General features: G+C 64.5%; 115 protein-coding genes, 2 tRNA genes and 1 riboswitch (1 of these 118 running past the window's edge). Of the genes, 59 read left to right on the top strand and 58 right to left on the bottom strand.

Annotated features, from left to right (window positions below; translation table 11 throughout):
• Window positions 1-13: 13 nt before the first annotated feature.
• The 6 genes from AC0L3A_RS11060 to AC0L3A_RS11035 all read right to left on the bottom strand — a co-directional run bounded on the left by AC0L3A_RS11060 (window position 14) and on the right by AC0L3A_RS11035 (window position 5,713).
• Window positions 14-1,207, bottom strand: coding sequence for a CaiB/BaiF CoA transferase family protein (locus AC0L3A_RS11060; protein ID WP_354162012.1), 1,194 nt, complete (start codon window positions 1,205-1,207; stop codon window positions 14-16).
• Between the two features lie 35 nt (window positions 1,208-1,242).
• Window positions 1,243-2,172: a hypothetical protein gene (locus AC0L3A_RS11055; RefSeq protein ID WP_007594885.1), complete on the bottom strand. Its 930-nt coding sequence runs from the start codon at window positions 2,170-2,172 to the stop codon at window positions 1,243-1,245.
• A 70-nt stretch (window positions 2,173-2,242) separates the two neighbouring features.
• Window positions 2,243-2,824: a GDP-mannose pyrophosphatase gene (locus AC0L3A_RS11050; protein WP_473254357.1), complete on the bottom strand. Its 582-nt coding sequence runs from the start codon at window positions 2,822-2,824 to the stop codon at window positions 2,243-2,245.
• A gap of 9 nt (window positions 2,825-2,833) precedes the next feature.
• On the bottom strand, window positions 2,834-3,277 hold the full coding sequence (locus AC0L3A_RS11045) for a GNAT family acetyltransferase (RefSeq protein ID WP_473254356.1): 444 nt from the start codon (window positions 3,275-3,277) through the stop codon (window positions 2,834-2,836).
• Window positions 3,274-4,701, bottom strand: coding sequence for an FAD-binding oxidoreductase (locus tag AC0L3A_RS11040; RefSeq protein WP_473254355.1), 1,428 nt, complete (start codon window positions 4,699-4,701; stop codon window positions 3,274-3,276). The genes AC0L3A_RS11045 and AC0L3A_RS11040 overlap by 4 nt, the downstream gene beginning before the upstream one ends.
• A gap of 22 nt (window positions 4,702-4,723) precedes the next feature.
• A complete protein-coding gene (locus tag AC0L3A_RS11035; protein ID WP_473254354.1) occupies window positions 4,724-5,713 on the bottom strand; it encodes an L-threonylcarbamoyladenylate synthase in 990 nt (329 codons plus the stop codon).
• Window positions 5,714-5,781: 68 nt separating this feature from the next.
• Here AC0L3A_RS11035 and AC0L3A_RS11030 point away from each other — a divergent pair.
• Window positions 5,782-5,858: transfer RNA gene (locus AC0L3A_RS11030), tRNA-Pro, on the top strand.
• A gap of 200 nt (window positions 5,859-6,058) precedes the next feature.
• Here AC0L3A_RS11030 and AC0L3A_RS11025 read toward each other — a convergent pair.
• From AC0L3A_RS11025 to AC0L3A_RS11015, 3 genes are all read right to left on the bottom strand, one after another.
• Window positions 6,059-6,385, bottom strand: coding sequence for a hypothetical protein (locus tag AC0L3A_RS11025; protein WP_219678648.1), 327 nt, complete (start codon window positions 6,383-6,385; stop codon window positions 6,059-6,061).
• A 221-nt stretch (window positions 6,386-6,606) separates the two neighbouring features.
• Window positions 6,607-6,831: a hypothetical protein gene (locus AC0L3A_RS11020; RefSeq protein ID WP_007594875.1), complete on the bottom strand. Its 225-nt coding sequence runs from the start codon at window positions 6,829-6,831 to the stop codon at window positions 6,607-6,609.
• A gap of 156 nt (window positions 6,832-6,987) precedes the next feature.
• Window positions 6,988-7,167, bottom strand: coding sequence for a hypothetical protein (locus AC0L3A_RS11015; RefSeq protein ID WP_371261319.1), 180 nt, complete (start codon window positions 7,165-7,167; stop codon window positions 6,988-6,990).
• A 258-nt stretch (window positions 7,168-7,425) separates the two neighbouring features.
• Between AC0L3A_RS11015 and AC0L3A_RS11010 the strand changes: the two genes are divergently transcribed.
• From AC0L3A_RS11010 to AC0L3A_RS10985, 6 genes are all read left to right on the top strand, one after another.
• Window positions 7,426-7,839 (top strand): hypothetical protein, encoded by a 414-nt coding sequence (locus AC0L3A_RS11010; protein WP_473254353.1) that lies wholly within the window; start codon window positions 7,426-7,428, stop codon window positions 7,837-7,839.
• Window positions 7,840-7,993: 154 nt separating this feature from the next.
• Window positions 7,994-8,953, top strand: coding sequence for an N-carbamoyl-D-amino-acid hydrolase (locus tag AC0L3A_RS11005; protein WP_473254352.1), 960 nt, complete (start codon window positions 7,994-7,996; stop codon window positions 8,951-8,953).
• Window positions 8,954-9,364: 411 nt separating this feature from the next.
• Window positions 9,365-9,985, top strand: coding sequence for a TetR/AcrR family transcriptional regulator (locus AC0L3A_RS11000; protein WP_035993264.1), 621 nt, complete (start codon window positions 9,365-9,367; stop codon window positions 9,983-9,985).
• 53 nt (window positions 9,986-10,038) lie between these two features.
• Window positions 10,039-11,232: an MFS transporter gene (locus AC0L3A_RS10995; RefSeq protein WP_473254351.1), complete on the top strand. Its 1,194-nt coding sequence runs from the start codon at window positions 10,039-10,041 to the stop codon at window positions 11,230-11,232.
• A 139-nt stretch (window positions 11,233-11,371) separates the two neighbouring features.
• The gene (locus AC0L3A_RS10990) at window positions 11,372-11,791 is read left to right on the top strand and encodes a hypothetical protein (RefSeq protein WP_007594853.1); all 420 of its coding nucleotides are present in this window, start codon (window positions 11,372-11,374) and stop codon (window positions 11,789-11,791) included.
• 138 nt (window positions 11,792-11,929) lie between these two features.
• Window positions 11,930-12,139, top strand: a complete 210-nt coding sequence (locus tag AC0L3A_RS10985; protein ID WP_007594851.1) for a hypothetical protein — start codon at window positions 11,930-11,932, stop codon at window positions 12,137-12,139.
• Between the two features lie 257 nt (window positions 12,140-12,396).
• On the opposite strand, the gene AC0L3A_RS10980 is transcribed toward AC0L3A_RS10985, so the two are convergent.
• On the bottom strand, window positions 12,397-13,362 hold the full coding sequence (locus AC0L3A_RS10980; RefSeq protein WP_219678637.1) for a LysR family transcriptional regulator: 966 nt from the start codon (window positions 13,360-13,362) through the stop codon (window positions 12,397-12,399).
• Window positions 13,363-13,483: 121 nt separating this feature from the next.
• On the opposite strand from AC0L3A_RS10980, the gene AC0L3A_RS10975 reads away from it, so the two are divergent.
• From AC0L3A_RS10975 to AC0L3A_RS10935, 9 genes are all read left to right on the top strand, one after another.
• Complete coding sequence (locus AC0L3A_RS10975; protein WP_007594848.1) at window positions 13,484-14,521, top strand: class 1 fructose-bisphosphatase; 1,038 nt, start codon at window positions 13,484-13,486, stop codon at window positions 14,519-14,521.
• Window positions 14,522-14,533: 12 nt separating this feature from the next.
• Complete coding sequence (locus tag AC0L3A_RS10970) at window positions 14,534-15,409, top strand: phosphoribulokinase (RefSeq protein ID WP_354127344.1); 876 nt, start codon at window positions 14,534-14,536, stop codon at window positions 15,407-15,409.
• Window positions 15,410-15,425: 16 nt separating this feature from the next.
• Window positions 15,426-17,447 carry a transketolase gene (gene tkt / locus AC0L3A_RS10965; protein WP_473254350.1) on the top strand — a complete coding sequence of 674 codons (2,022 nt, stop codon included), beginning with the start codon at window positions 15,426-15,428 and terminating at the stop codon, window positions 17,445-17,447.
• A gap of 14 nt (window positions 17,448-17,461) precedes the next feature.
• Window positions 17,462-18,547 carry a class II fructose-bisphosphate aldolase gene (gene fba / locus AC0L3A_RS10960; RefSeq protein WP_007594838.1) on the top strand — a complete coding sequence of 362 codons (1,086 nt, stop codon included), beginning with the start codon at window positions 17,462-17,464 and terminating at the stop codon, window positions 18,545-18,547.
• Between the two features lie 31 nt (window positions 18,548-18,578).
• Window positions 18,579-20,039: a form I ribulose bisphosphate carboxylase large subunit gene (locus AC0L3A_RS10955; protein WP_007594836.1), complete on the top strand. Its 1,461-nt coding sequence runs from the start codon at window positions 18,579-18,581 to the stop codon at window positions 20,037-20,039.
• Between the two features lie 11 nt (window positions 20,040-20,050).
• On the top strand, window positions 20,051-20,458 hold the full coding sequence (locus AC0L3A_RS10950) for a ribulose bisphosphate carboxylase small subunit (RefSeq protein ID WP_354127342.1): 408 nt from the start codon (window positions 20,051-20,053) through the stop codon (window positions 20,456-20,458).
• Window positions 20,459-20,556: 98 nt separating this feature from the next.
• Entirely contained in the window at window positions 20,557-21,492 is a 936-nt protein-coding gene (gene cbbX, locus AC0L3A_RS10945; protein ID WP_473254349.1) for a CbbX protein, read from the top strand.
• A complete protein-coding gene (gene rpe / locus AC0L3A_RS10940) occupies window positions 21,489-22,226 on the top strand; it encodes a ribulose-phosphate 3-epimerase (RefSeq protein WP_473254348.1) in 738 nt (245 codons plus the stop codon). The genes cbbX and rpe overlap by 4 nt, the downstream gene beginning before the upstream one ends.
• A 229-nt stretch (window positions 22,227-22,455) precedes the next feature.
• A complete protein-coding gene (locus AC0L3A_RS10935) occupies window positions 22,456-22,668 on the top strand; it encodes a hypothetical protein (RefSeq protein ID WP_354127340.1) in 213 nt (70 codons plus the stop codon).
• 114 nt (window positions 22,669-22,782) lie between these two features.
• Here AC0L3A_RS10935 and AC0L3A_RS10930 read toward each other — a convergent pair whose 3' ends face one another.
• Window positions 22,783-23,619, bottom strand: coding sequence for a universal stress protein (locus AC0L3A_RS10930; RefSeq protein ID WP_007594814.1), 837 nt, complete (start codon window positions 23,617-23,619; stop codon window positions 22,783-22,785).
• A gap of 209 nt (window positions 23,620-23,828) precedes the next feature.
• On the opposite strand from AC0L3A_RS10930, the gene AC0L3A_RS10925 reads away from it, so the two are divergent.
• On the top strand, window positions 23,829-25,367 hold the full coding sequence (locus AC0L3A_RS10925; RefSeq protein WP_473254347.1) for a Do family serine endopeptidase: 1,539 nt from the start codon (window positions 23,829-23,831) through the stop codon (window positions 25,365-25,367).
• 266 nt (window positions 25,368-25,633) lie between these two features.
• A complete protein-coding gene (locus tag AC0L3A_RS10920; protein ID WP_007594801.1) occupies window positions 25,634-25,996 on the top strand; it encodes a hypothetical protein in 363 nt (120 codons plus the stop codon).
• A gap of 6 nt (window positions 25,997-26,002) precedes the next feature.
• On the opposite strand, the gene AC0L3A_RS10915 is transcribed toward AC0L3A_RS10920, so the two are convergent.
• Window positions 26,003-26,308 carry a DUF6496 domain-containing protein gene (locus AC0L3A_RS10915; RefSeq protein ID WP_354127338.1) on the bottom strand — a complete coding sequence of 102 codons (306 nt, stop codon included), beginning with the start codon at window positions 26,306-26,308 and terminating at the stop codon, window positions 26,003-26,005.
• An 86-nt stretch (window positions 26,309-26,394) separates the two neighbouring features.
• On the bottom strand, window positions 26,395-26,589 hold the full coding sequence (locus AC0L3A_RS10910; RefSeq protein ID WP_007594797.1) for a DUF3072 domain-containing protein: 195 nt from the start codon (window positions 26,587-26,589) through the stop codon (window positions 26,395-26,397).
• Between the two features lie 117 nt (window positions 26,590-26,706).
• Between AC0L3A_RS10910 and AC0L3A_RS10905 the strand changes: the two genes are divergently transcribed.
• Together AC0L3A_RS10905 and AC0L3A_RS10900 are read left to right on the top strand one after the other, a co-directional pair.
• Window positions 26,707-26,928 carry a hypothetical protein gene (locus tag AC0L3A_RS10905; protein WP_007594795.1) on the top strand — a complete coding sequence of 74 codons (222 nt, stop codon included), beginning with the start codon at window positions 26,707-26,709 and terminating at the stop codon, window positions 26,926-26,928.
• Window positions 26,929-26,946: 18 nt separating this feature from the next.
• Entirely contained in the window at window positions 26,947-27,156 is a 210-nt protein-coding gene (locus AC0L3A_RS10900; RefSeq protein WP_473254344.1) for a hypothetical protein, read from the top strand.
• A gap of 130 nt (window positions 27,157-27,286) precedes the next feature.
• On the opposite strand, the gene AC0L3A_RS10895 is transcribed toward AC0L3A_RS10900, so the two are convergent.
• Together AC0L3A_RS10895 and AC0L3A_RS10890 are read right to left on the bottom strand one after the other, a co-directional pair.
• Window positions 27,287-27,535 (bottom strand): hypothetical protein, encoded by a 249-nt coding sequence (locus AC0L3A_RS10895; RefSeq protein ID WP_007594791.1) that lies wholly within the window; start codon window positions 27,533-27,535, stop codon window positions 27,287-27,289.
• Window positions 27,536-27,630: 95 nt separating this feature from the next.
• Window positions 27,631-27,888: a hypothetical protein gene (locus tag AC0L3A_RS10890; protein WP_007594789.1), complete on the bottom strand. Its 258-nt coding sequence runs from the start codon at window positions 27,886-27,888 to the stop codon at window positions 27,631-27,633.
• 138 nt (window positions 27,889-28,026) lie between these two features.
• On the opposite strand from AC0L3A_RS10890, the gene AC0L3A_RS10885 reads away from it, so the two are divergent.
• Complete coding sequence (locus tag AC0L3A_RS10885; RefSeq protein WP_007594788.1) at window positions 28,027-28,248, top strand: hypothetical protein; 222 nt, start codon at window positions 28,027-28,029, stop codon at window positions 28,246-28,248.
• On the opposite strand, the gene AC0L3A_RS10880 is transcribed toward AC0L3A_RS10885, so the two are convergent.
• Window positions 28,245-29,735 carry an HWE histidine kinase domain-containing protein gene (locus AC0L3A_RS10880; protein ID WP_219678622.1) on the bottom strand — a complete coding sequence of 497 codons (1,491 nt, stop codon included), beginning with the start codon at window positions 29,733-29,735 and terminating at the stop codon, window positions 28,245-28,247. The genes AC0L3A_RS10885 and AC0L3A_RS10880 overlap by 4 nt on opposite strands.
• A 13-nt stretch (window positions 29,736-29,748) precedes the next feature.
• The gene (locus AC0L3A_RS10875) at window positions 29,749-36,036 is read right to left on the bottom strand and encodes a HAMP domain-containing protein (RefSeq protein ID WP_473254341.1); all 6,288 of its coding nucleotides are present in this window, start codon (window positions 36,034-36,036) and stop codon (window positions 29,749-29,751) included.
• A 275-nt stretch (window positions 36,037-36,311) separates the two neighbouring features.
• Between AC0L3A_RS10875 and AC0L3A_RS10870 the strand changes: the two genes are divergently transcribed.
• A complete protein-coding gene (locus AC0L3A_RS10870) occupies window positions 36,312-36,608 on the top strand; it encodes a hypothetical protein (protein WP_354161967.1) in 297 nt (98 codons plus the stop codon).
• A gap of 5 nt (window positions 36,609-36,613) precedes the next feature.
• On the opposite strand, the gene AC0L3A_RS10865 is transcribed toward AC0L3A_RS10870, so the two are convergent.
• A complete protein-coding gene (locus AC0L3A_RS10865; RefSeq protein ID WP_473254340.1) occupies window positions 36,614-37,114 on the bottom strand; it encodes a DUF4142 domain-containing protein in 501 nt (166 codons plus the stop codon).
• Between the two features lie 96 nt (window positions 37,115-37,210).
• On the opposite strand from AC0L3A_RS10865, the gene AC0L3A_RS10860 reads away from it, so the two are divergent.
• Window positions 37,211-37,405 (top strand): hypothetical protein, encoded by a 195-nt coding sequence (locus AC0L3A_RS10860; RefSeq protein WP_007594779.1) that lies wholly within the window; start codon window positions 37,211-37,213, stop codon window positions 37,403-37,405.
• 315 nt (window positions 37,406-37,720) lie between these two features.
• Window positions 37,721-37,927: a hypothetical protein gene (locus AC0L3A_RS10855; RefSeq protein WP_007594775.1), complete on the top strand. Its 207-nt coding sequence runs from the start codon at window positions 37,721-37,723 to the stop codon at window positions 37,925-37,927.
• Between the two features lie 136 nt (window positions 37,928-38,063).
• Here AC0L3A_RS10855 and AC0L3A_RS10850 read toward each other — a convergent pair whose 3' ends face one another.
• A complete protein-coding gene (locus tag AC0L3A_RS10850) occupies window positions 38,064-38,312 on the bottom strand; it encodes a hypothetical protein (protein WP_007594773.1) in 249 nt (82 codons plus the stop codon).
• Window positions 38,313-38,487: 175 nt separating this feature from the next.
• Between AC0L3A_RS10850 and AC0L3A_RS10845 the strand changes: the two genes are divergently transcribed.
• Window positions 38,488-38,655, top strand: a complete 168-nt coding sequence (locus tag AC0L3A_RS10845) for a hypothetical protein (RefSeq protein WP_007594771.1) — start codon at window positions 38,488-38,490, stop codon at window positions 38,653-38,655.
• On the opposite strand, the gene AC0L3A_RS10840 is transcribed toward AC0L3A_RS10845, so the two are convergent.
• The 7 genes from AC0L3A_RS10840 to AC0L3A_RS10810 form a co-directional block, all read right to left on the bottom strand.
• A complete protein-coding gene (locus tag AC0L3A_RS10840; protein WP_473254338.1) occupies window positions 38,652-39,140 on the bottom strand; it encodes a DUF3147 family protein in 489 nt (162 codons plus the stop codon). The two genes, AC0L3A_RS10845 and AC0L3A_RS10840, sit on opposite strands and share 4 nt — an antisense overlap.
• Window positions 39,140-39,487, bottom strand: a complete 348-nt coding sequence (locus AC0L3A_RS10835; protein WP_354127334.1) for a DUF3147 family protein — start codon at window positions 39,485-39,487, stop codon at window positions 39,140-39,142. The genes AC0L3A_RS10840 and AC0L3A_RS10835 overlap by 1 nt, the downstream gene beginning before the upstream one ends.
• Entirely contained in the window at window positions 39,484-40,068 is a 585-nt protein-coding gene (locus tag AC0L3A_RS10830) for a phosphatase PAP2 family protein (protein ID WP_007594765.1), read from the bottom strand. The genes AC0L3A_RS10835 and AC0L3A_RS10830 overlap by 4 nt, the downstream gene beginning before the upstream one ends.
• A gap of 109 nt (window positions 40,069-40,177) precedes the next feature.
• Window positions 40,178-41,068: an SDR family oxidoreductase gene (locus tag AC0L3A_RS10825; RefSeq protein ID WP_473254364.1), complete on the bottom strand. Its 891-nt coding sequence runs from the start codon at window positions 41,066-41,068 to the stop codon at window positions 40,178-40,180.
• A 223-nt stretch (window positions 41,069-41,291) separates the two neighbouring features.
• Window positions 41,292-41,843 (bottom strand): DUF4142 domain-containing protein, encoded by a 552-nt coding sequence (locus AC0L3A_RS10820; protein WP_007594761.1) that lies wholly within the window; start codon window positions 41,841-41,843, stop codon window positions 41,292-41,294.
• Between the two features lie 87 nt (window positions 41,844-41,930).
• Entirely contained in the window at window positions 41,931-42,158 is a 228-nt protein-coding gene (locus AC0L3A_RS10815) for a hypothetical protein (protein ID WP_007594757.1), read from the bottom strand.
• Between the two features lie 8 nt (window positions 42,159-42,166).
• Window positions 42,167-43,954, bottom strand: a complete 1,788-nt coding sequence (locus AC0L3A_RS10810; protein WP_473254337.1) for a thiamine pyrophosphate-requiring protein — start codon at window positions 43,952-43,954, stop codon at window positions 42,167-42,169.
• Window positions 43,955-44,109: 155 nt separating this feature from the next.
• Between AC0L3A_RS10810 and AC0L3A_RS10805 the strand changes: the two genes are divergently transcribed.
• The 8 genes from AC0L3A_RS10805 (at window position 44,110) to AC0L3A_RS10770 (ending at window position 51,919) form a co-directional block, all read left to right on the top strand.
• Window positions 44,110-44,484, top strand: coding sequence for a PRC-barrel domain-containing protein (locus AC0L3A_RS10805; RefSeq protein ID WP_007594753.1), 375 nt, complete (start codon window positions 44,110-44,112; stop codon window positions 44,482-44,484).
• Window positions 44,485-44,508: 24 nt separating this feature from the next.
• The gene (locus AC0L3A_RS10800; protein WP_007594751.1) at window positions 44,509-44,667 is read left to right on the top strand and encodes a hypothetical protein; all 159 of its coding nucleotides are present in this window, start codon (window positions 44,509-44,511) and stop codon (window positions 44,665-44,667) included.
• Between the two features lie 197 nt (window positions 44,668-44,864).
• The gene (locus AC0L3A_RS10795) at window positions 44,865-46,019 is read left to right on the top strand and encodes an HlyD family secretion protein (protein WP_219678615.1); all 1,155 of its coding nucleotides are present in this window, start codon (window positions 44,865-44,867) and stop codon (window positions 46,017-46,019) included.
• Window positions 46,016-47,635 carry a DHA2 family efflux MFS transporter permease subunit gene (locus AC0L3A_RS10790; protein WP_219678613.1) on the top strand — a complete coding sequence of 540 codons (1,620 nt, stop codon included), beginning with the start codon at window positions 46,016-46,018 and terminating at the stop codon, window positions 47,633-47,635. Before AC0L3A_RS10795 ends, AC0L3A_RS10790 begins: the two co-directional genes overlap by 4 nt.
• Before the next feature lie 105 nt (window positions 47,636-47,740).
• The gene (locus tag AC0L3A_RS10785) at window positions 47,741-48,742 is read left to right on the top strand and encodes an NAD(P)H-dependent flavin oxidoreductase (protein WP_027568692.1); all 1,002 of its coding nucleotides are present in this window, start codon (window positions 47,741-47,743) and stop codon (window positions 48,740-48,742) included.
• A gap of 134 nt (window positions 48,743-48,876) precedes the next feature.
• Window positions 48,877-49,269: a hypothetical protein gene (locus AC0L3A_RS10780; protein WP_246648483.1), complete on the top strand. Its 393-nt coding sequence runs from the start codon at window positions 48,877-48,879 to the stop codon at window positions 49,267-49,269.
• Window positions 49,270-49,388: 119 nt separating this feature from the next.
• Entirely contained in the window at window positions 49,389-50,954 is a 1,566-nt protein-coding gene (locus tag AC0L3A_RS10775) for an alkaline phosphatase D family protein (protein WP_473254335.1), read from the top strand.
• A gap of 146 nt (window positions 50,955-51,100) precedes the next feature.
• A complete protein-coding gene (locus AC0L3A_RS10770) occupies window positions 51,101-51,919 on the top strand; it encodes an aldo/keto reductase (RefSeq protein ID WP_473254333.1) in 819 nt (272 codons plus the stop codon).
• A 69-nt stretch (window positions 51,920-51,988) separates the two neighbouring features.
• On the opposite strand, the gene AC0L3A_RS10765 is transcribed toward AC0L3A_RS10770, so the two are convergent.
• Entirely contained in the window at window positions 51,989-52,216 is a 228-nt protein-coding gene (locus AC0L3A_RS10765; protein WP_007594737.1) for a hypothetical protein, read from the bottom strand.
• Window positions 52,217-52,312: 96 nt separating this feature from the next.
• A complete protein-coding gene (locus AC0L3A_RS10760; protein WP_473254332.1) occupies window positions 52,313-52,765 on the bottom strand; it encodes a hypothetical protein in 453 nt (150 codons plus the stop codon).
• A gap of 158 nt (window positions 52,766-52,923) precedes the next feature.
• Between AC0L3A_RS10760 and AC0L3A_RS10755 the strand changes: the two genes are divergently transcribed.
• On the top strand, window positions 52,924-53,196 hold the full coding sequence (locus tag AC0L3A_RS10755) for a helix-turn-helix domain-containing protein (RefSeq protein WP_219678604.1): 273 nt from the start codon (window positions 52,924-52,926) through the stop codon (window positions 53,194-53,196).
• A 4-nt stretch (window positions 53,197-53,200) separates the two neighbouring features.
• Here AC0L3A_RS10755 and AC0L3A_RS10750 read toward each other — a convergent pair whose 3' ends face one another.
• Window positions 53,201-54,433 carry an aminotransferase-like domain-containing protein gene (locus tag AC0L3A_RS10750; protein WP_473254330.1) on the bottom strand — a complete coding sequence of 411 codons (1,233 nt, stop codon included), beginning with the start codon at window positions 54,431-54,433 and terminating at the stop codon, window positions 53,201-53,203.
• A 65-nt stretch (window positions 54,434-54,498) separates the two neighbouring features.
• On the bottom strand, window positions 54,499-55,026 hold the full coding sequence (locus AC0L3A_RS10745) for a DUF3124 domain-containing protein (protein ID WP_473254329.1): 528 nt from the start codon (window positions 55,024-55,026) through the stop codon (window positions 54,499-54,501).
• Window positions 55,027-55,093: 67 nt separating this feature from the next.
• Here AC0L3A_RS10745 and AC0L3A_RS10740 point away from each other — a divergent pair, with 67 nt between their 5' ends.
• The 4 genes from AC0L3A_RS10740 (at window position 55,094) to AC0L3A_RS10725 (ending at window position 60,571) form a co-directional block, all read left to right on the top strand.
• On the top strand, window positions 55,094-56,821 hold the full coding sequence (locus AC0L3A_RS10740) for a cation:proton antiporter (protein ID WP_354127322.1): 1,728 nt from the start codon (window positions 55,094-55,096) through the stop codon (window positions 56,819-56,821).
• 173 nt (window positions 56,822-56,994) lie between these two features.
• Window positions 56,995-58,071 (top strand): 3,4-dihydroxy-2-butanone-4-phosphate synthase, encoded by a 1,077-nt coding sequence (gene ribB, locus AC0L3A_RS10735; protein ID WP_007594722.1) that lies wholly within the window; start codon window positions 56,995-56,997, stop codon window positions 58,069-58,071.
• A gap of 183 nt (window positions 58,072-58,254) precedes the next feature.
• On the top strand, window positions 58,255-59,469 hold the full coding sequence (locus tag AC0L3A_RS10730) for an acyl-CoA dehydrogenase (RefSeq protein WP_007594720.1): 1,215 nt from the start codon (window positions 58,255-58,257) through the stop codon (window positions 59,467-59,469).
• A gap of 181 nt (window positions 59,470-59,650) precedes the next feature.
• Window positions 59,651-60,571, top strand: coding sequence for an MBL fold metallo-hydrolase (locus tag AC0L3A_RS10725; protein ID WP_473254327.1), 921 nt, complete (start codon window positions 59,651-59,653; stop codon window positions 60,569-60,571).
• A 51-nt stretch (window positions 60,572-60,622) separates the two neighbouring features.
• Here AC0L3A_RS10725 and AC0L3A_RS10720 read toward each other — a convergent pair whose 3' ends face one another.
• Together AC0L3A_RS10720 and AC0L3A_RS10715 are read right to left on the bottom strand one after the other, a co-directional pair.
• Entirely contained in the window at window positions 60,623-61,477 is an 855-nt protein-coding gene (locus AC0L3A_RS10720) for a DUF1499 domain-containing protein (protein ID WP_007594716.1), read from the bottom strand.
• A 153-nt stretch (window positions 61,478-61,630) separates the two neighbouring features.
• Window positions 61,631-63,259 (bottom strand): fatty-acid--CoA ligase, encoded by a 1,629-nt coding sequence (locus AC0L3A_RS10715; RefSeq protein ID WP_007594714.1) that lies wholly within the window; start codon window positions 63,257-63,259, stop codon window positions 61,631-61,633.
• 65 nt (window positions 63,260-63,324) lie between these two features.
• On the opposite strand from AC0L3A_RS10715, the gene AC0L3A_RS10710 reads away from it, so the two are divergent.
• Window positions 63,325-64,476, top strand: coding sequence for an extensin family protein (locus AC0L3A_RS10710; protein WP_473254325.1), 1,152 nt, complete (start codon window positions 63,325-63,327; stop codon window positions 64,474-64,476).
• A gap of 36 nt (window positions 64,477-64,512) precedes the next feature.
• Here the strand turns inward: AC0L3A_RS10710 and AC0L3A_RS10705 are convergent, their stop codons facing one another.
• Window positions 64,513-65,199 carry a L,D-transpeptidase gene (locus AC0L3A_RS10705; RefSeq protein ID WP_007594711.1) on the bottom strand — a complete coding sequence of 229 codons (687 nt, stop codon included), beginning with the start codon at window positions 65,197-65,199 and terminating at the stop codon, window positions 64,513-64,515.
• 336 nt (window positions 65,200-65,535) lie between these two features.
• Between AC0L3A_RS10705 and AC0L3A_RS10700 the strand changes: the two genes are divergently transcribed.
• Together AC0L3A_RS10700 and AC0L3A_RS10695 are read left to right on the top strand one after the other, a co-directional pair.
• Window positions 65,536-66,513: a magnesium transporter CorA family protein gene (locus tag AC0L3A_RS10700; RefSeq protein ID WP_007594709.1), complete on the top strand. Its 978-nt coding sequence runs from the start codon at window positions 65,536-65,538 to the stop codon at window positions 66,511-66,513.
• A 186-nt stretch (window positions 66,514-66,699) separates the two neighbouring features.
• Window positions 66,700-66,918, top strand: coding sequence for a hypothetical protein (locus tag AC0L3A_RS10695; RefSeq protein WP_106942821.1), 219 nt, complete (start codon window positions 66,700-66,702; stop codon window positions 66,916-66,918).
• Window positions 66,919-66,996: 78 nt separating this feature from the next.
• Here AC0L3A_RS10695 and AC0L3A_RS10690 read toward each other — a convergent pair whose 3' ends face one another.
• From AC0L3A_RS10690 to pdxH, 3 genes are all read right to left on the bottom strand, one after another.
• On the bottom strand, window positions 66,997-67,764 hold the full coding sequence (locus AC0L3A_RS10690; protein WP_473254323.1) for a class I SAM-dependent methyltransferase: 768 nt from the start codon (window positions 67,762-67,764) through the stop codon (window positions 66,997-66,999).
• A 7-nt stretch (window positions 67,765-67,771) separates the two neighbouring features.
• A complete protein-coding gene (locus AC0L3A_RS10685) occupies window positions 67,772-68,524 on the bottom strand; it encodes an SDR family NAD(P)-dependent oxidoreductase (protein ID WP_007594703.1) in 753 nt (250 codons plus the stop codon).
• Window positions 68,525-68,621: 97 nt separating this feature from the next.
• Complete coding sequence (gene pdxH / locus AC0L3A_RS10680; RefSeq protein ID WP_007594697.1) at window positions 68,622-69,263, bottom strand: pyridoxamine 5'-phosphate oxidase; 642 nt, start codon at window positions 69,261-69,263, stop codon at window positions 68,622-68,624.
• A gap of 113 nt (window positions 69,264-69,376) precedes the next feature.
• On the opposite strand from pdxH, the gene AC0L3A_RS10675 reads away from it, so the two are divergent.
• Window positions 69,377-69,784, top strand: coding sequence for an RT0821/Lpp0805 family surface protein (locus tag AC0L3A_RS10675; RefSeq protein ID WP_007594695.1), 408 nt, complete (start codon window positions 69,377-69,379; stop codon window positions 69,782-69,784).
• 110 nt (window positions 69,785-69,894) lie between these two features.
• The gene (locus tag AC0L3A_RS10670; protein WP_219678588.1) at window positions 69,895-70,857 is read left to right on the top strand and encodes a DnaJ C-terminal domain-containing protein; all 963 of its coding nucleotides are present in this window, start codon (window positions 69,895-69,897) and stop codon (window positions 70,855-70,857) included.
• A gap of 329 nt (window positions 70,858-71,186) precedes the next feature.
• Here the strand turns inward: AC0L3A_RS10670 and AC0L3A_RS10665 are convergent, their stop codons facing one another.
• A complete protein-coding gene (locus AC0L3A_RS10665) occupies window positions 71,187-71,957 on the bottom strand; it encodes an anti-sigma factor family protein (RefSeq protein ID WP_007594681.1) in 771 nt (256 codons plus the stop codon).
• 106 nt (window positions 71,958-72,063) lie between these two features.
• Window positions 72,064-72,552 carry a sigma-70 family RNA polymerase sigma factor gene (locus AC0L3A_RS10660; protein WP_473254322.1) on the bottom strand — a complete coding sequence of 163 codons (489 nt, stop codon included), beginning with the start codon at window positions 72,550-72,552 and terminating at the stop codon, window positions 72,064-72,066.
• A 173-nt stretch (window positions 72,553-72,725) separates the two neighbouring features.
• On the opposite strand from AC0L3A_RS10660, the gene fabI reads away from it, so the two are divergent.
• The 4 genes from fabI to AC0L3A_RS10640 all read left to right on the top strand — a co-directional run bounded on the left by fabI (window position 72,726) and on the right by AC0L3A_RS10640 (window position 76,642).
• Window positions 72,726-73,541: an enoyl-ACP reductase FabI gene (fabI, locus tag AC0L3A_RS10655; protein ID WP_007594677.1), complete on the top strand. Its 816-nt coding sequence runs from the start codon at window positions 72,726-72,728 to the stop codon at window positions 73,539-73,541.
• 14 nt (window positions 73,542-73,555) lie between these two features.
• Window positions 73,556-74,155 carry a histidine phosphatase family protein gene (locus tag AC0L3A_RS10650; RefSeq protein WP_007594675.1) on the top strand — a complete coding sequence of 200 codons (600 nt, stop codon included), beginning with the start codon at window positions 73,556-73,558 and terminating at the stop codon, window positions 74,153-74,155.
• 88 nt (window positions 74,156-74,243) lie between these two features.
• Window positions 74,244-75,332 carry a chorismate synthase gene (gene aroC, locus AC0L3A_RS10645; RefSeq protein ID WP_219678584.1) on the top strand — a complete coding sequence of 363 codons (1,089 nt, stop codon included), beginning with the start codon at window positions 74,244-74,246 and terminating at the stop codon, window positions 75,330-75,332.
• A gap of 80 nt (window positions 75,333-75,412) precedes the next feature.
• On the top strand, window positions 75,413-76,642 hold the full coding sequence (locus tag AC0L3A_RS10640) for an adenylate/guanylate cyclase domain-containing protein (protein WP_473254321.1): 1,230 nt from the start codon (window positions 75,413-75,415) through the stop codon (window positions 76,640-76,642).
• On the opposite strand, the gene clpS is transcribed toward AC0L3A_RS10640, so the two are convergent.
• Genes clpS through AC0L3A_RS10615 form a run of 5 tightly spaced genes read right to left on the bottom strand, consistent with a single transcriptional unit; the run spans window position 76,606 to window position 79,351 of the window.
• Complete coding sequence (gene clpS, locus AC0L3A_RS10635) at window positions 76,606-76,911, bottom strand: ATP-dependent Clp protease adapter ClpS (protein WP_085352545.1); 306 nt, start codon at window positions 76,909-76,911, stop codon at window positions 76,606-76,608. The genes AC0L3A_RS10640 and clpS overlap by 37 nt on opposite strands.
• A 43-nt stretch (window positions 76,912-76,954) precedes the next feature.
• The gene (locus AC0L3A_RS10630) at window positions 76,955-77,296 is read right to left on the bottom strand and encodes a DUF190 domain-containing protein (RefSeq protein WP_007594670.1); all 342 of its coding nucleotides are present in this window, start codon (window positions 77,294-77,296) and stop codon (window positions 76,955-76,957) included.
• A 2-nt stretch (window positions 77,297-77,298) separates the two neighbouring features.
• Window positions 77,299-77,727 (bottom strand): fluoride efflux transporter CrcB, encoded by a 429-nt coding sequence (gene crcB, locus AC0L3A_RS10625; RefSeq protein ID WP_473254320.1) that lies wholly within the window; start codon window positions 77,725-77,727, stop codon window positions 77,299-77,301.
• Window positions 77,728-77,733: 6 nt separating this feature from the next.
• The gene (gene crcB, locus AC0L3A_RS10620) at window positions 77,734-78,123 is read right to left on the bottom strand and encodes a fluoride efflux transporter CrcB (protein WP_007594666.1); all 390 of its coding nucleotides are present in this window, start codon (window positions 78,121-78,123) and stop codon (window positions 77,734-77,736) included.
• A 16-nt stretch (window positions 78,124-78,139) separates the two neighbouring features.
• Window positions 78,140-79,351, bottom strand: a complete 1,212-nt coding sequence (locus AC0L3A_RS10615) for an MFS transporter (protein WP_007594664.1) — start codon at window positions 79,349-79,351, stop codon at window positions 78,140-78,142.
• 136 nt (window positions 79,352-79,487) lie between these two features.
• Window positions 79,488-79,565, bottom strand: a riboswitch (Fluoride riboswitch).
• Window positions 79,566-79,851: 286 nt separating this feature from the next.
• On the opposite strand from AC0L3A_RS10615, the gene AC0L3A_RS10610 reads away from it, so the two are divergent.
• On the top strand, window positions 79,852-80,721 hold the full coding sequence (locus AC0L3A_RS10610; protein ID WP_007594662.1) for a DUF1194 domain-containing protein: 870 nt from the start codon (window positions 79,852-79,854) through the stop codon (window positions 80,719-80,721).
• A gap of 175 nt (window positions 80,722-80,896) precedes the next feature.
• Window positions 80,897-81,529 carry a hypothetical protein gene (locus AC0L3A_RS10605; protein WP_007594660.1) on the top strand — a complete coding sequence of 211 codons (633 nt, stop codon included), beginning with the start codon at window positions 80,897-80,899 and terminating at the stop codon, window positions 81,527-81,529.
• A gap of 215 nt (window positions 81,530-81,744) precedes the next feature.
• Here AC0L3A_RS10605 and AC0L3A_RS10600 read toward each other — a convergent pair whose 3' ends face one another.
• Window positions 81,745-82,803: a class I SAM-dependent methyltransferase gene (locus tag AC0L3A_RS10600; protein WP_027516562.1), complete on the bottom strand. Its 1,059-nt coding sequence runs from the start codon at window positions 82,801-82,803 to the stop codon at window positions 81,745-81,747.
• A 168-nt stretch (window positions 82,804-82,971) separates the two neighbouring features.
• Here AC0L3A_RS10600 and AC0L3A_RS10595 point away from each other — a divergent pair, with 168 nt between their 5' ends.
• Window positions 82,972-83,574: a hypothetical protein gene (locus AC0L3A_RS10595; RefSeq protein ID WP_354127313.1), complete on the top strand. Its 603-nt coding sequence runs from the start codon at window positions 82,972-82,974 to the stop codon at window positions 83,572-83,574.
• Here AC0L3A_RS10595 and AC0L3A_RS10590 read toward each other — a convergent pair whose 3' ends face one another.
• The 9 genes from AC0L3A_RS10590 to AC0L3A_RS10550 all read right to left on the bottom strand — a co-directional run bounded on the left by AC0L3A_RS10590 (window position 83,575) and on the right by AC0L3A_RS10550 (window position 92,845).
• Window positions 83,575-84,822, bottom strand: a complete 1,248-nt coding sequence (locus AC0L3A_RS10590) for a class I SAM-dependent RNA methyltransferase (RefSeq protein WP_354127312.1) — start codon at window positions 84,820-84,822, stop codon at window positions 83,575-83,577.
• Complete coding sequence (locus AC0L3A_RS10585; protein WP_473254363.1) at window positions 84,815-85,549, bottom strand: TlyA family RNA methyltransferase; 735 nt, start codon at window positions 85,547-85,549, stop codon at window positions 84,815-84,817. The genes AC0L3A_RS10590 and AC0L3A_RS10585 overlap by 8 nt, the downstream gene beginning before the upstream one ends.
• 26 nt (window positions 85,550-85,575) lie before the next feature.
• Window positions 85,576-86,130 carry a nucleoside 2-deoxyribosyltransferase gene (locus AC0L3A_RS10580; protein WP_473254319.1) on the bottom strand — a complete coding sequence of 185 codons (555 nt, stop codon included), beginning with the start codon at window positions 86,128-86,130 and terminating at the stop codon, window positions 85,576-85,578.
• A 33-nt stretch (window positions 86,131-86,163) separates the two neighbouring features.
• Entirely contained in the window at window positions 86,164-88,092 is a 1,929-nt protein-coding gene (gene dxs / locus AC0L3A_RS10575) for a 1-deoxy-D-xylulose-5-phosphate synthase (RefSeq protein ID WP_007594649.1), read from the bottom strand.
• Window positions 88,093-88,697: 605 nt separating this feature from the next.
• Window positions 88,698-88,949: an exodeoxyribonuclease VII small subunit gene (locus AC0L3A_RS10570; protein WP_007594646.1), complete on the bottom strand. Its 252-nt coding sequence runs from the start codon at window positions 88,947-88,949 to the stop codon at window positions 88,698-88,700.
• Window positions 88,950-89,022: 73 nt separating this feature from the next.
• A complete protein-coding gene (locus AC0L3A_RS10565) occupies window positions 89,023-89,952 on the bottom strand; it encodes a histone deacetylase family protein (protein ID WP_219678554.1) in 930 nt (309 codons plus the stop codon).
• 133 nt (window positions 89,953-90,085) lie between these two features.
• Window positions 90,086-91,744, bottom strand: coding sequence for a bifunctional metallophosphatase/5'-nucleotidase (locus AC0L3A_RS10560; RefSeq protein WP_219678552.1), 1,659 nt, complete (start codon window positions 91,742-91,744; stop codon window positions 90,086-90,088).
• 79 nt (window positions 91,745-91,823) lie between these two features.
• Window positions 91,824-92,585 (bottom strand): enoyl-CoA hydratase-related protein, encoded by a 762-nt coding sequence (locus tag AC0L3A_RS10555; protein ID WP_007594643.1) that lies wholly within the window; start codon window positions 92,583-92,585, stop codon window positions 91,824-91,826.
• Window positions 92,586-92,716: 131 nt separating this feature from the next.
• Entirely contained in the window at window positions 92,717-92,845 is a 129-nt protein-coding gene (locus AC0L3A_RS10550) for a hypothetical protein (RefSeq protein ID WP_256375804.1), read from the bottom strand.
• On the opposite strand from AC0L3A_RS10550, the gene AC0L3A_RS10545 reads away from it, so the two are divergent.
• Window positions 92,832-94,073: an MFS transporter gene (locus AC0L3A_RS10545; protein WP_473254318.1), complete on the top strand. Its 1,242-nt coding sequence runs from the start codon at window positions 92,832-92,834 to the stop codon at window positions 94,071-94,073. The genes AC0L3A_RS10550 and AC0L3A_RS10545 overlap by 14 nt on opposite strands.
• A gap of 92 nt (window positions 94,074-94,165) precedes the next feature.
• Here the strand turns inward: AC0L3A_RS10545 and AC0L3A_RS10540 are convergent, their stop codons facing one another.
• Window positions 94,166-95,944 (bottom strand): acyl-CoA dehydrogenase, encoded by a 1,779-nt coding sequence (locus AC0L3A_RS10540; protein WP_473254317.1) that lies wholly within the window; start codon window positions 95,942-95,944, stop codon window positions 94,166-94,168.
• A gap of 255 nt (window positions 95,945-96,199) precedes the next feature.
• Between AC0L3A_RS10540 and AC0L3A_RS10535 the strand changes: the two genes are divergently transcribed.
• Window positions 96,200-96,274, top strand: a tRNA-Gln gene (locus AC0L3A_RS10535).
• A gap of 18 nt (window positions 96,275-96,292) precedes the next feature.
• Here the strand turns inward: AC0L3A_RS10535 and AC0L3A_RS10530 are convergent.
• Window positions 96,293-97,555, bottom strand: a complete 1,263-nt coding sequence (locus AC0L3A_RS10530; protein ID WP_219685146.1) for an ROK family protein — start codon at window positions 97,553-97,555, stop codon at window positions 96,293-96,295.
• Window positions 97,556-97,809: 254 nt separating this feature from the next.
• Here AC0L3A_RS10530 and AC0L3A_RS10525 point away from each other — a divergent pair, with 254 nt between their 5' ends.
• The 4 genes from AC0L3A_RS10525 (at window position 97,810) to AC0L3A_RS10510 (ending at window position 102,895) form a co-directional block, all read left to right on the top strand.
• Entirely contained in the window at window positions 97,810-98,775 is a 966-nt protein-coding gene (locus AC0L3A_RS10525) for a sugar-binding protein (RefSeq protein ID WP_007594182.1), read from the top strand.
• Between the two features lie 51 nt (window positions 98,776-98,826).
• A complete protein-coding gene (locus AC0L3A_RS10520) occupies window positions 98,827-100,353 on the top strand; it encodes a sugar ABC transporter ATP-binding protein (RefSeq protein ID WP_354127304.1) in 1,527 nt (508 codons plus the stop codon).
• Entirely contained in the window at window positions 100,350-101,411 is a 1,062-nt protein-coding gene (locus AC0L3A_RS10515) for an ABC transporter permease (RefSeq protein WP_007594180.1), read from the top strand. Before AC0L3A_RS10520 ends, AC0L3A_RS10515 begins: the two co-directional genes overlap by 4 nt.
• Window positions 101,412-101,548: 137 nt before the next feature.
• Window positions 101,549-102,895: a carbohydrate porin gene (locus tag AC0L3A_RS10510; protein ID WP_219685144.1), complete on the top strand. Its 1,347-nt coding sequence runs from the start codon at window positions 101,549-101,551 to the stop codon at window positions 102,893-102,895.
• Window positions 102,896-103,046: 151 nt separating this feature from the next.
• On the opposite strand, the gene AC0L3A_RS10505 is transcribed toward AC0L3A_RS10510, so the two are convergent.
• Window positions 103,047-103,934: a VOC family protein gene (locus tag AC0L3A_RS10505; protein ID WP_007594178.1), complete on the bottom strand. Its 888-nt coding sequence runs from the start codon at window positions 103,932-103,934 to the stop codon at window positions 103,047-103,049.
• 164 nt (window positions 103,935-104,098) lie between these two features.
• Here AC0L3A_RS10505 and AC0L3A_RS10500 point away from each other — a divergent pair, with 164 nt between their 5' ends.
• Window positions 104,099-105,286, top strand: coding sequence for a CaiB/BaiF CoA transferase family protein (locus tag AC0L3A_RS10500; protein ID WP_473254316.1), 1,188 nt, complete (start codon window positions 104,099-104,101; stop codon window positions 105,284-105,286).
• On the opposite strand, the gene AC0L3A_RS10495 is transcribed toward AC0L3A_RS10500, so the two are convergent.
• A complete protein-coding gene (locus AC0L3A_RS10495) occupies window positions 105,283-106,068 on the bottom strand; it encodes a DUF72 domain-containing protein (protein ID WP_354127302.1) in 786 nt (261 codons plus the stop codon). The genes AC0L3A_RS10500 and AC0L3A_RS10495 overlap by 4 nt on opposite strands.
• Here AC0L3A_RS10495 and AC0L3A_RS10490 point away from each other — a divergent pair.
• On the top strand, window positions 106,067-106,378 hold the full coding sequence (locus AC0L3A_RS10490; protein ID WP_231171106.1) for a hypothetical protein: 312 nt from the start codon (window positions 106,067-106,069) through the stop codon (window positions 106,376-106,378). The two genes, AC0L3A_RS10495 and AC0L3A_RS10490, sit on opposite strands and share 2 nt — an antisense overlap.
• Before the next feature lie 321 nt (window positions 106,379-106,699).
• Window positions 106,700-107,284 carry a DUF1349 domain-containing protein gene (locus AC0L3A_RS10485; protein WP_473254362.1) on the top strand — a complete coding sequence of 195 codons (585 nt, stop codon included), beginning with the start codon at window positions 106,700-106,702 and terminating at the stop codon, window positions 107,282-107,284.
• Window positions 107,285-107,468: 184 nt separating this feature from the next.
• On the opposite strand, the gene AC0L3A_RS10480 is transcribed toward AC0L3A_RS10485, so the two are convergent.
• Window positions 107,469-108,298 carry the 3' portion of an amidohydrolase gene (locus tag AC0L3A_RS10480; RefSeq protein ID WP_219685140.1) on the bottom strand. 319 nt of this gene lie beyond the right edge of the window, so the window shows 830 of its 1,149 coding nt (coding positions 320-1,149); its start codon lies off the right edge, out of view; the stop codon is at window positions 107,469-107,471.

Raw genomic sequence — 108,298 nt, 5'->3', positions numbered from 1 at the left:
GTTTGCGGCAGCCCTACACAATGTCTTTCGCCCGTAGTCCCGCGATCTCCGCCGCGTCAAATCCCAGCTCGCCCAGCACCGCGTCCGTATCCGCACCGAGCTCCGGCGCCATGCGGTCGAGCCTGCCGCCGCCATGCGCGAGCTTGAAGCCGCTGCCGGCGAAGCGCAGGCGACCGTAGGGCGTATCGAGCTCTTGGATTGCGCCGCGCGCCTTGATCTGCGGATGGTCGATCACCTCTTCGACTTTCCAGATGCTGGCGCAGGGCGCGCCGGCATCCTCCAGGATTGTCTCCCATTCGCGCGCCGGCCTGGCCGCGAGCGCCGCTTCGATGATGGCGCGCAGGGCCGGTTCGTTTTCGTTGCGGGCGAACCAGTCGGCGAAGCGCGGATCGGACAGCGTATCCTCGCGGCCGAGCGCAGACATCAGCGCGCGATATTGCTTCTCGTTGTTGACGGCGAGCAGGATGTGACCGTCGCCGCATCTAAACAAATTCGCAGTGGTCCTGCGGCTGACGGCCTGATTGCCCGACAGCTGCTGGCGATGGCCGGCGACCGACCAGTCCGCGATCTGTCCCGACAGGAATGCCATCGTCGCCTCCAGCATGGAGACGTCAATGAGTTGGCCCTTGCCGGTGCGATCGCGCTGGTACAGCGCGCTCGACACGCCAAAGGCAGCCGTGGCGCCCGACAGCACGTCGCACACCGCAAAGCCCGCACGAGTTGGCCCAGTCTCCGGATGACCCGTGATCGCCATGATGCCGGACAGCGCCTGCATCTTGCCGTCATAGCCGGGGCGCAGCCGATCCGGACCGGTCTGGCCGAAGCCTGACACCGCGCAGTAGATCAGTTTTGGATTGATTGCGGACAGCGCCTCATAGCCGATGCCGAGCTTGTCCATCACACCGGGGCGGAAATTCTCCATGACCACGTCGACCTGCGCGGCGAGCTTCTTCACGATCGCGATCGCATCGGGCTTTTGCAGATCGAGCGTCAGGCTCCGCTTGTTGCCGTTGATGGCCTGGAACGCCGGCGCCAGCCCGCGCTCGGCCCATTCGCGGCTGAGCGGCGTGCGGCGCATGTCCTCGCCCTCGCGCCGCTCGACCTTGATGACGTCGGCGCCCAGGAGCGCGAGCTGGTAGCTCGCATAGGGGCCTGCCAGCACTTGCGTGAAGTCCAGGATCTTCACGCCCTCGAACGGTCGCGTCACGTCGCTCTCCCTTTTGTTGTGGTTGTCGGAGGACGTCAGGCGGCGCGATTGCCGCGCGCGATCTCCTTCTGCTTGTCGAATTCGGCGCGGCGGCGCGCCAGCTCTTCGGCTGAGAGCTGCGCGACGTTGTTGTAGTCGAGCTTCCAGGAGGCGTCCTCGCTCCAGCGCAGCGGCGACTGCATGGTGGTCTGCGGGCCGCTCGCGGTCTCCAGCAGTTTCAGCGCCAGCTCGAGCGTCTGCGCCTGCGAGACGATGTCGTGCGGCTTGCCGGCGGAATTGCCGAGCGGGAAATCCGAGAACAGGAAACGCGGCACGGCGGCGTGCTCGATGATGTCCTTGGCGCAGCCCATGATCACGGTCGGAATGCCGTTGGCCTCGAGATGCCGCGCCACCAGCGCCGTGGTCTGATGGCAGACGGGACAGTTCGGAACCAGCACCGCGACATCGACCTTGTCGGCAAGGCAGCGCGCCAGAATTTCCGGCGCGTCGGTGTCGAGGGTGACGCGATGGCTGCGGTTGGTCGGCGCCCCGAAGAAGCGCGGGGCCACCTCGCCGATGCGCTCCGCAGCGCTCGCCTTCAAAAGCTGCGGCAGCGGAAACCAGGTGCCGTTGTCGGTGGCCGTGGTGTGCTTGCGGTCGTAGCCGATATGCGAGATGCGAAGGTCGTGCTGCTTCGCCGTGTCGCCGTCATAGACCTGGTAGAATTTCGCGCCGCCATTATACGCCGCGCCCGGGCCCTGGTCGCCCTTGGTGGGGTCGTACGGCGCGGCCGTCGTGATGATAGTGACGCGTGATTGCGACAGCGGCTTCTTCAGCGGCTGGAACGGCGCCTCGGTGTAATGGGCCCAGCGATACGCCGTGGTGTAGCCAATCGCGGCGTAATAGTCCCGCGTGCGCTGCATATAGGGGACGGGGGCGTCATAGTCGGGCGCAAAGCCGAATTCGTCGTCGCGCGAAGCGGACATGGGCGCGTCTCCTGGTTCTTGTTGGCGATAGACTAGAGATAGTCGGGGGAGAGCTCAAGAGTAAGCAAGCTCACCGAAACACATGCAGCGCCACATGCTGCAGCAGCATGATCGCCTTGGCGTCGATGATGCGGCCGTCCGCGATCATCGCCAGCGCCTCGTCGATGCCGAGCTCCAGCACCTCGATGTCCTCGCCTTCGTGTTCGAGGCCGCCGCCGTCGCTGACCCGCATCTCCGGCTCGTATTCGGCGATGAAGAAATGCAGCTTCTCGGTGATGGCGCCGGGGCTCATGAACGCCTCGAACACCTTTTCGACGTGGTGCAGGCGATAGCCGGTTTCCTCCTCGGCCTCGGCGCGGATGCGAATTTCGGGCGAGGCATCGTCCAGCACGCCGGCGGCGGCTTCGATCAGGAGATCGTCGTAGCCGCGGATGAAGGCCGGCAGGCGGAATTGCTTCACCAGGATCACGGTCCGCCGTGCGAGATTATACGGCAGCACGGCGGCGGCGTTGTCGCGCTCATAGGTCTCGCGGTGCTGCGTCTGCCATTCGCCATTGGCGCGCCGGTACTCGAACGTGGTGTTCTTCAGCGTGGTCCAGTTGTCCGAGAGCACGCGGACGTCCTTGATGCGGACGCGGTCGGAAATGGTCATGGCTCGGTCTCAATTGCTTGGCGTTGTGGTGCGGCCGTCGAGCCACTTCTGGAACATCACCGAGGTCGATTCCTCGAAAGCCAGCGACTGGTAGAACGCATTGGCCTGCTCATTGCCGCGGCGGACCAGGAGCTGCAGCTTCAAAATTCCAGCCGCGCGCAGCCAGGCTTCGGCCGCGGCCATGATGACGCGGCCGTAGCCACGCTTCTGGCTATCGGGGTCAACGGCGACGTAATAGACCCAGCCGCGATGGCCGTCATGGCCGACCATCACGGTAGCGACGACGGCGCCGCCGTCGCGGCCGAGCAGGATGGTGGAATTGTCGCGCCGCCGCGCCAGCGCGATGTCGGCATGCGGATCGTTCCACGGCCGGGTCAGGCCGCAGCGCTGCCACAGCGCGACCACCGGCTCGACATCCGCGTCGGTGATCGCGTCGATCGTGAGCGCACTCACAGCACTTTTCCCGGGTTCATGATTCCAAGCGGATCGAGCATCGCCTTGAGCTGTCGCATCAGCTCGATTGCAGTCTTGTCCTTCACATCGGGAAGCTCGTCGCGCTTGAGCACGCCGATGCCGTGCTCGGCCGAGATCGAGCCGCCCATGCGCAGCACGATCGCGAACACGACCGCGTTCATCTGGTGCCAGCGCGCCAGATAGTCCGCGGTGTTGGCGCCGATGGGCTGGCTGACATTGTAGTGCAGATTGCCGTCGCCGAGATGGCCGAACGGCACCGGCCGCGCGCCGGGGATCAGCTTCACCACGGCTTCATTGGCCTCGGCGATGAAGGCGGGCACGGTGGCCACGGGCACGGAGATGTCGTGCTTGATCGAGCCGCCCTCCGGCTTCTGCGCCGACGACATCTCGTCGCGCAGCTTCCAGAAGCCGGCACGCTGGGTGAGATTGGCCGCGATCACCGCGTCGTCGACGATCTCGTCCTCCATGGCACGGCTGAGGATCGTCTCCAGCGGCGTGCGGGCGTCGTCGCCGGGTGACGACAATTCCATCAGCACGTACCAGGCATGCTTTTGCGCGAGCGGATCGCGCACGTCGATGCCGTGGCGGATCGAGAAATCGACCGCCATCTCCGAGAGCAGCTCGAAACTCGTCAGCGCATTGGCGGCCTCGCTTTGCGCGATCGCCAGCAGTTTCAGCGCGGCGTCCGGCGACTTCAGCCCGACGAAGGCGGTCTCGATCGACCGAGGCTTCGGAAACAGCTTCAGCGTCGCCGCGGTGATGATGCCGAGCGTGCCTTCGGCGCCAATGAAGAGGTTGTGCAGATTGTAGCCGGTGTTGTCCTTCTTCAGCTTCGAGAGCACGCCGAGCACGCGCCCGTCCGCCAGCACCACCTCGAGCCCCAGCGCCATCTCGCGCGCGACGCCATAGGCGAGCGCGGCCGTGCCGCCGGCATTGGTCGAGAGATTGCCGCCGATGGTGCAGCTCCCTTCCGCGCCCAGCGAAAGCGGAAACAGCCGGTCCACGTCCGCGGCCTTCTGCTGCGCGATCTGCAGCACCACGCCGGCCTCGCAGGTCATGGTGTTGGAGGCGGTGTCGATCTCGCGGATCTTGTCGAGCCGCCGCAGCGACACCACCACCTCGCCATTGTGCGGGGTCTGGCCGCCGACGAGCCCGGTGTTGCCGCCCTGCGGCACCAGCGCGATCTTGTGCTCCGAAGCGAGCTTGCAGATCGCGGCGACCTCCGCGGTCGAGCCTGGGCGCAGCACCAGCGGCGAGCGGCCGTGGAACAGATTGCGCTCCTCGGTGACATAGGCCTCGATGTCGGCCGCATCGGTGATCGCGTGCCTCTCGCCGACGATCTTGCGGAATTGTTCGATCAGCTCGGGCGCAAGCGGAGGGGTGGCGGAATGATTAATGTTCATTGTCTTGTCTCTTGCTTCGCTCTTATCTCGCCACGGCCGCCCGGCGCAGCCGGTCGTTGATCGCTTCGCCTAGATCCTCCTCGGGGATCGTCATCACCGCGATCGCCCGCGGGCGCCTCTCATCGAGGGCGCGAACATAGCCGAACAGATTGGCGGCGGCTTCATCGAGATCACCGCTGGGCGACAAATTCATGACCGCGGCAGCGGCCTTCAGGCCAGGCAGGCGCGCGGGGCCGAACGCCAGCAGCGCTTCGCCCGGCGCGACGTCCTGCGCATTGAGCCGCACATGGGCGCGCGGCGCGTAATGCGAGGCCAGCATGCCCGGCGCCAGCGGCTGGCTGTCGTCGCTGTCGGCCTCCGCCGGCAGTCGCGCCAGCGGTGCGCCGAGCACGGCCTCGATCCGCTCGCGTGACAGGCCGCCGGGCCGCAGCAGCATCGGCGCCGCAAAGCAGCCGACGATGGTCGATTCGACGCCGACCGTAACCGGCCCGCCGTCGACGATCAGGTCGATCCGGCCCGCAAGGTCGCCCTCGACATGAGCTGCCAGCGTCGGCGAGACGTGGCCGGAGAGGTTGGCAGACGGCGCCACCACAGCCCCGCCAAAGGCGCGCAGGATCGCCTGCGCCACCGGATGGGCCGGAATGCGGATCGCGACCGTGTCGAGGCCCGCAGTGGCAAGCTCGGCCACCGGGCAGTTTTCCGTCTTCGGCACCACCAGCGTCAGCGGCCCCGGCCAGAACGCCTCCGCAAGGCGCGAGGCGCAGGCGTCGAATCGCCCGATCCTGCGCGCGGCCGCGAGGTCGGCGACATGCGCGATCAGCGGATTGAAGGCCGGCCGCCCCTTGGCGGCGTAAAGATGGGCAATCGCGCCGGCATTTCCGGCATCCGCCCCGAGCCCGTAGACCGTTTCGGTCGGGAACGCGACCAGCCCGCCGGCGGCCAATGTCCGGGCGGCAGCCTCCGCGCCAGCCTCGCCGGCCGGTAAAATCAGCGTTTCAAGACCCGTTTTCACAGGGATAAGATTCCTCAGCTCGGCCGCTTGCGGTGCGCCAAACCCGACGCTATAAGCCGGCCTCTTGTCGGAGTGTGGCTCAGCCCGGTAGAGCACTGCGTTCGGGACGCAGGGGTCGCAGGTTCGAATCCTGCCACTCCGACCATTCTTCCAAAAGTCGACGTTTTCCTAAGGCTCGTTCCCAATGGCTTGGCGGACCGGCCGCCGGCGCCCGGGAGCGCCTTCTTGCAACGATTTTCGGGGCGGGTCCACGGCCGATTTGGCCGGGCAGGGCGGCTTGTGTGAGCGGCATGGCTCGGCATTTGCCGATATCAATGACTCGGCGTTGTAAGCTAGGTCAGAGGACTACCGCCGCGCCACCAGCACGCCGATCATGAATGCCACCATCAGCGCCGGCAGCGGCGCCTCGCGCACCATGCCGCGAACGACGTGTGTCCAATGTTGCTCCGGGACGAGGTTCGGCGACCTGATCTCCGGCGTTGGCGTGATGCCCCATTCCGACGCTAGCTCTGCGACCTCGCTCGATGCGAGCCGCACGCCATCGCGGACGCGGAAGATCGCTGCGTCGGATCGTTCGCCTGGTGCGAGCGCCATCAGCGTCGCGACGGCTGTGCGCAACGTCATCTCGCCGTAGCCTTGCAGCCTGACCGATTCCTCGGGGTCGGACGTCATCGCAAATACCTCACAGCGCCAAATGCTCTACAGCGCGAAGTGGCGCGCGATGGTGAAGGCCATCGTCGCGCACAGGACCAGCGTGGATACCGCGCCGGCCACGCCGCGCACGAGATCGGCCCGCGTCAGGTGCCTGGTCATGATCTTGCTCCATGCTCGGCATGGCAATGGCGGGGAGGCGGCGTTGGTTCCTTGCGCGACGGGCGAATCGCGAACCGCGGCTATTTCCGCAGCAGCTCGCTCAGTGCGGCCGTCGCCTCGGCGCAGCGGATATCGTCGATTTCGCGCGACAGGCTGAGGGCGCTCGATCTGAGCTCTTCGACTTTCCAGCTCTCGGGGTGCTGGGTCTCGAGTTGACCGAGCCGCTTGTTCAGATCGTCCAATCTGGTCTGCAACTGCTCGACGCTGGCAGCCCCGTTCACCACCCAGACTCGTTGCGCACGCATCGTCGTTCCCCTGCTCGTCTCACGGCGTTGTGAGAGGGGTTCGTGGCCGCAATGGGAGTTTCTTTTGTCCGGCTTCAGACGGACGGGAACCGTTGCAGATCGGCAACGGGAGTTCCTTCGTGTTAGCGTGCGTCTGGAGCTCGGCCCGTCGCCGCATCAGGCCGCGCGCGGCCACTCGGTCGATTGCTTTTCAAGCCGGCTTTCGAGAATGGCGACGCTCACCCGGATATTCTCGCGCCGAGCCCGCAGGTTGTGCGCGAGCATGGGGTAGGCGACGTTCTGGGGATCGCAGATTCCAGCCTTCCGCTCTTCCTCCAGAATGTCGGCGTCGATCATTCGCAGGCGCCAGCGCAGGTCGGAGATCAATGCGTGGAGCTGTGTCGACATGGTCGCTTCGAAACGGGACGTCGGGTGCATGATCGCCTCACGATGAGACAGACCCACTGCGGGTCTGAGGGATTTGACTGCCGTGCAGCAAGCGGAATGCCAGTGGGCGGCTGAGCGTCTCGCGCGATTGCTCGACGGCGCACCGGAACGATTGCCACTTTTTCCCGTTGCTGCAGGGGCCTCGACAACGAGGCGATCGAGGGACCCATGCCGCTCATCCGCTATTTCGTCTTCACCGGCGGCGCTCTGCTCGGCCTCCTGTACCTCGCTGACTACTACCTCGCCGGCCCCGTAAGCGCCGCCGCCGAAACCGGACCGGACCTCTCGATCGCCCGAATTCATTCTGCACAGACCTGGCCGGAGAAGATCGTCTTCGACACCAACGTGCGACAGATTCCGTTGACCAAAACTGTGGCGTCAACGTCAGACGCGGCGGCGCCAGTCGCGCCGGACGGTACGCGCCAGGCATTTGCCATGGCGGCGCAGCCCGCCGCGGAGCCCAGGCAGGCCAAGGCGGCCTCTCCGAACAAGCGCGTCGCGGAGCGGCATCGTCGCCGCCAGCCGTCGCCCATGGCGGCGCGCGGTCAGTTCTTCAACGAGCCCGTTGCCGCAGAATGGTGAGTGGCGCTCTGCAATTCATCGTCGGCGCTTCCCACGTGACGGGCGGGCTGCCTCTCGGTTGGGCACCGTGCCGGACAGCGAGGCTGTGCGCGCGACGCATCGCGCGATAGTCTCTGCCGCAACCTGACCAGGGAAGCGGACGAGGGAAAGATTCGTGGCGAGATTTGTAACTGTTGCGGCCGGCCAGCTTGGCCCTGTGGCGCGGACCGAGACCAGAACCGCGGTCGTGGCGCGCCTGATGGCGTTGATGCGCCAGGCGCACGCAAACGGTTGCGACCTGATCGTCTATCCCGAGCTCGCTCTGACCACGTTCTTTCCGCGCTGGTATTTCGAGGACCAGGCCGAGATCGACAGCTTCTTCGAGCGGGAGATGCCGGGGCGGGAGACGAGAGGCCTGTTCGATCTCGCGCGCGAGATCGGCATCGGATTTTACCTTGGCTATGCCGAGCTGACGGTCGAGGCCGGAATGGTCAGGCGCTACAACACCTCGATCCTGGTCGAGAAGAGCGGCGCCATCGTCGCGAGATATCGCAAGGTTCATCTGCCCGGGCATGCCGAGCACGAGCCCTGGCGCGAATTCCAGCATCTGGAAAAACGCTATTTCGAGCCCGGCGATGGTTTTGGCGTGACCGAGGCCTTTGGCGGCGTGATGGGGATGGCGATCTGCAATGACCGCCGCTGGAGCGAGACCTATCGGGTGATGGGCCTGCAGGGCGTCGAGATGGTGATGATCGGCTACAACACGCCGGTGCACAATCCGCCCGCGCCCGAGCATGACGATCTCTCGCTGTTTCACAATCATCTGGTGATGCAGGCCGGCGCCTACCAGAACGGCACCTTCGTGGTCGGCGTCGCCAAAGCGGGTGTCGAGGAGGGCGTCGACCACATCGGCGGAAGCTGCGTCATCGCGCCCTCCGGCGAGATCATCGCGCGATGCACGACCAAGAGCGACGAGATCGCGCTCGCCCGCTGCGATCTCGATCTCTGCAACTCCTACAAGCGCACCACCTTCAATTTCGACGTTCACCGTCAGCCGCAGGCCTACGGGATGATCGTCGAACGGAAGGGCGTGACCATGATGGCGGATGGAACGCCGGTGCGAACGACGGGGTGATCTCCTGTAGCCCGGGTGAGCGTAGCGATACCCGGGGCCGCTCGCGCGGCGTTCGCACCTTCCCGGATTACGCTTGCGCTCCATCCGGGCTACGGGACTTCCTGTGTCGCCCCCTGTCAGTCCGCCGCCGCTTAGAGGCGATGCTATCCCGTGCTTCGCTCGGAATTGGCCATGTCGCGGCAGTCAGGCGCAACAATCTCAAATGTCGTCCTGGCGAAGGCCAGGACCCATACCGCGAGGTCAAGCGATTTGACGCGGTATCAATCCCACCGAACGAATGTCCGCCAAACCCCTCCCTGGATAATGGGTCTTGGCCTTCGCCAGGACGACGCCTGAGCCATCAGTTTGATCCGTGATCTCATCACAACCAAGTGTCTTTATTCGGAAACAATCATTCCCTATTATCCCGCAATGCAAAAGACCGCCCGCAAATCCCAGCCGATTGCCCGTCCGCCCGGTCGTCCCCGGGAGTTCGACATGGACACCGCGCTCGACAGGGCCGTCCGCGTGTTTTCCGAGCGCGGTTATCATGCCACCTCGATCGGCGATCTCACCACGGCGATGCGGCTGGCGACCGGCAGCGTTTACAAGGCATTTCGCGACAAGCATGCGGTGTTTCTCGCCGCCTTCGAGCGCTACGTGGCTCTGCGCCAGGAGCAGACGCGTAGCGCGGCGGCGAAAGGCGCCAATGGCCGCGAGCGGCTGCGCAACATGCTGCTGTCGTATGTAGAGCATTCCCAAGGCAGCGAGGGGCGGCGCGGCTGCCTCGTGGTCGGCAGCGCCGTCGAATTGTCCGCGGTCGATCCGGTGGTCGCCGCCCTCGTCAGCGCGCGGCTGGAAACCAACGAAGGCTTCATCGCCGGCCTCATTCGCGAGGGGCAGGCCGACGGCTCTATACCCCGCCATGTCGCCGCCGATGACACCGCGCGGCTGATGATCTGCATCACGCAGGGCCTGCGCGTCGTCGGCAAGGCGCGCCTTTCGCTCGACGGCAAGCGCCTGGTCGCTGTCGCCATGAAGCTGCTCGCCTGAATTTTTTGTCATATTAGGGAACAAACGTTTCCTATAGTTCGGAGACTGTGTGAATGACGATGAATGCCACGATCGAGACCGCGCCGGATCCGGATGCAGTGTCGCAGCTCCTGACCTTCGTGCTTGCCGCGGCCTGTGGCATGGTCGCCGCCAACATCTATTACGCCCAGCCGCTGATCGCCCCGATCAGCGCCGCGCTCGGCCTGTCGCATGAAGCGGCGGGGCTGATCGTCACCATGACGCAGATCGGCTACGGCGTGGGGCTTCTCTTCATCGTGCCGCTCGGCGACTTGGTCGAGAACCGTACCCTGATCTGCTCCGTCATCACGCTCGGCGCGGCAGCCCTGCTCGCCGCGGGGTTCGCGTCCCACGCGCTGCCTTTCCTGATCGCCGCGCTGTTCATCGGGCTCGGCTCGGTCGCGGTGCAGATCATCATTCCCTATGCGGCGCATCTGGCGCCGGCAGCCATTCGCGGCCGCGTCGTCGGCAACGTCTCGACCGGCCTGATGCTCGGCATCATGCTGGCGCGGCCGGTGTCGAGTTTCGTCACGGCGATGCTGTCGTGGCACGCGGTGTTCTTCTCTTCGGCCGCGCTGATGATCGTGCTCGCAGCCGTGCTCTGGATGACGCTGCCGAAGCGTAAGCCGGTCGCGCGGATGCATTACGGCGAGTTGCTGCTGTCGATGCCGCATCTGGCGCGGACCACGCCGCTGCTGCGCCGCCGCGCGCTGTACCAGGCCAGCCTGTTCGGCGCCTTCAGCCTGTTCTGGACCGTGACGCCGCTGCTGCTCGCGAGCGAGTTCGGCTTCACCCAGAGCGGCATCGCGCTGTTCGCGCTCGCCGGTGTCGCCGGCGTGTTCGCGGCGCCGATCGCGGGGCGGCTTGCCGATCGCGGCCACAGCCGCATGGCAACACTGGTCGCGCTGCTGCTCGCGGCCGTGGGTTTCCTGATCACGCATGTCGGCGCGGCCGGATCGGTGCTGAACCTCGCCTGCCTGGTCGTGGCCGCGATCGCGATCGACATCGGCGTGCAGGGCAACGTCGTGCTCGGCTTCCGCGCGATCTTCGCGCTGGGGCATGAGCACCGCAGCCGCCTCAACGGCCTCTACATGGCGACGTTCTTCACGGCGGGCGCGGCGGGCTCGGCGGTCGGCGCCTGGGCGTTTGCGCAAGGCGGCTGGACGCACGCATCGGCCATTGGCCTCGCGTTGCCCGTCGCAGGGCTGATCTATGCGGCCACCGAGTAGCGGCCGCGGTGGTCCAGATTGCGCGATTCGGCCCGTTTACCAAGGCCGTCCGGCCGGCAATTTCCACCTCGCAGTTTCCCTGCCGCTGTAGTACTTTGGTCGCAAGCGAGCCTGGTTAACGGGCGGCAGGGGGAGGCTGATGAGGCGTGCGGGGCTGGTTGGCGTACCGCGGGTACGACCATGGTCGTGGCAGGCGTTTCTGCTTGGATTCGTCGTTGTCGCGATGTCGGCTGCGCTCCAGGGCGTCTGTGTTGCGCTCGGCGCAAAACTTTATTTCGCGGCGTTCCTACCCAGCCTGTTCGTGCTCGGCATTGTCGCGGGCGCACCGGCGGCGGCGTTCGCCGCGGTGCTTACAATTCCGCTGGTGTGGTGGGCGTTCATGCCGCCCTTCTTCGAGTTCAATTCGCTGACCAGCGCGCATGCCGATTCCATCAAGCTGTTCTGTCTGCTCGCCGTGCTGGTGATCGGCCTTGCCGATCTCTGCCGTGCGACGATGGCGATCATCAGCCGCGGCGGGTTGAAGCCGCGGAGCGAGAGCGCGGCAACGAATTCGCAATAGATCGGCCTTGCGCGGTCGCGCACGTTGCGCGCAGGCAACAGTCCGGAAACCATTCGCACGCTTGCTGTGCGGCGCTAACTTTTCGAAAAAGATTTGGCCGCAATTTCTCCCCCGGGAATGACGAGGGAGTTTTCGGACATGAACGGCCAAATCACCGGTCACGCCATCTTGGAGAACGTGCGCCGCTACCGCGGTATCGCGTCGCTCTATCGCCAGACCGCTGCATTCCGTCCGGGCCAGAGCTGGTCGCTGCTCGAGCAGGCGAAGGATTGGGAAGCGCGGGCGCTGCTGGAGTTGGAAGCCTATTTTGCCGCGCGGATGGACTACGCCGCGACGCGTGCGGCCTGATCGTTAACCATCGGCGCGGCCTTGGGCAGGCCCGCCGAGGGGCCGGTCGTCGGGTCGCGTACGGAGACCACGGGGCGATTACGGAGTTCTCTCGACGCCCGCCTGTGCTAGCAACGTCCCGACCGAGACATCCCAATTCGGCCGGGGCAAGCGATGACCACCTTTAACCGCATCTTCACGACCGAGCGCCTGCTCCAGATCATCGTCATTCTCGCGGCCACGGTCGCGATGAAGCTGATGGGCTGAAATTCGACGGGCTATCGCGCGCCGAGTTCGGGCAATTCGGGAAGATAGTTCGACCCCTCCGATCCCAAGAAATCGAACATCGCCTGCGCCGGTGGCAACAGCACCTTGTCGCTGCGGCGGATCACGTACCATTGCCGCACGATCGGCAGGCCCGCGACGTCGAGCACGATCAGCCGGCCCTCGGTGAGCTCGTGCGCCACGGTGTGGGCCGAGATGAAGGCGATGCCGAGCCCGGCGATGACAGCCTGCTTGATGGTCTCGTTGCTGCTCATCTCCATGCCGATGATCGGCTCGAGATCCGACCTCTGGAACATGCCTTCCATCAGTGTCCGCGTGCCCGAGCCGGGCTCGCGGGTGAGAAAGGTCTCGTGCACGAGGTCGGTGAGGTTGAGGCCGGAATCCTTCTCCAGCCAGTGCCCCTTGCGCGCGACGATGATGTGCGGATTGCGCCCGAGCTGACGGACGTCGACGCTGACATCGGCCGGTGGCCGACCCATCACCGCGAAATCGAGATCGTAGCCGTGCATGGCCTCGCGGATCTCCTCGCGATTGCCGACCGTGAGCTTGAGCTCGATCTTCGGATACCGCTTCGAGAATGCCGCGATCGCGTGCGGCACGAAATACTTTGCAGTCGAGACAGCGCCGAGATGCACCGTGCCGCCGGTCCGCCCCGCAAGCAGGTCGAGCGCGCCCTGGCAGTCGGCGATTGCGGCTTCGACCCGCTCGGCGAGGGTAAGCACCTCCTTGCCCGCCTCCGTCAGCAGCATGCCGTCGCCGGTCCGCTGCAGCAGCGGCAGTCCGGCGAGATCCTGAAGCTGGCGCAGTTGCTGGGTCACGGCCGGCTGCGTCAGGCCGAGTTGGGTCGATGCGGCCGTGACGCTGCCCTTGGCCGCGAGCGCCGCGAGCGAGCGAAGCTGCCGGATCGTCAGATGCCGGAGCTGTGCTGAGGCATTATAAGATAATTCTTTGGCACTCATTATGAATAGAAATTTTCCTTATTAAGCCGCCCCTGTCAATCTCATCGTTGTTGGCACTGACCGGACCGGACCTCCAGCGGGGAGGGAACTGGATACGGCACCAGCAAGGGGATGGACGCAGATGACCGGGCAACTCAGGCTGGACGACCACCTTCAGCGGTATTCCGAGACGGCGCCGCATGCGCTGGCCGTGGCGGCCGCGGTCGACGCCATCGCGGCAGCCGCGATCGAGATCGCCGATCTCATCGCGACGGGAGACCTTGCGGACGCATCGGGCCTGACCACCGGCCGTAATAGCGACGGTGACGTCCAGCGCGATCTCGACGTGCAGGCCGACGCGATCCTGCGCCGCTGCCTCGGCAAGTTGCCGATTGCGGCACTGGCGTCAGAGGAGATGCGCGAACCGCAGATCGGCGACCGCGCGGCGAAGATCTGCGTCGCGATCGATCCGCTCGACGGCTCCTCCAACATCGACATCAACATGACCGTGGGCACGATCTTCTCGATCCTGCCCGCGCCCGATGATCTCACGCTCGCCTTCCATCAGCGCGGCTCGGCGCAGCTCGCGGCGGGGTTCGTCACCTATGGTCCGCAGACCTCGCTGGTGCTGACGCTTGGCGAGGGTGTCGACATCTTCACGCTTGACCGCAAGTCCGGTTGCTTCCGTCTCGCCCGCAGCGCCGTGCAGATCTCCGAGACCTGCGAGGAGTTCGCGATCAACGCCTCGAACCGCCGGCATTGGGAACAGCCGGTGCGCGCCTTCGTCGACGAATGCCTCGCCGGTGTGGAAGGGCAGGCCAATCACAATTTCAACATGCGCTGGGTCGGCTCGCTGGTTGCCGAGGCCTATCGCATCCTCACCCGCGGTGGCGTGTTCCTCTATCCCTCCGATGCACGGCCCGGTTATGGCGACGGCCGCCTGCGCCTCGTCTACGAGGCGCACCCGATGGCTTACATCATCGAGCAGGCCGGCGGCTCGGCTTCGACCGGGCGCGAGCGCATCCTCGAACTCTCGGCGCAGAGCCTGCACCAGCGCGTGCCGCTGATCATGGGCTCGAGCAACGAGGTGCAGCGCGTCGAGGAGCTGCATTGCGATCCCTTGCTGGTCGCCAGCGTCTCCGCACCGCTGTTCGCGCGGCGCGGCTTCTTCCGGCTGTGAGCGAGGCATCCTATGTCCAGGAAGTATCCGATCATCTCCATCACCGGCTCTTCCGGCGCCGGCACCACGTCGGTCAAGAAGACCTTTGAGCAGATCTTCTTCCGCGAGAAGGTCAACGCCGCCTACATCGAAGGCGACGCTTTCCATCGCTATGACCGCGCGGAAATGCGCACGCAGATGGCGAAGGAGGCCGATCGCGGCAACAGGCATTTCAGCCATTTCAGCCCCGAGACCAACCTGTTCGAGGAGCTGGAGCGGGCGTTCCGCGACTATGGCGAGACCGGCACGGCGATGACGCGGCACTACGTCCACGATGCCGAGGAATCCGCGCTGCATGGTGCCGCACCCGGCACCTTCACCGAATGGAAACGACTGCCGGAGAGCTCCGATCTGCTGTTCTACGAAGGCCTGCACGGCGCGGTCGTCACCGACAAGGTCAACGTCGCGCGCTATGCCGACCTCAAGATCGGCGTCGTGCCCGTCATCAATCTCGAATGGATCCAGAAGCTGCATCGCGACCGCAGTGCGCGAGGCTATTCGACCGAGGCCGTCACCGACACCGTTCTGCGGCGGATGCCCGACTACATCCACTACATCTGCCCGCAATTTTCCGAAACCGACATCAACTTCCAGCGCGTGCCCACGGTGGACACCTCCAATCCATTCATCGCGCGCTGGATCCCGACGCCGGACGAATCGATGGTCGTGATCCGCTTCAAGAACCCGCGCGGCATCGACTTCCCCTATCTGCTCTCGATGCTGCCGCAAAGCTGGATGTCCCGCGCCAATTCGATCGTCTGCCCCGGCGCGAAGCTCGATCTCGCCATGCAGCTCATCCTGACGCCGCTGATCATGCAGCTGATCGAGCGCAAGCGAAACCTGAAGTGAACAAGGAGAGTATCCGATGAACATCTCCGTCCACGCTGACGCCGACCTCACGGCGGTTGCGCACAGCGATCTCGCCAATGCCGTCCGCTTTCTCGCGGTCGATGCCATCGAGACCTCGCAGTCCGGCCATCCCGGCCTGCCCATGGGCATGGCCGATGTCGCGACCGTGCTGTTCTCGCGCTTCCTGAAATTCGACTCGGCTCACCCCAATTGGCCGGACCGCGACCGCTTCGTGCTGTCGGCGGGCCATGGCTCGATGCTGCTCTATGCATTGCTCCATCTCACCGGCGGCGACCTCAGCCTCGATGACATCAAGGCCTTTCGGCAATGGGGCTCGAAGACGCCGGGGCATCCGGAATATGGCCACACGCCGGGCGTCGAGACGACGACCGGTCCGCTGGGGCAGGGGATTGCGACCGCGGTGGGCATGGCCCTCGCCGAGCGCATGGCCAATGCGCGGCATGGCGATGGCCTCGTCGACCACTTTACGTATGTGATCGCCGGCGACGGCTGCCTGATGGAAGGCATCAGCCAGGAAGCGATCTCGCTCGCCGGCCATCTCGGGCTGGGCCGCCTGATCGTGCTGTTCGACGACAATGGCATCTCGATCGACGGCCCGACCTCGCTCGCGACCTCCGACGACCAGCTCGCGCGCTTCGCTGCCTCCGGCTGGTCGGTTCGCCGTGTCGACGGGCACGATCCCGAAGCAGTTGCGCAGGCGATCGCCGAGGAGCGTGAGAGCACAAGACCGTCATTGATCGCCTGCCGCACCATCATCGGCTATGGCGCGCCGGATCGTCAGGGCACCGAGAAGGCGCATGGCGCGCCGCTCGGCACCGAGCAGGCGGCAGCGGCGCGGCGAGCGCTCGGCTGGGACTATCAGCCCTTCGTGGTGCCAATCCCGATCCTGAAAGCATGGCGGATGATCGGGCAGCGCGGGCAGGTCGCGCGTCTCGCCTGGCTCGATCGCTATGAATGCGCGACGCCCGAGCAGCGCGATCTGTTTGTCGAGGGCAAGACGGTTGCCCTGCCGAACGCCTATGCCCAAGCCTCGGCGAAATTGCGCGAACGCTTTGCCACCGAGCGTCCGAAGCTTGCGACGCGGCAGGCGTCGCAACAGGTGCTCGACGGCATCGCAGGGACGATTCCCGGATTTGTCGGCGGCTCGGCGGACCTCACGCATTCGAACCTGACGCATGCCAAGGCGCAGACCCCGGTCAAGCGCGACGCGTTCGCCGGCGATTACATCCATTATGGCATCCGCGAGCACGGCATGGCGGCCGCGATGAACGGCCTCGCGCTGCACGGCGGCTTCATTCCCTATGGCGGCACCTTCCTCGCCTTCTCTGATTACAGCCGGCCGGCGATCCGCCTTGCGGCGTTGATGCGGATCCGCGTCATTCATGTGATGACCCATGACTCCATTGGTCTCGGTGAGGACGGCCCCACGCATCAACCAGTCGAGCATCTCGCAGCGCTTCGCGTCATTCCGAACCTGCTTGTGTTCCGGCCGGCCGACGCGGTTGAGACGCTGGAAGCCTGGGACTGCGCGCTCCAAGCTGAAAATCGTCCCTCCGTGCTGTGCCTGTCCCGTCAGGCCCTGCCGACCTTCCGCAGCGATGTCCGTGGAAGAAACCGCGTCGCACGCGGCGCCTATCTGATTGTTTCGCCGGACGGCGGCCGAGACGTGACGCTCATTGCAACAGGTTCGGAAGTCTCGACTGCGCTGGAAGCGGCTCGCCTGCTTGCCACCGAGCATATCCGCGCGGCCGTGGTCTCCGCACCCTGCTTCGCGTTGTTCGAGGAGCAGCCGGAGGACTACCGCGCTGCCGTGCTCGGCACTGTGCCCCGGGTGGGCATCGAGGCGGCAGTCGCCGGCGATTGGCATCGCTGGATCGGCACTGATGGCGAATTCGTCGGCATGCGCGGCTTCGGTGCCTCGGCGCCTGCACCCGTGCTCTACCGCGAATTCGGCATCACGCCGCAAAGCGTTGCGGAAGCCGCCCGGCGGGCGATGGCCCGCACAGGCAAGCAATAACAGGAGGAATTGTCGTGGCCCGTATCACCCTTCGCCAACTGCTCGACCACGCCGCCAGTCACGGTTACGCGGTGCCGGCGTTCAACATCAATAACATGGAGCAGGGTATCGCGATCATGCAGGCGGCGGCCGAGGTCGATGCGCCCGTCATCATCCAGGCTTCGCGCGGCGCGCGCAGCTATGCCGGCGACCTCATGCTCTCGCACATGATCGACGCGCTGGAGCGGACCTATCCGGACATCCCGCTCTGCATGCACCAGGACCACGGTAATGACGAGGCGACCTGCGCCTCCGCCATCGCGCATGGCTTCACCTCGGTGATGATGGACGGCTCGCTCAAGGCCGACGCCAAGACCGCGGCCGATTACGCCTACAATGTTGCGATCACCAGCCGCGTCGTCGATCTCGCGCATTGGGTCGGCGCTTCCGTTGAAGGCGAACTCGGCGTGCTCGGCTCGCTCGAGCATGGCGGCGGCGAGCAGGAGGATGGCCACGGCGTCGAAGGCACGGTCAGCCATGATCAGTTGCTGACGGATCCCGACCAGGCGGTCGACTTCGTCCGCGCCACCAAGGTCGATGCGCTCGCGATCGCGATGGGCACCTCGCACGGCGCCTACAAGTTCAGCCGCAAGCCGGACGGCGACATTCTGGCCATGCGGGTGGTCGAGGAGATTCATCGCCGGCTGCCGAACACGCATCTCGTGATGCACGGCTCTTCCTCGGTGCCGCAGCCGCTCCAGGACATGTTCAACCAGTTCGGCGGCGAGATGCCGCAGACCTGGGGCGTGCCGGTCGAGGAGATCGTCCGCGGCATCAAGAGCGGCGTGCGCAAGGTCAATATCGATACCGACTGCCGACTGGCGATGACCGCGGTGTTCCGCAAAGTTGCGGCGCAAACGCGCTCGGAGTTCGATCCACGCAAATTCCTCAAGCCGGCGATGGATGCGATGCGCGAGCTCTGCCGCGAGCGCTTCGAGCAGTTCGGGACCGCAGGACACGCCAGCCGGATCAAGGTCGTTCCCTTGAGCGAGATGGCGCGGCGCTACCGCGCCGGAGAACTCGATCCGAGCGTCGACGCCCGCGAGCCTGTCGCAGCCTAATCATTCAGAGAGAGAAGAGCAGGAGAGAGCCATGAACGCACACGCAGGAACCGTCCGCGGCAAGGAAAGATATCGATCGGGCGTGATGGAATACAAGCGCATGGGCTATTGGGAGCCTGACTATGTGCCAAAGGACACCGATGTCATCGCGCTGTTCCGCGTCACGCCGCAAGAGGGCGTCGATCCGATCGAGGCGTCGGCCGCTGTCGCCGGCGAATCCTCGACGGCGACCTGGACGGTGGTGTGGACCGATCGCCTGACCGCCGCGGAGAAGTATCGCGCAAAATGCTATCGCGTCGATCCGGTGCCGGGCACGCCGGGCTCGTATTTCGCCTACATCGCCTATGACCTCGACCTGTTCGAGCCGGGCTCGATCGCCAACCTCTCGGCCTCGATCATCGGCAACGTGTTCGGCTTCAAGCCGTTGAAAGCGCTGCGTCTGGAAGACATGCGCTTCCCCGTCGCTTATGTGAAGACGTTCCAGGGACCGGCAACCGGCATCGTGGTCGAGCGCGAGCGGCTCGACAAGTTCGGCAGGCCGCTGCTCGGCGCCACCGTCAAGCCCAAGCTCGGGCTTTCGGGCCGCAATTACGGCCGCGTGGTCTACGAGGCGCTGAAGGGCGGGCTCGACTTCACCAAGGATGACGAGAACATCAACTCGCAGCCGTTCATGCACTGGCGCGACCGCTTCCTCTATTGCATGGAGGCGGTGAACCGCGCGCAGGCGGCCTCCGGCGAGGCGAAGGGCACCTACCTGAACATCACCGCGGGAACGATGGAGGACATGTACGAGCGCGCCGAGTTCGCGAAGGAGCTCGGGTCGTGCATCGTCATGATCGACCTCGTGATCGGCTACACCGCGATCCAGTCGATGGCGAAATGGGCGCGTCGCAACGACATGATCCTGCATCTGCATCGCGCCGGTCACTCGACCTACACGCGGCAGAAGAGCCACGGCGTGTCGTTCCGTGTCATCGCCAAGTGGATGCGGCTTGCCGGCGTCGACCACATCCATGCCGGCACGGTGGTCGGCAAGCTCGAAGGTGATCCGAACACCACGCGCGGCTATTATGATGTTTGCCGCGAGGACTTCAACCCGACCAAACTCGAACACGGCCTGTTCTTCGACCAGTCCTGGGCGAGCCTGAACAAGATGATGCCGGTCGCCTCCGGCGGCATCCATGCCGGCCAGATGCACCAGCTGCTCGACCTGCTCGGCGAGGACGTCGTGCTGCAGTTCGGCGGCGGCACCATCGGCCATCCCATGGGCATCGCGGCCGGCGCGATCGCCAACCGCGTGGCGCTGGAGGCGATGATCCTCGCCCGCAACGAGGGGCGCGACTACGTCCACGAAGGTCCGGAGATCCTGGCCAGGGCGGCCGAGACCTGCACGCCGCTGAAAGCTGCGCTCGAGGTCTGGAAGGACGTGACCTTCAACTATGAATCCACCGACACGCCGGACTTCGTGCCGACCGCGCTCGAAACCGTTTGAGGAGATTTGACATGAAGCTGACCCAAGGCTGCTTCTCGTTCCTGCCCGATCTGACCGACGACCAGATCACCAAGCAGGTGCAGTATTGCCTGACCAACGGTTGGGCGGTGAACATCGAGTTCACCGACGATCCGCATCCCCGCAATACCTATTGGGAGATGTGGGGCCTGCCGATGTTCGATCTCCAGGACGCCGCCGGCGTGATGATGGAGCTCACCGAATGCCGCAGAGTGTATGGCGACCGCTACATCCGTCTCAGCGGCTTCGACTCCAGCCATGGCTGGGAATCGGTGCGGATCTCCTTCATCGTCAACCGCCCGCCGCAGGAGGCCGAGTTCGAGCTGGTGCGGCAGGAGGTGGGTGGACGCGCGATCCGCTACACCACCGTGCGTCGGCAGCCCGCGCACGCGCCAACCTAACTCATTCTCCTCCGCGCGGAGCACTCCCTGCTCCGTTTCCTTGGCGGATCACTGCTTCGCCGCTCCCCCGCGGCGAAGCCCTTTTCTTCGAGGTGCCGATGCTGGATGTTCCCCACGCAATGACCACTAAGCCCGGCGAGACCAGTTTCGATCTCCGCAAGGAGGCCGAAGAGGCTGGAATCACCGGCACGTTGCAGCAGCTCGAGCAGGAGCTGATCGGATTGAAGCCGGTGAAGAACCGCGTGCGCCAGATCGCGTCGCTCTTGCTGATCGAACGTATCCGGCAGCGTGCGGGACTGGCTTCGTCGCCGCCGACGCTGCACATGTCGTTCACCGGCAATCCCGGCACCGGCAAGACGACCGTCGCGTTGCGCATGGCAAAGATCCTGCACGGCCTCGGCTTCGTGCGGCGCGGGCAGGTGATCTCGGTGACGCGCGACGATCTCGTCGGCCAGTATATCGGCCACACCGCGCCGAAGACCAAGGAGATCCTGAAGAAGGCGATGGGCGGCGTGCTGTTCATCGACGAAGCCTATTATCTGCACCGTCCCGACAACGAGCGCGACTATGGCCAGGAGGCGATCGAGATTCTGCTCCAGGTGATGGAGAACCAGCGCGAGGACCTCGTCGTGATCCTTGCCGGCTATGGCGAGCGAATGACCAGCTTCTTCGCCTCCAATCCCGGCTTCCGCTCGCGCATCGCCCATCACATCGACTTTCCGGACTATGCGGAAGCCGAGCTTCTGGTCATTGCCGAATTGATGCTGAAGGAACGGGGTTATCGCCTGTCGGCGGCGGCGCGCGAAGCTTTCGAGAAATACATTGCGCTACGCCGGACCCAGCCGTTCTTCTCCAATGCGCGCTCGATCCGCAATGCCGTCGACCGCATCCGCCTGCGGCAGGCCGATCGCCTGGTATCCGATCTCGATCGCATGCTCGAGATCGCCGACCTCGAAACGATCGATCCCATGGACGTCCTGGCGAGCCGCGTGTTTAGCGGCGTTGCGGACGCGCAGGGGAGTGCGAAGCCATGACCAGAGAAATCCTCATCGCGCCGTCGATCCTGGCTGCGGATTTCGCCCGCCTCGGCGAGGAGATCACGGCGATCGACGCTGCGGGTGCCGACTGGATTCATTGCGACGTCATGGATGGGCATTTCGTTCCGAACATCAGTTATGGCGCGGACGTCATCAAGGCGATCCGGCCGCTGACGAAGAAAATATTCGACGTGCATCTCATGATCGCGCCGGCCGATCCCTATCTCGAGGCGTTCGCGAAGGCCGGCGCGGATGTCATCACGGTGCATGCCGAAGCCGGTCCGCATCTCGATCGCTCGCTCCAGGCCATCCGCGCGCTCGGTAAGAAAGCCGGTGTCAGCCTGTGTCCCGCCACTCCCGAAAGCGCGATCGAATATGTGCTCGATCGTCTCGATCTCGTCCTGGTGATGACGGTCAATCCGGGCTTTGGCGGCCAGTCCTTCCTGGAGTCCCAGCTCGAGAAGATCGGGCGTATTCGAAGCATGATCGGCGACCGGCCGATCCGGCTCGAGGTTGACGGCGGCATCACGCGCGACAATGCAGCGGCCGTGGCCGCTGCGGGTGCCGATACGCTTGTGGCGGGCTCCGCCGTGTTTCGCGGCAAGAGCAGCGCAGACTATGCCGGCAACATCGCCGCCATCCGCGCTGCTGCGGAAGCCGGCAGGGTTCCGGAGCTGCAACATAGTTCGACGCAGACGATCCGGACCGGTGAGCCCGCGCTCATCCGGTAGGCTACCGGATACAGGCGGAGCGAGCCGGTACCCGAATGGGCTGTGCCAGGGCCTGCCACTTTCCACCAGACATATTGAGTCCGCGCTGATTGGAACTTTCGGCCCAACACGCGTTTGCCTAGAATCAAACGGGTCAAGCGCGCGGCGGGCGCAGCAAATCTTTTGCACAACCGCCATCGCCCTGACGCAAATAAGGGCAATAAGCTCTATGAATGCGAGGGAGGGTCTCATGGACAACGTACGTCGCTACCGCGCGCTAGCGTCCCTCTGTCGTCAGCAGGCCGCCTACCGGCCGCTCCAGAGCTGGGAACTGCTCGGTCAGGCCGAACATTTCGAATATCTCGCCGAAGTCGAACTCAAGGCGCATTTCGACGCGTGCAATGCGCAACACGACGAGGACGGCGTCGAGGCCTCGGCGTGGGAGAGGCCCGCCGCGGCGTGACGGGCCAACCTGTTCGAATATGACCCGAACTTGCCGACGCCGGCACCGCTCAAGGACGCGGTTGTCGGCTCGAACGACAGGGCTTGTGACCGGCCCGACCTGGTCGTCCCTCGATTAATGCGACATCAGCGTCGGGACCGTCATGGCTTCCAGCATGGCGCGGGTGACGCCGCCGAGGAACCGCTCCTGCAATCGCGAATGGCCGTAGCCGCCCATGACCAGAAGATCGAGGTTCTCATCGGCTGCCAGCGACAGCATGGTCGGCTGAATGTCGGAGCGCGCCGCCGACAGGTTGACGGTGCGGGTCGACAGTCCGCGCCGGCCGAGATGCCTTGCCAGATTGCGCGTCGAGACTTCGTCGGGAACCATATCTGTTTCGTTGATCGCAATGATCACGATCTCCTCGGCGCGAGCCAGGAATGGTGCGGCGTCGCGCATGGCGCGCGCGGCGAGGCGGCTGCCATCCCAACAGATGCCGATCCGTTTCGCCTTGAACGCTCCATGGAAGGTGTAGGGCAGGAAAAGCACCGGGCCGCCCGCCTGGAACAGGATCTCGCGGGGCACATCGTTGTCGAGTGAGCCTTGCGCCGGATCCGGCTGGAGCACGATGCTGAGATCGTGCAGCCGCGCCATCTCGCCAAGCAACCCGACCGCATCCCCCGGCATCGCCCCGAGTGGGTGGCATGTGTAGGAAATGCCGGCGTTCATCGCTTCGCTCTTGAACACCGCGAGCGCCGCCTCGGCCCGCTCCACTGCGCTTTCGCGCTCCATCTCGAACACCGCCGCCACCGCAGCGCCGCCCTCCATGACGTAGGCCGCACTGGTTGCCACATAACCAACCGCGACTGCGTCGAGATGGGCGTTGAGGCCCGCTGCGAGTGAGATCGAGCCATCGATCACCGGGCGCATCGGCCGCTCGGTAGGGATGTGGACGAGAATGTCTTTGTACATGACCGCCTCCGATGGACATCATCCGGTAGCTGCAGTCTTTCACGGTGCGCAGCGCCCGCGTTGAGCTGCATCAAACGTGCAGTCTCGACTTTTGGCCGTGTCGCCGGCCCCGGCTACTTTGCCAAGATTTAATCGCGTGGACGGGACGCTGTAAGGTGGCGACCACCATGTTGGGTCCAAGGCGACTTACCCAACATGGACATATCGACATGAACGATCACGTCAATTCCGACACCACCGCGTCCAGCAAGATCCTGAGACCGCGCCGGCTCGCGCTGCTCGGCACCGTGGCCGCGCTTGGCCTGGCCGTGCTGGCGACTGCCCCCGGCTCTTCGCCGTTCAGCGCGAACTCCTTCATTGCGCCCGCCCAGGCCGCGGAGAGCGCCGCGACACCGCCGGGCTTCGGCGACCTCGTCAGCAAGGTCAAACCCGCCGTCATCTCGGTCCGGGTCAGGATCGACCAGGACAACGACAAGAGCGCGATGCTGCAACAGAACCGGATGGATTCGGACGAAGCATCGCCGTTCGACCAGTTCTCACGGCAATTCGGCTTCCGCGGCCCGGGTGGCATGGAAGGCATGCCGCGCCAGCACCGCCAGATGATCACGGGTGAGGGCTCCGGCTTCTTCATCTCCGCGGACGGCTACGCCGTGACCAACAACCACGTCGTCGATCACGCCGAGTCGGTGCAAGTGACGATGGACGACGGCACCATCTACAGCGCGAAAGTGGTCGGCACCGATCCGAAGACGGATCTCGCGCTGATCAAGGTCGAAGGCAAGAAGGATTTTCCGTTCGTCAAATTCTCCGACCAGAAGCCGCGTATCGGCGACTGGGTGGTCGCGGTCGGCAATCCCTTCGGCCTCGGTGGCACCGTGACCGCCGGCATCGTCTCGGCCAGCGGCCGCGACATCGGCAACGGTCCCTATGATGACTTCATCCAGATCGACGCGCCGATCAACAAGGGTAACTCCGGCGGCCCGGCCTTCGACATGAATGGCAACGTGATCGGCGTGAACACTGCGATCTTCTCGCCCTCCGGCGGCTCGGTCGGCATCGGCTTCGACATTCCGGCCTCGACCGCAAAGCTCGTCGTCGCACAGTTGAAGGACAAGGGCGCGGTCACACGCGGCTGGCTCGGCGTGCAGGTGCAGCCGGTGACGTCGGATATCGCCGACAGCCTCGGCCTCAAGGAGGCGCGCGGCGCGATCGTCGACAATCCGCAGGACGGCAGCCCGGCAGCGAAGGCGGGCATCGAGGCGGGCGACGTCATCACCGCCGTCAATGGCACCGCGATCAAGGATTCCCGCGATCTCGCCCGCACCATCGCCACCCTGGCGCCAGGCACGTCCGTGAAGCTCGATGTCGTCCACAAGGGCGACAACAAGACGGTGACACTGGCGCTCGGCGAGTTGCCGAACGAGCGGCAGGCTAGAGCCGACGAGGGCAAGTCGCAGCCAGATGCCGGCATGCCGCCGCGTCTCGGCCTCAGCCTGGCTCCGGCCGGGGACGTCCAGGGCGCCGGCCAAAAGGGCGTCGTCGTCACCGAAGTCGATCCGCAAGGGCCGGCCGCGCAACGCGGCATCCAGACCGGCGACGTCATCCTCAATGTGGGCGGCAAGGCCGTCGCCAATATCGGCGATGTCCGTTCGGAGCTGGCGCAGGCGAAATCGTCCGGCAAGCGCAGCGTGCTGCTGCAAGTCAGAAGCGCGCAGGCGACCCGGTTCGTGGCGGTGCCGCTCGCATAAGTCGAACGTCGATCGGCGCAACTCCAAAAAGGCGGCCTACGGGCCGCCTTTCCTGTTCGCCGTCAGGATTTCGGATGCCCGCCGATAACATTCTCGTTAACGGCAGGGAGGATGACCCGGTTCGTCCGAAAAAGCCGTGTTCGTTCATCACAATTACGGATCTCGTATGGACTCGGCGGCAATGAAGCCGCCGACGATTGCAAGCGTGGAACTTCGAACTTGCCGCCGCTGAGCCGGCCGGCAATTCGTATTTGATCGGTGCCGACATGGATCGATTGAAGCTCTCGCTGACGGCTGCGCTGCTCGTGGCGCCGTTCGTGCTGTGGGGCGGAAACGCTCTCGGGCGTGACGACGGCCGCTACGCGGACTCACCTCTCAAGCCGTGGTTCGACGGCCTGCGCAGCCATCTCGGTCCGTGCTGCTCGGATGCGGACGGGTTTGCCGTCGCCGATCCCGATTGGGACTCGCACAATGGACATTATCGCGTGCGGCTCGACGGCGAATGGGTCGAGGTACCGGACGAAGCCGTGATCACCGAGCCGAACCGGGCCGGCCGCACCATGGTATGGCCGGTGAAGACCGCGTTCGGTGTGTCGATCCGCTGCTTCATGCCGGGCAGCATGATCTGACGGAGGTCAGCGCGACCGTTTGGAGGATTTGCGCTTCGACGTTTTCTTCGAACTCTTCTTGGAAGTTTTCCGAGATGTCTTCTTTGATGTCTTCTTGGACGACTTCCGTTTTGCGGCTTTCTTCGGGACCTTCTTGCCCTTCTTGCGCGCTTTCGACAGGCCGATCGCGATCGCCTGCTTGCGGCTCTTCACGCGTCCGCCTCGACCGCCAGGTCCGCTTTTCGCGGTCCCCTTCTTGTAGCGCTTCATCTCGCCTTCGACATCGCTGCCGGAGCTGCGCGAGTAGCGGCGCTTCTTTGCCTTGCGTGCCATGCATGTTCTCCCTTGGCCTGGGAAAACAATCCGAGACAGGCATAGTTCCGAAAGCGCAAGCAACGTGGGGGGATACGCGGCCTAGCCTAGAAGGAATCCGCCAGCTCGATCTCCGCTTCCAGCACCTGAATGCGCCGCGCTGCCTCGCTGGAGGACAGATCCCGCGCATATTGCGCGGGTTGATATGCCTCTTCGCTCAGCCGTTTCAGCCGGAGGCCCTGCGCCCGCGTCATCTGCTCGGTGAGGAAAGCTTTGGCGTCGTATCTACCCTGAACCTGCATATCGCTTCTCCCTTCTGAAATCGTGACTTGACTATATGTTCTTATTTTGTTCTAACAAGTCATGGACAATAGAATTTTAATGAAATTCGACGTAAAATCAGCGCCTTGAGGTTGGAAATGGCCGATATCGAGGTGTCCGTCCGCGAACTCGTCGAGCGCGATCGCGACTGCACGGAGAAGGCCCTGGCGCAGATGGATCTGCGCCGGAAAATCAATCTGCTGATCGGCGAATGGAAGGCTGCAGGTGGCGGCGATGTCCTGCCGAATGTCCGCGATAGGATGCGCCTTCGTTCCGCGAAGGCAGCAGGTAGTCCTCTGCGCGTGGTCGCGCGCCGCTGAGAGCTTTGGGAGCGCACGGTGGAGGAAGACCCGGATGTGTACCGGATTCTAAAGCTGCGCGCCGAGATTCTCGAACTGGGCTCTGCGATCCGGCAGCTGCAACGCGAGGGGCTCGACGACGCCGCGGCCCAGCTCTTGATCGCCCGCAAGCGGGCACGGCTCGATCATCTGGTGAAATCAGATCCTGCCGGCGTTCATCCTGACATCCTGAGCATCCATCGTAGCTGAGCCTTGGCGCAACGCGACGTGCCGGGCTCGTCGATACCGCATATTGACGAAGCGGCCTGGGAAAAAGTTCGTTTGAACACCAAAGCAAAAGGCCCCGCGATCGCGGGGCCTTCATGATTTCGGGGAACACCTACTTGGTGTTGCTCATGCCGCCCTTGTTGTTCGTCATGGTGCCGCCCTGGTCGGAGCCGGGGCCGGAGCCGCCCTGACCGGAGGGATCAGCACCCTTGGAAGACTTGGTGTTGGCGCCCGTGGTGGTCTGCGACGATGACATCGAGGATCCGTGTTTTGCCTTGTGCGACTTGGCCTGCACGGCGAACGGTGCGGCGGCGAGGCCGGTTGCCAACATCACGGCAAGAGCGAGCTTGGTGGTCTTCATATGCGGGAACTCCCTGAGTTGAATTGACGCAGGCAGCCAACTGCCATTGGTCGCAGGAGTTCCGAACAAAGAAGTTCCGGTAAAGCACGCATCCTTCAAGATTGCTTGTCCTCTTCGAGGATGAATACGACCCCGGTCAGTGTTGCGCCGATCGCGAACGTCGTCACCAATGTGAGGGCGAAAACGACAACGGCCTGCCTTCCGCCGTGACTCAGCAAATTGGCGACGCCGGGATTGGACAGCACGAGCAAGAGGCTGAAAGCGAGTCCCAAGGCTGCGCCCATCATCGCGTGCGTCATCAGCTTGACGAGCCCGCTGGGAGAGATCAGGTCCGACGACTTCTTCGCGCGCATGGAACTCTATCCCAATCTCGCAAGCAACGCCTGCGACACGCGCCGGTTCCATCCGCATGAAGGAATCGTTATCGCCCGCTTCATCCGACGTTCATGCCGGGTGGGCGAGAATGACCCTGCAACACGGGAACATTCGATATGGGTAAGGTGGTCTTTCTCTATCGCTCTCTGGCTTATCGCAACGCCGCTGCGGACATCCTCCGCAAAGCGCGCAAACTGCCCCGCGGCGCGGAGCGAAGCGCGGCGCGCCGCTATGCCAAGGCGCTGCGCGATCTCGCCCAAACGGAAGCCTGGCTCGAAGGGCGGGTCGCGCGCGAACCGCAAACGACGCAGCGCAGGAAGAGTGCGGCCTCCGGTTAACCGGACGCGCGCTGCAATTCGGCGGAGCTCGCGGCTTCGAAGTTGCCGGGCGTGGTCGTCGCGGCGGTCTTGCGGACCAGCGGCACCTCGAGCCGGCACAACAGACCCTCGGCGCGCCAATCGAATCGCGCCTGCCCGCCGAGCTGGGACTCGACGCTCGCAAGCAGGCTCCGCGTACCAAAGCCGCGGGATTTCGGCGTCATGACGAGCGGGCCGCCGGATTCCTCCCAGGTGAGCGTGAGCAGCTCGTCCTCGACCTGCCAGCCGATTGCGAGCCGTCCCGTCCGCGTCGAGAGCGCGCCATACTTCGCCGAGTTGGTGAAAAGCTCGTGCAGCGCCAGCGCCAGCGTCTGGGCGGTCGCCGGCAGCAACTGAACTTCGGACCCCGCCAATTTGATCTGGCCGCCGAGGGAATAGGGCGCAAGCTCCTCGTCGATCAGCTTCGAGAGTTCGGCACCCTGCCAGCTCGACAGTGACAGGATCGTATGCACGCGCGCCAGTGCATTGATGCGTCCCTCGACGGCGCTGACATAGGCTTTGACCTCGTCGGCGCGGGTGAGGCGCACGATCGATTGTGCCAGCGCCAGCGCATTCTTGGCGCGATGATCGACTTCCCGCGCCAGCAGAGTCTGCCGTTCCTCGGCGCGCTTGCGTTCGGTGATGTCCACCGTCACGCCGCTGACGCGCATCACCCGACCACTATCGTCAACCGTGGCGGCGGCCGTGCCGACACACCAGCGCACATCGCCGTCGGGCCGCACGATGCGGAACTCCGTTTCATAGGAGCGTGTGCCCTTGTTGAATTCGGCGATCGCCTTGCGCAACTGATCGACGTCATCCGGATGCAACAGCGCCTGAACGTTGGCCGGGTTCACTTCGAAGCTCTCCGGGCCAACACCAAAGATGCGGTACTGTCCCTCGTCCCACATCCAGTCGCCGGTGATCCAGTCCCAGTCCCAGGAACCCATCTTGCCGGCGGCGATCGCCATGCTGCGCCGCTCTTCGCTCTCGCGCAGCTTTGCAGTGGAATTCTCCAGCTCGGCGGTGCGTGCGCGCACGCGGTCCTCGAGATCCTGGTTCAGCCGTTCGAGTTCGCGCGTCTTGCGATAGAGCTCTGCAAACACCTTGACCTTCGCGCGCAGCACCTCCGGCACGACCGGCACCGGGACGTAGTCGACGGCGCCCATCTCGTAGCCGCGCAGGCGGTCGATGTCGCTGACTTGAATGGCCGAGATGAAAATCATTGCGGTCTTCTGGAAGCGCGGGTGCTCACGGATCATCGCGGCGAGCTCGAAGCCGTCGAGCTCGGGCATGCAGACGTCGACCAGGATCACCGCGATCTCGGTCTTGAGCAGCACCTCGAGAGCCTCGCGACCGGACGAGGCGATCACGAGGTTCTGGCCGAGATCCTTCAGGATCACCTCATAGGCGAGCAGCTTGGCCGGCTGGTCGTCGACGAGGAGGATGTTGACCTTTTCGTGGTCCATACGGGCATCCAACTCAGCGGTGCAGCCACATGCGGATTGCAAGCAGCAATTGATCGGTGTTGACGGGTTTGGCGAGGTAGTCGGACGCGCCGGCCTCGAGGCATTTCTCGCGGTCGCCCTTCATGGCCTTGGCCGTCAACGCGATGATCGGAAGACGGGCGAAGGTCGGATTTTCACGAATGACGCCGATGGTCTGATAGCCATCCATCTGCGGCATCATGATGTCCATCAGCACGATGGCGATCTCCGGGTTGGATTCGACCAAGATCACCGCCTCGTTGCCGGTCGTGGCCGTCAGCACCTTCATGCCGCGCCGCTCCAGCACGCTCGACAGCGCGAAGATGTTGCGGGCGTCGTCGTCGACGAGCAGGGCTGTCTTGCCGATCAGGTCTTCGTCGGAACTGTTCAGCTTCTCGAGCATGCGCTGCTTCTCGACCGGCAACTCCGTGATCACGCGATGCAGGAACAGCGCGGTCTCGTCAAGCAGGCGCTCCGGCGATTCCACGCCCTTGACCACGATGCTTCGCGCCATGGTGTGGAGCTCCGCATCTTCCTCGGCTGACAGCTCGCGGCCGGTGAAGACGACGACCGGAACGTTCGACAGCGCCTCGTCGTTGCGGATCTGGTCCAGCACCTCGAAGCCGGTCATGTCGGGCAGGCGCAGGTCAAGCACGACGCAATCACAGGGGTTCTCACGCAGCATCGAGAGCGCGTCGGCGCCGGTGCCGGTCGTCACGATCTCGATGTCGTCGTGGTGCAGGAGCTCACGGATCGAGAGCTGCTCGGCCTCGTTGTCTTCGACGATCAGCAGCCGCTTGCGCCGCGGTCGCGCATATTCCTTGATCTGCGTCAGCGCGGCCGAAACGCCCTCGGTCGTCGTCGGTTTGTTGACGAAGGAGAAGGCGCCGCGCGCCAGCGCATGCTGGCGGTCCTCGTCGAGCGTGATGATCTGCACGGGGATGTGGCGGGTCAGCGGATTGTGCTTGAGCTGGCTCAACACGGTCCAGCCGAGCATATCCGGCAGGAATACGTCGAGCGACACGGCCCTCGGCTGGTACTGCTTTGCTAGCTCCAGCGCCTCCGCGCCGCGTGCGGCGACCAGCACCTTGAATCCCTTGTCGCGCGCGAGGTCGACCAGCACGCGTGCGTAGTGCGGGTCGTCCTCGACGATCAGGAGGATACTGTCGCCGGGTTCGAGGTTGAGCCGGTCGTCGGGAAGCTGCTCGATGACGCGCTGCGGTTCGGCTGTAGCGGGCTGCAGCGCCGGCGGCTGGCTTTGTTGGGGCGTCGCGCGGGGCGCGAGCGTCGGGCCGGAATATTTCAGCGGCAGGTAAAGCGTGAAGCACGAGCCTTTGCCCGGCAAGCTGCGCAGGTGGATCTCGCCGCCGAGCAGGCTTGCGAGCTCCCGGCTGATCGCAAGGCCAAGTCCGGTGCCGCCATATTTGCGGCTGGTGCCGGCATCGGCTTGCTGGAACGCCTCGAAGATCAGCTTCTGCTTCTCCAGGGGGATGCCGATGCCGGTGTCGGACACCTCGAATGCGATCACGGCCGGCGCCGAATTCAGCACGGGATGATCCGTGCCCCAGCCTCCGACCGCGGCGGCGACCTTCAGGCGCACCTCGCCTTCGGCGGTGAACTTGAAGGCGTTGGAGAGCAGGTTCTTCAAAACCTGCTGCAGGCGCTTGGAATCGGTGACGAGGCTGCGCGCGAGATTCGGATCGACGTCGATCTTGAACGACAAATTGCGGTTCTCCGCCTCGTGACGGAACGGCCGCCCGACCGTCTCGAGCAGGTTCGCGGTCAGGATTTCCTCGGCGTCGACCGTCACCGTACCGGACTCGATCTTGGAGAGATCGAGAATGTCGCTGATGAGATTGAGCAGGTCGGTGCCGGCGCCGTGGATGGTGCGGGCGAATTCGACCTGCTTGCCGGTAAGATTGCCGTCCGGATTGTCGGTGAGCTGCTGGCCGAGGATCAGGATCGAGTTCAGCGGCGTGCGCAGCTCGTGGCTCATATTGGCCAGGAATTCGGACTTGTACTTCGAGGTCAGCGCGAGCTCGGTCGCCTTTTCCTCCAGTGCGCGGCGGGCCTGCTCGATCTCCTGGTTCTTGCGCTCGACTTCGACGTTGCGCTCGGCGAGCTGCTGCGCCTTCTGTTCGAGCTGGTCATTGGTCTGCTGCAATTCGCGCTGCTGGGTCTGGAGTTCGCCGGCGAGCTGCTGCGACTGCTTGAGCAGGCCTTCGGTCTGCATTGTCGCTTCGATCGAGTTGAGCACGATGCCGATCGAGTCCGTGAGCTGCTCCAGGAAGGTCATCTGCGAGGTCGTGAAGGAGGTGAGCGAGGCGAGCTCGATGACCGCCTTGACCTGGCCTTCGAACAGCACCGGCAGCACCACGAGGTTCTTCGGCGCGACGCGAAGCAGCGCCGAATTGATCGGCACCACGTCGGGCGGAATGTCCGCAATTACGCGCGGGCGCCGGTCGAGCGCGCATTGGCCGATCAGGCCGTCGCCGAATGGCAGCACGCGCGGATACGGATAGACGCCATCGCCGGCATAGGAGGCAAGCAGCAGGAGCCGCGGATTGTCTTCGTTCTCGACCTGATAGATCACGCCGGTATGCGCGTTCACCAGCGGCGACAATTCGGTCAACAGCAGGCGACCGACGGTGGTGAGGTCGCGCTGGCCCTGAAGCATGTTGGTGAATTTCGCCAGATTGGTCTTCAGCCAGTCCTGCTCGGTGTTCACGTCCGTCGTGAGACGGAGGTTGGTGATCATCGTGTTGATGTTGTCTTTCAGCTCCGCGACCTCGCCGCGGGCGTCGACCTGGATCGACCGCGTCAGGTCGCCCTTGGTCACGGCGGTCGCCACTTCCGCGATCGCGCGCACCTGCGAGGTGAGGTTGGCCGCCAGCAAATTGACGTTGCCGGTGAGATCCTTCCAGGTGCCGGCGGCGCCGGGCACGTCGGCCTGACCGCCCAGCCGGCCCTCGACACCGACCTCGCGCGCCACCGACGTCACCTGGTCGGCGAAGGTCGCGAGCGTCTCGGTCATGTTGTTGATGGTGTCGGCGAGTGCGGCGACCTCGCCTTTCGATTTCACGGTGAGGTTCTGCTTGAGATCGCCGTTGGCGACCGCGGTCACCACCTTGACGATACCGCGGACCTGCTCGGTCAGGTTCGCCGCCATGAAGTTGACGGTGTCGGTGAGATCCTTCCAGGTGCCGGCGACGCCGGGCACCTGGGCCTGGCCGCCGAGTTCGCCTTCGGTGCCGACCTCGCGCGCAACGCGCGTGACTTCGCCGGCGAACGCATTGAGCTGGTCCACCATGGTGTTGATGGTGTTTTTGAGCTCGAGGATTTCGCCCTTCACGTCGACGGTGATCTTGCGCGACAGGTCGCCGCGCGCCACCGCGGTGGTGACTTCGGCGATGTTGCGGACCTGGGTGGTGAGGTTCGCGGCCAGCAGGTTGACGTTGTCGGTGAGGTCCTTCCAGGTGCCGCCGACGCCGGGCACGACGGCCTGGCCGCCGAGCCGCCCCTCGGTGCCGACCTCACGTGCGACGCGCGTCACTTCCGCGGCGAAGGAGCGAAGCTGCTCGACCATGGTGTTCAAGGTGTCCTTGAGCAGCAGAATTTCGCCGCGCACGTCCACCGTGATCTTCTTCGACAGGTCGCCGCCGGCGATCGCGGTCGCGACCTCGGCGATGTTGCGGACCTGCGCCGTCAGGTTCGAGGCCATGAAGTTGACGTTGTCGGTGAGATCCTTCCAGGTGCCGGCAACGCCGGGGACTTCGGCCTGGCCGCCGAGCTTGCCTTCGGTGCCGACCTCGCGCGCGACGCGCGTCACTTCACCGGCGAAGCCGTTGAGCTGGTCCACCATGGTGTTGATGGTGTTCTTCAGCTCCAAAATCTCACCACGGACGTCGACGGTGATCTTGCGCGAGAGGTCGCCGCGCGCCACGGCAGTGGTGACTTCGGCGATGTTGCGGACCTGGGCAGTGAGGTTGCCCGCCATCGAGTTGACGCTGTCGGTGAGGTCTTTCCAGGTGCCGGCGACGCCGGGCACGTTGGCCTGACCGCCGAGCCGGCCTTCGGTGCCGACCTCGCGCGCGACGCGCGTCACTTCACCGGCGAAGCGGTTGAGCTGGTCGACCATCGTGTTCAGCGTGTCCTTGAGCTGAAGGATCTCGCCGCGCACGTCCACGGTGATCTTGCGCGACAAGTCGCCGCCGGCGATCGCAGTCGCGACTTCGGCGATGTTGCGGACCTGGGCGGTGAGGTTGCCCGCCATCGAGTTGACGCTGTCGGTGAGGTCCTTCCAGGTGCCGGCGACGCCGGGCACTTCGGCCTGACCGCCGAGTTTGCCTTCGGTGCCAACTTCGCGCGCGACGCGCGTGACCTCGCCGGCGAAGGCGTTGAGCTGGTCCACCATGGTGTTGAGCGTTTCCTTCAGCTGAAGGATTTCGCCTGACACGTTGACGGTGATCTTCTTCGACAAATCACCCTTGGCGACCGCGGTCGCGACTTCGGCGATGTTGCGGACCTGGCCGGTCAGGTTCGAGGCCATCGAGTTGACGCTGTCGGTGAGATCCTTCCAGGTACCGGCGACGCCGCGCACCTGGGCCTGGCCGCCGAGCTTGCCTTCGGTGCCGACCTCGCGGGCCACGCGCGTGACTTCACCGGCGAAGGCATTGAGCTGGTCCACCATGGTGTTGATGGTGTCTTTCAGCTCCAGGATTTCGCCGCGGACATCGACCGTGATCTTTTTCGACAGATCGCCGCCCGCGACCGCGGTCGTCACCTCGGCGATGTTACGGACCTGCGCGGTGAGGTTCGAGGCCATCGAGTTGACGCTCTCGGTCAAGTCCTTCCACGTGCCCGCGACGCCTAGCACGTTGGCCTGGCCGCCGAGCCGCCCCTCGGTGCCGACCTCGCGCGCGACGCGCGTGACTTCGCCGGCGAAGGCGTTGAGCTGATCGACCATGGTGTTGAGCGTTTCCTTCAATTGAAGGATTTCGCCCGAGACGTTCACCGTGATCTTCTTCGACAGGTCGCCGCTCGCAATGGCGGTGGCGACATCGGCGATGTTGCGGACCTGCGCGGTGAGGTTCGACGCCATGAAATTGACGTTGTCGGTGAGGTCCTTCCAGGTACCGGCGACGCCCGGCACCTGGGCCTGGCCGCCGAGCTTGCCTTCGGTGCCGACCTCGCGCGCCACGCGCGTCACTTCCGAGGCGAACGAGTTGAGCTGGTCCACCATGGTGTTGATGGTGTCCTTCAGCTCCAGGATCTCGCCGCGCACGTCGACCGTGATCTTGCGCGACAGGTCGCCGCGCGCCACGGCGGTGGTGACGTTGGCGATGTTGCGCACCTGCGCGGTGAGGTTGCCGCACATCGCATTGACGCTATCGGTGAGATCCTTCCAGGTGCCGGCGACGCCTGGCACGATGGCCTGGCCGCCAAGCTTGCCGTCGGTGCCAACCTCGCGCGCCACGCGCGTCACTTCCGAGGCAAAGGAGCGGAGCTGGTCCACCATCGTGTTGATGGCTTCCTTGAGCTGAAGGATCTCGCCGCGGACGTCGACCGTGATCTTCTTCGAGAGGTCGCCGTTCGCAACCGCGATCGTCACCTCGGCGATGTTGCGAACCTGGTTCGTCAGGTTGTTCGCCATCGAGTTGACGCTCTCGGTCAGATCCTTCCAGACGCCGGTCACCTCAGGTACCTGGGCCTGGCCGCCGAGCTTGCCTTCGGTGCCGACCTCGCGCGCCACGCGCGTCACCTCGGAGGTGAACACGCCGAGCTGCTTGATCATGGTGTTGACGATCGTCGCCGACTGCAGGAATTCGCCGCGCAGGGGACGCCCATCGACGTCGAGCTTGACGGTCTGGAGCAGGTCGCCCTGCGCCACGGCCGCGACCGCGCGCGTCACCTCGCGCGTCGGCCACAGCAAATCGTCGATCAGCGTGTTGACCGAGCCTTCCATGTCGGCCCAGGAGCCGGAGGCCAGCCCAAACTTCACGCGCTGTCGCGTCTTGCCCTCGCGGCCCACGACCTGGCCGACCAGCTCGAGCTGCTGCGCCATGCGCTGATTGGCGGCGATGATGTCATTGAAAGTGTCGGCGAGCTTGCCGTCGATGCCGAGATAGTCGCCGCTCATGCGCACGGAGAAATCGCCGTTGCGCATGGCCTGCAGGGCGAGCAGCAATTCTGCCCGGGAATCGGGCTCCGACATGCCGTTGGTTTTTGGCTTTGGAACGCGACGACCGGAACGTGATGCAGATCCGGGATCGAGGTCGCTCATACTGATTCCCCCGCAGGCGTCGGCCGATTCCCTGGCGAGACGCGGTTTATCAAAATAGAGCGTCAGCCAAATTCGAAATCAAGCGCCAACGTGACGGCGCCAGGAAGTGGAACCTGCTTTGCTCAGCCCGATTAACCTAAGTGCGATCCCTCGGAATGGTTCCATCCAGTTCCAGTATTTCCGGGCCGGCCGTTTGTTTTCAGCGACTTGGTTATCTGCCTTCCGGAACGGAGCGCCGGGCGTGCCGTTAGCCCGCAGATGGAGGGAGAGCGCACATGAAAGCAGGATTTGCCGTCATCGGGACCGTGATGTTGTTGGCCGGATCGGCGTTCGCGCAGGGCGGGGCCCCCAGCGGCCGTGGGGCCGTCACCGGCGATCCCGCCGCAAGCTCCGCCACCCCACGTGCGGACACACCAACCACGGGTACGTCGACCCGGCCTAACCCCAGCGGTAGCGGCACGTCGAGTTCGGGCGGCAAGGATGACAATGGGGATGCCGGCCGCGACAGGATGCCGGAGAGCAACCGCACCGTGCGGCCGGAGAGCCAGCAAAGTCATCCCAGCGACAAGTGAACGGTCTACTTGTCTGCCATGGTGCGCTCGGCGTCCTTGACCTGCGAGCGCAACATCGGGAGTTGCTCGCGCGCGAACGCTGCAAGCGCGGCATTGTCGGGCGCCTTGAGATAGCGTTCGAGCAGGTCGATTACCGACTCATACTCGGGAATCTGTGCTGCATAGAAGCTTCTGACAAAACTCGGTCCGTCCGAAGTTTCGGGCTCGACCAGGCTCGCGCTCGCCGGCGTCGTCTTGGTGACGCGCGGTTCGGTGCCGATCGCTTCCTGAATTGGCTTCAGGGCCTTGTCGCGCCTGGCCGCTTCTTCGGCACGCAGGGCGGCGAGGTTCTTGACCTCGGCATTGCCCTTGAGGTCGGTGCTCTCCAGCAGACCCTGCTGGAAGCGGCTGAAAGTGTAGAGATCACTGATGGTCGGCGTGCGGCCGCCCGGCCTTCGCTCCCCGGTGCTGTCGGCAAGCGCTGCCGTGCTGACGAATGCCAAAACGATCGCGAGAAGAATCCGCATGGGATATCCAAGGCGGACGGCGGTCGAAAGTTCCGCAGATGTTACGATCCGGTAAGGGCGGTTGCGACGCGACGGTTCCGTCCCCAATTCATACTGATGAAACAGTCCGAGATCTTCAGGAATAACGCCGACAACTGCCTCCAGCTCGCCGAGAGGGCCGAAGGGCAGCCGGCACACAATCGTTTTCTGCGCATGGCGAATGCGTGGACGGCACTTGCCGACGAGCAGGATTGGCTCGACGGCGAGGTGCCGCCCGTTCCGGCCCGCAGGCTTCAAAAGCAGGACGCGTAACACTGTCGTTTTCGTGGATCTGCGTGTGAGACTGCTCACGGACAGCAAGCAGGGTCATTCGTAACAGTCGATCGCGTTGATTTCCTATTCCAGGAGGTTTTTGCAATGGCTCCACGTCTGGCTCTTCTTTCGCTCATCCTCGCCTTTGGCGTGTCGGTCGCGTTCGCCACCGTGACGACAGTGCGGCAGGTGCATCACGAAAATGCATCGGCCCCGGTGCACTCAGCGCACAGTTAGCAGTCCGATCTCGCGGGCCGGAACCTTCGACGCTCCGGCGCGTAAGCGCTTCGAGACAGCAAAGAGGCGAGAGCTATCATGGCCCATTCCGACCAAGGCATCATCAGAGATCAGCGCGGTGAACAGCAGCCGCGGGACAAGCAGCGCGCGCAGACCGTGCACAAGTCGGAGCCAAAGGGCTCGCCCTCTCGTGAGGCTACGCGCGATCCCAAACTGAACGACAACAGCAAGACGCCCGGCTCCGGCATGGCGCCGGATGATTCCGGCGACGCCCCGAGCGGCTAATTCCATCAGGAACGAATTCGCACGCAAAGAGTCGAGGGATTGCTTCCGGCTGTCATGCCCCGGTGATCCGGAAGCAATCTCCAAGGACGGCCCTGGCACCCCGTGCCGGGGCCGTTTGCTTGAGCATCAGGCTGGACTAATCCTCGGCGTCGCGCTGCGGATGCGGTTGCGTATGGCCGTCCGGGCCGCGCCCGAAAACCCCGAACCTGCTCGATTTGACATTAGGCCCTGCATCGACAGCGGCGGTGGCCAGGCCGAGCTTGAGGAGCTCGCGCACAGCCGCGGCTCGCGTCGGCATGCGATGTTTGAACCGGAAGTCGTCGACCGCGGCCAGTTCTTCCGGTGACAGCATGACCTGGAGCCGCTCGGCGCGAAGGTCGTTCATGATCAATCACCCAAAATGAGCAAGTTGAGTAGTTTACTCAACGAACTCATTCCACCGCGGTTCCACAAGATGCGGCTATGGCGCCAAGTTAGCCAAAAATACAACAAAATCAATAAGTTATATGATGCAAGGGCCCTTTGGCAGGTGTATGCTCCCGGCAAATGGGAGAGACCTCATGACGAGCGAAGTCACATTGCCCCGCAAACATGTCGACGAGAGCGCGGCACCCAAGCCGGTGCGCCCCAGCCATCAGAAGGTCATCGAGCAGGTCGAGCGCTGGGCCAACAGTCCGGGCCTTCAACCGCCGAGATTGCAGCCGTCAACGCATGCCAAAGCGGGCTAGCGCTTCGCAAGGGGAGAGCCCTTTGACGATGGCGAATGGGCTGATCGGTGCGATTTGCGGGAGACGATGCGAAGCTTGCGCCTGAGCCACCAGGCCAAGACCGAAACGATGGTCCAGACTATCAACGCGGCAGCGAAAGCGCCCGGAGCGCTCGCGGCCACGGTGAAATGAAAGACGGCGGCGAATGCCAGGAGACCGATGCTTCCCCAGGCGGCGCCAGCCGCGTCGAGCGCGGCGGCCTCTTGCCCGCGGCGCGTGCCGATGAGGCCGGCCTTCTCCTTGGTGCGGCGTTCATGGCTTTCGACCAGCGTGGCGCTCGCGCAGAAGATGGCGGGAAGCGCAAGGAAAAGTCCGCCGACGGACACACCGAAGCGCGCTCCCAGAACCCCCGTGAGCACGGTCGCCAGGCCACCGAGCAGGAAACGAATGCCGTATTCGTACCAGCGTGTCTGCTTGAGCGCGGAGAGCGACAGCTTGACCGGCATCAGGCCGTACCTCCGAAGCCGGCGAGCAGGCCGAAGGCGACCGCAAGCCACACGATAACAGCGAGGACGGTCGCGGGCAGCGCGGACACACGGTATCTGATCAGCAGATGGCAGACGACGACGCTGTAGCAGCCGAGCGCGACCGCGCCATAGATCATCGTCCAGCTTTCGGCCGCGGCATATCGCGGGCCGTGCTGGACGACGGCGATGCCGAGCGTCGCCAGTGCGACCGACGGTGCCGCGCCGAGCAACCCCGCAAAGCTTTTGGGTTTGAGCATATCGCCCAAGATCGCAAAGGCGGAGACGATGATGCCACCGGCGATGAAGCGCACGAGATATTCGGTCACGGCTTTTCCCGCCGATTGACTTGCTTGCGGAACGATTGCGTCAGTGTCCATGGCCGCAAGAGTCTCTCTACGGCCGCGCCAAGCGCAAAGCCTGCGACCACGTCGCTTGCCCAGTGCGCGAGCACCGCGATCCGTGTCAGCGACAGCGCGATCGCAACCGTGCGCAGCAATCGGCGCGGCGTCTTCGGCAGCAAGCCCGCCGCCGAGGCAAGAGCGCCCATATGGACCGCGTGACCGGACGGGAACGCGTCGCGCGCTCGTCCTGAGACGGGTACTCCATGCCCGTGCCCGCGTATGGTCAGCCGGTCTGGCCTGGTCTGATCGAACACGGATTTCAGGATATGCGGCAGGGCGGCCGTCGCGAGCGACACGGCCAGGACGTGGTTTGCCACGGGCCGCTGTTGCGGCTGCCGAATATGAGTATAGAGCCACCCTATTGCGGCCAGCGCGAGCAGCACGTGCTCGTCAGCGGCCCAGGTCAATGTCTGCGCCGTGTGCTCGACGCCTGAATTGGTGTGATCAGCGATCGTATCCGCGATCGCGGTGTCGATCCGGCTGGGTTTGACCTCTACCAATGCCATCGGTCTGCAAGCGTGATGTCCTTTGTGACAGTTTTGTAAAGCCCGAAGACAAAGAAGGTTCCTGGGCCCTACCTTGCGGCATCAGCCTGGGGCCGGACCAAAGCGCCGTTTACGGCTGTCCCGATCCACCAGCGGACCCATACACCTGGCCGGTCGCATAGCTCGCGTCGGCTGCGGCAAGCTGCACGTAAATGGAGGCCAGTTCGGCGGGCTGGCCGGGACGGCCGAGCGGCGTCATGCCGCCGAATTTTTCGAGCTTCTCCATCGTGGCGCCGCCGGAGACCTGGAGTGGCGTCCAGATCGGTCCCGGGGCGACGCCATTGACGCGAATGCCCTTCGGACCCAACTGCTTTGCCAGCGACTTGACGTAGTTCATCGTCGCCGCCTTGGTCTGCGCGTAGTCATAGAGATCGGGCGAGGGATCGTAAGCCTGCTCCGATGTCGTGCCAATGATGCACGAGCCGGGCTTTAAATGCGGCAGCGCCGCCTTGATGATCCAGAACGGCGCGTAGATGTTGGTCTTCATGGTCGCGTCGAAGTCTTCCGAGGAGACGTCGAGAATGGACGCACGTGTCTGCTGCCGCGCCGCGTTGCAGACGACGATGTCGAGTCCGCCGAGATCTTGGACGGCCTGCTCGACCAGCTTCTTGCAGAAAGCCTCATCCTTAAGGTCGCCGGGAATCGCGAGACCGATACGCCCTTCCTTCTTGATCAGCGCGATGACGTCCTGCGCATCCGGTTCTTCCGCCGGTAGATAGTTGATGGCGACGTCGGCGCCTTCGCGTGCATAGGCGATCGCAGCGGCGCGGCCCATACCGGAATCGCCGCCGGTGATCAGCGCTTTGCGGCCGGCGAGCCGGCCGGAGCCCTTGTAGCTGGTCTCGCCGTGATCCGGGGGCGGCTCCATCTTGCCGGCGAGGCCCGGCCAGGGCTGCGATTGCTTCTTGAACGGCGGCTTTGGAAAGCGGGTGACGGGATCGACCAGGTTCTGCTCGGCCATTTTCTGCTCGGCCATGGACGTGTCTCCTTTCGCTGTCGAAGAGGCCAGCGAAGCAGCAGCGATGGTTGCGCTCGCCGCTTGGACGACGTGCCGGCGGGATACTGAAGCCTTGTCGTGATGTGTCATGACGATCTCCGCGATCTCGCGATCTCAATGCGCGGAGAGAGGCATCGTTGCAAAACGAGAGGACGCCGACCCGCAAGCCGGCGTCCTCGGAAGATGTTTACTTGGTCTGGCCGACGCTTGGCGCCTTGCCGAGCTCCTTGGCCATGTCGAGATGGTGCTTGAGCGCCGGCAGCGTCTTGCCGGCCCAATCCTTCAGGTCGGAATTGTCGCCGCCCTTGGCGTAACGCTCGAACAGCGAGACCGCGTCCTCGTGGGCGCTGACCTGGTACGAATTGTAATCCGAGCTGAAGTCCCTGCCATTCGCGCTCTTGAGCTTGTCGAGCTTGCTCTGATGCGAGCTGTCGAGCGCTGTCGGAAGGGTCGCCTGCACCTTGCCGCCGGTGACGAGGCCCTTCAGTTCGCTGCTGGTCTTGGTGTGGTCGGTCACCATCTGCTGCGCAAAGGTCTTCTCCTGTGCGTTGCCCTTCTGCTCGGCAAGTTTGCTCGATTCGATCTCGAACATGTCGCTGATGGCGACTTCCTTGACGAAGTCGGCGGTGGCAGGCGCGACGCCGAGCGCCGAGTTGACGCCGGTTTTCTCGCCCAGCGACTGGGCGAGCGCGGGGCCTGCGAGCAGCACGCAAGCAGCTGCGATAATCATTCGTTTCATGGTCCGATCCCTCCGAATGGGCGCGCAGCCTCTCGCCGCGCGGCATTGCGCCCACCAACACGCTGCAGCGGCCGGAGTTCCTAACGGCTAATCCGTCGGTCTCCGCCCGCTGCGTGGGTTGATGGGATCCGTCGGCTTGCGCCGAAGCCGTTCGGGCAGGAACGGCTCGGTCGGCGTGGCAGTGGCCTCGGCACGCACGTCTGCATGGCGTTGTGCCCGTTCATGCGGCGTCCGGTTGTCGTTGATCTGCCGCTTCACGTCGAGGCCATCCACGGGATCGTTGACGCCGTGCTGGATATCGCGGAAATCGCTCATGCTTCACCTCATTCACTTCCAGGCAGGATTTTTTCCAACACCTGCCGCGCCGCGCCCTTGATCACTCCGCTCTCGTTGGGATCGCCCTTCATCAGCGCAAGAGAGAAGTTCTTGGCCTGCTGCAAGGTGATGTGCGGCGGCAGCGGCGGCACTTCGGGGTCGGTCTTCACCTCCAGCACCACCGGCATCTGGCTCGCGAGCGCCTGGTCCCAAGCCGAGCCTAGTAGCTGCGGGCTGTCGACGTAGATGCCGGAGAGGCCGATCAGCTCGGCAAAGCGCGAATAGGACACGTTCGGGATGCGCTGCGATGCCTCGAATTTCGGATCGCCGTTGATGACGCGCTGCTCCCAGGTCACCTGGTTGAGGTCTTCGTTGTTGAAGACGCAGACGATGAAGCGCGGATCCTTCCACTCGCGCCAATACTTCGCGGCGGTGATCAGTTCGGCCATGTTGTTCATTTGCATCGCGCCGTCGCCGACAAGGGCAATCACCGGGCGGTCGGAATGCGCGTATTTCGCGGCGAGCGCATAGGGCACCGCGGCACCCATCGAGGCGAGGCCGCCTGAGAGCGAGGCCGTCATGCCGCGGCGCATCTTCAGGTCGCGCGCGAACCAGTTGGCGCAGGAGCCGGAATCGCTGGTGACGATGGCGCGGTCGGGCAGGCGCGGAGACAGCTCCCAGGCGACGAGTTGCGGATTGACCGGTGCCGCGGGCTGATGGGCCCGATCATCCAGCGTCTTCCACCATTTCGCGACGTCGTCTTCGATGCCCTGGCGCCAGGCGCCATCGCTCTTGGGTTTCAGTCGCGGCAGCAGGGCGCGCAGCGTCTCGGCGGCGTCGCCGACCAGGCCGACCTCCATGGGAAAGCGGATCGACATCATGCTGGCGTCGATGTCGATCTGCACGCCGCACGCCGCGCCTTCCTTCGGCAGGAATTCGGCATAGGGGAACCCCGAGCCGACCATCAGCAGCGTGTCGCATTCCATCATCATGTTGTAGCTGGGTTCGGTGCCGAGCAGGCCGATCGAGCCGGTGACCCACGGCAGATCGTCGGGGAGCGCTGCCTTGCCGAGCAGCGCCTTGGCGCAGCCGGCGGACAAGCGGTCGGCGACCGCGATCACCTCTTCGGTGGCGTGGAGCGCGCCGGCGCCGATGAGCATCGCGACCTTCTTGCCGGCGTTGAGCACCTCGGCGGCACGGTCGAGGTCAGCGTCACGAGGCTTGATGCCTGGCGCGCTATAGCCGACGCCAGAGTGCAGGGTGCCGTGAGCGCGCGGCGGATCCTCGTAGGGCTCCTCCTGGATATCGTTGGGCAGGATGATCACCGTTGGCGTGCGCCGGGCCAACGCGATTCGGATCGACCGATCGATCAGATGCCGGATTTGCGCCGGCGAGGAGGCCTGCATGACGTAGGCGCCAGCCACATCCTTGAACATCGAGACGAGATCGAGTTCCTGCTGATAGTGTCCGCCCAGCGCATTGCGTGCCTGCTGACCGACGATCGCGAGCACGGGCTGGTGATCCAGCAGGGCATCGTAGAGCCCGGTGATCAGATGCGAGGCGCCGGGGCCCGAAGTGGCGATACACACCCCCAGTTGGCCAGAGAACTTCGCATAGGCGCTCGCCATGAAAGCGGCCATCTCCTCATGCCGCGCCTGGACAAAGCCGATCTTGCCCTCAGCACGCTGAAGCGCACCGAATACGCCGTTGATGCCATCGCCGGGATAGCCAAAGAGGTGGCGCACGCCCCATTGATGCAGACGTTGAACGATGAAGTCTGAGACGGTCTGGGACATCGAGGGCGCCCTTCGTTTTCCGGTATTTGGTTTCCGGGATTTGAAGCTGAGAGAACCGCCCGTTTCCGGCGATGTTCCTCAAGTCTGACGGAACATGCCGGAACGATCGCGCACCTCTTTGGGTTGTCTCCAGACTGGCTGAGTGGAGAATTGAGATGTTGAATCAGGGTGAACTGGACCAAAACGAGATGGGTCGGTTGATCGGCAGCGACAAGGTCGAGGGAACATCGGTCTACGGCGCCGATCGCAACAAAATCGGCTCGATCGAACGCGTGATGATCGACAAGATCAGCGGCAAGGTGTCCTACGCCGTGCTCGGCTTCGGCGGATTTCTGGGCCTCGGCAACGACCATTATCCGCTGCCCTGGCAGTCGCTGAAATACGACACGGAGCTCGGCGGTTACGTCACGGGCATCACCACCAAGGAACTGGAAGGCGCGCCGAAATATGGCGAGCGGAGTGATTGGAACTGGGGGGATGACGCCGCGGTTCGCGGCATCAACTCCTATTATGGCGTCCCCTTCGCGTAAGCGTTTCCACCGAAAGGAAGCTCGATGAGCAAGGAACGGCCTAACGACGATCCCCGGCAGCAGAGCGACTGGGGTTCGCACAAGCAGACGGACAAGCCCTGGAAGGGCACTCCGGAAAAGGAGCAGGGATCGGACGAGGTGAAGCCCGATCTCGAGAAATGGCACGCGACGAAGACGCACTGAGACACGGTGCCGTTCCCATGAGTCATCGAGGCGAGCGCGGCATCCAGTGTGCCGCGCTCGCTTTTGGGCAGGCGTTCACGAACGCGATGGTGCTCGCAACAAGGGGAACCATGATCAGGAGTTGCAGTTGGGCTCGCGTCGCGTGAGCCGGCTTTGGCGGCTCTGCCGCCAGTTTAATCCCGAGAAAGGTGTTTACCGTGGATGCTCAGACACGGGAGCGTGGACCGTCCGCGGAGCAGCCGCAGAGGGCGAAGGAAGCTCCGAAGACATCTCCTGATCAGGCCCACGACGCCAAGGATTCGAAGCCGGCGAAGGCGCCGTCGCTGCAAGACCGGCTTCGCGAGCATTGGCTGGTGGCAAGCGTTGGCGCCATCGTCTTGCTCGCAGCTCTGATCGGCGGATTGCTCTATTGGCTCCAGATTCGCCACTATGAATCCACCGACGATGCCTTCGTCGCCGCGCGCAGCTTTTCCGTGGCCTCCAAGGTCGGCGGCTACGTGACCGACATCCCGGTGACGGACAACCAGCATGTCAACGCCGGGGACCTTCTCGCCAAGATCGACGAGCGCGACTATCGGATCGCCATCGATCAGGCCAATGCGCAAGTCGCGGTCGCCAAGGCGAACATCGCCAATGTCCAGGCGCAGATCGTTTCGCAGCAGGAGCAGATCAAGCAGGCGGAGGCGCAGCTCGAACAGGCCCAGGCCCAGCTTCAGTTCTCGCAGGAAGAATTCGCGCGCGCCCAGGATCTGGTCGAGAAGGGCGCCGGCACCGTGCAGCGCCAGCAGCAGACCCGCTCCGATCTTCAGGCGCAGCAGGCCAACACCGAGCGCGCGAAGACCGCGGTGACCGCCGCGCAAGTCGGCATCAAGACGCTGCAAGCGCAGCTTGAGGGCGCCCGGGCGCAGCTCGAGCAGTCGCAGGCGCAGGTCGATCAGGCCAAGCTGAACCTGCAATATACCAGCGTCGTTGCGGCGCAGTCCGGCCGCGTCGTCAAGCTCAGCGGCGCCAAGGGCACTTTCGTCACAGCGGGACAGAGCCTGATGATGTTCGTGCCTGACGAGGTCTGGATCGTCGCCAACTACAAGGAGACGCAGCTCAACGACATGCGGCCGGGCCAGCCGGTCGAGATCCGCATCGACGCCTATCCCGGGCGCAAGCTGACCGGCCATGTCGAGTCGGTGCAGCCGGGCTCCGGCACTGCGTTCAGCCTGTTGCCCGCGGAGAACGCCACCGGAAATTACGTCAAGGTGGTGCAGCGCGTGCCTGTGAAGATCGTGGTCGACAGCTGGCCGGCCGATTTGCCCGTCGGTCCCGGCATGTCGGTCGTGCCCTGGACCAGGGTGCGATGACCGACACGGCGCAAGGCGGCGCGTCCGCGGGCGGCTGGTCGCCGGAGCGCTCGGCGGCCGGCGGTCATAATCCTTATCTCATTGCGTTCGTCGTCTCGATCGCGACCTTCATGGAGGTGCTCGACACCACCATTGCCAATGTCGCCTTGCGCCACATCGCCGGTGGGCTTGCCGTCGGCATCGACGAGAGCACCTACGTCATCACCAGCTATCTCGTCGCCAACGCCATCGTGCTGTCGATCTCGGGCTGGCTGTCGACCGTGATCGGCCGCAAGCGCTTCTACATGATCTGCGTTGCGGTTTTCACAATCTCCTCGCTCTTGTGCGGCTTTGCCTGGAATTTGCAGGCGCTGGTGCTGTTTCGAATCCTTCAGGGCCTTGGCGGCGGCGGCATGGCGACCAGCGAGCAGGCGATCCTCGCCGACTCCTTCCCGCCGCACAAGCGCGGCCAGGCTTTCGCAATCTATGGCGTCGCCGTCGTGGTCGCGCCCGTGGTCGGTCCGACGCTCGGCGGCTGGATCACCGACACCTACACCTGGCACTGGGTGTTCCTGATTAACGTCCCCATGGGATTGCTGTCGCTGTTCCTGGTCGGCACGCTGGTCAAGGAGCCCTCGGGTGCGGAGGAGGAGAGGGAGAAACTGCTGAGCAAGGGCCTGCGGGTCGACTATGTCGGCTTCCTGCTGGTCGCGATCGGGCTCGGCTCGCTCGAATACGTGCTCGACGAGGGTCAGCGCAACGACTGGTTCGGCTCGAACATGATCGTGTTCTTCGCGGTGCTTTCGGCCATGTCACTGCTTGCGCTGATCCCCTGGGAGCTGACGCGCGAGGATCCCATCGTCGATCTCCGCTTGCTCGGCCGCCGCCAGTTCGCCGCCTGCTTCCTGGTCATGCTTGCGACCGGCGCGGTGCTGATCTCGACGACCCAGCTTTTGCCGCAACTGCTCCAGAGCGATTTGAACTACACCGCCATGCTGGCGGGTCTTGCGTTGTCACCGGGCGGAATCGCGACCCTGGTGCTGATGCCGGTGGTGGGCCGTCTCGTCAGCAGCGTGCAGCCGAAATACCTCATCATGCTCGGCGCCACCATCGTCGCGTTCTCGATGTGGCATCTCACGGGCCTCACCGGCGACATCACCTACGGCTACGCCGCGATGTCGCGCATCTTCCTGGCGCTCGGTCTGCCTTTCCTGTTCCTGCCGGTCACGACCGCGTCCTATGACGGCGTGCCGCCGGACAAGACCAACCAGGCCTCGGCGCTGATCAACGTCGCCCGCAATATCGGCGGCTCCATGGGCGTTGCGCTGGCGCAGACAATCCTGGCGCAGCGCCAGCAATTCCATCAGAGCCGTCTGATCGAGCACGCCGCGCCGTCGGACCTCGGCTACCAGCAAGCTATCGAGACGATGACCCGCTTCTTCCAGGCTCAGGGCTCGAATGCGAGCGATGCGGCTGCGCAGGCGGTCGCCTGGGTCGGCCGCACCTTGCAGCAGCAGGTCGATTTGCTCGCTTATATCGACGTGTTCTGGACGCTCGCGGTCATCGCGGTGCTGATGATCCCGACCGCCGCGGTGCTGCGCCCGATCAAGCTGGGCGCCCCCGCGCGGGGGCATTGAGGCAACAGCCGCTCGGCTCGAAATGGAGAGAGAAAGGGTGACCGCGGCGCAAATGTCCGGCTAGACTGGTCCGAACGTCAAGCAAATGCCCGGGAGGTAATTTAAGTGAAGACCGCGATCACCGAACTGTTCGGCATCGAGCACCCCATCATCCAGGGCGGCATGCATTTCGTCGGCTTTGCCGAGCTGGCGGCTGCCGTCTCCAATGCCGGCGGGCTCGGCATCATCACCGGTCTCACGCAGAAGACGCCGGAGCTGCTGGCAAAAGAGATCGCGCGTTGCCGCGACATGACCGACAAGCCGTTCGGCGTGAACCTCACTTTCCTGCCGACCTTCGCCGCGCCGCCTTATCCGGAATACATTGCCGCCATCGTCGAAGGCGGCATCAAGTCCGTGGAGACCGCCGGCCGCAGCCCGGAAGCCTACATGCCCGCGCTGAAGGCCGCCGGGATCAAGGTCATCCACAAATGCACGTCGGTGCGCCACTCGCTGAAGGCCGAGCGCATCGGATGCGACGCCGTCAGCGTCGACGGCTTTGAGTGCGGCGGCCATCCCGGCGAGGACGACATTCCCAACATGATCCTGTTGCCGCGCGCGGCGGAGGAATTGAAGATTCCGTTCGTCGCGTCCGGCGGCATGGCCGACGGCCGCAGCCTCGTCGCGGCGCTGTCGCTGGGGGCGGCCGGCATGAACATGGGCACGCGCTTCATCGCCACCAAGGAAGCGCCGGTGCATCAGAACGTCAAGAACGCGCTGGTCGCCGCGACCGAACTCGACACCCGCCTGATCATGCGGAGCCTGCGCAACACCGAGCGCGTGCTGAAGAACGCCAATGTCGACCGCCTGCTCGAGATCGAACGCGAGAAGGGCGACAAGCTGAAGATCGACGACATCCACGACCAGGTCGCGGGCGTTTATCCCAGGATCATGTTGGACGGGCAGATGGACGCGGGCGCGTGGAGCTGCGGCATGGTCGCAGGCCTCATCCACGACATCCCCACTTGCAAGGAACTCGTCGACAGGATCATGGCTGAGGCGGAAACCATCATCCGTACCCGTCTAATGGGGTTTCTTGAAGAGACGGGTGCACCGCGAAAGGTCGCCTGACACCGCCAAACTTCTTAACCACGGCGGCAGTTGACCGCTGGAATTGCGCGCGACGCCTCCTAAATAGAGGTAAATTACCTCTTAACAATCGATTTCAGGAGGCGTCCGTGATTATGAAGAGCGCTCCTTTTGCAATGGCCGTTGTCCTCGTGCTCGCATGGGCCGGCGTCGCGCGCGCTGACGACTACAAGCCCGACGAATATCTCGGCCTCGATCTTTCGAAGGCGGTGTTGTCGCCGAAGCGGCTGGGGCCCGAAACCCAGTTCGCGCCGGTCGCGCTGGAGGCGCGCGGCGGCAACGAGGCGCAGGCGCGCGCCGAACCGGTCGACGTGCCGAAGAGGGTCGCCGCCGAACGCGTGCGCGTGTCGGAGCCGAAGGTTGCGCACGCCAAGCCCGCGCACCCGCGCGGCGCGGCGCGCACCAAGCTCGCGCATCGTCACGGCAATCCGCTCGACGCGCAGGCGATGGACACCCGCATCCAGACCTGGCCGTGCCGCAGCGGCGGCATCTGCAACTGGAAGCATTAGGTTCAGCTCCGAGTCGTCATCCGCACGTCGTAAAACCGTAGGCCCGCGGTCAAGAAACCGTAAGCCGGGGGTCAAACGACGCAGGCACCTTCCGTCGCTAGTCGACGAAGGTTTCCTGAATGGTAGCGCTCCGCGCCTCGCGCGCCTGGACCCGGCGGCAATTCCTGGTCCGTTCCACCTCGAGCCTCACCGTTGCCGCGCTCGCAACGCCACATCTCAGCCGCGCCGCTGATCGTCCGCAGCTCGCAGGCGGCATCCAGTCCGGCGACGTCTCGGATGGCTCCGCGGTGATCTGGGCGCGCGCCGACCGGCCGGCGCGGATGCGGGTGGACTATTCGACCGTGGAGAGCTTCAAGACGATCATTGCGTCGGCTTCGCGCGATGCGTCGCCCGATGCCGACTTCACCTCGAAAGTGCTGCTGAACGATCTGCCGCCCGGGCAGGACATCTTCTATCGTGTGCGCTTCGACGACATCGCGACCGGCATCGCCGGCGAAAGCCGCGTCGGCCACTTCCGCACTGCGCCGGCTGCCGGCCGGTCGATCTCGTTCCTGTGGTCCGGCGACACCGCGGGGCAGGGCTGGGGCATCGACACATCGCGCGGCGGCTATCGCAGCTATTGCACCATGCTCGACAATCGCCCGGACTTCTTCATCCACTCCGGCGATCACATCTACGCCGACTGCACGATCCCCTCCGAGCAGAAGCTGCCGAACGGCGAGACTTGGCGCAACATTGTGACCGAGGAAAAGGCCGAGGTCGCGCACACGCTGGCGCAGTTCCGCGGCAATTACAAATACAACCATCTCGACGAGCACTTCCGCGCCTTCCATGCCGAAGTGCCGATGTTTGCACAATGGGATGACCACGAGGTCACCAACGATTGGTCGCCGACCGGTAGCTATGACGCCGCCGGCCATGAGGATGACGGCACCCCGCGCCTGGTCGCGCGCGCCCGCCGCGCCTTCTTCGACTTCATGCCGATCCGCGACATCGGCGCGCGAAAGGGGCGGGTCTATCGCAAGATTGCCTATGGTCCGCTGCTCGACGTCTTCATGATCGACATGCGCAGCTATCGCGACGATAGCTGGAACAAGGGCGACGATCACCGCGGCTGGATCCTGGGCGCCGAACAGCTTGCCTGGCTGAAGCGTGAGCTCGCGGCCTCGCGCGCGACCTGGAAGGTGATCGCGGCCGATCTGCCGATCGGGCTCGTCAGTCTCGATGCGGTCGCGCTGGGGAGTGGGCCGCCCGACCGGCGCGAGCACGAGATCGCCGATCTTCTCGCGTCCATCAAGCGCGCCGGAATTCGCAACATCGTCTGGCTCACCGCCGACATGCATTACACCGCCGCGCACCATTACGATCCGAACAGGGCGCAATTCCAGGAGTTCGATCCGTTCTGGGAGTTCGTCTCGGGACCCTTGCATGCCGGCACCTGGGGCCCGGGCAAACTCGACGATACCTTTGGTCCGGCCGCGATGTATCAGAACGGGTGCAGCGAGGCGCAGGGCGAAAACCTCGCGCCCTGTTTCGGACTGCAGTTCTTCGGCAAGGTCGACATCGATGGCCGGACCGGCGTCATGACCGTAACGCTGAAGGACATCGAGAACCGGGACCTCTGGTCGGTCGATATCGTGCCGCAGCCGCAGGCGCGTCCAGCCGTGGTGGCGCAGCATTCCTAGGTCGCTAACCCGATCTTGATTGGCCGCCGTGCGCCTCCCGCGCTATGCTGTCCGTTCCCGCCACCTCTTTTCCATCCCCGAAGAGTCTGCTCACGCAGCATCGCTGCTGGCCTCCGGCGGGCTGAACGATGTCAGGAGCCTTTTTCATGGACAATCTCAAGACACAGGGCATCAGCATGCCCAAGCTCGGCCTCGGGACCTTCCGCATGCAGGGCGATGCCTGCCGCGCGGCGGTCGAGAGCGCGCTGTCGATCGGCTATCGCCATATCGATACCGCCGAAATGTACGCCAACGAGGAAGCCATCGGTGCGGCGCTTGCCGCGGCCCGGCTGCCGCGGGGCGAGCTGCACGTCACGACAAAGGTCTGGCACGAGAACCTCAGCCCCGACGCCATCCGCCGCGCCTTCGACACCAGCCTGAACAAGCTGCGGCTCGACCATGTCGATCTCTATCTCGTGCACTGGCCGTCCAAGGCGGCGGACTGGGGCGCGGTGTTCGAGACCTTGATGACGCTGAAGCAGGAGGGGCGCACGCGGGCGATCGGCGTCGCCAATTTCACCACGGCGCTGCTCAAGATCGCGGTCGAGGACATCAAGGCGCCGATCGCGTGCAATCAGATCGAATACCACGCCATGCTCGATCAATCGAAGGTGCTGGCCTATCTCAACACCAAGTCGATCCCGCTGGTCGCCTATTGCCCGCTGGCGCAGGGACGCGTCGCGTCAGATGAGGTGCTGGCCGAGATCGGAGCCAAGCACAATGCAACCGCTGCGCAGGTCGCGCTGAAATGGCTGCTCGACCAGGACGGTGTCGCCGCGATACCGAAGGCGTCGCGGCGAGAGAGCCAGCAGGCCAATCTGGACGCGCTGAAGATCACGCTCGACGATGCCGACCGCAACAAGATCGCCGCGCTGCCGAAGGACAGACGCTGCGTCAATCCCGGGTTCGCGCCGGCATGGGACTAACCTCGCCGAACGCTTCGAACACGCAAAGAAATGGCCCCGCGAGGGGCCATTTCCATATTGCGTTGCGCATTAGTCCCAATGGTGACGGTGGCCACGCTTGATCACGACGACGCGGTCGCGATTGTGCCAGCCGCGATGCCAACCGTGATCGCGATGCATGCCGTATTCGGCGCGGGCGCCATACATGCCGTGATGATGACCTCCGCGCTTGATCACCACCGTCTCCGCGCTGGCGAGCGTCGGCAGTGCAACCGCGAGCGCGCCGACAGCGGCAAGCACATAACCAAACTTCTTCATGATGTCCTCCTCCAATGGAATGCAAATCTAAACGGCGCATTCGCGGGAACGTTCCGGAGGAATCGCAGGAGAATTCTGAACGCCTGTTCAGGTGGGTTAATCGCAGCGCTGTTGTGGAGGTGTCGGCGCGCCGGTCGCGACGTATTTGCCGTCCCTGATCGTGTACTCGCCGCGCTCGCTGCGATTGTAGACCGCGCGCAAGCTGCCTTGCTTCGAAAGGAGCAGGCCAAACTCGCGCGTCTGCTGCAGCAAGGGGAAGTACACCATCACATTGAGCAGGCCGTCGGCGTTGACCATCGCCGATACCACTTCGTTTTCGTCTTTGGCCTCGCCGAAATTGCGCCGGTACATCACCCTTCCGTCCTTCCGGATCTCGTAAATCAAGAGCGCGCCCTTGTCGCGGTCGGGCCGGGCCGCGCAGTCGACCGCCCATGAGCCGAGCAGGCCCCATTGCTCGACGGTCGTCGCAAGCGATTCGGCACCGGCCGCGGGCGTGAACGCAACCCACAGCACTGCTGCCGCAATCCAGCGGCTCAAACAACTCGTCATGTCCTGATGAGCCCCACCTCCGAATAATTCCGAAGTGTAGCATCCCACGCGCGATCGTCCACGCTGACCGCCATTCGCGCGCGAATTTGATCCGCGTCAATGAGGCCGGCCGCTTCCGGAGTAGGATGGCGTTCCCGAAGGCGAAATTGGATAGACCGATGCTGAATCAAGTCAGGGATTTCGCAGGCGAGGTGCTGCCGGGGAGCTGTGCCGTGCCGCCTTATTCCGAGACCGCGTTTCTGGCCGAGCTGGGCGACCGCTTGAAGTCCTCACGCATGCGCTGCGTCCTATCGCGCCGGGAGCTGGCCCGCCGCTCCGGGATTTCCGAGCGCTACATCGCTCAGATCGAGGCCGGCAAGGGCAACGTCTCGATCGTGCTGCTGCTGCGGCTGGCCTCCGCGATCCACGGCAGCCAGCCCCAGATCGTCTGAAGGCTCAGGCCCGCTTCTCCACATTGGCGCTGCGGGCCGGCACGCCGAACTCCTTGCGGCAGATCTCGGCCAGCACGGCGACGCCCTCGCGGATCTGCTGATGCGAGGGGCTCGCAAAGCACAGCCGCAGTCGCGATCTGGAGTGGTTTTTGTCAGTCGACCATTCCGGCCCCGGATTGATCGATACGCCGGCGGCAAGCGCGGCCTGATACAGCTTCAGCGTATCGACCTGATCGGGCAGCTTCACCCAAAGGAAGATGCCGCCCTTCGGCTCCTCGAATTCGGCGGCCGTCCCGAACTGCTCGTTGACGGCCTCCATCAGCGTGTCGAGCTTGGTGCGCAGTGCCTTCGTCAGCGCCGGCACGTGGGTCGAGAAATGCGGCTTGCAATAGGCGGCGAGCACCATCTGCTCCAGTGCGCCGGAGCCGGCGTCCGTCTTCAGCGCCAGCATCCGCGACATCACATCCCAGGGCGCGACGATGAAGCCGACGCGCAGCGCGGGCGCGATCGACTTCGAGAACGAGCCGATATGGATCACGCCGCCGTTCCGGCTCATCGCATGGATCGCCGGCGGCCGCTGTCCTGACCAGACCAGATCGGCATAGCAATCGTCTTCGAAGATGGGCACGCCGTAGTCTGCCGACAGCCGCAACAGCTCCGTGCGGCGGCCCTCCGGCATGACGCTGCCGGTCGGGTTCTGCACGGTCGGAATGGTGTAGATGTACTTCGGCCGGATGCCGCGGCCCTTGAGGTCGGCAAGCATCGTGGCCAGCACGTCCATGCGCATGCCGTCCTTGTCGAGGGGGATGCCAACCACATTGACCCCGAGCCGCGCCAAACGGGTCAGCGAGCCCTGATAGCTATCCTGCTCGAAGATCACGGTATCGCCGCGCGTCAGCAGCGTGGCGTTGACGAGGTCGAGCGCCTGCAGCGAGCCGGAGACGATCAGGAGATCGTCGACCGTGCAGTTGATGCCGGCATCGCGCTTGAGTTTCGTCACCAGGAATTCGCGCAAGGGCAGATAGCCCTGGGGACCATGTGCCAGCCCGTAAGTGGCGAGCGAGCGGCCTTCGCGTTGCAGAGCCATGTTGGCCGCCTCGATCAGATGATCGAGCGGCAGCTGCTCGGCGTCGTTGTTGCCGCCGACAAAACTGTATTTGGCGAGACCCGTCCAGCGCGCAGAGGGGGCCGGCAGCCCTGCGGGAAACAGGGGCGCAAAATCGAAGCTGGACGTCATGGGAGCGTTCCTCATTCTATTCTTGTCAGGCTGCCGGCTTTGCGCAGGTCAGTCGTGCTTCTTACTTATTTCTTGCCGACCGTCCGGGTCGGACGGCCCTGGCTGATGAAAGCGTAATGCGCATTGGCGACGCCGCCAACCATCAAGGCCTCGACGGCAGGCTCGGCGATCTCGCTTGTTGCGGCCCAATCGACGAGGAAATTGGCTCCCGTCCCGCCGCGTACGTCGTCGGTCGGAATGAAGATCGAGACGGTGGCGAGGGGCTTCAACGCGACGGGTGCCTTCAGATAGCTCTCGACCTGCTTGCCTGAGGTATCGAAATAGCCGATGCGTTTGACCACCAGTGCTTGCGTCTCGGAGGCGTTGTGCACGCTCAGGGTCACCGAGAAGTCGACGCGCAGCTTGCCCTGGCTCATCGCGACGCTGGAATAGGCGGGCACGTAGAACCCGCCGGAGACGGCGAGTTCTTCTTTCGGCAGTGCGGTGAGGGAATCGGCAAAGCTTTGTTCGATATTGACCTTGGATTGAGCGAACGCGGGCACGGAGCAGGCCAGGGGGCATAGCAGCATTGCAATGGCGAGCCCCATCCGCATGTGACGAATTGCTCGCTTGCCGCGCCGCACTCGATCACTAGGGTGCGGCAAAACGGACCAATCTGGCATGCACGAGCTCATTCGCGACATCACTCTCTGTATCCTGTTTGCCTGGATGTTGGGCCTGCTTGCCCACTTCTCCAGGCAACCGTTGATCCTGGCCTATCTTATCGCCGGCTTCTGCATTGGTCCATTTGGCGCCGGCTGGGTCAAGTCGCAGGAATCGATCAGCGTCATCTCCGAGCTCGGCCTGATCTTCATGCTATTCATGATTGGCCTGGAGATCGACCTGAAGAAGATCGTGCGGGCCGGAAAGGTCATCCTGTTCGCGGCGGGCGGCCAGCTCCTCGGCGGCTGTCTGCTCGGGGTGCTGTTCTTCGTCGGCATCGGCCTGTCGCTCGGCGGCGGGCAGTTCGATGCTGTTTACCTCTGCGTCGCCTGCGCGCTGTCGAGCACCGTCATCATCGTCAAGGTGCTCTACGAGAAGCGCGAGCTCGACACGCTGCCGGGCCGCATCACCCTCGGCGTGCTGGTGCTCCAGGACATCTTCGCCATCCTGTTCCTGGCGGTGCAGCCGAGCCTTGCCAATCTGGAAATCAGCGTCATCCTGCTCTCGATCGGCCGGGTCGCGGTGCTGGTCGCCGCCGCCCTGCTGGTGAGCCGCTACGTGCTGCCGCGTCTGTTTCACCAGATCGCCCGCCGCCCCGAGCTGATCCTGCTCGGCGCGCTCGCCTGGTGCTTCCTGGTCGCCGAGACAGCCGAGCGGCTGTCGCTGTCCCGCGAGATGGGCGCCCTGATCGCCGGCGTCTCGCTCTCGACCTTTCCCTACGCGCTCGACGTCACGGCTAAGGTCACGACGCTACGCGATTTCTTCATCACGCTGTTCTTCGTCGCGCTCGGCATGACCATTCCCGTGCCCGGGCTCTCCGTGATCGGGCTTGCCCTGATGATCGCGGCGTTCACGGTGGTGAGCCGCCTCGTCACCACTTTCGCCCCGCTCTATCTGATGAAGCAGGGCCTGCGCGCTAGCCTGTTGCCGGCCCTGAATCTCGCGCAGATCTCCGAGTTCTCGCTGGTGGTGATCCAGACCGGCGTCGCCGACCACCACATCGCAGCCCAGACGGCGAATGCGGCCTCCTTCGCCTTCGTGGTGCTGGCCGTGCTCTCGACCTTCGTGATGACCCGCAGCGACGAGATCACCCGCTGGGCGATCGGCCCCCTCAAGCGGATCGGCCTGCGCGATCTCGACCACGGCAACGGCCATGGCGAGGAAGGGCACGAAGGCCATGGCGAGGCGCGCCGCATCGTCATCCTCGGCTTTTTCCGTGCGGCGAGCGCGCTGCTGGCCGAGATCGAACGGCAGGCCCCGGTGCTGCTCGAGCAGATCACCGTGATCGACTTCAACCCCAATGTGTACCAGACGCTGCTTTCGCGCGGCCTGCACGTGATCTATGGCGATATCAGCAGCGCCGACACGCTGCTCCATGCTGGCGTCGGCAAGTCCGAGATGATCATCCTCAGCGTACCGGATGCGCTTCTGAAGGGTGCCAGCAACGAGAAGCTGGTCCGCCACGTTCGCACCCTCAACCCGACCGCCATGATCGTTGCCACGGCCGATCTGTTGTCGGATGTAGGCGAACTCTACGCGGCCGGCGCCAGCTATGTCACCGTGACCCGGCTCAGCGACGCTCATGAGTTGTTCACGGTGATCGAGGCCGCCCAAGCCGGCCTGTTGGCCGACAAGCGTGCCGAGCTCGATCAGCGGCTCGGCGAGCGGCGCGAAGTGCTGCCCTGACCGCGCCCGGCCGGCTTCTCACCGGGCTTTTCCGCGCCCATATCCCTGGTATGCCCGCGCAAGCCGCCCGCCGGGCAGGGCTGCGGTCCGGCATATGTGGTTGCGCCGGGGACACTAGCGCCCCGGGCCAAGTCCGGCTAAGCCTCCGGGCCATAACCGATAGAGATTGGGAAATGCCGGATAACGTCCAGGAAGTCTTGCAGGCCTTTGCCCGGGGTGAGCTCGTGGTCGTCACCGACGACGATGACCGCGAGGGTGAGGGCGATCTGATCGTCGCCGCCTCGTTCTGCACCGCGGAGAAGATGGCGTTCATCATCCGCCACACCTCCGGCATCGTTTGCGCGCCGATCACCACCGAAGATGCGCGCCGCCTGCGGCTCGATCCGATGGTGGCCCACAACGATTCCGCGCACACCACCGCATTCACGGTTTCGATCGACTACAAGCCCGACGGCGGCACCGGCATCTCGGCCGAGGAGCGCGCCTCGTGCTGCCGCGCGCTGTCCAATCCCAACGCCGGCGCCAACGATTTCGCCCGTCCCGGCCATATCTTCCCGCTGATCGCCAAGGATGGCGGCGTGCTGCTGCGCTCCGGCCATACCGAGGCCGCGGTCGATCTGTGCAAGCTCTCCGGCCTGCCGCCGGTCGGCGTCATCAGCGAGTTGATGAACGACGACGGCAGCGTGATGAAGGGCGAGCAGGTCGCCCGCTTCGCCGCCCAGCACAAGCTCAAGCACGTCACCATCGCCGACATGATCGCCTACCGCCAGGTTCGCGAGAAGCTGATCGAGCGGGTCTCGACCTTCGTCACCGAGAGCCCGATCGGGCCGCTGCAGGGCTATGCCTACCGCTCGCCGTTCGATTCCATCGCCCACGTCGCCTTCGTCTACAACGGCGTCGGCGACGGCAAGAACGTCCTGACACGCTTCCACAAGCCGAACATCGTCAAGGACATCTTCACCGGCCACAAGCGCATGGCGGCGGTGCTCGAGCACTTCAAGAAATCCGGCCGTGGCGTTCTGGTCTATCTGCGCGACGGTGCGGCCGGTGTCCCCGTGGCGCCGCTGCCCGATGAGAGCGCGACCGAGGCCGACCGCAACCGCCAGTGGCGTGAAGTCGGCGTCGGTGCGCAGATCCTGCGCGATCTCGGCGTCACCTCGATCCGGCATCTCACCTCCTCGGTGCACGACTACAAGGGCCTTTCGGGCTTCGGCATCGAGATCGTCGCCAACGAGCAGCTCGAAAGCTAGCGCTGTCATCTCAGGGTGCGCGAAGCGCATCCCCCGGGGGGCGCGAAGCGCATCCCCCGAGGTGAGCCTCGCTCGTCCCCGGGATTCACGCAGACCCGATCATCTGCAACGCAATTGCACTTGTTGCCGCGGCGCTTTACGTTGTCGGGCAAATTTTGACGGAACCAGACGAAAGGACGTTTCATGACCGCGCGCCCTCAGGCCAAGGACAAGCCGGCTTCGGCTTCTTTCCAATGGGACGATCCGTTCCTGCTCGACGAGCAGCTCACCGAAGACGAGCGCATGGTGCGCGACACCGCGCGCGCCTACGCCCAGGACAAGCTGCTGCCGCGCGTTGCCAAGGCCTATCTCGAAGAGAAGACAGATCGCGAGATCTTCAACGAGATGGGCGAGCTCGGCCTGATCGGCATCACGTTGCCGGAGGAATATGGCTGCGCCAATGCAGGCTATGTCGCCTATGGTCTGGTCGCGCGCGAGATCGAGCGGGTCGATTCCGGCTACCGCTCGATGAACTCGGTACAGTCCTCGCTGGTGATGTATCCGATCTACGCCTATGGCGACGAGAACCAGCGCAAGAAGTACCTGCCGAAGCTCGCCAGCGGCGAGTGGGTCGGCTGCTTCGGGCTGACCGAGCCTGACGCCGGCTCCGATCCGGCCGGCATGAAAACCCGCGCCGAGAAAGTTTCGGACGGCTATCGCCTGACCGGCAGCAAGATGTGGATCTCGAACGCGCCGATCGCCGACGTGTTCGTGGTCTGGGCCAAGTCGGCCGCGCACGACAACCAGATCCGCGGCTTCGTGCTGGAGAAGGGCATGAAGGGCCTGTCGGCACCGAAGATCGGCGGCAAGCTGTCGCTTCGCGCCTCCATCACCGGCGAGGTCGTGATGGACGGCGTCGTGGTTCCGGAAGACGCGCTGCTGCCCAACGTCTCCGGCCTGAAGGGCCCGTTCGGCTGCCTCAACCGCGCCCGCTACGGCATTTCCTGGGGCGTGCTCGGCGCGGCCGAGGACTGCATGCACCGCGCCCGCCAGTACACGCTCGACCGCAAGCAGTTCGGCAAGCCGCTGGCTGCGACCCAGCTCGTGCAGAAGAAGCTCGCGGACATGCAGACCGAGATCGCGCTGGGCCTTCAGGGCTCGCTTCGCGTCGGCCGCCTGATGGACGAGGGCAAGTTCGCGCCCGAGATGATCTCGATCATGAAGCGCAACAATTGCGGCAAGGCCCTCGACATCGCCCGCGTCGCGCGCGACATGCACGGCGGCAACGGCATCTCGATCGAGTATCACGTGATGCGCCACGTCCATAACCTCGAGACCGTCAACACCTACGAGGGCACCCACGACGTCCACGCCCTGATCCTGGGCCGCGCGATCACGGGTATTCAGGCGTTTTTCTGAGCGCCATGTGTTCCATGGCAGTTGCCTTGCTCCGCTGTCATCGTCCGCCTTGTGCGCATTGCGCACTGGGGCGGACGATCCAGTATCCCAGAGACCTCGTCTTCGTCTCGACCGCCGCGGCGTACTGGATACCCCGCTTTCGCGGGGTATGACGGCAGAGAGTTTGGCTACAGGAAGTCCCATGTCCGACAATGACGACGTCCCGTTCAACCGCGACTTTCCGCTGAAGCCCGGCATCGTCGAGGAAGTCCGCCCCGGCGTGCGGCGGGTGCTCTGTAACAATCCGAGCCCGTTCACTTTCACCGGCACGGTCAGCTACATCGTGGGCCGGGGCAACGTCGCGATCATCGATCCCGGTCCGGACGACGAGGCGCATGCGGCGGCGCTGCTTGATGCTGTCGGCGGCGAGACGGTGAGCCATATCTTCGTCACCCACACCCACCGCGACCATTCGCCGAACACCGCGCGGATCAAGCAAGCGACCGGCGCGCCTGTTTACGCCGAGGGCCCGCACCGCGCCTCGCGCCCGCGTTTCGAGAGCGAGAAGCACAACCCGGAATCCGGCGCCGACCGCGACTTCGCGCCCGATATCAGGATCGGCCATGGCGACGTCGTCGAAGGAGACGGCTGGCGGCTCGAGGCCGTGGCGACACCCGGCCATACCGCCAATCACCTCGCGTTCGCCTGGCCCGAGCGGAAGTTCAACTTCGTCGGCGATCACGTGATGGGATGGTCGACCTCGATCGTGGCGCCGCCCGACGGCTCGATGATCGACTACATGGAATCGCTGGATCGCCTCGCCGCGCGCGAGGAGGATGTGTATTTCTCCGGTCACGGTCCCGAAATTCCCGACGGTCCGCGCTTCGTGCGTTTCCTGATCCGTCACCGCAAGGCGCGCGAGGCCTCTATCCTGCACCGCCTGGCCAAGGGCGAGACCGACATCCCGACCATGGTCCGGGCGATCTATATCGGCATCGATCCGAGGCTCACCACGGCAGCGGGTTATTCCGTGCTGGCGCATCTGGAGGATCTGGTCGCCCGCGGCGTGGTGGCGACGGACGGCGATCCCGTGATTGGCGGGACCTATCGGATGGCGAACTAGTCCCTCGTCATTCCGGGGCGCGCGTTAGCGCGAACCCGGAATCACAGAATCCTACTTCTTCACCGTCTTGGCCGGCGCCTTCGGCGGCGCCACCGGCGTCTTCTTCACCGGCTTGAGTGCGTCGGCATCGGCGGCGGTGTTGAGATCGTCGATGAATTTCTTCACACGCGCGGCGTTGCTGCCGAGGTCGCTCTCGAAATAGCGCGAGGCGGAGCGGATATCGACGCGGGAATCCTCGCCGTCGGGCACGACGCGGATCGCGATGTCCTCGCGGAACCCCATGATCGGCGAGCGCGCCACCGCCTCGATGCGGCCGATGCGGCGCGGCGGCTGCGGCGCGCGCTCGTCGATGACAAGCCATTTGCGCTTGTTGACGAGCTGAAGCGCGATCGCATAGGCGCGGTCGACTGAAATCTCGAGCTCGATCGGCTCGATATCGGGATAGAATTGACGCTGCTGCTCGGCCGAATAGAGGCCGGCATACACCGCGGTATTGGCACCATCGCCGGTGCGCAGGCGGGCCAGTGCGTCGAAGCGCGGCGGGTCGATCGGGTCGGTGGTGATGTCGTGGATCGCCGGCAGCTTGCGGTATTGCAGGCCGAGATAAGCTGGATAGGCGAGGATCGCGCCGTCGATCAGGAAGGCAAGCAGGATGCGCGCCATGCCGCGCGAGCCGTTCTGCCAGATCGCAGCGAAGCCGGCGAGCCCGAACAGGATCGAGAGCGCCGCAATCCCAAGCCCGCCGAAGAAGGTCGCGAGTGCCGGCTTCATCTCCAGGAAGCCGAACCGGACGATGATGATCGAGACCACCACCGCCACCACTGCGAACACGGCCAGATTGCGCGCCCAGCTCGCGAGGCTGGACACGGGCTCCGACTGATAGGGAGCGGAAAACCTGCGGGCCATCGGGTGAGCTCTGCCGGGGTCTTAGGGACGGTGCCGGCCGATCTGGCACGACGATGGGCCGTTGAGACCACGGCCCGCGGGCAAATTCAAGCGTTCCGCAGAAGGCTGCATCGTCATGGCCGAGCTTGACCCGGCCATGACGGTGGTGGCCGCCTACGCCGCCGCGTTCGGGAAGCGGTACTCCCTAAACTGGTCGCGCAGCGCGGTCTTCAGGATCTTGCCCGTCGCCGTATGCGGGATGCCTTCGACGAAGGCAACGTCGTCGGGCATCCACCATTTGGCGATCTTGCCGTCCATGAACTTCAGGATGTCCTCGCGGCTGGCCTGCTGGCCCTGCTTCAGCTGCACGATCAGCAGCGGACGCTCGTCCCATTTGGGGTGGAACACGCCGATCACGGCGGCTTCCGCCACTGCGGGATGACCGACTGCGAGGTTTTCCAGCTCGATCGAGGAGATCCATTCGCCGCCGGACTTGATCACGTCCTTGGAACGGTCGGTGATCCGCATATAGCCGGCCTCGTCGATGGTCGCGACGTCGCCGGTGTCGAAGAAGCCGTCCTCGTCGAGGATGTCAGTGTCGACCCGGTAATAGGCCTTGGCGACGGCCGGGCCGGCGACCTTGAGGCGGCCGAAGGTCGTGCCGTCCCACGGCAGTTCCTTGCCGGCATCGTCGGTGATCTTCATCTCGACGGCGAACGGCGCGTAGCCCTGCATCTGCAGCACGTCGAGCCGTGCCTCGCCCGTCGCATTCTGGAACGGCGGCTTCAGCGCCGCGACGCTGCCGATCGGGCTCATCTCGGTCATGCCCCAGGCGTGGCGGACGTTCGAGCCCATGTCGAGGAAGGCCTTGATCATCGAGCGCGGCATCGCCGAGCCGCCGCAGATCACCATCTTCAGGTCCGGCAGTTTCAGATTGTTCGCGGTCATGTGCTGGAGCAGCATCAGCCACACCGTGGGCACGCCGGCGGTATGCGTCACCCTCTCGGTCGAGAGCAGCTCATACACCGAGGCGCCGTCGAGCTTGGCGCCGGGCATCACGAGCTTGGTGCCCTGCGAAGGCGCGGAGAAGGCGATGCCCCAGCTGTTGGCGTGGAAGAGCGGCACCACGGGAAGCATGGTCTCGGAGGCGCTGGTGCCGAGCGCATCGACATTGTTGGCCATCAGCGCGTGCAGCACGTTGGAGCGATGCGAATACAGCACGCCCTTGGGGTCGCCGGTGGTGCCTGATGTGTAGCACATCGCGGCCGCCGTGTTCTCGTCAAAGTCCTTCCATTTAAACTTGCCGTCGGCCTCCGCAATCCAGTCCTCGTAGGCGACCACGTTCTTCAGCGTCGTCTGCGGCATGTGCGCCTTGTCGGTGAGCACGACGTAGCGTTCCACGCTTGTCAGCTTGTCGGCGATCTTCTCCAGGACCGGAATGAACGTGATGTCGGTCATCACGATGCGGTCCTGCGCATGGTTGATGATCCAGGCGATCTGCTCGGGGAAAAGGCGGGGATTGACGGTATGGCAGATGGCGCCGATCCCCATGATGCCGTACCAGACCTCGAGATGGCGCCAGGTGTTCCAGGCGATCGTTGCGACACGGTCGCCGAGCTTGATGCCGTCGCGCTCCAGCATCTGCGAGACCTTGAGCGCCCGCTTGTGGATATCGGCATAGGTGGTGCGATGGATCGGTCCCTCGACCGAGCGCGTCACAACCTCCTGCTTGCCATGAATCTTGGCGGCGTGTTCGATGATCCGGTGGCAGAGCAGGGGCCAGTCTTGCATCAAACCAAGCATTCGGTCGTTCCTCCGAGAAGCCGCTGGGCGGATTGTCGCTCTCAGCGTTGGGCCAAAGAATTGTCATGAGTTTTAGCCTGCCCGCCTTTCGCCGCAAATGGTCTTGTCGCGGCTATATGTCCGTCGGCGCGGCCATGGTTACCGTCGCGCTCGGGCTCGCGGATCGGGCTGAGGCGCGCAAATATGGGTCCCCGCTGGACATCTTTGGTATTGCTGCACCACGGCCGCGCGCGACGGTTCGTTCTACCAATATCTCCGGCAGGATCCCGCTCCCAAGGCCTCGCCCCGAGGAGGCCCCCAAGGCATCGGCCAAGGCGTCGGACGAGGCTCCTCCGGAGACCGGCGGCAAGCCTTCAGCGGAAACGCCGTCTCCCGGCAAGCCTTCCGTGGACAAACCTGGCAGCACCAAGCCCGCCGAGGAGGCCCCCCCGCCCGAGAAGCAGGCCTCGGCGTGCCGTCTCGCGCTGACCGAGGAGATCGCTATCGCGCCCTCGATCCCGGATATCCGCGGCCCCGGCGCCTGCGGCGGTGAGGATCTGGTGCGGCTCGAAGCCATCGTGCTGCCGGACAAGCGCAAAGTGGCGGTCAAGCCGGCGGCGATCCTCCGCTGCACCATGGCGTCCGCGATCGCCGATTGGGTGCGCAAGGACGTGGTGCCCTTGGCCGCGAGCCTCGGCTCGACCATCAGCGATCTCGACAATTTCGACAGCTTCGAGTGCCGCGGCCGCAACCGCGTTGCCGGCGCCATGCTGTCCGAGCACGGCAAGGCCAACGCGATCGATGTCCGCGCCATCAAGCTCGCTAACGGGCAGTCGATCGGCCTGACCGACCGCACCATGTCGCGCGAGGTGCGCGAGCGCGTGCTGCATTCGGTCTGCTCGCGCTTTTCGACCGTGCTCGGCCCCGGCTCGGATTGGTACCATGAGGACCATATCCATCTCGACCTCGCGCAGCGGCGCAACGACTACCGGATCTGCCAGTGGAACGTCTGGGATCCCCTGCCGCAGGTCGCCCCGCTGCTGCCCGCGGAACGGCCCGAGGAGGCGCCGCCGCGTGAGGTCGCGGCCAAACCTGAAGCGAAGCCCGAGGCCAAGCCCGAGACGAAGCAAAGCGTTGATGACGAGGCGGCGGAGGCATCTCCCGCGCCTGCGGACAAGTCGGGGGCCGAGGGCCACAAAGCCCAGCCGCACAAGCCGGCAACAAAAAAGCGCCGGTGAAACCGGCGCTTTTGAATGTCAGAGATCAGGAGGCAATCAGTAGCTGCCCGCCTGGCCAGTTCCGCCGCCGCCGAGCGCAAGGCGCGAATTGTACGGCGAGTCGCCATGCTTCGGTTCGAGCACCACGACGATGGTGCCGACCTTGACGCGGCCATAGAGGTCGATCGCGTCCTCGTTGGTCAGGCGGATGCAGCCCGACGAGATTGAGGCGCCGATATATTCCGGCTGATTTGTGCCGTGAATGCGGAACAATGTGTCCTTGCCGCCCGAATACAGATACATCGCCCGCGAACCCATCGGATTGTCCGGACCGGGGGCGACGAAGGTGGGCACGCCCAGGCGCGAAATCTCGCCGGGGGTCGGGTGCCAGGCCGGCCATTCGGTCATGCTGCCGACCTTGGCAATGCCGGACCAGGCCATGGCTTCTTCACCGACGGTGATGCCGTAGCGGATCGCCTTGCCGCCATCCAGGACGTAGTAGAGGTAATGGTTGTCGGAATCGACCACGATCGAGCCGGGCGATTCCTTGCGGTGGTACTCGACGATGGCGCGGCGGAACGGCTCTGCGACCGGGGTGTTCTCGTACCGAACCTTGGCAAGGAGTTCCTTGTCCTTCGGCTTGAATGCCTTGGTGTCGGTCGCTTCAAAATGCGTGGCCTGCATGCAGCCCGACAGCATCAGGCCAGCGGCCAAAATACCCAGCGTAACTTTCAGCAACGACATGATTTGGTTCCAATCGACAACAACAAGCTTTCGTGGGGCTTGAGCAGGCCCAATTCCACGATTCCGTTGGCCCCATTATCGTTGAAATCTGCCACAATTCCAGCCTTACGAAGCTTCTCCCGCGCTGCAAGACCTTACCTGTGGCTTTTCTGCCGCAAGTTTTGCGGGCCCGAGTCGGTTTCTGGGCAAAACGGGCACATGTGTCGATTCCGTGCCACAGTTGGGCCACGGCGCCGCCACAAATGCAAACGCTCCGTTAATGTGCTTGTCATCATCAACTTGTCAGAATCGCGCTAAGGGCTGTCAGTCTATCGCAGGCCCCTCCTGGAGTTGTGCATGTTTTCTGTGTTTGTTCCCTCCGAGTCCTCCCTCAAGAAGGCCATCGTCGAGGATCTCGCGGCAGTACCGGAGCATGCGGTCTGGATCGACCTGGTCAACCCGACCGCGGCCGAGGACAAAGCCGTCGAGAAGCTCTCGGGGATCGCAATCCCGACCCGGGAGGACATGCAGGAGATCGAGATCTCGAGCCGCCTCTATATGGAGAACGGCGCGCGCTACATGACCGCGACGCTGATGTGCCACTCCGATACCGACATGCCCCGAACCACGGCGGTGACCTTCATTCTCGGCGACCACCGCCTGGTGACGGTGCGCTATGACCAGCCCAAGCCCTTTGCGCTGGTCGAGGCCAAGCTGGCCCGTTCCTGCACGCCGGCCATCACCGGCGAGATGGTGCTGATGGAACTGCTCGATGCCGTGATCGACCGCTGCGCCGACATCCTGGAGCGCTGCGGCGCCGAGATCGACCAGGTCTCGCATGACATCTTCGAGCCGGAGAGCGAGCGCCACGGTCATGCCAAGCAATATTCGCAAATCCTGATCTCGATCGGCCGCAAGGGCGACCTGACCTCCAAGGTTCGCGAGAGCCTGGTCTCGATCGGCCGTGTCGTCGCCTTCCTCTCGGCGGTGGTGGAGGGCGTGAAATGGTCGAAGGACATGCGCGAGCAGCTCAAGACCATGCAGCGCGACGTCGTCTCGCTGACCGATCATGCCTCCTATCTTTCTAGCAAGATCACCTTCGTGCTCGACGCCATGCTCGGCGTCGTCAATCTCGAGCAGAACAACATCATCAAGCTGTTTTCGGTCATGGCGGTTGTCCTGATGCCGCCGACGCTGATCGCCTCGATCTACGGCATGAACTTCAAGTCGATGCCGGAACTCGAATGGGCGCACGGCTATCCGTTCGCGCTGGTGCTGATGCTGATTGCGGCGATCGTTCCGTACTGGATCTTCAAGTGGAAGAAGTGGCTGTAATAGCTACCGAGACCTTACGCGGGACGCAGAGACACAGTGTCTGGTGTCGCAGAATAGAGCGGGATTGCGGCCGCACGGCGATGTGTGCTCGCCGCCCCAATTCCTCCGGTAAAATTTGAGCGGTGGGCTGAACGTTTACGCGAAACTTGTCTGCGATAAGGAGCAGGTAAGCCGCGAGGAACAGCCATGGTTGAAAAACACATAACGACGCCCCCCAACGTCATCGATCTGGCGAGCTATCGCCACGTCGTGACGAGCGGCAAGGCGTCGTCGATGTCGGCACGCATGTGCCGACACTGTGGTGCTCCGCTGCTCGACGGTGAGAACGACGACGATTGTTCGACTGCAATCAGCACGGCCGCTCCGCAGCCACGCGAGAGGTCACGTCGGATTCGACTCGATTGAGGAACGGAAGCCAAGGGCGATCCAGGTCTTGCGGCGGCGTTGTCTGGATCGCCTTGCTCCCGCCCTTCGGCAAATCAGCTAGCGCTTCACGATCTGCGCCGTCGAGACGATGGTCTCGGCCACGACCCCGTTGCCGCTGAAAGAAGCCAGGTGCTCCCGGACGTCGCGTAGCATCGCCTCGACATTGTCGCCCAGCGCATCTGGTGATGACGACGAATAGGTCAGCGTGCGCCGCGTCAGGTCCTCCACGCCAACTACGTGGCTGGTCTCGACCGTGACGAGTTCGGTGGGCTGAAAGGCGCTGCCGCGAAAGAACGCCGGCAAGTCGCGATGGGTGCGCGTGCCCCTGCCTGCCTCCTCCCAGAGCTTGGCCGGCGACCAGCGGCGGCGTACGTCGTTGTAGCCATCGAGCCACGGGTTTCTGCCGTCGGTGACCGAGAACGAGGCGCAGATCAGAATTGCGCCACCGCGCGCAACCAGCCGATCGAGCCGTGCAAGCGTCGGCTCACGATCCATCCAATGCAGCGCGCGGCCGATCGTCACGACGTCGAAGCTGATGTCGGGGCTGAGCGTCTCGACCTTGCCTTCGATCAGCGTGAGTGCGTGGCCTGCGCTCGCAGCCGCGCGTCGCGCCGCATCGAGCATGGCAGGTTCTGGGTCGACGCCCACGATGCGGCCGACATAGGGCGCAAAGCCGAGCGCCAGCAGCCCAGGTCCGGTGCCGAGGTCGATCAAGCTGCTTTGCGTGGAGAGGCCGAGCTTTTCCGCGACGCTGCGAAAGAATTCGCTCGGGTACGGCGGTCGCAAATGCTCGTAAAGTGCCGCAGTGCTAGCGAACCGACCCATGCTTCGCCTACACGTGCTGGCCGCCGTTGATGTGGATCTCGGCGCCGTTGACGTAAGAACTGGTGTCCGTACACAGCACGTAGATGATCTTGGCGACCTCGTCGGGCGTGCCGAGCCGGTGCATCGGGATCTGCTGGTCGACGATCTTCTCGGTGCCCGGCGACAGGATCGAGGTGTCGATCTCGCCCGGCGCGATCGCATTGACGCGCACGCCGACGCGGCCGAAGTCGGAGGCCATCTCGCGCGTCAGGGATGCCAGCGCGGCCTTCGAGGTGGCGTAGGCGGCGCCTGCGAAGGGATGCACGCGCGAGCCCGCGATCGAAGTGACGTTCACGACAGAGCCCTTGGCCGTCTTCAGTTCCTCGAGCAGCCCGCGCGCCATCATGATCGGCGCGAAGAAGTTGACGTTGAACACATGCGTCCAGGTGTCGAGGTCGGTGTCGATCGAGCCGAGCCTGGAGCCGCCGGCGCCCTTCGGTGAGATCGCGGCATTGTTGACCAGCGCATGCAGCATCCCGCCTTCGAGACGGTCGCGGATGTCGGAGATTGCGCGGGTGGTATCGGCGGGCGTGGCGAGGTCGACCTGGATATGGTCCTCAGGGCCTGCATCCCACGGACAATCCTCCGGGAACGGATGTCGCGAGCAGGTGATCACGCGCCAGCCGGCCGAGGAGAAACGGATCACGGTGGCATGGCCGATGCCGCGGCTCGCCCCGGTCAGGAGCAGCGTGCGGCGCGGCGCGTTGGAAGGCTGCGGCATGAAGGTCTTTCAGGTTGGAGCATGATCCGGACCCGGAGGGCCGCGTTAGCGCAAAGCGTGCAGCGGTTTTCCGAAGGGATCATGCTCGAACAAAATACTAAGGATACATCCGCGTCTTGGACCATTTCTGGCCGGCCGCGTCACGGCGAAATTCGATGCGGTCGTGCAGGCGGAATGGGCGGTCATGCCAGAATTCGATACGCGACGGCGTGATGCGCCAGCCGCTCCAGCCCGGCGGCCGCGGCACCTCGCCGATCATGTGCTTGGCGGCGACCTTGGCGATCGCCTGCTCGAAGGCGAAGCGGCTCTCCAGCTCCTGCGACTGCTTGCTCGCCCAGGCACCGATCTGCGCCTGTTTCGGGCGGGTGGCGAAATAGGCGTCGGCTTCGGCCTCGGTCACCGGCGTCACGTTGCCGCGGATGCGGACCTGCCGGCGCAGCGACTTCCAGTGAAAAAGTAACGCCGCCTTAGGATTTGCGGCGAGTTCGCGGCCCTTCTGGCTGGCGATGTGGCTGTAGAAGACGAAACCATCGGTATCGAAGCCCTTCATCAGCACCATGCGCACATCCGGCAGGCCATCGGGATCGACGGTTGCGAGCGCCATGGCGTTCGGATCGTTCGGCTCGCTCTTGATGGCTTCGTTCATCCAGGCCTCGAACAGCGCAAACGGCTCGTCGGCGGCGGTGAAATCACCGGATGTTAAGGGTGTCTGGTGTTTCATCGAGGTCGTGTCGGTCATGTCTGGGGTCCGAGTTGCGTCCTGCGGTCCAAAACGCGCTGTTGTCTGCTACCGCCCTATATAGGGTATGGGGACGCGTTGGCCTATCGGCGATCCGGCCGTCCGGCTTCGTCATGACGATCATTCTGATCGGGCTCGGCACCGGCGGTTGCAGCTTCTCCCGCAACGACAAGAGCGCCTACGCCAAGGCCGAGGACAGCGACCTCACCGGCTCGATCGCAATGCCGGCCAGGGCGGCGGCACCGACCGAGACCGATCTCGCCTTCGCCCGCAACGCCGCCTCCGACGTCCTCAGCAAGAACGACAAGGATTCCAGCCAGCATTGGGAGAATCCGGAAACCGGGGCGCGCGGTTCGGTCACTCCGATCGCGCAATCCTATGCCGCCGAGGACGGCCGCAAGTGCCGCGACTTCCTGGCGAGCTACGTCAACGGCAGCACCGAAAGCTGGCTCCAGGGCGCGGGCTGCCAAAGCAGCCGTGGCAGTTGGGAGATTCATACGCTAAAGCCGTGGCGGAGCTAGGAATCGCTTCACCAGGCTAGTTGCAAAAATACCACTCGCCCCCCACATGAGGCTCAGTTGGGGGCGGGGAGCCCTTTGAACAATTCGATTTCTTGAAGGAGACGTGACGGATGCGCGACCCCTATGAGGTCTTGGGGGTGCCGCGGAGCGCCAACGCTGCCGCGATCAAGAGCGCCTATCGCAAGCTTGCTAAGAAGCACCATCCTGACAGCAACAAGAACGACCCGAAGGCGGCCGAGCGCTTCGCTGAGCTCAATTCGGCCAACGAGATCCTCGGCGACGAGGACAAGCGCAAGCAATTCGACCGCGGCGAGATCGACGCCGACGGCAAGCCGCGCTTCCAGGGCTTTCCCGGCGGCGGCGGGCCGCGCGGTCGCGCGGGTCCCGGCGGGTTCGAGAGCTATACGTTCCGCGGTGGCGGCGCGGGCCCTGGTCCGGGCGGCGGCGCGTTCGAGGACATCCTCAACAGCATGTTCGGCGGTGGGCCGCGTCCGCGCCCCGGGGCCGGCGGCGGTGCCCAGTTCGAATTCGACACCGGCGGGATCGGGCTCGATCTCGACGTCAATGTCGCTATGACCGTCTCGCTGGAGGAGGCGGTGAAGGGTGGCGAGAAGCGCGTCCGGCTGCCGAACGGCAAGGAACTCAACGTCAAGGTTCCGGCCGGCGTGACCGAGGGCCAGCAGATCCGGTTGCGGGGACAGGGCGAGAGCGCCCAGGGCCATCCGCCGGGTGATCTCCTGATCACGATCGGCATCGCGCCGCATCCGTTCTTCAAGATCGAGGGCGCCGATCTCCGGATCGACCTGCCGGTCACGCTTTATGAGGCGGTGCTTGGCGGCAAGGTCCGCGTGCCCACCCTCGGCAATGCCGTGGAGCTTTCGGTCCCGCAAAACACCTCCAGCGGCCGGACCTTCCGCCTGAAGGGCAAAGGATTGCCAAAAGCTGGCGGAACCGGGGATCTCTTCGTTACTGTCAGGATTATGCTACCGGACGGGAACGACGCCGAGCTTGAAGCATTGATGGAGAAGTGGCGGGACCAACGCCCCTACAATCCACGTAGCGGGCTTGGCTAAGCGTGATCCAGAAAGTGTGAAGGGGTTCTCCTAAAGACTGAGAGCGTCGTCCGTCGAGATGATGCTCATCATATGCCCGAGGCGTGTTAGCCCTTCTTGGCTCACGTGCTCGACGTGTCGGCTGTCCGGCGGGGCAGCCGATAAAAAGGTGCGGCCTCGAGAGGGGGACCAGCGCGGTACCAAAAACCCCAATCGAGGCCGCCCGCGTCGATCGGCGGATCGAACGCTGCTCATTTTCGCGTGATCATCCGGTGCGATAATGAGACGCGCCGATGTCTTCATTCCAAATTTTCAATGTCGGAATCGAGGCACCGCGCTTGCGTGGTTGTCTAGGTGCCGCTTTTCTCTGCTTGGTCGTAGACCGCCTGCGCCACTTTGGTCAGCCGATCCCGGTCGCCGCCACCGCTGACGACGTAGCCGACGCCGCGCTCCGACCAGAACAGCGCCCCGTCCTTGTCCGTTCGGGCGTAGCGCATCTGCGTTGCACCATTCTCGGTCTTGGCGGTGTAAATCGTGTACCGCTCGCCCGAGGCACCCTCATACATCAGGAACGACGCCGGCCCGTTCGGCCCCGGCAAAAGCCGGCCACCGACGAGCTTTAGTCCACTCGCCTCCAGGTTCGGTGCAAACACGGTCCAGCCGCAGCGCCGGGTCAGCCAGGCCTGGAGGTGGTCGCGCTCGTTGCCGCCGACCTCGACGGGATGGCGAACCTCGACGACATAGAGGCGGTGGGCGTCGAGTGCGTCAGTCGTAAAACTCTGGAAGGTCGAGGGCGCGTTGGCGGCGCCATGCGCCAGCCAGCCGGCGGTGCCGCCGGCGACGAAGGCCACCAGCACGGCCGCGGCGGCGCCATAGAGCCAGTGCCGCGGGCGGCGCTCCAGCCGTTCGAGCTCCAGCCGCGCCGGCACCGGCTCCTGGGCGACGGAATCGTAGCGGGCGTGCAGCATCTCGGCCATGGCGCGCCAGGACTGCACGCGCTCGCCATCCTCAGGCTGCGCGGCAAGCCAGGCTTCGACGTCGGCACGGCGCTCGGCCGGCAACTCGCCGTCGACATAGGCGTGCAGTTCGTCCTCGGTCACTGGGATCTTGCGGTCGTTCATATCGATCGTCTCTGGCTCTGCGGCCCAAAATGTTCTTCGTGGTTCAACTGCGCCGCTTCCCATGCCATGCAGGAGAAACGACCGGCGCGATGCATCAATCCTGCCATCATTTCACCCGCCTGAGCGCCGGGCGCTCACCCTCCAGCGAGGCTTTAACGTGGGCGCGGGCGCGTGCCAGGCGCGACATCACGGTGCCGATCGGCACGCCCTGGATGTCGGCGACCTCGCGGTAGCTCATGCCCTCCAGCATCACCAGGAGCAGCGCCGAGCGTTGCTCCTCGACGAGCGTCGCCAGCGCCCTCTCGATATCGCGCCCTTCGGCTTCGGTCCCGCTGGCGTCCGGGTTGTTCTCCGTCAGCTGCATGAATTGCGGGCGCCGTGCCAGCGAGCGCCGCCGGTTCTTGTTGAGGTTGGTCAGGATCGTATAGAGCCAGCTCCTGACGTCGCCCCCGAGGAACAGGCGCTCCGAACGCAGCGCCCGCACCAGCGTATCCTGCACCAGATCGTCGGCCGCATCCGCCTCGCGCGTGAGCGCGCGGGCGTAGCGGCGCAACGCCGGGATCATGGCTTCAACGCTCTGGCGAAACGCACTCATTGCGATCTTGACGTCCTGATGTCCGGCGCGAGCGCCACAACGATCATAACACCCGAGCGGAACGGCTATTCCGGCGCGTGAAACAGCGTTAACGCCGCGTATTAGGACTGTACCGCCACGGAGGGCTGGTGTACCTCCAAACCTTACCGGGAGCTCGACGGGACGTTAGCAAAATGGCGCAGAATTCAGGTCTGATGCAGGGCAAGCGGGGCGTGGTCCTCGGCGTTGCCAACAACCGCTCGATCGCCTGGGGCATTGCCAAGGCATGTCACGCGGCCGGCGCCGAGCTCGCCTTCACCTATCAGGGCGATGCGCTGAAGAAGCGCGTCGAGCCGCTTGCCGCCGAGATCGGCGGGCTCGTACTCGGCCATTGCGACGTCACCGATGCCGCGACCATCGATGCGGCGTTCGCGGTGCTGAAGGAGAAGTGGGGCAAGATCGACTTCCTGGTGCATGCGATCGCCTATGGCGAGCAGCTCGACGGCCGCTACGTCGACACCACGCAGGAGAATTTTTCGAAGTCCATGCTGATCTCCTGCTACTCGTTCACAGCCGTGGCGCAGCGCGCCGAGAAGCTGATGACCGACGGCGGCTCGCTGATCACGCTCAGCTATTACGGCGCCGAGAAGTGGATGCCGCATTACAACGTCATGGGCGTCGCGAAAGCGGCGCTCGAAGCAAGCGTGCGTTATCTCGCCGCCGATCTCGGCGAGAAGAACATCCGCGTCAACGCGATCTCCGCGGGGCCGATCAAGACGCTCGCGGCGTCCGGCATCGGCGATTTCCGCTATATCCTGAAGTGGAACGAGGCCAACGCGCCGCTGCGGCGCAACGTCTCCACGGAAGACGTCGGTGGCAGCGCGCTGTATTTCCTCTCCGACCTCTCGCGCGGCGTCACCGGCGAGGTGCATCACGTCGATTCCGGCTATCACGTGCTCGGCATGAAGCGCCCGGACGCGCCGGACATTTCGTTCGGCGGGAAGGACTAACTTTTTACCCAGCAATGCCCGTGCCCACGATCTATTATCTGCGCCACGGCGAGACCGAGTGGAATGCGCTCGGGAGGCTTCAGGGCATCAAGGACATTCCGCTGAACGCGCGCGGTCGCGATCAGGCCGTGCGGGCCGGCGGCATTCTCGCCGATCTGTTCAAGCGCGAGGGCCGCGACAAGGCTGCATTACCCTACGTGTCGAGTCCGCTTGGCCGCGCGCGACAGACCATGGAACTGGCGCGGAGCAAGCTCGAACTGCCGATTGCGGACTATACGCTCGACGATCGCTTGCGCGAGATCGGCTACGGCACCTGGGAGGGACTGACGCTGGCCGAGAGCGAGGCCTCCGATCCCGAAATATATGCCCGGCGCCTCGCCGACAAATGGACGGTGGGCCCCGCGGGCGGGGAGACCTACGCCGATGTGCAGGTCCGCGTGCGCGCCTGGTACGAGCAGCTCCGGACCGACACCGTCGCGGTCGCCCATGGTGGGACCTGCCGGGCCCTGATGGTTTCACTCGGCCTGGAGACGCCGGCGAGCGCCGCCGAACTCTACATCGAGCAGGGCGCCGTCTACGTGTTCCGGGACGGGCGGCTGGAGAAGTTCAGTTAAGCCGGCTCGCCGTCTCCGTGGGGGCTGCGGGTTTGACCACCGGCGCCCCGCGCGTTACCACACGCGGGAACCGAGCCAGCGAGCAGCGATGTCCTTCAACACCTTCGGCCACATGTTCCGCGTCACGACCTTCGGCGAGAGCCATGGGGTGGCGATCGGCTGCGTGGTCGACGGCTGCCCGCCCATGATCCCGCTCGTCGAGGCCGATATCCAGGGCGATCTCGACCGGCGGCGGCCAGGCCAGTCGCGCTTCACGACCCAGCGCCAGGAGCCGGATCAGGTCAAGATCCTCTCCGGCGTGATGGCGCATCCGGAGACCGGCGTGCAGGTGACGACGGGCACGCCGATCGGGCTCCTGATCGAGAACACCGACCAGCGCTCCAAGGACTATTCCGAGATCAAAGACAAGTTTCGCCCCGGTCATGCCGACTTCACCTATGAAGCAAAGTACGGACTGCGCGATTATCGCGGCGGCGGCCGCTCCTCGGCGCGCGAGACCGCGACGCGCGTTGCCGCCGGCGCGATCGCGCGAAAGGTGTTGCCCGATGTGAAGGTGCGCGGCGCGTTGGTGCAGATGGGGCCGCACAAGATCGACCGCGCGAAGTGGGACTGGGACGAGATCGCGAAGAATCCGTTCTTCTGTCCGGACAAGGACAAGGCCGCATTCTTCGAGACCTATCTCGACGGCATCCGCAAGAGCGGCTCCTCGATCGGCGCGGTGATCGAGGTCGTCGCCGAAGGTGTGCCGGCTGGCCTTGGCGCGCCGATCTACGCCAAGCTCGATTCCGATCTGGCGGGCGCGATGATGACCATCAACGCGGTGAAGGGCGTCGAGATCGGCGCCGGCTTTGGCGCGGCGGAATTGACCGGCGAAGAGAACGCCGACGAGATGCGCACGGGCAATGACGGCACGCGTTTTCTCTCCAACCACGCCGGCGGCGTGCTGGGCGGCATCTCCACAGGGCAGCCGGTGGTGGTGCGTTTCGCGGTCAAACCGACCTCGTCGATCCTGCAGCCGCGTCTCACCGTCGATCGCAACGGCGCCGACACCGAGATCATGACCAAGGGCCGCCACGATCCCTGCGTCGGCATCCGCGCCGTACCCGTCGGCGAAGCCATGATGGCCTGTGTTTTGGCGGATCATTTCCTGCGCGACCGCGGCCAGGTCGGGCGCTAGCGCTGCGCGAGGCGCTTGTATCGCGCCACTAGCCCACCGCGCAGCTTGACGATCCCACAACTTCGTCCGCAAATGCGCGCATGGAAAGTTCCGAGCTCCAACGCATCACCAGCTGGCTGATCGACGGCGCCTGGTCGTCGAAGACCCCGGCCGAGATGACGGCGGAAGCCTGCGAACGGATGGTCGCAGCCGGTCTGCCGCTATGGCGGTTCGGCATCTTCATCCGCACGCTGCATCCCGAAATTTTCGGTCGCAACTTCATCTGGCGGGAGGGCGAGGAGGTCGAGATCGGCACGGTCGATTTCGAGATCCTGGAGACGCCGGAATTCGCCAGAAGTCCGCTGCGGGTCGTGTTCGAGCAGGGACTTGAGGTGCGCGGACGCATGGACGATCCCGGCAGCAAGCATTTCCCTTTTTTCGACGATATGCGTGCCGAAGGCGTAACCGACTACGTCGCGACGCCAATGCAGTTTCTCGACGGCTCGGTCCACGCGACGAGCTGGACCACGCGCCATCCAGGCGGATTCACCGATGAACACATCGCGGCGATTCACGCCATCATCAAACCGCTCGCGCGCATCACTGAGATCATCAGCCTGCGCCGCACCGCCGAGATGCTGCTCGACACCTATGTCGGCAATCGTGCCGGCGCGCGCATCCTTGGCGGTCAGATCCGCCGCGGCCACAACGACACCATGCAGGCTGCGATCTGGCTCTCCGATCTGCGCGGCTTCACCGCACTGTCGGACCGGCTGCCGGCCGAGACCGTGGTCGAGATCCTCAACCATTATTTCGACTGCCAGGTCGCCGCGATCCGCGGCCATGGCGGCGAGGTGCTGAAATTCATGGGCGACGGCCTGCTCGCGGTATTCCCCATCGACGAATATGTCGGCGATGCCGCGCATGTCTGCACGCGGGTGCTGGAGGCGGCGCGCGAATCCCGCGCCAGCGTCGAGGCGCTCGCGTACCCTGTCGGCGATGTCGTCGAGCGCTTCCGCTTCGGCGTTGCGCTCCACGTCGGCAACATCCTCTACGGCAATATCGGTGGCGGCAATCGCCTCGACTTCACCTGCATCGGTCCCGCCGTGAACCTTGCCGCCAGGCTCGAGAAGATCACCGGTCGCCTGGGGCGGACCGTCGTGGCCTCGGAAATGTTCGCCAGTGTCTGCCGCCGCGACTGGCACGAGCTCGGCGAATTCCCGATCGCGGGCTTTTCAAAGGCGCAGCGCGTGTATGGGCTGACGGATGAAGCACCGGCGCTGGTCGCTGAGCGCTACTCCTCCGGCTCCGTCGTGAACAGCAGCGGATAGCCCTTGGTGCGGCCGGCATCCGTTGCGCGGGTAGCCTTGGTCTCGGCGACGTCCTTGGTGAAAACTGCGACCACGCAGGCGCCGAGCTTGTGGGCGGTGATCATCACCTTGTAGGCCTGATCCTCGGTCATCCGGAACTCGGCCTTGAGGATCATCGTGACGAATTCGCGCGGCGTGAAGTCGTCGTTGATCAGGATGACCTTATGAAGCTTCGGCCGCTCGACCTTGGTCTTCGTCCTGGCTTTCGGTTTGGCAACGGTATCGTTCATTCCGCCTCCCGGATATGGCGGGCTCGGGTTCCTGCCGGCGCGCTCAGCGCGCGGCCTTCTCACCATATTGCAGGACCTGTACCTTCTCCAAGGTGATCAGGCCGCTCGACATCATGCCATCCAGGATGGGCAGGAATGCATTGATGTTGTCCTCGCTGTCGACGATCTCGATCAGCAGCGGCAGGTCTTCCGAGAGCCGCAGGATTTTGGACGTGTGGAGGCGGCTCGACTTGCCGAAGCCCATGGGGCCGCGCAGCACGGTGGCGCCGGCCAGATGCCGCTCGCGCGCCGTCATCACGATCGCTTCATAGAGCGGCTTGCCGTCGAAATGGTCGTTCTCGCCAATGAAGATCCGGAGCGAAACTGCCTGATTGGGGATTTGCATGATTAGCTCCTTCGCAAGCGGTTGGTGCCGCTGGCTATCATATGGCCTGCCCATACCGACACCAGCCAGCAAATGACGGATGCCGCGATATAGGCGAGCGCCGTATATTTCATGCCGCCGTGGAACAGGCGGAAGGTCTCCAGGCTGAAGGTCGAAAAGGTCGTGTAGCCGCCGCAGAACCCGGTCATGACGAACTGCCGGTGCTCGGGCCGTGCCAGCAGGCGGCCGTCGGGTCCGGTCAGCGTCGCGTAGAAGCCGATGATCAGTGAGCCCGTGGCGTTGATGAACAGCGTCGCGACCGGGAAGCCGGGCCCGGTGTCGAGCGCAAGCCCGACCAGATAGCGCGTCAGCCCGCCGACCATGCTGCCGGCGGCAATCCAGGCATAGAGCGTCGCGGTGCGCCAGCGATCGGCAAAGGAGGGGGACTTCATCTGCCTCTAGCCTGCCAGAGTGTCCGTGAGGAGGAAGCCGCAACTGACGGCCGCGAGGCAGAGCACGACCGAGACCGCGACATTCCCGAGCGCGTGCATCGCCTCGCCGTTGCGCGCCAGCGTCAGCGTTTGCAGACTGAACGAGGACACCGTGGTGTAGCAGCCAAGAAAGCCGGTGACCGCGAACAGCCATGGATCGGGCGCGGCGAAGGCCGAGCCGGGATGGGTCGCCAATGCGCCAAAAATGCCGATCAGAAAGGCGCCAGTGACGTTGATGGTCACGGTGCCCCACGGAAACGTCTCGCCCAGCCGCCGGGCGATCGCGCCGGAGATGAAATAGCGCGCGCAGCCGCCGAGCATGCTGCCGATCATGATCGCAAGCACTCCGCTCAGCACGGCGAACAGCCCCCCGTCATCGTTTCTCCTCCGTTGCCATCCCGCCGCCGACGGCGAATAGTCCCACGAGCGCGACCAGCGCGAAGCCGAGCCCCGCCAGGAACGTGCCGGCCGGACCATAGGCATCCCACAAGGCGCCGGCGATCACGCTTGCGGCCAGCAAGGCAAGGCCGGTGAACAGGTTGAAATAGCCGAACGCGGTGCCGCGCAGGCTCGGTGGCGCCGCGTCGGCGACGAGGGCCGAGAGCAGGCCTTGCGTCAACCCCATATGCAGTCCCCACAGCACGACGCCGAGGGCGAGGCCCCCAAGGTTTGGCAGCAGCGCGAGCGCAAGATCGGCGCCGGCGAGGAAGACGAGGCCGAGCGCGAGCAGGCCGGTGCGGTTGATCCGGTCCGAGAGCACGCCGGCCGGATAGGCCGACAACGCATAGACGATGTTCATCAGCACCAGCACGGCCGGCACCCACATCGCATTGAGCCCGATGTTCTGCGCGCGCAGGATCAGGAAGGCCTCGCTGAAGCGCGCCAGCGTGAACACGACGCCAACCGCGACCACGCGCCAGTATACGGACCCGAGCTGGCGCACCGCGGCGGTATTCAGTGGATTCCTTGAGGGCTCCCGGCCAGGGTCCGGCTCCGGCTCGCTCACCGCGAACGCGATCAGTCCGAACGACAGGAAGCCCGGCAGCACGGCCACCCAGAACACCATCGTAAAATTGTCCGCCGTCCACCACATCAGGCCGATCGCCATGAGCGGCCCGACGAAGGCACCGATAGTGTCGAGCGACTGCCGCAGGCCGAAGCTCGCGCCACGCAGGCCGATAGGTGCGATATCGGCGATCAGCGCATCGCGCGGCGCGCCGCGAATGCCCTTGCCGACGCGGTCGATGAAGCGCCCGGCAACCAGCCATCCGACGCTGGGGGCAAGCGGGAATAGCGGTTTTGTCAGCGCGGCGAGTCCGTAGCCCAGCGCGGCGAGCAATTTGCGCCGGCCTAGCCAGTCGGACAACGCGCCGGAGAAGATCTTCGTGATCGAGGCGGTCGCCTCGGCAATGCCCTCGATGAAGCCGACGGTGAGCGTGGAGGCGCCGAGCACGGTGACGAGATAGACCGGCAGCAGCGCGTGGATCATCTCGGAAGAGACGTCCATCAGCATCGAGACGAAACCGAGCACCCAGATTCCCCTGGGCAGCCCCGCACGTGCAGCATTCGGTGTTGTCGTCGTCACGTCCAGGACTTCTCCTCGGCCTCTGCTTGACCTCTGCTTGACCTCTCCTTGGCCTTCGCGTCCAGGCAACAAAAAACCCGCCAGCGGCGGGTTTGTCCATGCTCCCACCGAAGGCAAAGGCTTAGAAATTGCCCCTCCTCAAGCAGGAGTCATCAGCCCATTACGGTCACAGGCCGCCGGGCGGTTGTCGGGGGACTCCATCCCCATCTGTGTCGCCAGCCTAGCATGGAAATGGCGCCGGACAAATGGGCGAGGGTGCTCTGTCCAGTGGCCCGTTCTTCCGGGGCGCATGGCGCATGACGGCATACCCGTGCCAGCGATCGCGCAGTCAGCGGCGCGAGCGCGGCAACATGGCGGCAGCTTTGCGTAATGCTTCGCAATTCCCGACCCGCAGATCCCAACGCGCAAATCCCTAACTGGAATGTGAAGCGCAAGCGATCTTCGGACTTTGCGGCAAGGCGATTGCATGTCACCATCGCGTCATACGACGGGAGGCTGCGATGCGCTTGCTGTTCTCGATCGGGGCTGTGCTGGTGACCGGCATGTTTGCCGGAGGGGACGTCGCGGGCATCGCGGCACCAGGACCCAAATTTGAGTCGCCTAAAATTCAGCCGCAACGGCAAGCAGCCGACAGGGACGCGCAGACGGTCGATGTCGAGCTGATCCTCGCTGTCGACGTCTCCTACTCCATGGACATGGACGAGCTCGCGATCCAGCGCGAAGGCTATGCGCAGGCGATCCAGTCGAAGGAATTCCTGCAGGCGCTGAAGCTGGGCCCGAACGGCCGGATCGCGGTGACCTATTTCGAGTGGGCCGCCTCGACCGACCAGAAGATCATCATTCCCTGGCGCCTGATCGACGGACCGGAGACCGCCGATGCCGTCGCCGCCGAAATCCTGAAGACGCCGATCCGGCGCGCCTCGCGCACTTCGATCTCCGGCGCGATCAGTTTCGCGATGCCGCTGTTCGACGAGGATCCCTATCGGGGCTTGCGCCGTGTGATCGATATTTCCGGCGACGGTCCCAACAACAATGGCACTCCGGTCACGATTGCGCGCGACGCGGCGATCGAGAAGGGCATCGTGATCAACGGCCTCCCGATCATGGTCAAGGAGCCGTCCTATTCGACCATGGATATCGACAATCTCGACTTCTACTATGAAGATTGTGTCATCGGCGGCCCCGGTTCCTTTGTCATCACGATCAAGGATCGCGAGAAGTTCAAGGAAGCCATCCGCACCAAGCTCTTGATGGAGGTTGCAGGCCGTATGCCGGAGCGCCCGGTGATGCGCGTTGCGGAGAAGGACAGGGAGCCGCGTGTGAACTGCATGATCGGCGAGAAGATCTGGTCAGACCGCTGGGGTCGCTGAGCGCGGCCCCCGGACGAGACCTTTTGCCCTATTTGCCCGCGATGGAATTTTAACCATGCGTTAACTGTTGCGTGGCCCTAATCGGCTGCTTCCAATTGTTTCCGGATACTGTTCTGACGTTCCTGTCGGGGCGCGAACCAAGCGGGCCTGTCAGACAAATCCGCCGAGCAATCCAATGGCCATCGTCTCATCGAGCACCAGCCAGATTTCGCCCGCCAACGAGCGGGTGTATCACCAGAGCGCCCTGCTCGGTGACTGGAAGGGCAATTGGGCGGGCAACAACCAGCCCGTCGGCTTCAAGGTCGTGAACATCCGCGGTGCCCGGGCGCAGGTCGAGTACACCCATAACGGGCACACCGAGCGCGGCTTTGGCGAGGTCGCCGGTTCGCTTCTCACCTTCGGTAACATCACGGTCGGCACCAAGGACGGCAAGAGTTTGGTGCTGTTATCCTCCGCGGGCGCTGGCAAGCAGACCGCGACGCTGGACAAGCAGGCGCCGCCGGCCTCGGACAGCCGTCTGATGGGAAGCTGGGGTGGCTATTCAAGTGACAATGGCAAGAGCGCGAGCTTCAGGGTGCTCGGCGTCAACGGCAACGAAGCGCAGGTCAGCGTCACCACCGATGGCGTCACCCGTCAGGGCACCGGCACCGTCTACAAGAACGTCATCATGTTCGGGCAGGCGCAGATTGCGACCGACGACGGGCAGAACGGCAAGATCATCTACCAGGTCGGCAACAAGTCATTCATGGTGCCCGTGACGAAATATCCGCCGGCGGATACGTCGTCCACGGTGGACAGGACGGCATAGCCGATCACGGCTGCTGCTCGCTTGACCGCGTCAGCGCCTTCAAGTGCCGGTCGATCTGACGCAAGACGTCGCACGCGGGCGCCAAAGCGCCATTACCGATCATTTGCGGCGGCCAGCTTACGTTGCCGCGCGAGCGAGGCAAGGATGTCGGCGCCAGGCGTGGCTGCAGCATCGGCATGGCCATATACCGCAGCCACGCGCCGGAATGGGGAAGATCAGATCCGCGCCTCCAGAATCAGATTGAAGGGCGTTTCAGCTGCGCGGCGGAAGCGCGTCAGTCCGCCCTCTCGCGCGACCTTGCGCAGCCTTGCCTCGCCGGCTTGCGCGCCCAGTGCGAGGCCCACCTCCTGGTCGAGCGAGGCCGGCGTGCAGATCATGGTCGACGCCGCATAATAGACCCGCCCGACCGGGTTGAGATTGTCCTCGAGGCGGTCGCCTGCGAACGGCTCGACCAGCATGCAGGTGCCGTCCTTTGCCATGGTCTCGCGCACGTGGCCGATGGCGCCGACGGGATCGCCCATGTCATGCAGGCAATCGAAGAAGCAGACGAGATCATAGCCCTCGGCCGGATAGGTCTTGGCGGAATGAACAGCGAAGCTGACCCGGTCGCCCAATCTGGCTTCGGTGGCCGCCTTTCGCGCGGCCTCGATCGAACCCTCGTGATAGTCGAAGCCGTAGAAGCGGGAGTTCGGGAAGGCTTCCGCCATCAGCCGTGTCGAGACGCCGTGCCCGCAGCCGACATCGGCGACCTTGGCGCCGCGCTTGAGCTTGTCCACGACGCCGTCGAGCGCGGGCAGCCATTCCTGCACCAGATGATGCATGTACCCGGTCCGGAAGAAGCGTGCGGTGCCGCAGAACAGGCACTCGCTGCGCCGGTTCCAACCGACGCCCTTGCCGGATTTGAACGCGTCCGAGACCTTCGGCTCGTCGAGAAACGCCGAGGCAATGACATTGCCGAACGCGCCGAGGAACACCGGACTGTCCTCATCGGCAAGCGCCATCGCCTGCTCCGGCAGCATCGAGAATTTTGCCGAAGCGGAATCGTATTCGATGTAGCCGGATGCCGCCTGGCTCGCGAGCCATTCGCGGACGTAGCGCTCCGCCGTCCCGGTGGCGCTTGCGAGCTCGGACGAGTTCATCGGTCCCTTGGCGGCAAGGGTACGGTAGAGACCGAGCTTGTCCCCGAGCAGGACCAGCGACGCATTCATCGCTGCCCCGAATTCGGTGACCATCTTGCCCATAAAGGCATTCAACCTGTCGGAATTGACCTCCATGACAGCCTCCGTGCTGACGCGCCCCCTTAGGTGGGTCAATCCGGCATGCGGGAAGTTCAAACTGGCAGGAAAACGTGATCCCGGAACTCAAGGGAAGACTGGTGTCGCTATGCTGGCATTCATGCTGTCTGGTGGGTATAATTCGCAAGCTTTTCGACGGTTATTTGGATGTCCAGGCTTACACGCTCTTGCGGTCTCGCGGTTTTTCTTGCCCTGCTCTGCCTCGGCGAAGCGCCGGCTCATGCGCAAGGCGCACCCCTGCAATATTGGATCCCCGGCGGACCTTTCGGCTTCGGCGGCGTTGCCGGCCAGAGCGCCGACAGCTACGGCAATTTCCCGAGCTTCAATGGCGCCGACGCAAGCGGCCGCAGCAATTTTGCGAACGGCTTCTTTGTCGGCAGCCAGCATGGCAATCTCAATTGGAGCGGCCTCAGCCCGGCCGGACTGAGCGGCAATTTCAGCGCGCTCTCCTACGACAGCACGCAATTCGGCTACAACACCAAGACCGCGGGCGGCATGCCCGTCACGTTCTTTGCCGGTTTCGACACCCTGAAATACGGCAACGGCATCGGCAGCTCGCTTGCGCCGCTCACCTCCAGCGCCTCGCCCGGCTACAGCGCATTTGCGGGTGTCGAGTTCAAGCCGACCTCCAACCTCAGCCTGTCGTTCGGCGCCGGCTTCACCCAGCAGGACTCGGGCCGCATGGATAGCGATCTCAGATCGAACATGCTGCCCGGCGAGTCGCCGGCGTTGAGTGGCCTTCGGCGCTAACTAGCGCGTGAACTTCGCAACCAGCTCGACATGCGGCGTGTGGCGGAACTGATCCACCGGCACGACTACGTCAATCTTGTAGCCGCCATCGATCAGCAGCCGCGCATCGCGAGCAAAGGTCGCGACATTGCAGGAGACCGCGACCACCACCGGCACCTTGCTCGCGGCGAGCTTCAAGGCCTGCGCCTGTGCGCCCTGGCGCGGCGGGTCGAACACGACAGCGTCAAAATCGCGCAGCTCCGGCGCCACCAGGGGACGGCGGAACAGGTCGCGCGGCTCGGCCTTGATCGGCTTGAGGCCCGGTGTGCGCGCGGCTTTTTCGAGCGCTGCAATGGCGCCGGCGTCATTGTCATGGGCGGTGACGCGGGCCTTTTCGGCGAGCCGCAACGCAAACGGCCCGACACCGCAGAAGAGGTCGAGAACGTTCTTCGCCTTGCCGATGCGCTCCGCGACCAGCGACGCAAGCGTCGCTTCGCCGGCGACGGTGGCCTGCAGGAACGAGCCCGGCGGTAGCGTCACTTCGGCGCGGCCCATCTGCAGGGTCGGTGGCAGGCGTTGCAGCACCAGTTCGCCGTGCCGTGTCAGCCGTGCCAGGCGATGCTGCTCGGCGACGCGCGACAGCGCCGTCACGAGCGGCGTTGGCAGCGGGCCGGAGCCGCGCACGTCCACGTCGAGACCGTTGGCGGTCGCGGTCACCTGGATGTCCAGCGGCTTCGTCACCAGCATTTTGGACGTCAGCAGTTCGGCGAGCGCCCAACCGGCATCGAGCGCGCCCTCGAGCCCGGGATCGAGGATCGGGCAGCGATCGATCGGGATGACATCGTGCGAGCTCGCAGCCGAGAAGCCGACCTTGAGGATGTCATGGGTGCCGAACCGGCCGTGCAGCGTCATGCGCCTGCGTCCCGCACCATGGGCATCGACCAGCGGCGCCACCTCGCAGTCGATGCCGGCCTGGGCCAGGGTCTCGACCACGATGCCGCGCTTCCAGGCGTGATACGGTTCAGCCGCCCAGTGCTGGATCGCGCAGCCGCCACACACCCCGAAATGCGGACAGAACGGCGCGACGCGCTCGGGGCTGGCGACATCCACCGCCAGCAGCTTGCGGCGATCAGGATGGTTGCCGACGACGTGATCGACCTCGACGGTCTCGCCGCCGAGCGTATAGGGCACATAGATGGCTTCACTAGCGTCGAGCGAGACGCCGTCGCCGCGATGGCCGACGTGATCGATCGTCACGCGCTCAACCACGGCGCGCGCCCAGGAAGAATTCGATGTTGCCGTCGCCGCCGGTGATCGCCGACGGGAACACCTCGATATCGGTGCAGCCGAGCGAGGCCGCAAAGGCGGCGATGTCGTCGCAGATCTCGCGGTGCACGGCGGCGTCGCGGACGATGCCCTTCTTGTTGTGCTTCCGGTCCGCCTCGAATTGCGGCTTGATCAGTGCCAGCAGGCTCATCGGCGCGGCCGCCAGCGACAGCGCCACGGGCAGCACCGTCTTGAGCGAGATGAAGCTGACGTCGATCACGACGACATCGGGCCGCGCCGGCAAACGCTTGCCGTCATAGGCGCGGATGTCGGTCTCTTCCATCGACACGATCCTGGAGTGACCGCGCAGCGAGGGATGCAACTGGCTGGTGCCGACATCGACGGCAAAGACGAGACTCGCGCCGTTCGCCAGCAGCACCTCGGTAAATCCGCCGGTGGACGCGCCGACGTCGAGGCAGACATGGTCCTCGATCTCGATCGGGTAGCGCTCCAGCGCGCCGGCGAGCTTGACGCCGCCGCGGGAGACGTAGGGGTACGCGGGCTCGGCCTGGATCACGGCGTCCTCGGCGATGGTCTCCGACGGCTTTGCGACCTGCTTGTCGTCGGCGGTGACGAGGCCGGCCTCGATCGCCGCGCGCGCCCGCGCCCGGCTCTCGAACAGGCCGCGCTCGACCAGCAGAACATCCGCGCGCTTGCGGGCAGGGGACATCATCTCTCCGAAGACGCCAGAGGCGCTTATGTAGCGATCAATCGCGCGGCCGCCATCCGGACGCAAGCCTCGAACGCGGCAAGATCGTGCCAGATGTCGATCGGCATCTGCGCCGGCGTCACCACCGGGCAGCCATGCAGCTCCAGCGCGTGGATCATCATGAGATTGTCGACGAGGCCAAAATCCTCGACCGTCAGCCCCTGCGCGTCGACCAGCCGCCCGTCCTCGGACGTCACGTCCATGAAGCGGCTGAGGCGGTCGGCATAGGCGGCGCCGTCGTTGGAATAAGCGAGGCAAAACTTGCGGCGGCCGGCCATGTAGCCGAGCTCGTAGATGGTGCCGGGATCGGCGCTGGCGCCGCGGAACGGCGTGAGGTTGGCGATGATCGCATCGGCCGCGTCCATCATCGCCTCGTTGCCGCAAAAGATCCGCCGCGAGGCGTCGGGAGCGGCGAGGTCGATGTCGTTGTCGAGGGGATAGAGGCCGGTAAGGCCGTGCGCGGCACAGATCGCGACCTTCTCCCGGCCGATCTCGACCGCATCTGGCAGGAACACGTCGGGGCCTGCCAGATAGATTTTCATCAGAGCTGCTTCGCGGAAGGTCGAAGCTCGCTGTTAGGCGAGCTTGACCGTCTCGGCCTTGACGTCCTTGCCGAGCGCCTCGAACACCTTGGCGACGATGCCCTTGGCGTCGAGACCGGCACGACCGTACATCGCCGCCGGGGTGTCGTGGTCCTGGAACACGTCGGGCAGCACCATGGTGCGGAACCGCACCAGGCCGCTGTCGAGCGCGCCCTGGTCGGTCAGGTATTGCGCGACATGCGAGCCGAAACCGCCGACCGAGCCTTCCTCGATCGTGATCAGGATCTCGTGGTCGCGCGCGAGCTTGAGCACCAGCTCGGTGTCCAGCGGCTTCATGAAGCGCGCATCCGCGATCGTGGTCGAAAGGCCGTGGGCCGCGAGCTCGTCGGCGGCCTTCTCGCATTCGGCAAGGCGCGTGCCGAAGGAGAGCAGGGCGATCTTGCTGCCCTCGCGGACGATGCGGCCCTTGCCGATCTCGAGCGGAACGCCGATTTCGGGCATCTCGATGCCGCGGCCTTCGCCGCGCGGATAGCGCAGGGAACTCGGACGATCGTTGATCGCGACCTGGGTTGCGACCATGTGCACCAGCTCGGCTTCGTCGGCCGCCGCCATGATCACCATGTTCGGCAGACAGCCGAGATAGGCGTTGTCGAACGAGCCGGCATGGGTGGCGCCGTCGGCGCCGACGAGGCCGGCGCGGTCGATGGCGAAGCGCACGGGCAGGCTCTGGATCGCGACGTCATGCACGATCTGGTCGTAGCCACGCTGCAGGAAGGTCGAGTAGATCGCGCAGAAAGGCTTGTAGCCTTCGGTGGCGAGACCGGCGGCGAACGTCACCGCGTGTTGCTCGGCAATGCCGACGTCGAAGGTGCGGTCCGGGAACGCCTTGTTGAAGATGTCGACGCCGGTGCCGGAGGGCATCGCCGCAGTGATGGCGACGATCTTGTCGTCCTTCTCCGCTTCCTTGACGAGGCTCTGGCCGAACACGTTCTGATAGGCCGGCGCGTTCGGCTTGGACTTGGCCTGGGTGCCGGTCGCGACGTCGAACTTGACCACGGCGTGGTACTTGTCGGCGGAGGCTTCCGCCGGGCCGTAGCCCTTGCCCTTCTGCGTCACGACGTGGAGCAGGATCGGGCCGGTCTCCATGTCGCGCACGTTCTTGAGCACGGGCAGGAGATGGTCGAGGTTGTGGCCGTCGATCGGGCCGACGTAATAGAAGCCGAGCTCCTCGAACAGCGTGCCGCCGTCCATCATGAAGCCGCGGGAATATTCCTCGACGCGATTGGCGCGGTTGGCGAGGATCTTGGGCAGGCGCTGGTTGATCTGCTTGGCCACATCGCGCAGCGTGCGATAGGTCTTGCCCGAGTAGAGCCGCGACAGATAGGCGCTCATCGCGCCGACCGGCGGTGCGATCGACATGTCGTTGTCGTTGAGGATGACGATCAGGCGCGAGTTCATCGCCCCCGCATTGTTCATGGCCTCGTAGGCCATGCCCGCCGACATCGCGCCGTCACCGATGACGGCGATAACGTTGTTCTTGCCACCGGAGAGGTCGCGCGCGACGGCCATGCCGAGGCCGGCGGAGATCGAGGTCGAGGAATGCGCGGCGCCGAACGGATCGTAATCGCTCTCGCTGCGCTTGGTGAAGCCGGACAGGCCGCCGCCGGTGCGCAGGGTACGGATGCGATCGCGCCGGCCGGTGAGGATCTTGTGCGGATAGGCCTGGTGGCCGACGTCCCAGATCAGCCGGTCGCGCGGGGTGTCGAAGACGTAATGGATCGCAGTGGTGAGCTCGACCACGCCGAGGCCTGCGCCGAAGTGACCGCCGGTCACCGAGACGGCATCGATGGTCTCCTGACGCAGCTCGTCGGCGACCTGGCGAACCTGCTCGACCTTGAGCTTGCGCAGGTCGTCCGGCGTCCGGATGGTGTCGAGAAGCGGCGTTTTACTATATGCGTTCACGGCGATTTCCAATTTGTCAGCGCCGGAAGATTGTTCCGGTGCGCGATGGGTTTGCTCAATATCGGCGCAGCGCGAGTCCTTAAACCGTCGGAGCCACCTGCATGGGGCAAAGCCCCGTCTTCAAGCTTAGGTGAGCTTAAGTGCTCTCCGGTTCAGTCTCTGTGATCCCTGTCACTTAGATCGGCTTCGTCCATCCCAGCCAATTCATCAGCAGTTTGAAGCGCTTGTCGTCGGTAATCAGTGCCTACGCAAGGCTTACAAAAAGCCACACTCCGCGCAGCTTTACACCAAAGCTTGGGCCAAAGCCAACCCGCTGGGCCGATTACGGGCATGCACCTGCAACCCCCGGGCCAGAGTGGTTAATCCCAGCGCCAGCGGAAGGGTTCCAAGCTTGCCCGGTTCCTCGGCAAGGTTTTTGGCGTGGGGAAGCTATTTTTAGACGGATTTAGGAGGGCGAGGGGCCCTCTGCGGGAGGTTCCGTGATCTCCAGAGTGCCGGTTCCCTCGAATCAAGCAGCAGCAGCAGCAACAACGCCGACGGCGGCGTGCGATCATGAAAAATTGCCGGTGCCCGCTGCGTGAGATAGGCGGCTTTGAAGGCGGCCCCTACTGGACGTCGAGCGGCGCGGTGCCGGTGGCCTGGCCGCTGGCATCGGTGGTGATCTTGTCGACGCGCGCCTCGGCCTGGCGCAGCAACTCCTCGCAGCGGCGCTTCAGGGCCTCGCCGCGCTCGTAGATCGTCACGGATTCCTCGAGCGGCACCTTGCCGTCCTCGAGCCGCTTCACGATGGTTTCGAGCTCCTCGATGGCGCGTTCGAAGGTCAGCCTGGAGATGTCGATTTGGGTATTTTCGGCCATATAAGTTTCCGATTGCCCGATTCGCTTCATGTCGGAGAAAGCAAAGTTTTGCGGGCGCAATGTGGCGGGTGTGTCAGGCGCCCATCAGGGCGCCGACATGCGCCGTAACAGATTCTTTCAGTCCTTGCAGGTCGTAGCCGCCCTCGAGCACAGAAACAACGCGCCCCCCGGCGGTCTTGTCGGCGAGGTCCATCAGCTTGCGCGTCACCCAGGCATAATCCTCCGCGCGCAAATTCAGCGACGCCAGCGGATCGCGATAATGCGCGTCGAAGCCGGCAGAGATGACGAGCAGCTCCGGGCTGAATTTTTCGAGCTGCGGCAGGATCAAACTTTCGAACGCGATGCGGAATTCCGGCCCGCCGTCCTCGGAGGCGAGCGGCGCGTTGACGATGGTGTCATGGTCGCCGCGCTCGCTCTTGGCACCGGTGCCCGGAAACAGCGGCATCTGGTGCGTCGAGCAGTACATCACGGTCGGGTCCGACCAGAAGATGTCCTGCGTGCCGTTGCCATGATGCACGTCGAAATCGACGATGGCCGCGCGCTTGATGCCGTATTTGCGCTGCGCGTGGCGCGCGGCGATGGCGACGTTGTCGAAGAAGCAGAAACCCATCGGCTTGCCGATCTCGGCGTGGTGGCCGGGCGGGCGCACCGCGACGAATGCGTTGCGATGCTCGCCCGCCATCACCGCTTCGGTCGCCGCGACCGCGCCACCAACGCCGCGCATCACCGCTTCCCACGTGCCCGGCGACATCGAGGTGTCGCCATCGATATAGACCTGTCCGCTGGTCGGCGCGATGTGGCGCAGCTCCGTGACGTAGTGCTCGTTGTGGCAGAGCGTGACGAGATCGAGATCGCCCTCCGGCGCCTGGTCGCGCACCAGGAACTGGAAGCGCTCATGCGACAGCGCCTCCTCCACCGCGCGCAGGCGGTCCGGCCTTTCAGGGTGTCCCGGCGGCGTGACGTGGTCGAGGCAGGCCTTGTGGGAGAGGAGAAGCGTACTCATCAGTCGGCCTCATGGGATGCGGGCTCTCGACGTCGCTTGGCGCATCCGGCGCCAAAACGCAAATGCAAAACCCAATCTATGCGTTCCCCCGGGAATGGCAAAGGGTGTCCCGAACCGGCCCGTTTGATCCGGATCAATTCACGCGCAGGATGCGGCTCAGCGGCAGCGGCCCGATCGGTCCGTGCGCCCTGAAGAACGCGAACAGCGCGTCGGCGTCGTAGCCGCCATATTGCGGCCCCGTGCCTTGTTTGGCGACCGTAAAGCCGTCGCCGCCAACTGCGAGGTAATCGTTGAGGGTGACGCGGTAGCCGCTTCCGGCTTCGATCAGCCTGCCATTGAGCGTCATCTTCTCGTTGATCACGCGCTCGCCGAATGGCTTCGCCGCATCCCAGGCGTAACTGAACCCGTTCGAGACCTGGAGAATCCGCGGCCGCTTCGGATCGAGCCATTGCTGCTCCAGCATGTCCTTGAGCTGGCTGCCCGTGAGCGTCATGGTGACGAGCCGGTTGCGGAACGGCTGGCTGGCGAAAACGTCGCCGAAGGTGATCGCGCCGTTCTCCTTCGGGACGATGTCGGTGCGGATACCGCCGGGATTGGTGAGCGCGATGACGGCGCTGCCGTCCTTGGCGTCCCTGGTCGCGGCGAGCTGCGCGTCCGCAATGACGTCGCCGAGCGGGCTTTCGCCGGCGTCGTTCGGCACGCGTGACAGCGCCTGCGTCACCGATCCAGCCGGGCGATTGGCGATCGGCGCCGAAAGCCTGTCGTAGGCGTCGATCAGTGCGGTCTGCTCGGGATCCCTGGGCAGCGAGGCGTTGGCGACGAGGACGTTCTCGGCCCGGGCGCTGACGACGTCGCGGGTTACCGGATCGAGCTTGAGGTCGATCGCGGTGACCAGCGTACCGTATTTGTCGCCGCTGGTGACGAGCCGCCCGTCAATATCGCAGACATAAGCACGATGGGTGTGGCCGCTGACGACGACGTCGACGGCGCGCTCGAATTTTTTCACGATGTCGACGATCGGCCCCGTGATGGCAGGGCATTCGTTGTAGTCGCCAGCCGGCTCGCCGCCCTGGTGGATCAGCACCACGATCGCCTCGACCCCACGCGCCTTCAGCTGCGGCACCAGCGCGTTCACCGTCTCGGCTTCGTCGCGGAATTCAAGACCCGTGATGCCCGATGGCGAGACGATGCCCGCGGTGTCCTTCAAGGTCAGCCCGATGAAGGCTATGGGGATGCCTTCGAACTCCCTGATCTCGTAAGGCGGCAGCACGCTCTTGCCCGTCGCCGTCTCGATGGTGGACGCCGCGAGATAGCGGAATTTGGCGCCCGTGAAGGGGTGCGGCCCCTGGCAGCCGTCGACGGGATGACAGCCCCCGTTCTGCATCCGCAACAGCTCGGTCTTGCCCTCGTCGAATTCGTGATTGCCGACCGAGGTGATCGCGAGCCCCATCATCGAGAGCGACTCGATCGAAGGCTCGTCGTGGAACATCGCCGACAGGAACGGGCTTGCGCCGATCAGGTCGCCGGCGGCGACGAAGATCGTGTTCTTGTGTCCCTCGCGCAGCTGCTTCACCAGCGTCGCCATGTATTCGGCACCGCCGGCCGCCACCATCACCTTCCTGGACTTGTCCTCGGGATCACTGATCCGGATGCCGCCCGGCGGTGGGCGCAGATTGCCGTGGAAATCGTTGATCGCGAGGATGCGCAGCTCGACGGGTGCGGCGGTTTGGGCGGACGCGGGCAGGGCGGCGAGCGCGAGCGCGAAGACGGTCAGGCGGAGAACATGTTGCATGAAACCAGACTAGTCGGTCCGCACGAAGATTTCACGAAAGTTCTCGCCGTCATTCCGCGGCGCTGCGCCGGACGACAGCCTACTTTTTCTTCTTTCTGCTCGCGAACGCGTTGAACGCGGCGGTGGCTTCTTCCGACTTCAGCCGCTCGCCGAACAAATGGGCCTCCTGGTCGATACGGCGGGTGAGCTCCTCGGATGCGACGCGGAGCAGTTTGCGCGAGGTCGCGACCGCTTCGGCGGGCAGCCGGCAGATATCGCGCGCCACCTTGCGCGCCTCGACCTCGGTATGTCCCGGCGAGACCACGGTGTTGACGAAGCCGGCGGCATGCGCTTCCGCGGCCGTAAAAGTCCGCCCCATCACCAGCATGGCGAAGGCGCGCTGGTAGCCCATCGTGTTCGGCATCAAGAGGCTGGACGCGCCGACCGGCACGAGCCCGAGATGGATGTAGGGCGCGGAGAAGGTTGCCGCGTTCGAGGCCAGCACATAGTCGCAATGGAACAGCATCACGGTGCCCATGCCGATCGATGCACCGTCCACGGCCGCGATCACCGGCTTGGCGTTGAGGGCGAGCGAATAGAGAAACTTGGCGCCGTCGGACAGCGTCTCGGGGCGCGACGTGTCGGCGTGCATGAAATCGTCGATATCATCGCCGGCGGTGAACACGCCGGAGCCTCCGGTGATGATCATGCAGCGGATGTCGGGATTGTTCTGCGCGGTGTCGATCGCGCGGCTCATCTCCCGATACATGTCCTGCGTGATCGCGTTCTTCTTGCTCGGGCGACGCAGGGTGATCACGCGTGTTCCGCGCTCTTCGGTGACGACGATATTGCCATTCGGCATGAGGGGGCCCCTGCGGTCGCCGCGATACTGACATTGGCTAGACTCGCGAAACGTCAGCCTACATCATCTTGCAGGCGTGCCAATGCGCTCGCTCAACCTTTTGGAGGTCGAATTCGCCCGAGACGGGCGCATCACGCTCCCGCCGTGTGACGCGTTGCAATAATCAGCTGCCATTTTCGATTGAAAAACCCCTGGTTGTGGTGCACGATCGCCTCGCGCCGCTCCATTTGGCCGATTGCCTGATTGATGATTGCCGCCACTCGTGTTGACGAATCCTCGCTGCACTATCGCGGCTGGCGCGTCGTGCTGGCCTGCTTCCTGATGGCTTTCTTCATGTTCGGCTTCGGCCTCTACGGCCAGGGCGTCTATCTCGCCGAACTCCAGCGCGCCCATGGCTGGCCGGGCACGCTGGTCTCCGCGGCCAGCACCTTCTCCTTTCTCCTGACTGCCGTCCTCGTCATCTTCACCGACGATCTGCTCGCCCGCATCGGGCTTCGGTCGCTGATCCTGTGCGGCCTGTCGGCGCTCGGCGCTTCGACGGTGCTGCTGGCGCTGCTGCAGACGCCCTGGCAGCTCTATCTCGCCTATGCGCTGATGTCGGTCGGCTGGACCGGCATGGGCACGGTGGTGATCGCGACCGTGCTGAACTCCTGGTTCGAACGGCGCCGCGGGCTCGCGCTCAGCCTCGCCTACAACGGCGCGACCTGCGGCGGCATCGTCCTCGTGCCGCTGCTGCTGTCGCTGAGCGCCAGCATCGGCTTCCGTTCCGCGATGCTGGCAGCCACGCTCGCGATGGTGGTGCTGGTGCTGCCGGTGGTGGTCATCTTCACCGGCTGGCGGACCGAAATGCCGCCGACGTCGGGTGGGGATTCATCCGCTGGCGGCACTGCCTTGCCTGCGGTTCACTCGCGCAAGACGCTGCTCGCCAACGCGGCGTTCTGGACCATGGTGCTGCCGATCGCGGTCGCGCTGCTGGCGCAGATGGGATTCATCATCCACCAGGTGACGTTTCTCGAACCGCTGATCGGCCGCGCCAGTGCGGGCCTTGCGGTCACCATCATGGCGGCGATGGCGGTGCTCGGGCGCCTGTCGCTCGGCCTGTTCGTCGACCGGCTCGATCCGCGGCTCGCCTGCGCGGCATCGATGACGAGCCAGGCGGCGGCTCTGTTCGTGCTTCTGCAAAGCACGAACCCGACCGTGCTGCTCGTGTGCTGCGCCGTCTACGGCTTCTCGATCGGCAACATGATCACGTTCCCGCCCTTGATCATCCAGCGCGAGATCGGCGCGAGCGCCTTCGCCGCCGCGATGGGACTGGGCACGTCGATCAGCGGCATCGTCAGTGCCTTCGGCCCCGGCATCGTCGGTCTCGTGCGCAGCGTAACCGGCGATTACACGACGGCATTTGCGATGTGCGTGGTGCTCGACCTGTTGGCGGCGGGCGTGGTGCTGTGGCGGCCGGGGCGACGTACCAAGCTCGCGGCTTCGTAGCCCGGATGGAGCGCAGCGCAATCCGGGATTCGTGCCACAAGCAATGACAGCGCCGGATTACGCTGCGCTTCATCCAGACTACGCCGTCCCAGCTACCCCAACAATACCGCATCCGCCGCCGCGACCGACTCCGCGCTTTCCGTCACGGTGCGCTCGAGCGCGCCGGCCTGCACGGCGATGTTCTCGGCGAAGAAGCGCGCCAGCGAGACGTAGCGCGCGGCGTCCGTGATGCCATCGGATTTCGCGGCGAGCGCTTCGGATGCCAGCATGCAGCCGCCGAGCGTGGCGGCGAACTGTTGCAGATACGGCGTCGCGCCGGCCAGCGCCTCGTTCGGCGCGGACGCAACCCGCTCCAGCAGCCATTTGCTGGTGCGCGTCAGCGCCTCCAGTGCCTCGCGCAACTTCACGCCCGTGGTGCCGAAGGCGGGATCGTTGGAAGCTTCGACCTGCTTCACGATGGCCGAGAGTTCGTCGAGCAGTGCCCACACCGATGCGCCGCCGTTGGCCGCGAGCTTTCGCGTGACGAGGTCGATGGCCTGGATGCCGTTGGTGCCCTCGTAGATCGCGGTGATGCGGGCATCGCGATAGTGTTGTGCCGCGCCGGTCTCCTCGATGAAGCCCATGCCGCCATGCACCTGCACGCCGAGATAGGCGACCTCGTTGCCGACATCGGTGGAATAGCCCTTGGCCATCGGCGTCAGCAGCGCCGCGCGCGCGGCAGCGTCCGCGCGGACCTTCGGATCGCTGGCGCGTGTCGAGACGTCGATCGCCACGGCGGTCGCATAGCAGATGGTACGCGCCGCCGCGGTCTGCGCCCGCATCCGCATCAGCATGCGCTTGACGTCGGGATGCACGAAGATCGCATCGGAGCCGTCACCCTTCTTGCCGAGAGCGCGGCCCTGCTTGCGCTCCTGTGCGTAAGACAATGCCTGCTGATAGGCGCGGTCGGCAACACCGACGCCTTCGAGGCCGACGCCGAGGCGGGCCTGGTTCATCATCGTGAACATGCAGCGCATGCCCTGGTTCTCTTCGCCGACCAGGAAGCCGATGGCGCCGCCATGATCGCCCATTGTCATGGTGCAAGTGGGCGAGGCATGCATGCCGAGCTTGTGCTCGACGCCGCTTGCGAAAATGTCGTTGCGCGCACCCAGCGAGCCGTCTTCGTTGACCATGAATTTCGGCACAAGGAACAGCGATATCCCCTTGGTGCCGGCCGGCGCGTCCGGCAGGCGCGCCAGCACGAAATGCACGATGTTGTCGGTCATGTCGTGCTCGCCATAGGTGATGAAGATCTTCGTCCCCTTGATGCGATAGGTGCCGTCGGCCTGCTTCTCGGCGCGGGTGCGCAGCGCGCCGACGTCGGAGCCGGCCTGCGGCTCGGTCAGCTGCATCGTGCCGGTCCATTCGCCGGAGACGAGCTTCTCGAGATAGATTTTCTTCAACTCGTCGCTGCCATGCGCGTCCAGCGCCTCCATCGCCGACGCCGTCAGCAGCGGGCAGAGGCCGAAGGCGACGTTGGCGGCGCTCCAGATCTCGGTGCAGGCGGCGTTGATCGCGAGCGGCAGGCCCTGGCCGCCAAAATCCTCGGGGCCGGAGACCGCGTTCCAGCCGCCCTCGGTCCAGCGCTTGTAGGCATCCGGCCAGCCCGGCGCGGTCGTGACCTTGCCGTCGCTGAGCTTGATGCCGTGCTCGTCGCCGACCTTGTTGAGCGGCGCCAGCACATCGGTTGCGAACTTGCCGGCTTCCTCCAGCACGGCGCTCACGATATCGCCGTCGAAATCGCCGTAATGGCCGGCCTCCATGGCAGCCTTCAGGCCGGCGCCGTGGTTGAGCGACAGCAGCATGTCAGAGATCGGCGCGCGGTAGGTCATGGCTCACTCCCGGGGAGACAGTTCTTGCCGCCGTATTCCCATGAAACGGGGGAGGTCTCAACTGTCAGGAGGGGTGGCGGAGCGGCCGTCGAGAGCGGGGTGGCGTAGCGCCCCTATCAGGCATGGCGCGGCGCCGCCGGCGCCTGTGGTATTTTGCCCCTCCGGGCGGTTGAAATGCCGCGCCTCTCCCTATAGACCGGCACCACTCGAGGGAATCCGCGGGCGCTCGTGTCGCCGCCGTTCCCACGGGCCTGATGGGGCGTAGCCAAGTGGTAAGGCAGCGGATTTTGATTCCGCCATTCGGAGGTTCGATCCCTCCCGCCCCAGCCAGCGCTTAGCTCGCGGCGCTTACTCGGTCGCTTCCATGTGGTTTTGGTCCACGACCCGCAGCGTCCGCCGCACCATGCCCTCGACAATGACCGTCGATTCGCTTGGACGCAGATGGATCGCCGTGGACCTGAGCAGCCATGGCAACACCGACTGCTCGAGCCGCTCTTCATAGGCGTGGCGCATCATGTCGAATGCCATCAGGCCTGGACCCGCCAGGATGACATGGTGTGGGCGCAGCACCGATATCGTTGCGGCGACCGCCTCGGCGAGGGCGCGACCTGCCTGCAGGAACAGCTGCTCGAGACGTGGATCGCCGCCCAGCGCACGCTCGCGCAACAGAGCCATCTGTCCTTCGGACGGCTGCTGCGAGTCCGCCGGCGGCAGATCGAGAAAGGTGCGGGCGTCGCGGTAGAGCGCATAATCGGCAAGATAAGCCTCGATGCAGCCGCGCTGGCCGCAGCGGCATTGCGGGCCGTCCGGCGCCAGCTTGACATGGCCGATCTCGCTGCCGGCGCCCCAGCGTGCTTCACCATCGGCAACGACGCCCATCCCGATGCCGTGACCGACCATGATCGTGGCCGAGAGGCCTTGCGCCAATGCCGGTTCGGCGGACGTGAGGGCGAGCGCGACCGCGACAGCGTCGTTCGCCATCACGACCTCGACCCCGAACGCCTGACGTATCGGCGTCGCCAGATCGACTTCGGTGATCGACAGCGCGGGACTCCACAGCGTCGTGCCGGTGTCGACGTTCACGATGCCTTGCAGCGCAATCCCGATTCCCAATAGCCGATGGCGCGGCGTCGCCGTCGCATCGAGCAGCGCATTGATCTGCGCGATCACGAGATCGCGCAGCGCGCCTGCATCGAGCGCGCGCGTCGACAGTGCAAGTCGCGACTGCGCCACGCCGGAGCCCCGGAAATCCGCGATCAGCGTCTCGATCAGGTTCATACGCACGGAGATCGCGACGATGCGCCCGAACTCCGGGTTCAAGGTCAGCAGCACGGCCGGCCGGCCGCGGCGACGGCCATTCGGCCCGTCCGCATCCTCTTCGTCGGGATCGTCGGACCATGCGGTTGCCGCTGTCTCGGTCTCGCACAGCATCTCTTCCGCGATCAGCCGCGACGTCAGGCCTGAAACGGCCGGGAAGCTCAATCCCGTGTTCCGGGCGAGCTCCACACGCGGCAACGGCCCTTGGCGTCGCAAGACTTCGACCAGGCGGCCACGGTTCGAGCCGCGGGCCACGGTTGAAACGCGTCTCGGCGGCTCAGTCTGGTCAACCATGTTGCCCCTTTAATTCTATTGGTGAATTTAATATGCGCGCGGTGCAGTACTGTGGCGTAAAAAGCACATTCGGGAAACGTCTTTGGGCGCCATGTTTACTAATATCGTACCTTATGTACTATTTACGCTTGAATAAGACGCTCGTACATCCTGATCTTGACACTTTACGCTGCGTCATTTCTTCGCGGCGTAAATAAAATAAGGGCGCAAAAGCGCTGTGAAGCCCCGGAGTGGGTGAACAAAGGGAGATACACATGAACGGATCAATCAAGAAATTGATAGTGCCGCTGCTCGCGACCGCCGCCGCGCTCGCGATGGCCACGGGGATGGCGCAGGCTCAGCAGAAAAAGACCATTGCGCTGGTCACCAATGCCGCGGCCGATTTCTGGACCATCGCGGGCCGTGGGCTCGAGAAGGCTCAGAAGGAGCACCCGGAATACGACATCCAGTTGATCGTCACCAACGAGGCCACCGCGGCCGGCCAGCGGCGCGAGCTGGACGACCTGCTGGTGCGCGGCGTCGCCGGCATTTCCATCTCGGTGGATGATGCGCCGCACGCAACCGAAGAGCTCAACAAGGTTGCGGCCAAGACCGTGCTGATCACGACGGACAGCGACGCGCCGCAGAGCAATCGCCTTGCCTATATCGGCACCGACAACGTCGCGGCCGGACGCCAAGCAGGCGAGGAGATCAAGAAGGCGCTGCCGAACGGCGGCAAGATCGCGCTGTTCGTCGGCACGATGGATGCGGACAATGCCCGCGAGCGGGTGCAGGGTATCAAGGACGCGATCGCCGGCACCAAGGTCGAGCTGGTCGACGTGTTCACCGACCAGGTGGACTTCGCCAAGGCCAAGGCGAACATGGAGAACGTGCTCGTCAAATATCCCGACATCGCGCTGTTGTCCGGCCTTTGGAGCTACGAGACACCGCTGATCTACGACGCCGTCAAGGCGGCGGGCAAGGCCGGCAAGGTGAAGATCGTCGGCTTCGACGAGGACCAGCGCACGCTGCGGGGCGTTTCCGACGGCACGATCGAATCGACGGTGGTGCAGCAGCCCTACGAGTTCGGTTATCTCTCCGCCACCAACATCATCAAGACGCTGAACGGCGACAAGTCCTGGATCCCGGCGGGCGGCAAGCTGATCGTGCCGACCAAGGTAATCAGCAAGGCCAACGTCGCGGCATTCACCGCAGACATGAAGAACCTCCTCAAGAAGTGAGTATCAGGCGCCCGGCGGCACGTCCGCCGGGCGTCGTGCGGGAGGAAATGAATGGCGGAAATCCTGTTCGAACTCGCCGGGATCAGCAAATCCTATCCCGGTGTCATGGCCCTCGATGACGTCAGCCTGCGGGTGTACCGCGGCGAGGTGTTGGGCCTGATCGGCGAGAACGGCGCCGGCAAGTCGACGCTGATGCGCGTGCTCGGCGGCGTGATCGCGCCGAGCGAGGGTGTGATCCGCATCGGCGGTAACGACTACGCGCGGATAACGGTGAACGAGGCGACGCAGGCCGGCATCGCCTTCGTGCATCAGGAATTGAACCTGTTCGAGAATCTCGACGTCGCCGCGAACGTCTTCATCGGGCGCGAGAAGCTGATGGGCGGGCCGCTGAAACTGGTGGACAGCGCGCAGATGCGCGCCCGCGTGACGCCGCTGCTGGAGCGGCTGGGTGCGGATTTCGCGCCGGATACGCTGGTCGAAGACCTGTCCATCGCCGAGCGTCAGATGGTGGAGATCGCCAAGGCGCTCTCGATCGACGCCCGCGTGATCATCATGGACGAGCCGACCTCCAGCCTGACGATTTCGGAGACGGAACGGCTGCTCGAGGTGATTGCCGACCTGAAGGCACACGGCATCTCGGTGATCTATATCTCCCACCGGCTCGGCGAGATCATGACCTGCGCCGACCGCGTCGTGGTGCTGCGCGACGGCCGCACGGTGGGAGAGCTGGCGCGGAACGAGCTAAGCCATGCCGCGATGATCCGGCTGATGATCGGCCGCGACCTGAAAGCGCTGCATACTCCGCCGAAATACCCGCCGCAGCCGGGCGGCTGCGACATCGTCGGCGTCGTGACATCGGCTTTTCCCGACCGGCAGGTTGATCTTTCCGTGCGGCATGGCGAGATCCTGGGCCTGGCGGGGCTGGTAGGCGCCGGCCGCACCTCTCTTGCCCGCGCGGCCTTCGGGGTTGACCCGCTGCTGGGCGGCGAGATCAGGATCGACAACGCGCCGATCGCAATCGCATCGCCGCGCGACGCGATCAGCCAAGGCATCTATCTGGTGCCGGAGGATCGCAAGAAATCCGGGCTCGTGCTGGAGCTGCCGATTCGCGAGAACATGACGCTGGCGAGCCTGTTGGATCATGCGCGGATGTGGCTGGTCAGCGGCGCGGCCGAACGCAAGGTCGCGAAAGAGCAGGTCAGGCGCCTCTCCATCAAGGCGCCGAGCATCGACATGGAGGTGGTGACGCTCTCCGGCGGCAACCAGCAGAAGGTCGTGCTCGGCAAATGGCTGTCCATGCAGCCGCGCGTGATGTTCTTCGACGAGCCCACCCGCGGCATCGATGTCGGTGCCAAGAGCGAGATCTACGCGCTGATGCGCGACCTCGCCAACCATGGCGTCGCGATCGTGATGATCTCGTCGGACATGGAGGAAGTCATCGGCGTCTCCGACCGGGTGGCGGTGATGCATGAAGGCAGCGTCAGCGGCGTGCTCGAGCGGGAGCAGTTCAGCGAATACAACGTATTGCGACTGGCCATGGGCCAGGCGCTGGAAACCGCGGAAGCGGCCGCGCCATGATCAGGAAAGAGCTCGGTCTGGGATTGCTGCTGGTGGTGATCGCCGCCATCACGGGTGCGATCAATCCCGCCTTCCTGTCGCTGGTGAACCTCTTGAACATGGCCAATCTGATCGGCCTGTTCGGTGTGTTCGCGCTCGGCGAGGGGCTCGTGATCATCACCGGCGGCATCGACCTGTCGCTCGGCTCGATGTTTGCGCTGCTCGGCGTCGTGTTCGTCGACCTTCTGACGACCTACGACGTGCCGTGGCCTCTGGCGCTGGCGGCCGTGCTGCTGGGCGGGCTGGTGCTTGGCGGCATCCAGGGGTTCCTGATCACCCGGCTGAAGATGCAGCCCTTCATCGTGACGCTGTGTGGGTTGCTGATCTATCGCGGCGCCGCCCGCTACTACACGAGCGATTCGACCCGCGGCTTCGGTTATGGCGACGAGGCGGCGACACTGAGCAACATCGCCTCGGGCAATGTGGCGGGAATCCCGAACACCTTCATCCTGCTGATCGTCCTTGCGCTGATCCTCGCTGTGCTGCTGCACCGCTCGGTCTACGGGCGCTGGCTTTATGCCGTCGGCAAGAACGAGGAGGCGGCGCGCTTCTCGGGCATCAGCACAAACGTCGTGATCGCAACCGCCTATATCATCAGCGGCGGGCTCGCCGGAGTTTCAACAGTCTTGTTCGTGTTCTACACGAACTCGGTCTCGCCGAGCTCGTTCGGAAATTTCTACGAGCTCTACGCGATCGCGGCCGCCGTCCTGGGCGGGTGCAGCCTGCGCGGCGGCGAGGGGTCTATTCTCGGTATCGTGCTGGGCACGGCGCTGCTGCAGGTGTTGCAGAACCTCGTGAACATCCTGGGCATTCCCAACTCGCTGAACTTCGCGGTGATGGGCACGGTCATTCTGATCGGCGTGTTGGCGGATCAGCAATTGCAGGCACGACGGCGCCGCAAGCTGGCGCTGGCCGGCCTCGCCCGTGCGGCGCCGAAATCGACATTGGCCGAGCAAGTCCAAGGCGCGTCACCGCGCCCCGCGGATGCATTGCCGGCGAGAACGGGTGATCGGGCATGACAGATCCACGCTCCAGTTGACACAAGGCCGCCTGGTCGGCGGCCGCTGGGGGAGGGAGCGCGTTCCAGGCTCGAGGGCTTTGGGCAGGGGCGTGAGGCGAAACAAGCAAAGCCTGAGACGGCGGGAGGACGAGACAAATGTTGCGCAGGTTTATAAACACCGCAGGGGTGTGCGGTGTGGGGATTGCTTTCTCATCGCTGTTTTGCGGTGGAGTATATGCGGCCGATTTTTCGACGAAAGCTGCACCTGTTCCTTATGCGGCTGACGATTTCTGGACGAGACCGTATCTGTTCGGCGATCTCGGCAGGACCAGGCTGAAGGAGCAGGGCATCGATATCGGCCTGACGCTCGGTAACGAATCCGTCGGCAATCTCTCCGGTGGAAGCAGGAACACCGCAGCCAACGCCGGTCAGTTGTGGTTTGGCGCGAAGCTGGACATGGGGAAACTCGCCGGCATCCCCGGCGGCACCGTCGGTCTCACGCTGGTCGACCGCTTCGGCAAGAATCTGAATACCGAAGCGGACATTCCCGCCCTGCAGCTGACGAACGAAGTGTTCGGCCGCGGCAATATTCTGCGCCTGACGCAGCTCTACTACTCGCAGAAGCTTTTCGATGACCGCCTTGAACTCAAAGGCGGCCGTCTTCCGGTCGGCTCGGACTTCTTCTTCGGCCTGTGCGAGTTCATCAACCTGACCTTCTGCGGCGGCCAGCCCGGCAACATCCAGGGCGGCTACATCTACAATTGGCCGGTGAGCCAATGGGCCGGGGTCGTCCACTACAAGATCGCGCCGGAATTCACAGTGTCGGTCGGTGTCTACGACGCCAATCCGGGTTACCTGACGACGTCGGACCCAGGCGTCTACTTCTTGCCCGGCATTCCCGCCTCGAATCGCGCCAGTGGCGTGATGGTGCCGGTGGAATTGGTTTGGACGCCGAAGGGGCCCTTGACCGGGACCTGGAGACTTGGCGGCTGGTACGACAGCGCCTCGTCTATTGATGGCGGCCTTCCGGGTGTCATCAGCACCATCCCGGGCGTCGGTGGCGTGCCGGATCAAAATATCAGCGATCAACGCGGCCGCTTCGGCGTCTACGAGTCGATCCTGCAACGATTGACTGTTGACGGTCCCGGTGCGGTAGGCTGGTACACATTCCTCAACACGACCGTCGCCGATCACCGGACGTCGTACCAGGATTACCAGATCGCCCTGGGCTTCCGGCATACCGGAACGTTCTCCTGGCGTCCCCAGGACGAAGTCGGCTTCGCGGTGGGCACGACCCACGTGAACACGGCTGCCCTCAGTCCCAACGCCGGCGGCAACGAAGTGCCGCTCGAAGTCTGGTACGGATGGCAGGCGACCGGCTGGCTGAACCTCAAGTTCGACGCCCAGTATGTCATCAATCCCGGCGGGCGCGGCTATAACGGGGTGGGCGTGAAGACCGACAATGCCGTGGTTCTTGGCATGCGCACCGAGGTCCACTTCTGACGGGACGCTCACCCGTCTGATGCGAAAGGTGGGGCATGCCCGTCCCACCGGAGCGCACGCAACATGTGGCGGCTCCGCTCAGCCGAGCCGCCCGGCCGCGACTTCGGTCATTCCGACGTTGCTGCGGCTAGGCGCGGGACTTGGTTATCACCTATCCCTCGTATTGATCCGGCCCCATCGCCCAAAGCGATTGATCGTGGCCGGATGCGTAATTGCGATTGTTCAGCGCCGGATTGCGATTGACCATCGGCCGCATGAACATCGGGTGGGTGGCGCTGCGAACCTCGTGCTCGACCGTGAACAGCGGCTTGCCGCTGTCGAGATCGACGATGTCGCAGAAGCGGTACTGGTACTGATTGTCCTCGCGCGAGATCAAATCGCGCGCCAGCAGCTTGCGATACGGGCCGGAGAAATCGGTGATGTACATCTGCACGTGGTGGCCGTCATAGTCGCCTTGCGGCTGATCGGTCTCGCGGAACAACAGATGCTGGTCGCGGCCGGTCTTCACGGCGGCAACCGTGCCGTCGCCGTTCCGCAACTCGGATGGCATGCCCATGATCTCGGGGTAGAAGGTGCAGATGCGCGCGGCGGATCCCACCGGCACGTCGAACTCGACATAGGGAATGCCGAGCGCGACGCGACCGAAGCGCGCGGCGTCGGGCTCGTAACAGCGTAGCCGGTTGCCCCACGGACAAATCGCTTCGACATGGTCGTTACGCTCGGCGAAGGCGAACGCCGTGCCCTCGAGCTTCTTCGCGACTGACGCCAATCGCGCCAGCAGCGCCTCGCGGCCTGCGATGACCAACCCGACATGACCGCGCAGCACTTGCGGCCGGCCGCTCGGCAAATGAAACTGGCTCCGTCCAGCGTTGATCCACATGTTGGTGTCGGACACCATCAGAAAGGGATCGCGGGTGAGCCCGAGGCCTGCGACATAGAACAGTGTGGCGAGGCGCTGGTCCGGGACCTGGATGTTGACGTGCTCGAAATGGATCGCGTTGCCGAGATCTTCTTTGGATCGATCGAATTGTTGCGGCATGGACGGGGCTCTGATTGGGGAGGGAGGTCCATACTAGAGCACAATTTCCGCCAGTCGAAATGATTCGCCGATCACATCTCGAGGGTGGGGCATGGCGTCCGTTGCCACCTTGCCGCAAATGCCAATCCCTGTAAGCTGACGAACAGCACAAAGGAAAGAGATCGATGGGAGGGGTTCTGGACGGCGTCCGGGTTCTCGATTTCGGGCGCTATATCGCGGGGCCCTATTGCGCGACCTTGCTGGCCGAATTCGGCGCCGAGGTCATTCGCGTGGAAAAGCGCGACGGCAGCGAGGATCGCTTCGTGGCGCCGGTCGGCGAAAATGGCGAAGGCGCGCTGTTCCTTCAGGTCAACCGCAACAAGAAGTGCCTCACGCTCGATCCGATGAAGCAGGAAGGGCAGGAGGTGATGCGCCGGCTGGTTGCGACCGCGGACGTGGTCGTCGCCAATCTGCCGCCGCAGACCTTGCGCGCGATGAAGCTCGATTACGACTCGCTGAAGGCGATCAAGCCGGACATCATCCTGACGACGGCAACCGCGTTCGGCGGACCGGGGCCATGGTCCGACCGCGTCGGCTTCGACGGCGTCGGGCAGGTCATGTCGGGCGCGGTGTACATGACGGGCGCCGGCGATCCGCCCTACCGGGCTGCGGTCAACTGGGTCGATTTCGGGACCGCGCTGCATTGCGCGTTCGGCACGCTCGCCGCGCTGATCGAGCGCGGCAAATCCGGGCGCGGGCAGATCGTCGAGGGCGCATTGCTCGCCACCGCCTTGTCCTTCACCAATGCCACGCTGATCGAGCAGGCCGTCATCAACGTCAATCGGGTGCCGACAGGCAATCTCGGCCAGACCGCGGCACCCGCCGACATCTATCGCACGAGGGACGGCTGGGTGCTGTGCCAGGTCACGGGGCATCCGCTGTTCAAGCGCTGGGCGAAACTGATGGGCGAGGAGGAGGTCTGGCTGAACGATCCGCGCTTTACCGACGACATCAGCCGCGGCAACAACGGCCCTGTCATCAGCGAGCGGATGGCGCGCTGGTGCGCCGAGCGCACCACGCAGGAGGCCGTCGACACCCTGGGCAAGGCCATGATTCCGACCGGCCCCGTGCTGAGCCCGCAGCAGGCGCTGGATCATCCGCACATCCGCGCCGCCGGATTCATGCAGGACGTCGACTATCCCGGCTTGCCGAAGCCCGCACCGGTGGCGCGCGCCGCCGTCCGCCTGTCGGAAACGCCCGGTGAAATCGCGACGCGCCCGCCCACGCTCGGCGAGCATACCGACCTTATCCTGAGCGAGCTCGGCTACGACAAGGCCGCGATCGCGGCGCTCCGGCAGGGCGGCATCGTCTAGCGGTGAACAACGGCGCCTGCACGGCGGCTTGCCGTCGTGATCGCCGCGCTTTGCCGCACGTTGAGCAATTGCTTCAACGCCTGTGCATCGGCCGGCGCCGCGCTCTTCTGGTCATTGTCGAAATAGACGTAGACGTCGCAGCCCTGCCGCTTCCAGGACGTGATGCGCCGCGCCCATTGCGCCAGCGTGGGTTTCGTATAGTGCCCGTGATAGCGCCCGCTTGGTCCGTGTCCGCGCACATAGACGAAATCCGCGGTGCGCTTCCACGGCGCCGGCGCGTCGTGATGGTCGGACAGGCACAGCGAAATGTTCTCGTCGGCCAGCATCCGCAAGATGCGCGGTTGATACCAGCTCGGATGACGGAATTCGAAACTGTAACGCCGCTTCCGCGACAGCAGCTTGAAGAAGCTGGCGAGGCGGTCCGCGTCGGCCTCGAATTGCGGCGGCAGCTGGAACAGGATCGGGCCGGCCTTGCCGCCGAGCCGTGAGATGCGATCCTCGAGCAGCTCGAGGCTGTTCACCGAGCGATCCGAGAGGCGCTTCCAATGCGTGATGAATTTCGAGGCCTTCCAGGCGAAGACGAAATCGCGGCCGGTCTGCGCCCGCCAACCCTCGACGGCCTCCGGCGTCGGGGTGCGGTAGAACACGCCGTTCAGCTCGGTGGTGTCGAACTGCCCGGCGTAGTAGCTCAGCTGCTGCTTCAGCGTCACGCCCTCGGGAAAGAACGGGCCTCGCCAGGAGGCGTAATGCCAGCCGGAAGTTCCGATCAGAACGCGCGCCATGTTTGACGTGTCCATCCGTTGCGATTTGCCGGATGGGAACGTCCGTGCGGCCGATACGTTGCTCGTGAGCTTGATCAACGCAGGACCGGAACCGATGTACGCGCTGTTCGAAGGAAATAAGCAGATCGGCGACCCCTTTCCCTCCGAGAAGGAAGTGTGGGAAGCCGCCTTGATCGAGGGGCTGGTGACCGACGTGCCGGTCGCGGACGAGGAGGGCGGCCGCCTTCTGCCCGCCGGCTATCACGTCGCGCAGGTCGAGGAGACGTTCGAGCCGAAGCCCGGCTGGAAGCTACCGCGCGAGATCTCGTGAGCGGGCGCGTGTTCGCAGGGCGGTGAGCTTACTACGCGCAGCCAGGCTTAGCCGGATGAATGCGCAAGACCCGGTGAGTTCGTTATCGCTTGAAGCACGGCAAGACGGTCGGGCCTCAAGATGATCCGCCGCGGCGGCTGATCGCCGACTTTCGAAATTGGTCCGTCGACGAAGTAAGTGGCGCACCTCGTTGAGGCCCGTTCAGCGAGGCATGACGGATTTGGATTTGCTCAGGTTCAGTTCTTCGATGCCGCTATCGCGATGTCGGGCCGAAACCCGAAAGCTCGTCGAGACCATCACATGGTTTGCATCGAGGTTGAAATGATACTTGGCAGATCTGACGGCATTTGGCTGAATGAGCCGAAACAATGGACCGAGGAGGGCAACAGCCTTGAAGTGGTCACTGACAATGCCACCGACTTCTGGCGCGAGACTCATTACGGCTTTATCCGCGACAACGGACATTTTCTCGGGTTTCTGGCCGGGGATGCCTTCACGGCCGAGTTGCGGGTGCGAGGTAATTTCCAAGCGCTCTACGATCAAGCCGGCATCATGGTGCGCGTAGACGCTAATCGCTGGCTTAAGGCCGGAATCGAATTTGCGGACGGACGGGCCATGCTTTCGAGCGTATTGACGGATGGGCGGTCGGACTGGGCAACAGCACCCTATGAGCACGACGCACGTGACTTCCGATTGCGGGTAACCGTTGCTCATGGCGTTCTTCGTGTGCAAGCTTCGAACGATGGCAAGGTTTGGCCTCTCATGAGGCTTGCGCCGTTTGCCAAGAAATCTTCCTATCTTGTTGGACCGATGGCTTGCACGCCGGAGCGGGCCGGGCTGGAAGTGGCTTTTTCGGAGTTTCGGATGACGGCGCCGCTCGGCAAGGACCTTCACGATCTAGAATGAGGCTGCTGGCGCGGCCGGAGGCAGCGCTGAAGTCTGAAGTCGCCCATCGCCGTCGGTTGGCGCATTGCAGCGGCAGGTGTGGAGTCGGGGTAGGGCAGAAGCCGTTGCCCGGTGCAGACCGCCGCCTTTGACCCGTCGGAAGCATGGCGGGCATCAAGTGCAGTATCATTCACGGATGCACAGTCTAGTTCGAAGCCAGCGCCGCCTTGGCGACTTCCGCCATCCAGCCCGATGCGACCGGCAGGATCGCGTCGTTGAAATCATAGCGCGGGCCGTGCAGCTCGGCGCCGTCGCGCAATTCGCCATTGCCGATCCAGACGAAGGCGCCGGGGCGCCGCGAGAGAAAGTGGGCGAAATCCTCGCCTGCCATGCTGGGCGCGAGGTCGCGCCGCAGCTCGGCCCGTACCTTGTCCGCGGCGAGGCGGGCGAGATCCGCCTCGGCCGGCGTGTTGATCACGACGCCGACGCCCATGACGATCTCGGGCGTCACCTTGACGCCGAAGCTCGTGGCAATCCCGGCGCAGATCTGTTCGATCCGCGCCACGACGGTGTCCTTCACCGCATCGCGATGGTAGCGCAGCGTGCCGCCGATCGAGACGCGTCCGGCGATTTGGTTGCGTGCCGTGCCGCCTTCGAGCGTACAGAGCGAGAGCACGGCGGTGTCGAGCGGATCGACGCTGCGCGAGACGATCGATTGCAGCGCCACGATCAAATGGCCGGCCGCCATCACCGGATCGCGCGTCAAATGCGGCATGCCGGCGTGACCGGCATGGCCATCGATGGTGATGGTGATGCGCCCGCCGGAGGCCATGACGACGCCGTCATGGACCGCGATGGTGCCGGCGGCAAGCCCCGGCCAGTTGTGAAAACCGAACACCCGCTCCATTGGAAAGCGCTCGAACAGCCCGGCCGCGACCATCGCACGCGAGCCGCCATAACCTTCCTCGGCCGGCTGGAAGATGAAATCAACCGTCCCGCTCCAGCTGGTGTCGGCGGCAAGCAGCGCGGCGGCGC

The sequence above is a fragment of the Bradyrhizobium sp. MI1.3 genome (assembly GCF_055811695.1).
Note: the sequence above shows the minus strand (reverse complement) of the source record. Positions and strands in the feature narration are given on the sequence as shown.

Bases quoted from the DNA above. Each gene is read 5' to 3' on its own strand.
- AC0L3A_RS10840 (WP_473254338.1), bottom strand. From the start codon at position 39,140: ATGCCGGTCAAGCTGTCGCTCTCCGCGCTCAAGCAGACACGCTGGTAC.
- AC0L3A_RS10990 (WP_007594853.1), top strand. From the start codon at position 11,372: ATGAGGCGTGCGGGGCTGGTTGGCGTACCGCGGGTACGACCATGGTCG.
- AC0L3A_RS10865 (WP_473254340.1), bottom strand. From the start codon at position 37,114: ATGCGGATTCTTCTCGCGATCGTTTTGGCATTCGTCAGCACGGCAGCG.
- AC0L3A_RS10820 (WP_007594761.1), bottom strand. From the start codon at position 41,843: ATGAAACGAATGATTATCGCAGCTGCTTGCGTGCTGCTCGCAGGCCCC.
- AC0L3A_RS10975 (WP_007594848.1), top strand. From the start codon at position 13,484: ATGACCGGGCAACTCAGGCTGGACGACCACCTTCAGCGGTATTCCGAG.
- AC0L3A_RS10800 (WP_007594751.1), top strand. From the start codon at position 44,509: ATGAGCAAGGAACGGCCTAACGACGATCCCCGGCAGCAGAGCGACTGG.
- AC0L3A_RS10485 (WP_473254362.1), top strand. From the start codon at position 106,700: ATGATACTTGGCAGATCTGACGGCATTTGGCTGAATGAGCCGAAACAA.
- AC0L3A_RS11050 (WP_473254357.1), bottom strand. From the start codon at position 2,824: ATGACCATTTCCGACCGCGTCCGCATCAAGGACGTCCGCGTGCTCTCG.
- AC0L3A_RS10750 (WP_473254330.1), bottom strand. From the start codon at position 54,433: ATGACGTCCAGCTTCGATTTTGCGCCCCTGTTTCCCGCAGGGCTGCCG.
- AC0L3A_RS10765 (WP_007594737.1), bottom strand. From the start codon at position 52,216: ATGAAGAAGTTTGGTTATGTGCTTGCCGCTGTCGGCGCGCTCGCGGTT.
- AC0L3A_RS11015 (WP_371261319.1), bottom strand. From the start codon at position 7,167: ATGATCGACGCCGACATTCTGGAGGAAGAGCGGAAGGCTGGAATCTGC.
- AC0L3A_RS10815 (WP_007594757.1), bottom strand. From the start codon at position 42,158: ATGAGCGATTTCCGCGATATCCAGCACGGCGTCAACGATCCCGTGGAT.
- clpS (WP_085352545.1), bottom strand. From the start codon at position 76,911: ATGAACGATACCGTTGCCAAACCGAAAGCCAGGACGAAGACCAAGGTC.
- AC0L3A_RS10805 (WP_007594753.1), top strand. From the start codon at position 44,110: ATGTTGAATCAGGGTGAACTGGACCAAAACGAGATGGGTCGGTTGATC.
- AC0L3A_RS11010 (WP_473254353.1), top strand. From the start codon at position 7,426: ATGCCGCTCATCCGCTATTTCGTCTTCACCGGCGGCGCTCTGCTCGGC.
- AC0L3A_RS10630 (WP_007594670.1), bottom strand. From the start codon at position 77,296: ATGCAAATCCCCAATCAGGCAGTTTCGCTCCGGATCTTCATTGGCGAG.
- AC0L3A_RS10895 (WP_007594791.1), bottom strand. From the start codon at position 27,535: ATGAAGACCACCAAGCTCGCTCTTGCCGTGATGTTGGCAACCGGCCTC.
- AC0L3A_RS10540 (WP_473254317.1), bottom strand. From the start codon at position 95,944: ATGACCTACCGCGCGCCGATCTCTGACATGCTGCTGTCGCTCAACCAC.
- AC0L3A_RS10595 (WP_354127313.1), top strand. From the start codon at position 82,972: ATGTCCAGGCTTACACGCTCTTGCGGTCTCGCGGTTTTTCTTGCCCTG.
- AC0L3A_RS10660 (WP_473254322.1), bottom strand. From the start codon at position 72,552: ATGAGTGCGTTTCGCCAGAGCGTTGAAGCCATGATCCCGGCGTTGCGC.
- AC0L3A_RS10810 (WP_473254337.1), bottom strand. From the start codon at position 43,954: ATGTCCCAGACCGTCTCAGACTTCATCGTTCAACGTCTGCATCAATGG.
- AC0L3A_RS10955 (WP_007594836.1), top strand. From the start codon at position 18,579: ATGAACGCACACGCAGGAACCGTCCGCGGCAAGGAAAGATATCGATCG.
- AC0L3A_RS10930 (WP_007594814.1), bottom strand. From the start codon at position 23,619: ATGTACAAAGACATTCTCGTCCACATCCCTACCGAGCGGCCGATGCGC.
- AC0L3A_RS10525 (WP_007594182.1), top strand. From the start codon at position 97,810: ATGAACGGATCAATCAAGAAATTGATAGTGCCGCTGCTCGCGACCGCC.
- AC0L3A_RS10560 (WP_219678552.1), bottom strand. From the start codon at position 91,744: ATGCAACATGTTCTCCGCCTGACCGTCTTCGCGCTCGCGCTCGCCGCC.
- AC0L3A_RS11055 (WP_007594885.1), bottom strand. From the start codon at position 2,172: ATGTCCGCTTCGCGCGACGACGAATTCGGCTTTGCGCCCGACTATGAC.
- AC0L3A_RS10675 (WP_007594695.1), top strand. From the start codon at position 69,377: ATGACGATCATTCTGATCGGGCTCGGCACCGGCGGTTGCAGCTTCTCC.
- AC0L3A_RS10720 (WP_007594716.1), bottom strand. From the start codon at position 61,477: ATGGCCCGCAGGTTTTCCGCTCCCTATCAGTCGGAGCCCGTGTCCAGC.
- AC0L3A_RS10715 (WP_007594714.1), bottom strand. From the start codon at position 63,259: ATGCTTGGTTTGATGCAAGACTGGCCCCTGCTCTGCCACCGGATCATC.
- AC0L3A_RS10695 (WP_106942821.1), top strand. From the start codon at position 66,700: ATGGTTGAAAAACACATAACGACGCCCCCCAACGTCATCGATCTGGCG.
- AC0L3A_RS10860 (WP_007594779.1), top strand. From the start codon at position 37,211: ATGAAACAGTCCGAGATCTTCAGGAATAACGCCGACAACTGCCTCCAG.
- AC0L3A_RS10790 (WP_219678613.1), top strand. From the start codon at position 46,016: ATGACCGACACGGCGCAAGGCGGCGCGTCCGCGGGCGGCTGGTCGCCG.
- AC0L3A_RS10745 (WP_473254329.1), bottom strand. From the start codon at position 55,026: ATGCGGATGGGGCTCGCCATTGCAATGCTGCTATGCCCCCTGGCCTGC.
- AC0L3A_RS10690 (WP_473254323.1), bottom strand. From the start codon at position 67,764: ATGGGTCGGTTCGCTAGCACTGCGGCACTTTACGAGCATTTGCGACCG.
- AC0L3A_RS10740 (WP_354127322.1), top strand. From the start codon at position 55,094: ATGCACGAGCTCATTCGCGACATCACTCTCTGTATCCTGTTTGCCTGG.
- AC0L3A_RS10545 (WP_473254318.1), top strand. From the start codon at position 92,832: ATGATTGCCGCCACTCGTGTTGACGAATCCTCGCTGCACTATCGCGGC.
- AC0L3A_RS10710 (WP_473254325.1), top strand. From the start codon at position 63,325: ATGAGTTTTAGCCTGCCCGCCTTTCGCCGCAAATGGTCTTGTCGCGGC.
- AC0L3A_RS10995 (WP_473254351.1), top strand. From the start codon at position 10,039: ATGACGATGAATGCCACGATCGAGACCGCGCCGGATCCGGATGCAGTG.
- AC0L3A_RS10880 (WP_219678622.1), bottom strand. From the start codon at position 29,735: ATGGACCACGAAAAGGTCAACATCCTCCTCGTCGACGACCAGCCGGCC.
- AC0L3A_RS10885 (WP_007594788.1), top strand. From the start codon at position 28,027: ATGGGTAAGGTGGTCTTTCTCTATCGCTCTCTGGCTTATCGCAACGCC.
- fabI (WP_007594677.1), top strand. From the start codon at position 72,726: ATGGCGCAGAATTCAGGTCTGATGCAGGGCAAGCGGGGCGTGGTCCTC.
- rpe (WP_473254348.1), top strand. From the start codon at position 21,489: ATGACCAGAGAAATCCTCATCGCGCCGTCGATCCTGGCTGCGGATTTC.
- AC0L3A_RS10505 (WP_007594178.1), bottom strand. From the start codon at position 103,934: ATGCCGCAACAATTCGATCGATCCAAAGAAGATCTCGGCAACGCGATC.
- AC0L3A_RS10730 (WP_007594720.1), top strand. From the start codon at position 58,255: ATGACCGCGCGCCCTCAGGCCAAGGACAAGCCGGCTTCGGCTTCTTTC.
- AC0L3A_RS10510 (WP_219685144.1), top strand. From the start codon at position 101,549: ATGTTGCGCAGGTTTATAAACACCGCAGGGGTGTGCGGTGTGGGGATT.
- AC0L3A_RS11020 (WP_007594875.1), bottom strand. From the start codon at position 6,831: ATGCGTGCGCAACGAGTCTGGGTGGTGAACGGGGCTGCCAGCGTCGAG.
- AC0L3A_RS10650 (WP_007594675.1), top strand. From the start codon at position 73,556: ATGCCCGTGCCCACGATCTATTATCTGCGCCACGGCGAGACCGAGTGG.
- AC0L3A_RS10855 (WP_007594775.1), top strand. From the start codon at position 37,721: ATGGCCCATTCCGACCAAGGCATCATCAGAGATCAGCGCGGTGAACAG.
- AC0L3A_RS10970 (WP_354127344.1), top strand. From the start codon at position 14,534: ATGTCCAGGAAGTATCCGATCATCTCCATCACCGGCTCTTCCGGCGCC.
- aroC (WP_219678584.1), top strand. From the start codon at position 74,244: ATGTCCTTCAACACCTTCGGCCACATGTTCCGCGTCACGACCTTCGGC.
- AC0L3A_RS10830 (WP_007594765.1), bottom strand. From the start codon at position 40,068: ATGGCATTGGTAGAGGTCAAACCCAGCCGGATCGACACCGCGATCGCG.
- AC0L3A_RS10890 (WP_007594789.1), bottom strand. From the start codon at position 27,888: ATGCGCGCGAAGAAGTCGTCGGACCTGATCTCTCCCAGCGGGCTCGTC.
- AC0L3A_RS10905 (WP_007594795.1), top strand. From the start codon at position 26,707: ATGGCCGATATCGAGGTGTCCGTCCGCGAACTCGTCGAGCGCGATCGC.
- AC0L3A_RS10515 (WP_007594180.1), top strand. From the start codon at position 100,350: ATGATCAGGAAAGAGCTCGGTCTGGGATTGCTGCTGGTGGTGATCGCC.
- AC0L3A_RS10875 (WP_473254341.1), bottom strand. From the start codon at position 36,036: ATGAGCGACCTCGATCCCGGATCTGCATCACGTTCCGGTCGTCGCGTT.
- AC0L3A_RS10910 (WP_007594797.1), bottom strand. From the start codon at position 26,589: ATGCAGGTTCAGGGTAGATACGACGCCAAAGCTTTCCTCACCGAGCAG.
- AC0L3A_RS11025 (WP_219678648.1), bottom strand. From the start codon at position 6,385: ATGACGTCCGACCCCGAGGAATCGGTCAGGCTGCAAGGCTACGGCGAG.
- AC0L3A_RS10640 (WP_473254321.1), top strand. From the start codon at position 75,413: ATGGAAAGTTCCGAGCTCCAACGCATCACCAGCTGGCTGATCGACGGC.
- ribB (WP_007594722.1), top strand. From the start codon at position 56,995: ATGCCGGATAACGTCCAGGAAGTCTTGCAGGCCTTTGCCCGGGGTGAG.
- AC0L3A_RS10600 (WP_027516562.1), bottom strand. From the start codon at position 82,803: ATGGAGGTCAATTCCGACAGGTTGAATGCCTTTATGGGCAAGATGGTC.
- AC0L3A_RS10980 (WP_219678637.1), bottom strand. From the start codon at position 13,362: ATGAGTGCCAAAGAATTATCTTATAATGCCTCAGCACAGCTCCGGCAT.
- AC0L3A_RS10520 (WP_354127304.1), top strand. From the start codon at position 98,827: ATGGCGGAAATCCTGTTCGAACTCGCCGGGATCAGCAAATCCTATCCC.
- AC0L3A_RS10580 (WP_473254319.1), bottom strand. From the start codon at position 86,130: ATGAAAATCTATCTGGCAGGCCCCGACGTGTTCCTGCCAGATGCGGTC.
- AC0L3A_RS10770 (WP_473254333.1), top strand. From the start codon at position 51,101: ATGGACAATCTCAAGACACAGGGCATCAGCATGCCCAAGCTCGGCCTC.
- AC0L3A_RS11040 (WP_473254355.1), bottom strand. From the start codon at position 4,701: ATGAACATTAATCATTCCGCCACCCCTCCGCTTGCGCCCGAGCTGATC.
- AC0L3A_RS10935 (WP_354127340.1), top strand. From the start codon at position 22,456: ATGGACAACGTACGTCGCTACCGCGCGCTAGCGTCCCTCTGTCGTCAG.
- AC0L3A_RS10755 (WP_219678604.1), top strand. From the start codon at position 52,924: ATGCTGAATCAAGTCAGGGATTTCGCAGGCGAGGTGCTGCCGGGGAGC.
- AC0L3A_RS10605 (WP_007594660.1), top strand. From the start codon at position 80,897: ATGGCCATCGTCTCATCGAGCACCAGCCAGATTTCGCCCGCCAACGAG.
- AC0L3A_RS10495 (WP_354127302.1), bottom strand. From the start codon at position 106,068: ATGGCGCGCGTTCTGATCGGAACTTCCGGCTGGCATTACGCCTCCTGG.
- AC0L3A_RS10950 (WP_354127342.1), top strand. From the start codon at position 20,051: ATGAAGCTGACCCAAGGCTGCTTCTCGTTCCTGCCCGATCTGACCGAC.
- AC0L3A_RS10585 (WP_473254363.1), bottom strand. From the start codon at position 85,549: ATGTCCCCTGCCCGCAAGCGCGCGGATGTTCTGCTGGTCGAGCGCGGC.
- AC0L3A_RS10825 (WP_473254364.1), bottom strand. From the start codon at position 41,068: ATGGCCGAGCAGAACCTGGTCGATCCCGTCACCCGCTTTCCAAAGCCG.
- AC0L3A_RS10850 (WP_007594773.1), bottom strand. From the start codon at position 38,312: ATGAACGACCTTCGCGCCGAGCGGCTCCAGGTCATGCTGTCACCGGAA.
- AC0L3A_RS10915 (WP_354127338.1), bottom strand. From the start codon at position 26,308: ATGGCACGCAAGGCAAAGAAGCGCCGCTACTCGCGCAGCTCCGGCAGC.
- AC0L3A_RS10925 (WP_473254347.1), top strand. From the start codon at position 23,829: ATGAACGATCACGTCAATTCCGACACCACCGCGTCCAGCAAGATCCTG.
- AC0L3A_RS10555 (WP_007594643.1), bottom strand. From the start codon at position 92,585: ATGCCGAATGGCAATATCGTCGTCACCGAAGAGCGCGGAACACGCGTG.
- AC0L3A_RS10985 (WP_007594851.1), top strand. From the start codon at position 11,930: ATGAACGGCCAAATCACCGGTCACGCCATCTTGGAGAACGTGCGCCGC.
- AC0L3A_RS10665 (WP_007594681.1), bottom strand. From the start codon at position 71,957: ATGAACGACCGCAAGATCCCAGTGACCGAGGACGAACTGCACGCCTAT.
- AC0L3A_RS10920 (WP_007594801.1), top strand. From the start codon at position 25,634: ATGGATCGATTGAAGCTCTCGCTGACGGCTGCGCTGCTCGTGGCGCCG.
- AC0L3A_RS10705 (WP_007594711.1), bottom strand. From the start codon at position 65,199: ATGTCGTTGCTGAAAGTTACGCTGGGTATTTTGGCCGCTGGCCTGATG.
- tkt (WP_473254350.1), top strand. From the start codon at position 15,426: ATGAACATCTCCGTCCACGCTGACGCCGACCTCACGGCGGTTGCGCAC.
- AC0L3A_RS10570 (WP_007594646.1), bottom strand. From the start codon at position 88,949: ATGGCCGAAAATACCCAAATCGACATCTCCAGGCTGACCTTCGAACGC.
- AC0L3A_RS10685 (WP_007594703.1), bottom strand. From the start codon at position 68,524: ATGCCGCAGCCTTCCAACGCGCCGCGCCGCACGCTGCTCCTGACCGGG.
- pdxH (WP_007594697.1), bottom strand. From the start codon at position 69,263: ATGACCGACACGACCTCGATGAAACACCAGACACCCTTAACATCCGGT.
- AC0L3A_RS10760 (WP_473254332.1), bottom strand. From the start codon at position 52,765: ATGACGAGTTGTTTGAGCCGCTGGATTGCGGCAGCAGTGCTGTGGGTT.
- AC0L3A_RS10530 (WP_219685146.1), bottom strand. From the start codon at position 97,555: ATGGTTGACCAGACTGAGCCGCCGAGACGCGTTTCAACCGTGGCCCGC.
- AC0L3A_RS10610 (WP_007594662.1), top strand. From the start codon at position 79,852: ATGCGCTTGCTGTTCTCGATCGGGGCTGTGCTGGTGACCGGCATGTTT.
- AC0L3A_RS10725 (WP_473254327.1), top strand. From the start codon at position 59,651: ATGTCCGACAATGACGACGTCCCGTTCAACCGCGACTTTCCGCTGAAG.
- AC0L3A_RS10700 (WP_007594709.1), top strand. From the start codon at position 65,536: ATGTTTTCTGTGTTTGTTCCCTCCGAGTCCTCCCTCAAGAAGGCCATC.
- AC0L3A_RS10870 (WP_354161967.1), top strand. From the start codon at position 36,312: ATGAAAGCAGGATTTGCCGTCATCGGGACCGTGATGTTGTTGGCCGGA.
- AC0L3A_RS10780 (WP_246648483.1), top strand. From the start codon at position 48,877: ATGGCCGTTGTCCTCGTGCTCGCATGGGCCGGCGTCGCGCGCGCTGAC.
- AC0L3A_RS10500 (WP_473254316.1), top strand. From the start codon at position 104,099: ATGGGAGGGGTTCTGGACGGCGTCCGGGTTCTCGATTTCGGGCGCTAT.
- AC0L3A_RS10845 (WP_007594771.1), top strand. From the start codon at position 38,488: ATGACGAGCGAAGTCACATTGCCCCGCAAACATGTCGACGAGAGCGCG.
- AC0L3A_RS11000 (WP_035993264.1), top strand. From the start codon at position 9,365: ATGCAAAAGACCGCCCGCAAATCCCAGCCGATTGCCCGTCCGCCCGGT.
- crcB (WP_473254320.1), bottom strand. From the start codon at position 77,727: ATGAAGTCCCCCTCCTTTGCCGATCGCTGGCGCACCGCGACGCTCTAT.
- AC0L3A_RS10490 (WP_231171106.1), top strand. From the start codon at position 106,067: ATGTTTGACGTGTCCATCCGTTGCGATTTGCCGGATGGGAACGTCCGT.
- cbbX (WP_473254349.1), top strand. From the start codon at position 20,557: ATGCTGGATGTTCCCCACGCAATGACCACTAAGCCCGGCGAGACCAGT.
- AC0L3A_RS10775 (WP_473254335.1), top strand. From the start codon at position 49,389: ATGGTAGCGCTCCGCGCCTCGCGCGCCTGGACCCGGCGGCAATTCCTG.
- AC0L3A_RS10565 (WP_219678554.1), bottom strand. From the start codon at position 89,952: ATGAGTACGCTTCTCCTCTCCCACAAGGCCTGCCTCGACCACGTCACG.
- AC0L3A_RS10670 (WP_219678588.1), top strand. From the start codon at position 69,895: ATGCGCGACCCCTATGAGGTCTTGGGGGTGCCGCGGAGCGCCAACGCT.